We start from the raw sequence: 115,343 nt of genomic DNA, 5'->3' as shown, positions 1-115,343 counted from the left end.
TCGCCGCAATATGCGAAAGGCACCAATATCCCGACGGTCGGCAATCAGGGTTCATTGCCTTCGCAAGCGGAAGTCTACGAATATTCCGGTGCGTACACGTATCGCGAGCAGGACCGTGGCGACGCGCTTTCGAAGATCCGCATGGAGGAGTGGGAGTCGCGCGCAAAGCGTTTCTATGGCGTAGGCGCAGTGCGGCGGATCGATGCAGGGCAGTGGTTTGAACTTGTCGATCATCCGGATCATTCAGGCGGCAACGAGCAAGAGCGGCAATTCGCCGTGCTAGCAGTGGATTGGGTTATCGAGAACAATCTGCCGGTATCACGTAGCAGTGCCGATTTTCCGCATAGCCTCCAGACTAAGGTCAACACGACACGCGCCAATTTCGGCCCAGTGCAGCCGTCCGCGCTGATTCCGAGCGGCGACGGCAGCACCGGCTTTTTCATGGCGACCATTGAGGCTCAGCGGCGCAGCATTCCGTTTCGCAGTCCGTTGGACCATCAAAAACCCGTCATGCCGACGCAGACCGCAACGGTCGTCGGTCCCTCGGGTGAAGAAGTCTTTACGGACTCGTTGAATCGCGTGAAGGTCCGCATGCACTGGGACCGGATCAATAGCGGCGACGAAAAGGCATCCTGCTGGGTGCGCGTGTCATACCCGAATGCCGGCAGCAACTGGGGCGGCGTCTTCGTGCCGCGCATCGGTCAGGAAGTCATCATCACGTACATTGACGGCGATCCTGACCGGCCGCTCATTACAGGCCGCGTCTATAACTCCGCAAGCTCGCCGCAGTGGCACACGCAGGGCCAGCTGTCCGGCTATAAGTCGAAGGAACATAAAGGCTCGGGGTATAACCAGCTAGTGCTCGACGATTCCACCGGTCAGAATCGCGCGCAGCTTTACAGCACGCAAACCGCAGCACAGTTGAATCTCGGCTATCTGGTCTCGCAAAGCGACAACACGCGTGGCGCATTCCGCGGCACGGGCTTCGAACTTGCCACCGACGCCTACGGCGCGATCCGCTCCCAGAAAGGGCTCTACATCAGCACGTTTGGCCGCCCGGCTGCGAGCGGTGAGCAACTCGACGCCACCGAGGCGCGCGGTCAGTTGACCGCAGGTCAGCAGTTGTTGAGCGCAACGGCGGACACTGCGCAACAACACGGTGCAGCCGATATGCAAGCGATCGACTCGCTGAAGACGTTCACAAATGCCACCCAATCCAGCTACGGCGGAAGCGCTTCGCCTGCCTTGTCGGCTTCCTCCGCGCAGGGACAGGAGACGTCGGGCGGCACTGGCCAAGCCAACGGCTTCAGCGATCCCGTGCTGTTGCTCGCTTCCCCCAAAGGCGTAGGGATCACCACGCCGGAAAGCGTCCATATTCACGCGGGCGAGAACGCGACGATATCCGCGAACACCGATATCAACGTTGCGATCGGCAAGAGCCTCGTCGCAAATGCGGTCGATAAGATCAGCCTGTTCGCATACAAGCTCGGCATGAAACTGATCGCCGCGCGCGGCAAGCTCGAGATTCAGGCGCAGACAGACGGCATCGACGTGCTTGCGAGCAAAGGCATCAAGATTTCATCCTCCACCGATGCCATCCAGTTGAGCGCGGAAAAAGAAATTCTGCTCACGTCGGGCGGCGCCTATATCCGCATCAGCGGCGGAAACATTCAGGTTCACGCGCCGAGCCAGGTGGATATCAAAGGCTCCGAACATTCGTTCACCGGCCCGACGCGCTACGACGGGCAACCCGCAGCATTGCCCAAGAGTGTGGTCAACGACCAGCAATTCATCCTGAAGGACGAGACCACCGGCAACGTGATGCCGCTCGCGCCTTACCGCATCGAAAGCGGCGATGGTCAGGTGCTGGCTCGCGGCATTACCGACGCCGAGGGCAAAACCGTGCGGGTCTTCACCGGTACTCAGGAACAGGAGTTGAAGATGTTCCATGAGGACGATCAGGCCTAGGATCGACAACAACATGACGGGTGAGTCGAGATCAAATCATGAATAGTCAGAACGCAGCTGGGACAAGCCAATCGAACGCGCAGGAAGGCAGCACCGCCGACGCCAAGGGTACGCAGCGGCCGCTCTTCTTTTTTTATCCGGATACGGCCGAGCTTTTCGAATGCCCGGTCGAATCCGTCGATGCCGTGGCGAAAGAGATTGCGCTGATGAGTCGGCTATCCGAGAACCTGATCGAGGCACGGCAAGCACTGGGCGTCGCGCACGCTGCTTGGCTGGAGCAACAGGCAAATGTGGCGTTGCGTCCGCAACTCGAAGCGAACCTGAAAGAAGCGATCAAGAAAGAAGAAGCCGCCACCGCGGAAGTTCACGAGCAACTCGAGGAGACGCCCGCCTTCAACAAGGATGGCGTGTGGGAGCTTTTGCCCTTGCGCAAGACAGCGGCCGGCAAAGATAAGTACAGCGGTCAGCGCTTTACGTACGTGCGGTCGTCGAAAGTGAAGAACCATTTTCGACGCTACAAGCTGGACTCCGACAAGCCCCAACTCAAATCCTTTCTCGTCAAGGACGCGACGACGGGCAACTATAAGCTGGATCACGAGAAGATCCAGGAGAAGCTCGACGAAGCGTTCAAGAAAGCGAAGCTCCACGAATGGAAGACACCGCCTTGGGGTCGCGAGTGGGCACCTGAGTTTGCAGAGGCGTTCAACAAGGCCGCCAAATTCAAATCACCGGACGATCCCAACGCAATGTGCGAGTTCTCCGGTGGCACTCAGATCCTGCGGCTGTTCGCCGGCGCTGGCGCAAGCGCCAAAGCGGAAAGCACCATCAAGTCGTTCGACGACCTGTTGCACCTGCGCGGCGAAGTCGCTGCATCGGCGAAAGCGAAGGGTGAAGTCGGCGGAGTGCTGGCTGACGGAAACATCAAAGCCACGCTTTATCTGCCGTGGAAATCCGGTCTCGAACTATGGATTCCGGCACCGACCGAGAGCCAGAGCGGCGCGATCTCGTGGAAGAGCACGCCCGACACCACGCTTGGCTTCTTCAGGATCTCGCTCGCGGCAAAGGCGGAAGCTTCTTGCGGTGCGAGCCTCCTCGCGGAAGGCGGGGTCGAATTCAAACTCGGCCGCGACGGTAAGACGCAGAAGGTCAAAGGTACGCGTGCCACTCGCAACGCGGCGCAAATGCAGCAGCCCAAACTCGATGTCACAAAGGTCGAAGTCAAGGCTGACGCGGGCGGTGATCTGAAGGCCTTTGCCGGCGTCGAGGCGGAGGCCTCCGTGGAGGGAGCATTCGAATGGCGGCGCCCGCAGGAAAAGGTCAAATGGACCTCGTTCGCGTCCGTCAAGCCGGGCGTGAGCGGCCAGGCCGGCGCCGGCGCGCAGGCCGCGTTCCACATTACCTATGACGACAAGTTTCGCATTCTGATGAGGGCGGGCTTATGCGTCGGTGTTGGCTTGAAGGGCGAAGTGGAAGCCGCGGTCGACGTCGTCAACATGGCCGAGTTCGCCTGGTGGGCCAAAACCCAGATTGCCTATGCTGGCGACAAAAACCTTCAGTACTTCGCCAAGGATGCCTTCAGGACGTTCGTGGCGATGTACACGTTGGCGATTGCCAAGGGTAAGGAGATCGGCGCCTACGTCGGCAAACAGTTCGACGAAATGAGAACCGAGCTGACCGACTTTATCCGTACCCAGCCTCGGGCATTTCTCAACGCAATCAGGAACGCGCATGACTCGCTGCTGAACAGTCTTGCGGAGGTGAAGGGCTATATCGTTTATGCGTTAAAGTCCATCGCCGACCGATTCGACGAATGGCGGCTGGAAGCGACCGATGCGATCAGCCGTATTCTTGCAGCCGCCCAGATAAGGAACGAACTGGAGAACGTCTACCAGTTCACCTCGTCGGAAATTGCGGTTAAGGGCAATGCGCAAGTTGCGCGCAATGAGATCGGACAGGTCGTCGGCACGAGCCAGCTGGCGATGGTGGAAAGCCGTATGCGTGTCGACCCGGCGCCGGGTTTCGGCTTTGTCTTCAACGATTCGGCCGCGTACCAGATGCAGCAAGGAACCGCGCTCGCCTGGATGGACCCAAAAACGACCGCGGGCGACGGCTCCCAGATGGCTTGAGCGGCGACATCGGTTCAATAGAGAATATAGGAGTGGTGCTGCATGGGTTATCGGTCTCGTCTGGCTCAAGAGAAATCACGGGCGCTATTGGTTGCTGGAATATCGTTGCTGTTGTCGGGCAGCGTTTTTGCACAGAAAGTCGACGTGAACGCACCCGCTGACAAAGATCGATTGATCCGCGAGATTACGACACCGTCACCGAAGAAGGACACGTGGGAACATCTCAGCACTGTGCTGAACTGGGGAACCGGTAAGCCGTACGACGACACCATCCGCATCTTGCAGGATTACTTCAAGTCGTTGCCGCTGCCTTCTAATGACGAACTCGCCAGATTCAAGGACAAGGTGCATCGCGAACTGGTCTTCGTCAAAGGCGGCCAGTTCCTGATGGGCGATTTCGGTCCGGAAAAGTCGCAGGAAAGACTGCCCTACTCCGCCAACGACGGCGCCGCGCCCGCACACAACGTGACGCTCGACAGTTACTCGATTTTCAAGCATCGCGTGACTTACGCCGACTATGACCTTTACACACGCGCCAATGGCTTGCCGCCGATCGCGATCAGCAAACACGAGGACCTGGAGTTCCGTTTTCCCGACTACCCCGTGGCGCATATCACGTGGCAACAGTCGCGCGATTTCTGCGCATGGGTCGGTAAGCTCGTGAGTCTGCCGGTCGATTTGCCGACTGAGGCGCAGTGGGAATATGCAGCACGTTCGCGCGGCGAGTTGTGGGTGATTCCCAGCGCCGCGGTGCCGGTTGTCGACGGCAAATACAACCTCGAACAGCTCGACAACGTCATCGACAAAATGGAAGAGAACGGCACCAGCCCGGAGCCGCTGGTTAGCCGGCCGGTAGGCACGTATGGCGACAATCGGCTGGGCGTGTCGGACGTGTTCGGCCGCGGCAAGGAATGGACTTATGACTGGTTCGACAAGAACTACTATAGCCACGCGGCGCCGCACGATCCGCGAGGTCCGGAGCGAGGCAGCCTGCGCAGCGTCCGGTATGCAACCGATAGCCGCACGCGACTCGTCATCGACCGCACGGGCTTCGCGCCCGATACCGCGAAGGCCGATCTCGGGTTTCGATGCGTGCTCAACCAGTCTTCGCCAACAGGTCAGTGAGATGCGCACGCACGCTCCAATCGTCCACTCATGATGAATTCAGCCGCCGCCCCGTCGCCGCACAGCCGAAGCACGCTCGTCATCCTGACGCTCAGTCTCGGCGCGCTGCTTTTTTCGCTGTGTTGGCTCGTGTCTTCGCTGATCGCCACGCATCGCATGACGGTCGCCGAAGGAACCGTGGTGAGTTACGACCAGGGCGGCCGGAGCTGGCGTTCGTATCAACCCGTGATCGTCTTCACGACCGCACGCGGCGAGCGCGAACAGATCACGGGCCAGACGTCGTCGACGCAGCCGGCCTACGATATCGGCCAAACGGTGCGCGTGTTCTACGACCCTACGAACCCCACACGCTCGGCGATCATCGACGACTTCGGGCAGCGCTGGTTTCCTGTCGGCGTAGTGATGTTGCTCAGCGTGGTGTTTTCAGCGATTGGCGCGGTGATGTTCGTAATCGAACGCGGCAAGGTTAAACATGTCGCGCCTTCGTCGTACTCGCAGGCGAGGCGCAAACGCGGCCGACAGAATCTACTGATTTGCCTGATTCCGATTGTCATCGGCACGGGATTTCTGCTGGGCGCTGCCGCTTCGGCGATGCGCGAACGGCAGATCATTGGAAGCTATACGCGCACGACTGGCAAAGTCGTCGAAGTCCAGGAAGCCGAGCGGCCTTATCAGCCGCGCTCGCACGTGTACTCGGCGATTGTCGCGTTCAAAACCACGACGGGTAAAGAAGTCACCTTTGCGCAGGGATCGTCGTCATCGCATAACGATCTCGGCAGCGGTGATGAGGTCAGTGTTCTCTACGATGCGAATACGCCCGATCGCGCGATGATCGACAGCTTCTGGGAGCACTGGGGACTGCCTGCCATCCTCTTTGTCATCGGCTTGCCGTTCTTCGCCGTTGGTGTGTTCTTTGTCAGCACCGTCGACTTCAGCGGTGGGCGCCACAGCAAACGGACCTAGCTTTGAACGTGATTCGACATTCGAGATTGATGGCAGGTGACTTATGACTTCGATCGCATGTGAAGGCGATAGCACGTCGCACGGCGGCAAGATCGTTTCCGCTTCGGCGACCATCGGCGTCGGCGACAGCGGACGGCGCGCCGCCCGGCTCGGTGACCTCGTCCATTGTCCGAAATGCGACGGCACGTTTCCGATTGTGACATCGCAGAATCCGGCGATGACCGTGGAAGGTGTGCCGCTCGCTTTTCATGGCGACAAGACCTCGTGCGGTGCGGTGTTGATCGCCGCGCAATCCGAGACCACCGGCAATGTACCTGCGTCGATGCAGGGCACGGCAGCCGCGGCGGCGGAGTCCACAGTCGCGCCGACCTTGTGTCGCGAGTGCCTCGCTCATGCCGCAGAAACGGGCGCTTCCACTGTCGTACGCTCATGATCCCAACGACTCTCGCTGAACGGCTGGAGCGTTTGCGTGCGGATGCGCCGGGGCTGCGTGCGTATGCGCTGGTCGATGGCCTGCAGTACGAACAGCATTTCGGCCGCAGCTTGCGGCGCCGCTGGGGCACTGTGCACACGCTGTTCGCCGGGACAGAAGATGAGCCATTGGCATCCGCTGGACCATGGCTTGTCGACATCGCGCAACCCGATGCCGACGCGGTGGCTTCACTCGATGAACTGGAAACAGCGCGGCCTGGTGTGATGTGGTTGTTCAGCACGCAGGATATCGAGTCGCTAGTGCGGACACTGCAACGCAAGCTCAACAGCAAACTGCCGAATGGCAAGATTGCGTTGCTCCGGTTCTGGGATCCGCGCGTTTTCGTGCCGCTCTTCAATGCGCTCGACACCGAAAGACGTCGCGCTTATTTCGGCGATGTGGACGAGTGGCACGGCCTCGCGGATGGCAAACGCTTTCACGTCTCTCACCATGCTTGAACTGACTGCAGAACAATGGGCCGCTTTGTGCGCGAGCGACGAACGCAATTTTGTCGCGACGATTCGCGACGATATCTTGCGCGACGCCCCGCGTTACGCCGACGATCCGACCTTGCTCGACCGCCTGGTGCGGGCGTATGGGGACGCGAAGCGCATGGGGTTTCAGCAGGACAAGGAGTTGGTGGAGTTTCTTTATATCGAAGCGGATGTGCCAGAGTTTTATCGCAAGCCGGGGATCGCGGCTTGGCTCGCGAAGCCGGGACGACCGGTTGAGGAGCGGTTTGAAGATCTGCTGGCGGTGACGCGGCGGAAGTTGATCGATAGGGATAGGGAGACGCGGTGATGGCTGTGTTGGCTATCGGCAGCTGTTCGCATTGCGAGCCTGGAGGAGGATGACGGCAGACCTTAACATTCGCCTGAGCTCCCGGTTGCAGCAAGAGGAACTTCTTTCCCATGAAGAGCTATGGATGGTTGTAGAAGCTCGCTGTTTCGCTCGAAAAAACCGGATTGAGTGTGGATGACTGGCACCCTCCGTCGAGCACTCCGCAGGCGTCGCGTCGCATCAAGGCGTTCGACGCCTCAGGTCCGACCGAAGCGGTGCTTGCGATAGCAAAGGCGGCTGAGGACTACTATCCCGGTCTGAGAGGTTTGGGCGCATGGAACGGAATAGAAGGAGCGGGCGGCATAGTGATGACCGATCTGCTTGACGTCGCCGGATTGTGCACCCGCGAAGTCGATTCCGACGGCATCGCCAGCTTGTTCGATCCGGCTGTGGTCGTGGCAGTGCTGCACGATATGACCCGCATCTGGCCTGCATCGAGCATTCAGGTCGGTTCGTATAGATATTTTGCGAGACAACAGGTGTTCGACGATCGGCCCGGCGCAGGGTGGATGCTGTACCTGCCGCGCGAAATCACACACGCTCAGGTGCGCCGAGGCGCGCAGGTTGATACCCGTGATGGAAGGCGGGCATTGGAAGGGAACGATCGTCGTTAGCGTCGATGATGGCGCTTTTCGCATCGATAACGTGGAGCATGTTGCATCCGCGAATGCCATTGAGAGAAGACTCGTGGATCTAGACCTGTTGCCGCGGTTCACGGATCTGTGAAATCGATTTGACGGGAGAGTAACTGATGGCTGTATTGGCAATTCCGCTCATCGAAGGAGCGGGCGCATTGCTTGCCGAAGCATTCCCCGCTTTGCTAGGCGGGACCGCTGCTGCGGGAATCCTGTCGTTATCCGGCGATCAGGCGCAAGACAAGAGCAAGACCCAACCGGTCGCGCGAACCATGCCGAAGACAGACGAAGCGTGCAAGAAGTGTCCACCGGATGCGGGTAACCTCGTGGCGCGTAACTGGAATATGTCAGACACCTCGCGCACGTATCAGGCGCAGGTGACAGGCTTCGCGCCGAATACGGAGTGGAGTTTCAGCGGGCTCGACTTCGATGGGTTTCGTGCGTCGCTGTGTCAGCTGGAAGAGGCAAAGGCGAATTATGATCAGTTTTTTGATCCGGAGACGGGTGAGCCGAAATTTTTTTTCAGAGTTTCCGGGGTCCGAAAAATGGTCGACCAAGCGTCTACCCAAAACGGTATCGTGGTAGCCAATCCGCCCGCCCAGCTTCACTGGTATTTCATGCAGCGATTGAGTTACCGTTATTTCACGCGAGCTTTCACGCTAGCCGCTCCACTTATTCGAACTGAGCTGCGCCCGCTTCAGTGAACTGGAATTGACGACATCATGAATTACAGTCTGAACCTCGAATTGACTTTTCGTCTGTCCGCGCCCGAATTGCCGACGATCGAAACTGAGTATCACCGGTTGTGGCAATTTGCGAGCGCATTGCAAGTCGCGGGTTTTCCGATCGATGGCTGGTTTCCGCCAGCGGACAACGTGAAAGCGTCACTTCTCAACCGGGCTTTCGATTCCACCGGACCGACCACTGCTGCCATAGCAATGGCAAAGGCCGAAAAGCAGGCGTATCCGCACGTACGTTCGTTTGGCGCGTGGAACGGTATCGAAGGCAATGGGGGCGCGGCTTTCACGGACCAACTGTCTGTGAGTGGTTTGTGCGTCTTAAGCCTGCAGACTAAAGGCGTCATGTCTCTTGCAGAATGTGATGTCGTGGCAGATATCGTGACCGAGGCGACCCATATCTGGCCGGCGCTGAGCGTCGAAGTCGGATCGTTCCGGTATTCATCGGAATACAGAGTTTTTGAAAAACGGCCAGGCGCTGGATGGATGCTCTATTTGGCGCGCGTCCTCACCGCCGCGCAAATTCCGGAGGCACGTGATCTTATTCCTGTGATGGACGGCAAGCGGCAGAAGGGCACCATCATTGTCAGTGTGATTGATGAGCCTTTCTCTGCGGCGAACAAGGAACATGTAGCCGTGGCGAACGCTATCGAAAAGAGACTCGTCGATCAGGATCTGCTTCCGCTGTATACGGAACTTTAAGCGAGGCCACCTTCCCAAGCCCTGTCACCGATGACCGAGCAGTTAGCTTCCATCACGTCAGCACCGGCCGCTATGAGAAAGGTGGCGCACGAACAAATCAGCTGGAGGCGAAGGCCCTGGTCGCTGACCTCGTCGGTCGACTCAAATCGCCCGGCTTTCACGAGTCTGGCCATACCATAGGCGTGGTCACGTTCAACGCCGAACAACAGTCGCTGATTGAGGACTTGCTCGATGAGGCCCGGCGTAAAGACCCATCTATCGAGCCATTCTTCCTCGAATCGCAACTTGAACCAGTGTTCGTTAAGAATCTGGAAAGCGTGCAAGGTGACGAGCGGGACATCATGTATTTTTCGATTACATACGGACCCGGCATTGACGGCAACGTTTCAATGAATTTCGGTCCGATGAATCGCCAGGGCGGAGAGCGCCGTTTGAACGTCGCGATTACGCGAGCTCGACAAGAGCTACGCGTTTTTTCAAGCCTCCGTCCCGAACAGATGGATTTGTCGCGAACGCAGGCGCTCGGTGTACGGGACCTGAAACACTTCCTCGAGTTTGCAGAGCGCGGAGCGCGAGCTCTTGGAGAAGCGGTCGCAGGAAGCATCGGGGGATTCGACAGTCCATTTGAGCAAGCTGTATGTATTGCATTGTCCGAGCGCGGCTGGACGTTGCACTCGCAGGTCGGCGTGTCTGCGTTTCGAATCGACCTTGGCGTCGTTGACCCTGATGCCCCGGGACGATATCTCTCAGGTATCGAATGCGATGGCGCGACATACCACCGCTCGGCAACGGCCAGGGACCGCGACAAATTGAGGGAGCAGGTGCTTCGTGGCCTAGGATGGGAAATTCTTCGGATATGGTCGACTGACTGGTGGATTGATATGCAGGGAACTTCGGGCGCTCGCGTTCGACATGATGCGAGCAGGGCACGACGGAGAATCTGGCGTACCCGCAACCGCTCCACACTGTCCACCGTCACAGACGTGGCCAGATTCCACCTTTTGGCGATGGAGGTCTGAAGGATGCGCGCCCCTTTTGGAAATCTTTTCGAGACTGCGGACGTTGATGAGTTATCCATTAATGTGAGCTATCAAGAAAAAAGACCCATAAGTTTCTCTACTTATGGGTCCCAGATTCTCAGGTTATGCGTTCAGCTACGTAGGGCGACAGAAAAGGCGCACCTGCACCTCCCGGGAAATCAATCACTTGCAAATTGCCGCGCCACAAAGACCCGTTGACCCGTGTCTAAATTGGTGAGACTGGGCTACAAGCGCGCCAAAGTAAGTGCAATCATTGATTTACTACACAGTTAAATCATTAAAACCGTGTTTTGTCAGCAGCGCAAGCGGCCTCATTGAGGGCCGTTCCAACCGCTGGCGCCCGCCCAAATGCAGTTGCGAATTGAAGCGTCGCGTGAGGCCGTGTCTTCCAGCCGCGTCCCTAGGTTTCTAGCCAGCGGTTTCGTCGGGCGGCACAAAAGTGAAAAACGAATCATCGAAGGTAAAGGATTTCTTCACTAACAGCGACAGGTGCAGCGATGGCCGCCACCGCGAAAAGTGAAAATCCCCGAAACCGCGCCGCAGTTTGTGCAATCTCTCGGAAGCGCCGCGTTGGCGGGTCATGCTGTTACCCCTGAACGCGCTGTAGCAGAGCCATTCGCTTGGACCGGCGTTAGATCGAGCAGTATGATCGAAAGAGCATCCGTGCCGGATCCAGCCGGATGATTACCTCCTGACGCCGAAACGGAGTTGACCTGATGAGCAAGACGCGTGGTGTGCCCCTTACTGCCGGTCAGCGAAAATTTGTCGCCGCGCTCACCCAACAGGTGGAGCGAATGGTCATCGAAAGTGGTGATCCGAATGGGTTCGATGCTGCTGCATGGGCAAGACGCTGGATCAATAAACCGAATCCCGCACTGGGAAATCGTTGCCCATATGAGTTTTTCGACGATGCCGACGGCCGCGCGAGGATCGTTCAACTTCTCGCCATGGCACAGAGCGGCGCGTTCGCCTAAGTCGCGTCGCTGAGACCCTAAATCACCGTTCACGCCCGTCGCACGGCTCGCAGATCGATATTGGCAGGTCGCGCTATAGCATAGACATCGTCATAGCCGACGCCCACTTTGTAGATCTCTGACTCAACATCGCGCCGAAATCTGCGGGCTGGCGCTGGCACCGCCAGCGTCGGCGCATCGGGGCGCGGCACGATGCTGATTGCACGCTCCGAACCACTTTGTATCTCGCAGCTCGCGCTCCATATTCGGAATACGTGTGGAGCACGTTCATGAATACGATCCGGCGGTGCATTGCGTGCGGCTGCGCCTTCCAGCTGCGTCCCCAGGTTCCCAGCCAGCGGTTCTGTTCCGCCGCCGAGTGTCAGCGTGAGCGCCGACGACGCTGGCAACGGCAGCATCTGCGCTCCGATGCCGACTATCGCGACAACCAGGCGCGGGCGCAGGCCAAATGGCGCGCTCGTCACCCGGACTACTGGCGTCAATACCGCGCGACGCACCCGGCCTATCGGGAGCGCAATTGCGCGATGCAGCGGGAGCGGAATGCACGACGAAGTTCCAGTCCAGTTGCAAACATGGACGCGTCACCGCCTTTACACCCGCTCGCGTCGGGCTTCTACATACTGCGCCGTGCGGTCGAAACAGGCATTGCAAAGATGAACGCGTGCACCGTCCATATCGCCGTGCTGTCGGCACCAAACGGGCCACCCATACGTAATTGCAAAGAGATGACGTGATCGACTTCCGCGCCACGCCTGCTACCTTTGCCTTGTACCCGCTCTGAATCAGACACCACCGCAGTTGCGACGCGGTTGCGTTTCGAAAGTGACGATCTGCGTGTCCGACGCGATGCCGGACACGCAAGCTCAGGGGAGCGAGGATTCGAAGCAGCGGGAGCAGGACCGTGTCACTCGATCACATAGGCGATACCGCCGTCGCGCAGGCCCCCTCGGTACGGGCGGCCGAATACGTTCGGATGTCGACTGAGCACCAGCAATACTCGACTGAGAACCAGCGCGACAGGATCCAGGAGTACGCCGTGCGGCGTGGTCTCGAGATCGTTCGCACCTACGCTGACGAGGGCAAAAGCGGTCTGCGTATCGACGGGCGGCAGGCGCTGCAGCAACTGATCAAGGACGTTGAAAGCGGTCGCGCGGATTTTCAGGTGATCCTCGTCTATGACGTGAGTCGCTGGGGGAGATTCCAGGACGCGGATGAAAGTGCGTACTACGAGTATGTCTGCCGGCGCGTCGGCATCCAGGTTGCCTACTGCGCCGAACAGTTCGAAAACGACGGCTCGCCGGTATCCACCATCGTGAAAGGAGTGAAGCGGGCAATGGCCGGTGAATACAGCCGGGAATTGTCGGCCAAGGTGTTTGCCGGTCAGTGCCGGCTGATCGAACTCGGCTTCCGGCAGGGCGGACCGGCTGGTTATGGTCTGCGCCGCGTCCTCATCGATCAGCACGGGATCATGAAAGGAGAACTCCAGCGAGGTGAGCACAAGAGCCTGCAGACCGATCGGGTGATCCTTATGCCGGGGCCCGAGAGCGAAATCCGGATTATCAATCTCATCTACAACTGGTTTATCGACGGGTCGTTAAATGAATATGAGATTGCGGCCCGGTTAAATGGTATGCGTGTTCGCACAAATCTCGACCGGGAATGGACACGCGCGACTGTACGGGAGGTACTGACCAACGAGAAATACATCGGCAATAACGTCTACAACCGCGTGTCGTTCAAACTCAAGAAAATGCGCGTCGTGAATACACCGGACATGTGGATCCGGAAGGAAGGTGCATTCCAGTCTATCGTACCAGGTGAGACGTTTTACACAGCACAGGGCATCATGCGGGCGCGCGCCCGGCGCTATTCGAATGAAGAGCTGATTCAGCGCCTGCGGAACCTGTATCGCGATCGCGGATTTCTGTCCGGTCTCGTTATCGACGAGACTGATGGCATGCCATCAAGCTCCGTGTACATGTACAGGTTCGGCAGTCTGATCCGCGCATACCAGGCCGTGGGTTTCACGCCTGGGCGCGACTACCGCTATCTCGAAACCAACCGGTTCCTCCGTCAGCTTCACCCGGAAATCATTGCACAGACGGAGAAGAAGATCGCCGATCTCGGTGGCATGGTGCTGCGCGATCCAGCCACAGATATGCTCACCGTCAACCATGAATTCACTGCCTGCCTCGTTCTCGCGCGTTGCCAGACACACGAAAATGGGCGGCATCGCTGGAAGGTCCGGTTTGACACGAGCCTGCTGCCGGACATTACCGTAGCCGTTAGGCTCGACCACGCGAATTCCGCGGCGCTCGATTATTACCTCCTGCCGCGCCTAGATTTCGGCCAGCCGCGCATCAGCCTCGCCGACCAGAACAGGATTGAGTTCGAGAGCTATCGTTTTGACACGCTTGACTATCTCTATGGCATGGCTGAGCGGGCCCGCCTCCGGAGGGTGGCATGAACCAGCAGCAACAGGCGGGTGAGGTGCGGACGATTCCGATCGACCAGATCGAGGTCATCAATCCTCGTGAGCGTAACAACCGCGTCTTCAACGAAATCGTCGGCAACATCAGGGCGATCGGCCTGAAAAAGCCGATCAAGGTCACACCACGTGCTACAGCGGATGGCGTCGAAAAGTATCTGCTTGTGTGTGGCGAGGGTCGCCTGAAGGCTTTCCGTTCACTTGGCGAGACGACCATTCCGGCGATGGTGGTGAATGTCAGTGACGAAGACGCATTCATCATGAGTCTCGCGGAGAACATTGCGCGTCGTCAGTGCCGACCACTCGAACTCCTCGCCGGCATCCGGCAATTGCAGGAGCAGGGATATACGTCGAAGGTGATCGCGGAAAAAACGGGGCTCACGCAGTCATATGTCCAAGGTATCCTGATGCTACTGCATCATGGTGAAGAGCGCCTGGTCATAGCAGTGGAGAAGGGACGGATTCCACTCAACGCCGCACTCTCTATTGTTAGCGCCGGTGACGACGATACGGCAATGCAGGCTGCTCTGCAGGAAGCTTACGAATCCGGCAAGTTACGTGGCAAGCAATTGATGGATGCCCGCCGGATTATCGAGCGACGCAAAACGCTTGGGCGCTCCGCTGCCCGCAACATGTCGGGCAAGCTCGCGGATGTGACGACATCGAGCCTGGTGCGGACCTATCAGCATGAAGTCGAACGCCAGAAGTCGATGGTGCGTAAGGCCGAATTTGCGCAGCAGCGGCTCATGTTTGTCGTGGGCGCCCTTCGGCAAATTTTTGCAGATGAAAACTTCGTCAATCTGCTACGTGCAGAGGGGCTGGCAACGTTGCCGAAATATCTTGCCGAGCGCGTCTGGTCGGGCGGGAGCGTCGCATGACAGGCATAACGCTCGGTTTCATTCCCGAGCCTCTATCTATTCCCTTAGTGTGCATCTTGCCGTCGCGCAAAATGCCGGCGACGATCATCGATTCGCGCAAGTTCAAACAGATCAAGGCCTCGATCGAGGAGATCGGCCTGATTGAGCCACTGTCGGTTACTGCAGTACACCAGAGTACGGGTCAACATGTGCTGCTTGATGGCCACCTACGCCTCATTGCGATGCAGAAGCTCGGATTTGTCGAGGTATCGTGCCTGGTCGCAACCGACGACGAAAGCTACACGTACAACAATCGCGTCAATCGGCTGTCCACAATCCAGGAGCACTATATGATTCGGCGCGTCGTCGAACGGGGCGTGTCGCCGGAGAGGCTGGCAAAGGCCCTCGCTATGGACGTGTCCATGATCCTCAAGAAGCTTTCGCTGCTGGACGGCATATGTCCTGAAGCCGCCGAACTTCTGGGAGATCGCCAGTTCTCAGTAGACCTCGCTCGCGCAATTCGGAAAATGAAGCCGACGCGGCAGATGGAATGCGTCGAGCTGATGATAGCGGCGAACAACGTGACCGTGCCTTATGCCGAAGCGCTGCTTGTCGCAACACCCGCAGCACGCCTGGTTGATGGAAAGAAGCCGCCAAAGCTGACCGGTGTGACGCCTGAACAGATGGCGAAGATGGAGCGGGAGATGAGCAACCTCCAGGGCCAATACAAACTTGTCGAGCAGACCTACGGACAGGATGTGCTGAACCTGGTGCTCGCAAAAGGATATCTCGCCAGACTCCTGGAGAACGAACTGGTAGCTCAATACCTGCGGCAACGTCAGCCAGACCTGCTGGCTGAGTTCGAAACGATTGTCGAAACGGTGTCGCTTGAACAGCAGCAATTCAGCGTTCTCACCTAGCTGCTCTTAGCATCGCCAATGCGATGCATGGCGTCACATAGGACCTCGAAATGGCAGGCCGGCCTCTGCTATTCGAAGGCATTAGTTTTGAGAACCGGGCGCATAGGTAACAGGTAGAAGACGGCCCAGAATGGCAGCGCGACCGCCCCCTGCCGGATCGGCTTAAGAACTTCACTTGATCGGTGGCAGTACGCTGCATGCAAAAATAGGTCACTCCGGAGTGAGAGCCGCCAAATAGTTGATTCGCAGCAGGTCAAAAGGTCGCTTCACTCTCGCTCGGAGACGCGATTGTCGGCCCCGATCGCGTCCATTGTCGACACTAGGCTGGCGAGCAGATCACCGTGGTGGCGCTTCAAGTGTCCTTGGATGTTTTCGTTGCGAAGCAGGCGCGCCATAAAGCTCTTGGCGACCACAAGCGACAGCATCGTGTCGCCGATCTCGTCCTCGACGGCCTGGCAGTCTTGCCGCAGCCGCTCCATTTCGCTTTCCATTTTCGCGAGATCTTCCGGCGAGATTTCATCTTTTCTTTTTGGCTTTGGTCCGTCGATCAGTGCCTCGGAGCGTGTGGCCACCAAGATCATTTCCGCGTAGGTCGCGGTGAACTTGTTGGCCGCGACCATCATCTCGGCCGCTTCGATTTGCCGGTAAGGCTTCATCTTCTTCAAAACCGAAAAGACCTTGGGCGCGGCTTGCCGGTTTTTGAGGATTGAGGCTGCCTCGGGAGCGACGCCATCCAGAAGAGTCGCCCGTTCCCGAATGCTGCGGACATCCATGCGAAGGACCTCTGCGATTCGCTTTTCCGAAGCTCCCTTGGCCAGCGCGGCGCGGATCATCTTGTGCTCCTGGACAGCCGATAGGCGCGTGATGTGGCGATTGAACGTAAAGCCTTCGTCATCGGTCGAGACCATGCACGGAGCCGTTTCCCGGCCCAGCTCCTTAAGGGCCTCCAGTCGCAGCCTCCCGTCGAGCAGCTCGTAGTCCCCTAGACGCCGGGGGGATCGAAAGACAGCGAGCGGTTCGATCACGCCCAACTCCGCAATAGAGCCGAGGATGGTTTTGTATTTCATGGTCGCCAGAACGCCCTTGGCCAACGACGAGTTGGCGACAATCCTCTCAAGGGGAACCTCGATGACCTTGCCCTCAAATCCGTGTTTGACATTGCTCATGGCATAAGCTCCGGTGGGATGCGCGAGGCGACCGCCTCGGGTATGTCCTTGACGCCCTCGGCACGCAGGAGCGTCCTGAAATGCTCGTCGGAGAGAAAGCGCCTCAACGCCGAGGTGATTAGCAGAAGCCTCTGCTCTTGGAGATTGGCGTTTTGCACGACTATCCTCTGGCGGCGAACTTCGTTCCTGTAAGTCCGCAGAAGTTTTTGCGGTGTCGGCTTTTCCCGCGGGGAGGGTCTGCCGTGCATCTTTTTGCCCGACACCTCACGCTTGCTTAGAATTCGCCGCACGCGCAGCAATTGGTCTCCGGTCAGCGTCTTGGACTCGTAGGCGGCAACCATCGCAGCCTGAACCTCGTCGCTCGACGAGCGGGCGACCTCGACGGCAAGCCACAAGGGCATGACGCGCTTTTCCACGGCTTGTATCAGCCGCTGCTCGCCCTTTTCCAACAATTGCAGGATGCTGTTGACATATGAGTCGTCCAGATTGGTTTTCTTGGAGATCTCTTCGGTTGTGTAGCCCTTCGCGCGGAGAACCTGCAGGCCATCCAGAAGCTCAGCGGTCGAATGGCGTCGACGCGCGATGTTTTCGGTCAACGTGATAAGGTAGCGGTCGATCTGGCTGGCTTCGACAATAGAGCAAGGAATCACCGTCTCCCCCAGCGCCTTGAGAGCTTCGAGGCGGCCCTGCCCGCACAACACCTCATGCCACTCGCCCTCGGCGTCGCGTCCGCCGTGCGCGACCGTGATGGGCCGTTTGAGCCCGACCGACGCGATGTTCTCGACGAGTTGCGAAAAGAAGTACGGATTGCGCGTTCGGGGGTTCAGCACACGAAGGCGCTCAACCGGAATCAAGGTGATTTGTTCGCTGCGCGAAAGCGTGGAGACGATCTTGTCGACGCGGTCATTCATAGCTGACTCCCTTCAATGGGACCCGGCGCGCCAAATGGCAAAGCATGCCGAGATCTTCGTAGCGGTAAGCCTCGAATCCAAAGTCGTTGTGGTCGCCCAAACGGACGATGTCTGACGAGACGTCGATGGTCGGTAAGAGGTAATAGTCGCGGATCGACTTCGCGTCGAGCTCCATGCGGACCGCGACAGTAATGTCAGGGCGCAGCGCGTTGTCGAAGCGAATGATCCAGCGATTCGAGCCGGTTACGGTCGGCCGGCAGCGGGACAGGGCTAGCGACACCTTGAACTCTTCGTTGACCCACAGCAGGCCGGATCCAGCGTCTCTTTCGACCCGCGCTCCCGTGTCGGCCATCGCCCGCTCGGCCAGCGAGACAACCTCGGGATGAAGTTCCCGAAGGCGGCGGTTGATCTCGACGTAGCGATAGTCGCGAGCGGGCATGTAACCGATGAGGTCGTAGGTTCGAAGCAAGCTGCCGAAGCGACTAGTGTAGGCACTGCTCGAGGGACAGCCAGCCGCCTCGTCGATGACGATGCCGGAAAGATAGCCGTTGTGCAGCAACAGCTTGCGCAGCGCGTCCAGCATGTCGGTATCGGTCAGGCGATACGAGCGAGCGAGAATGATTTGGCGAGCGGCCTCGAAAATGATCCTGTCGACGATCGGCTCGAATGCGTTGTCCGCACGAATCCATGAGGCCGGCGGGTTGCGGACGCGCTCATGTTTAAGTTTGAACGACACGCGGTTCCATACGTTGTCGCCGACATATTTGTCGTTGATGAGAATCTGGTGAACGGTTCCACGGGTCCACAGTGTGCCGCGATCGGTGCGAACGCCCGCCTCGTTCAGGGCTGATGCGATTTCCGATTCGGGGCGACCTTCTTCAACGAACCAACGGTAGATAGCTCGCACGGTCAACAGTTCGTCTGGCGGCCCTGGAGCGAGAATGACACGATCCGTTTGAATCGCCTTGTGCTCCCCTCGTTTCAACTCGTGTTTCTCGCCATTCTGTTCCACACGGACGCGGCGCAAGCCATATCCGGCCGGGCCGCCTTGGCGGAACCCGTTGCGGATGTGGCGACATTGCCCGGCGTGAACCTTCACGCTAAGCTCCCGGCTGTACTCGCCGGCCATGGTTCGTTTGACGCTCTTGATGATGCTGGACACGGGGCTGCCATCGTTCTCGAACTGCTCGGCGCAGTAGAGCACCCTCACGCCCGCTTGCTTACAACGGATCTCGTAACTCGCACTCTCGTCCGGATCTTGGAACCGCCCCCAGCGGCTGACGTCGTAGACCAGGATCACGGTGAATTCCGCAGCCCCCGATTCCACGTCTCGCAGTAAGGCTTTCAATGAATCGCGCCCTTCGAGGCGCAGGCCGCTTTTTCCTTCATCGGCATAGACGCGGACGACGTCTAGGTTCCTGCTTTCCGCGAAGGCAAGAACGACTTCCTTCTGATTTTCGGTTGAGTATTGTTGGTGTTCTGTAGACATCCGCACATACGCAGCCGCGCGGCCTCGTCCGCCGGTGTCTGTCGGGAGTTTGTTGCGCGATGTTCGTTCCACCCTGCCTCCCGTGAACCTCAAGGGGTCGGCTCTAGTCGCTGCGTGCTCTCCCGGAGAGGAGGCAGGCGGGCCACATTTCTTTGCTTGCGTTCAGGGAATATAGTTTTGGAGGCGCGAAAAATGTTGCCGACAACACGCAAGAAGTTGCGCTGGAAGAAAGAAGAAATCGTTGCCGAATACCCCTTAGCAATTGCCATGGCGCTAAGAGAAGAACTTGGAGGCTCGCGGCAATCGATCAAAAAGCTCGTTCGGTGGACCGGTGCCAGCGAAAGAACGGTTCAGAATTGGCTGGGAGGTGTGCGCGGCCCGAGCGGCCCGCATCTGGTGGCCCTCGCGAAGCATTCCCCAGCGGTTCACATCGCCTACATGTCCATGACTGGCAGGGACGATGAGGTGACGACAGACATCACGGCGTCCGTGGCTCTACTGCGAGAGGCGCTGGCCCTGTTAACCGCCCGTCGCTCTCCGTAATGGAGTTCGCTTCGTTCGGGTAGTCCCATCGCTAAATGGCGGTTAGTGAGTCAAAACCGCCGTTCCTGCGCCATGGTGTCAAACACTCGGAGTGGGTCGAGGGCGCTCCATCACGACGGCAGCGATCGGCTCCTTCTGTCCGCTGGCGATCTCAGCTAGCATGGTCGCCCAAGCGTTAAACTTGCCTCGTGTCGTTTGCGAGGACGGTGTCGCCTTGAACAATCCGCTTAATCTCGATTTGCGCGCTCGCGCCGAACTCCTGACCTACCTGGTTGCCTCGCACTTTGTTGCCCGGCAAGCGACCGGGGAATGGCTGTCGTCGGATCACGTCGTCGAATCGACGACAATATGGCTGGCCGCAAACGGGGGAGGCGCGGATGTCATCGAACGTGTGATGCTCGCGAGTCGCGCCCGCGAAATTGCCGAGCAGATGGAGCTAATTTCTCCACTTATGTTTGGACCTGACCAGGTCACTTCGATGTTCTGTGAAAATCTCCGTTTGGATTTTCGCTCGCCAATAGCTCAGGACATCTACCAGCAGTGTCTGACCCAACTTCTCAACACGCGGTGGTTTTAAGGCAGTTGCGGCACGCGCACTTCAAACGGGCCTCTTTGTTGTAGAACACACGGTCTTGGTTCGTGCGTACGGCAACTTCATGGCACGTTTTGGCTCTGTCGCATCATCTGCTTCCCGTGCGATGCGCTCGAGCGAAGCGGCGTGAAGCGGATAAAGCACTTGCAACCACGCGATCACGTCATAATTTTGCACCCAGCTACGGATATAGCTGCCGCAGACCGCAAGGTAGAGCAAATTAACGTTATGCCCGGCAGACAAGGCGTGATTCTTTCGCTGCAAGCCTATCAACCGCTTTTCAATCCTCTCGAAGCGCCTTGTACGATTTCGGTCGCATCGACGTACCCGTGATACGACTGCTCGATGATCCTCGGGTGTCGCCGCTAGCAGCGCGTGGGCAAAGTCCCCTGTGTAGTTGTCCACTGCGCGCATCAGATTGGAGACGGCTATCCGACGTGATGTCGTCATTCGGCTAAGTGCCTGAATTGTCCTCGCGGACAAAGTCTCTCCAGCAAGAGTCGTTGTGGTCTCTGTGACGTCAGGCGGTCGGCCGCGCCGGTGACCGGAGCCGGTTGTGTTCCCTTCCGGCACATCCGAAGCTGCACGATCCTCGCATGCTTGCTTCAGCAGTCGTTGCTGAACGAGGTGCGGCATCTTTGCGAATCCCGTTGCCTTGAGTAAGGCGACGAACTCCGCTTGGAAAAACAGTTCTCCAAGGATATTGTCAAGAATCCTGACCTCCGCGTCCGCAGCCTCCTTACGAGATAGCGCGGTGCGTTGGAGTTCACATTCCCGCTTGATCTCTTGACATATTCGTACCTCAACGGGCTTGCGCGCTACCCGCTCGCCGACAAGGCGACTGCCGGCCTCAGGTACATCAGGTTCATGCCCCTGTGATTGCAGCAAACTACGGTTTGCCGCAGTACGCGTCGAGGCCCGTTTTTCTGTGCGAGGTCTCACGGTACACCCGCAGACGGAACGCGATCCAGGACTTCCAGCGGGACCGCGTCCGAGAGTTCGACGAGCGACTTCAAATCGGGACGTCGTAAATCTTTAAAATTCGAGACGCCATTTCGGTGAATCACCGTGTATTTCCCATGAGTGAGGCTGCCTCGAGGAAAGAAATAAAAATCCAGTAGCTCAGGAGTTGCCCGTTCAATGCGGGCATAGACCAGAAAGTCGATGGCGAAGCAGTCCGGCCAGCGCGCGACCCAATACGGTGAGTGTCCGTGGATGAGCCATGAACTTCTCACCACAAGCTGCAGCCTGAGCGCGTTGTCTACACACATGACATTTGTGTGTTTCTCGAACTTCACTTCGTGCCCGAGTCCTTGCAACACCTCTATCGTGATCTCGGCTAGCGCGCGCTCCGTTCGCCGTTCGACGTGTCTGTTCCGGGATCGCTCGGGATTCAGATGGGGCGAATACCCGATTTCCTCGTACGCTCCGTAAAGGCTGCCGAATTCGTGCATCACGCGTTCAACAGATGGCGCACTTCGATAGCGCTTCAAAGTCGCCTGATTCAGTTTGCCGGCTTTTTCCATGACCTTGCGCAGGCCTGACACGATTTCATCCCGGCTGGGGGTATGCCTGATCTGGGCGAGTTTACGCTGAACGGTGCCAAAGATCTGCGCGCCAACTACCGGCTCGAACGCACCGGGTACGCGTATCCAGTCCTCCGTGGGCAATTGTTCCCACGCGGCGTCCAGCTTCGAAGAAGTCCGGCTGTAGACGTTCGTGCCGATGTATTTTTCATTGTGCAGAATCTGGAGAATATTTCGCGGCAACCAAGGCCGGCCGGCGCCGTTGCAAATTCCGAAATCGTTCAGCCGACGCGCTATGATCGTGGCGGTCGTCCCACGGGCGGCGTACCACTCGAAGATTTTTCGCACGAGCGCCGCTTCATGCGGCGGTCCGGGAGCGAGGACCACACGGTCGGTCTGGAGGCTTTTGTACTGGTACGGTGCAAGCGGTCGGCGGGTGCCGTTATGGGCGTCCACCAGCACACGCTGCAAGCCGTACCCTGGCGGCCCGCCGGAGTGGTAACCCCGCTGAACGTTGACACAGTGGCCCAGGAAAACTTTGCGTGAAATTTCGCGACTGAATTCACCCGCCATCGCGCGTTTGAGCGCCTTCATGACGCACGTTGCCGGGCTGGCGTCGTTTTCAAAGGGCTCGGCAACGTAAACTACCTTTACGCCAGCGCGACGACAGGCGTATTCGTAGAAAGCTGCCTCATCAACGTCCTGAAATCGCCCCCAACGGCTTACGTCGTAGACCAATATTATTGTGAATTTGCGGGCTGGATTTTCGACATCCACCAGCAACTGAGTTAGGGCCGGGCGCTCGCGCAGCGTAAGTCCGCTGATTCCGGCGTCCTCATAGTCCCGGACGATGCGGATATTATGGGCTGCTGCGTACTCTGCAATCGCCTGTCTCTGGAAAATCGGGGAGCATTGCTGATGGTCGGTAGACATGCGCACGTATTGCGCTGCACGTAGCGGTGCGATGAAGCCTGAGCGGCGATTCGGTGCGGACGCCATGCGATCTGCCCATTAGCTACCTTGCATAGTAATAGCGGCGCAGCCTTGGAAGTCAAGGCAAGTCGATTGATTGAGGCGAAAAAGCCGGTTTGCACCCGGCTGCAACTGACAGCCTGCAAGCGATTACAGTCTAAATCCGATAAAGCGCACTCTCCTTGGTCGGTAGTCCAGATTTCTGCATTTGGCGAATCCCCAGCTTGATCGTACGCTGAGATCTCCGAGGGACAATCGGCTCGTTTCCGCACAATAACGTAGATCGCTGTCAATCCAAGCCAATCGCAGCGCGACTGGTATCGTATGCAGAAGGAGAGCTAGCTTGACCGCCTTTGTCAGATGGCAATCAAAGCCGGACCGAACTCTTACCAAGCGGCTTTCTACGCGACCGACCCGCTGCGGGCCGTTTCTCGTGATTCTGCGGACAAAATCGTGTTATCTCGTTCACGCCAGTTCAAACCCGGCATCGCAATCCATGTGGTACACGGAAAAACTGTCGATAAGATCGCTTAATAGAATTTACCGATATGCCGTACGCATATTCGGATCGTGGGAATAAATACCGTTTTACACTGGTTGATACTGGCTAGCTGGCTGATTAGTCTGAAGTTTTGTAGAATCGCGCTGAGCGCGATGGCTCGGTCAGCTAACAAGAAGAGGCGGTATGGGAGCGCAGGACATAATCGGGGTAATAACTGGCGCACTCGTCCAGAGTGGCCGCCTCCTGAAGCTGGACAGCCCACTCGGCGATAATATTCTGCTGCCGCAGCGCATTGTCGGTTATTCACGGATTGGCCGCCACTACGAATTCACTGTCGATCTCGTTTCCACTTCAGGGACGATAGAACTCAAAACGCTGATTGCCCAGCCAGTCACTTTATGGATCCAACAGACTGACAAGTCGTATCTGCCTCATCATGGCTACGTCCACACGGCGCGACGTCTCGGATCGGAAAGCGGACTGACGAGCTACCAGATTGGCTTTGCGTCGTGGATGCATTTCCTGCGCTTTCGCAAAGACGCGCGGATCTGGCAAGACAAGTCTGCGGACCAGATTCTGACCGATGTCTTCACCATGCATCCCCAGGCGCAAGGGGCATTTCGTTTTGCTCTGAGCAAGCCGCTACCTTCGCATTCGTTCTGCATGCAACACGAGAACGACTGGAATTTCACCCACCGGTTGATGGAAAGCGAGGGCCTGTTCGGATACCTCGAACAGGCTAGCGATGGCAAATCGCATACGCTCGTCGTCACCGACAACCTCGACTCATTTCAACCGCTCTCTCCGCAAACCGTTCAGTTCTATCGGGCGGGCACCAACAGCGAAACCGATGCGCTCGTGCAGTGGTCTGGCACACGAACGCTGCAAAGCACGACGCTCACGACACGCACCTTCGATTACAAGGTGCCGAGCTCGCCGGACAATCCGAAAGGCACCAGCGTGCCAACCCTCACGACCCAAGGGAATCTACCGCAGCAAGCAGAGGTCTACGAATACACCGGCGCCTATACCTACGGCGAACAGGACCGCGGCGATCACCTGTCGAAGGTCAGAATGGAAGAGTGGGAGTCGCGGGCAAAGCGTTTCTTCGGTGCAGGCGGCGTGCGAAGCGCGGATGCCGGTCATTGGTTCCAACTGGACAATCACCCCGAGCACGGAACGGACAGCACCCAGAACCGGCAGTTCGCCATCATTGAGACCGCCTGGTTCGTTGAGAACAACCTGCCGGTATCCACTCAGGCCGCTGACTTCCCGCATAGTCTGAAGAGCGAACTGGCGGCAGCGAAATCGAACCATGCCCACCATGACGGATTGAAGGTCGCCCATAGCGACGGCAGCGAGGGTTTCTTCCTTGTCGAAATCGAGGCGCAGCGCAAGGTCGTGCCGTATCGCAGCCCGCTTGAACATCACAAGCCGTCGATGCACCTACAGTCGGCGATCGTGGTTGGACCGGGCAGCGAAGAAGTCTATACAGACTCGTTGAACCGCATCAAGGTGCATTTCCATTGGGACCGGCTCAATGAGGGCGACGAAAAGGCGTCGTGCTGGGTGCGGGTCGCGATGTCCGATACAGGCGGCGGATACGGCGGTGTGCATATCCCGAGAGTCGGCGAAGAGGTTTTGATCGATTGGGCAGGCGGTGATTGCGATAAGCCGCTGGTAACGGGCTGCATCTATAACGGTGCGACGCAACCGCACTGGCATTCCAATGGTCTGCTTTCGGGCTACAAGTCCAAGGAGTATCAGGGAAGCGGCTACAACCAGATGGTGATGGATGATGCGACAGGCCAGAACCGTGTTCAGCTTTATAGCAGCAGCACGAATGCGCATCTGCATCTGGGATATCTCGTCGACCAAAGCGGCAACACGAGAGGCAGCTATCTCGGCAGCGGGTTCGATCTGAAGTCGGACGCATACGGCGCGCTTCGAGCCGATCGAGGGCTGTACGTTTCAACCCACCCCGCCACGAGTCAGCCGCTCGACGCACGCGCAGCCAGCGATCAACTGGCCAACTCGGAAGGCGTGATGGATGCTCTCTCTCAGGCTAGCGAGAGCGCCCAAGCGGAAAGTCTGAAGAGCGGCCACGAGGCGCTGAAGACCTTCACCGATGCGACCCAAAATAGCACCACGGGGGTGTCGGCAAGCGGCGGTAATACGGCAGGTGGCGGTACAGGCAACGCGAACACGTTCAAGCAGCCAGTAATGTTGATCGCGGCCCCGGCGGGCATCGCGCTGTCAACGCAGAAGTCGGCTCACGTTGCGGCTGACCAGCATGTCAATCTGGTCAGTGGGGGGAGCACGCACGTTGCGACGGGCAAGTCGCTAGTTGCTAGCGTGACGGAGAAGCTCAGCCTGTTTGCGCAAAATGCGGGCATGAAGCTCTTTGCGGCGAAAGGGAAGGTCGAAGTTCAGGCGCACGCTGACAATATTGAGATGACCACGCAGAAGACGTTGAAGCTACTCTCTGCGACCGACGCGATTCAGGCCGCGGCAAAACAGGAGATTCTTATAACATCGAGTGGCGCTTATATTCGCATCAAGGACGGCAACATCGAAATCCACGCGCCAGGGAAGATCGATATCAAGGGTGCGCAACACTCGTTTAACGGTCCGACGCGGATGGATGTCAACAGCCCAGCGTTCAAGGATATGCCCACGCAGCGATTGATGGTCAACACCATTGCGTCGCCATCCGCAACGAGCGTCATTCCTGAAGGCATGCCGTACAAGCTTTTTGCGGACGGCGCGCTGGTGAAGCAAGGGGTCATTGACAGCACCGGCCAGCTTCCCATTGATCATCACGTCACCACACAGCAATACAAACTTGAACTGGCGAACGGTGTGACTCATGAGATCCCGGTGCCTGCTGACTATCGGGGCGATGCGGTCAATGGAGCGCTGGCGAACCAAGGGTTCCAGTTTCACGAAGGCATGCCGGGGAGCGAATATTCCTCGGTAGACCGCGCCGCACACCGGCAGGCATACAACGATCTGCTCAACCCCTCTTCGGACGCATAGGGCATGGCCACACCGAATTCGACCATCACCACACCGATCGCCTTGAACAGCACGAAGAGCGCGACGGCAACTCTGCCGTGGTTCGTGCAGCGGACCGAATACAATCCAGCGGCCTGTACGTTTAGACCCCTGGTGAATGGAGAAGAGGCATTCGGCGCGGTATATGACGCCATCGTCATCGCAAAACATTCCGTCGATATCATCTGCTGGGGCTTTCAGCCGTCGATGCTTTTCAAGCGTAACGGCAACGGTGTACCGATTGGTCAACTCCTCGTGCAGAAGGGAGAGGAAGGAGTCAGGGTGAGACTGCTCTGCTGGCAGGATGACATCCACCTGGCGGAGTGGAGCGAAAACAACATGCCGGGTAACAATGCGGCGACCGCAGTGAAGCCCTATCTCGGTAAATCGGTCTATGCTCACATGTCGATGCTGTCACCCGACTACCAAAATAACACCGAACGGGAATTCGATACCGAGTGGTACAGGCGTGCCAACCTGACCAATGTAACTTCGAGTCTACCCACACCCGGGGCATTGGCCGATGCGGTGGTGCGGCGGATTGATCGGAAAGAGGCATTCAAGAATTTTGAATTCGCCACACGAGATTTCAACCCGGCAAATCGAATAGAAATAGCGTGGCGTACGTTTTGGCACGGTGAGGACTCGGCGCGAGATACACGAACCGCTGCACAAAACAGTGCTTCAATGGGTGCGCTCGAACCCACTCACCATCAGAAAATGGTGTTGGTCGATTATGAGTATTCCGACCTCGCGCTTGGCTTCGTCATGGGTCATAACATGCTGGATCAATATTGGGACACTGACGCGCACAGCTTCGCTCGGATGCATCCCCGCTTTGGGCGCAATGGTCCGTCTCCGTGGCAGGATATCTCGAGTCGGGTCACAGGCCCCGTGCTGCAATATCTCAACGACAACTTCTGTCAGGCATGGGACGATGCGACGGGCCAAAGTCTGGGCAAATCGCGCAAGCGCGCTGCCACGCAGTTGAGCGCGTATCGAAACACGGCAGGCGACACACCTTTGATGGCGCAGGTGTTACGTACGCAATCACAGGCGGGAAGTCGTGATATCGAAAAGATGTACCTGCAGGCTGTGAACAATGTCACAAAGCACATTTTTATCGAAAACCAGTATTTCAGATGGCCGCCGCTTGCAGAAAAGATCAAGCAGGCGGTCAAACAGCAAGCCAGTTGGGGGCGTGATCTCGCCAAGAACCCCATCTATCTTTTCGTCGTCACCAATTCCACCGACGCGGCAGTCGGTACTGGCACAGTCAACACTTACCGGATGCTTCACGCACTCGGCCGCGACGACACGATCCCTGAAATGACCCGTCTGGAGCGAGCCGATAGCCTGGAGAGCGAGCAAAAGGACGTGGAAGCGCAACTGGAACGGGAGCAGCAAGCTGAAAAGAAAGTAGAAACCACCGGATTTGATTTTTCATCCGCTGCTGGAGCGATGCAATATCTTCAGCAGAACCGGATGAATCAGCAGGACCTTTGGCAAAAACTGGCTGACATTAAACAGCAACGCCGCGACGCGGCCGACCACAGTAAGCAAATCGTCCCTACGGAGATCACGGGACTTAAGGTTCATGTGTGCACCTTAGTCGCACCCGATTCGTTGCCGGGCAATTGGCTCCCGGTATACGTGCACGCAAAGCTAATGACCGTCGACGATGCGTTCATGACGCTGGGTTCGGCGAACATTAATACGCGTAGCATGGAGGCCGATAGCGAGTTGAACATCTGCCACGATAATGGAAAGGTCTCCGCGGATTTGCGCCGGCGATTGTGGAGTCTTCACACTGCGGGTCGCGGCGCGGACGATAACCCCGAAACAGCTTTCGGCGGGTGGCGCGACATCATTACAAACAATACGGAATTGCAAAGTGCAGGCAAAAAGGCACCGTATGCGTCCCTCGTTGGTTTTATGCGAACCTCCAACGTTCGCAGTTACTCGGACTGACCATGCCCATAAAATGTTTGATTGCTGCACTGTTTTTTAGCCTGTTTGGCTGTACGCATAAGGACGATCCCTTGACTTCTTTGCCCGATATGAGCGCGGTGCGCGCCAATCTTGCGTTTACCTGCACGCATGAGGCTGACCATCTGCCGGCTCTGGATCCGCAGGCAGACGTTCTGTTCCAATTCGCGCGCTTCCTGCAGAGCGCTGATGGTCCGAAGAACTTTAACGATATCGTCCGTTACTACAGGATTGCGGCAGCCCATGGTCATTACAAAGCCAACCACAATGCGCAACTCTTGATTTCGCAAGGCCTGGCCGATTCGCCTGATGCCCCAAACGAAACCATATCTCTTGCTACGCAACTGGTTGAACAGGGCATACCCGGCGGCTACTACGATATTGGCCACTACCTCGAAATCGGCTACGGCTTGAAACAAGATCCCGAGGCATCGCTACGCTACTTCCGTAAAGCGGCAGACCTGGGGAACCCCGAGGCGCAAGGGTACGTGGGCGACCTTTTGTCGCCGCATGACAAGGCTCCGGATATAGCTCGACAGATGCGTCAATGTGCAGTCGATCAGGGCTATGGCGCAACTGCGGGTCCGCTGGGCGTCAACCTTAAGAATGATGACCTCCAGTCTGATGCCGTGAAGGTATTCCAGAAAGGTGTAGAGAGCGGCGATGCGCAGTCAGCATCGTTTTTGGGGAACGGATTCAAAGGGCCGCCGCCATCAGACCGGCTGTATTTTGTCGGCTTGCCAAACGACCCCGAACGTACACGCCGCTACGAGCAAATTGGCAAGTTCATCAACGATAACGACGGCCGGAATCCCAAGGTCCCAGACATCGACAAGATCGTGCCTCTGCCACCAGCGAAACTGCCACCATGGGATGGCACATTCCAGTGGGAAAAAGAGCGGGCGGCCGCCGTACCGCCCCAGAAGCCGTCAGATGAACTCATCGACAAGCTGAGCAAGGAGAAGAATCTTGATCCGGCTACGGGCCTGCCGTTGGCCGGGTCCTCGAACAAGACATCGCAGAACGAACAGCCGGCAAGTGTCGTGGCCAGGGTGCCACTTGGTACTGTCGCGCACTCAGGTGAGCAGTGTCCAGAAGACGGCGTATGGTGCGCGAAACTCGAAGCAGGTCAGATTGGCGACGCACAGAGGCGCTTCCTGAAGGGAGACACGCTACCCTCGCTAATCTTGCATGAGCCGCGAAAGGTTGCATTGCTGGACCGCTGGATCGGGGTCCGGCAGCATACCGCGAAGGTTGAATGGCAATTGATCGCCTACAGCGACCAGGCCTAACAGGCAAAGAACAGGTCCATCATGAAGCGATTTCTGATTCTGAACGGCGACAAGACGACTTCAAACGGAACTGTCGTCGCCCGATCAACCACGCTCGGATTGCAGGAGCGGCAAATTGCACACGAGGGCGACGACGTTTCTTGCCCCGCCTGCCACTCGACCGGGAAGATCCAGTGCGATGGGCCGCGTCTACCGATGACCGGACCTGATGGTCGACGGGCAGCACTGAGCGATGACCTGTGCATCTGTCAGTGCACTCCGCCGCCGAAACTGGTCGCCTCTCAGAGTTCGACTTCTATCGAAGTCTGACTCTGTAGGCTCGTAGATCGTCTTTAACCTTCGCATTGCACGAATGCGTGGCAAAAACCTCAGTCCCATCAGATGCAGGGCGCATCACCGTTCATAAAATGCCCCGTTCCTCTAATCGGCCACCAGCACAGGCTTGCGATGTTCCTTTTCCAGATTTCTAGGCAAACTCACCATCACGAGATAGAGCCGGACAAGCAGGCCAACAAGGCAGAGTGACATTGGCATACCTAATACCGCCAAGACGAACAACAAACCGTTCGTCCCGAAGTTTGACGACAGTACTCGACTCAGTATCAGGTAGAACGGCGCAATACCGAACACAACATAGGAATAGATTTTCGGAAACGGAGAGCGCTCGTTATGGAATTGCTCGAACAACGCCGTTCCGTCTTGGGTCCGATAACTAAAGTCGGAGGCGTTCTCTTCGAAGGCCCGTGTGACGAAGGGGTTTTCGTGATCGTGTGCGTCACCGCCAGCCTCGATATCACTATCCAGTACAGCGTCAATCCAATCCCACCCAGTAGCCCTGGCCGCCGCATGTACTGTGGACTCGCCCCGCTCGAAACCTATCCAATCAGAACGACGGGTTTGCCCTGCGAACGCTCAAGCGTCAATGGCAGATGAATCATAACCAGGTATTGCCTTACCAGCAGTCCGGCGACCCAAAGTGAGACAGGAAACATGATGACGGCTCCCAGGAACAAAGCACCGTGTGATCCGAAGTATGGAGAGAGAATGCGGCCCAACACCAGCGAAAATGGCGCGACAAGCATGACAAGCCACATATGTAGCTTGCCCGAAGGACTTCTTGCCTTGATGAACGCCTCAAGCTTCGCCATATTTGCGAGTTTGTAGTGAAGTGCGTCGCCCACGTCTTCAAACGACTGTCCGACGAACTTCGAAGTTGCGAGTGCCTGGCGCACATCCCGTCCGGTCAACGTCATCCAGTACGCAGTCAACGCCAAACCGCCCCCAACACCTATCACATGAAAGATCATGGGCATCGGCGCGAACAGGAAATAGAAATAGTAGAAAGTCACCCCAAACGTGAAATAGACCGACCCGGTAGCGAAGATACCGGCGAGACCCGCCGAGCGCAGGCGAGATGCTCCCTTATCAGCAAGACCGAACACAACCGGAAATACGATGCAAGCAACAAGCATCACCACCGCCAGTTGGCCAGGCATGGACGATGTTTTGAAAACGCGGTCGTAGAAAAAAAAGGCGATTGCTGCACAGAAGACGTTCAACACGATCGAGATTGGAACAGACCGGACGATTAGCTTCCAGACTTCACTACGCGTTTTGGGCGACGTCATATTCAGGGCACAAACATCATAGGATAGCCATCGTAGTCTTTCGGGTAGTGTTCTTCAAGGTAATTCGCCGCGCTTCTCAGGGCTCCCGCCAGCCGCTTCGTTATGTGAAATTCGTTATCAGCCATGTTGACGAAATACCCGATGACAATCGTCACTCCGACAGTCGCGGCGGCGATGGCCCACACTGGTGCCGTCGCGATCGCACCCGTAACAAGCAATGCCGTGGTGGCAAGTCCAACTACGGCGGTGGCTACTGCAGCCGTTAGGCCAGCCGCGATGAGATCGACGCCGATTTTGGTGAAGAGGTCGAAGAAGTCCTTTGTTGGGCGTCCATCCGGGCCCCTCTGCTCGTAGTCGTGATACCACTCTGCCGTATCTAGCACGATAGTGAAAACGAGCGCCAAACCCCCCGCCTTTTTGAACGCGCCTTTCGTTGCTTCCCAAGAAGCTGCAGTCGCTGACTCGAGCGTACCGGTGCCTGCCGTGATCGCAAGAATTTTGGAGCTTTTCGCACCGTATCGCGTCCCCGTAATCACTTTCCTTAGAGCGCTGTTGCCCTTGAATGCGACGTAGGTCTTCACGCCGGCTTTCGGATGGGTCATCGTGATCAGCCTGAAACTTCGGTTCCAGAGGTCCCGCAACTCGCCAAAGTTATCCTTCGCGAACGCTGTACCACCGGCTAACTGGCCGATCAACCAGTTGCGCGTGGCCACCTTGTTTGTATCGATTGCAGTATCTTCGCCCCCGCTGCCCAATGCATGCCAGACCTCAGCGGGCGCCGTGGACAGCTCCACCTCGAATACATGAACGACCGTCTCCTCTTCCGCGTGGCCTTGCGCGGCGGCTGGCGGGTTCGCGCTCGCCTGAGTTGGAGAACTGGGCGGAGCTAGCTTCAGGGGTAACAGTGGATTCCACCATGTACCGTCAACGCCAGCCGGGTTCGCGCTACTACAGATAAGCGGGGCACTCTGGCCGAACATGCTCCCGGCCGTCTGCGATGTCGCAAACGGAGTAGAGGCGGTGTGTCCCGCAGCAGCGCTCGGATGGGACCCCAGTGTCAGAATAATCGGCGCAGGCTTTGCCTTCGGATCCGAACTGCCCTCGACAAGGTTCAGGCCAGCCATCGAATAACGCTGCAGGACAACGCCGTTTAGTTTGAGCAGTAGGTGACCCTTGAAATCCCTGCTAATCCAGATGTGATAACGCTGGCCGTCCTGGAACTGTCCCTGCTTGACGCGCTTTTTCTTGGCCACGTCGTAAATCCAGTCCTCGGTTGCTTCGACGGTATAGGTTGCGCCCTTTTTCACCTGAATATCGAAGATCACGTCGCGGTGCTTGCGGAGCAGAACGGTGATATCAGTCTCGGCCCAGCATTCGACCGGTTCACCCGGTAAATCGATGCACACGGTATGTTGGATCAGGGGACGGTCGCCCATTGTTATTCTCCGCTTCGCTTGACTTGGTCTGCCACGAACTTGCCGAAGTCGATGCCCTTCAGTTCGCCTTTGCCCTCACCATCGAGAACGACGTTATGCAGCGCGCCATCCTCCGACGCGAGCTTGATCGGTTCACCTTCTGGCACTTTGCCCTCCGCGTCCATGTAGCGGATTCGCATGTCGGCTTTCTTGCCTTCCGCGTTGTAGGTTCGATCAAGGCTCGTTGGGCCGGCAAAGGAGTGTTGGCTGCCTTTGATGTCGATCTTTCCCGGTGCATGAATCTCGATGTTGCCGCCAGAAATGCGCACGTACGCGCCACCCGACGTGAGAAGAATTTCCTGCTTGGCAGCCGCATCGATTTTCTCGGTCGCGGAGAGCAACTTCAGTGTCTTCTGGGCGGTGATCTCAAGGTTATCGCCTTGCGCCTGGATTTCGACTTTTCCTTTCGCCGCGAAAAGCTTCATGCCCGCGTTCTGTACGAACAGACTGATCTTTTCCCCGACGCTTGCCAGCAGTGATTTGCCCGTCGCGATGTGCGTGCTCTGGCCGCTGACCAGGTTTATGTGCTCCGTTGCCGCCATATGAACCGACTTCTGCGTCGACATAGCGATTCCCGATGGCGTCGCGAACAGGATGATCGGTTCCTTGAATGCGTTCGCACTGCCGGTACCGCCGCCCGCAGTGTTGCCGCCGTCGCTTGCGGCGCCCACGACGCTGTTTTGCGTAGCGTCCGTGAAGGACTTCAATGAGCTGTAGCCGTCTTTCAGGCTTTCTGCCTGATGGGTTTCGCTCGCCTGGCTCAGCGACTCGATCACGCTTTCCGAATTGACCAGTTGGTTGCTCGCGTCGCGCACATCCAGAGGCTGACTCGCTGCGCCAGTTGTCGGATGCGTCGACACATACATGCCTTGTGCCGCCCGGACCGCGCCGTATGCGTCCGACGTCAGATCGAAGCCGCTGCCCAGATACCCTCCGCGCGAGTTGCCAGTTTGCGCGATCAGATAGCCGAGATGAAGCTGCGAGTTCGCGCTGCTGCTGTACATCTGCACGCGGTTCTGGCCGGTGGCATCGTCCATCACCATCTGGTTGTAGCCGCGGCCCTGATATTCCTTCGACTTGTAGCCTGAGAGAATCCCGTTCGAATGCCAGTCGGGAGTCTTCGCACCGTTATAGACGCGGCCTGTAACGAGCGGCTTGTCGCAGTCGCCATCGAGAAACGACACTATGACCTCTTCACCGATACGCGGCACGTGTACGCCCCCGTGACCACCACCGGCATGCGATTGCGCGACGCGCATCCAGCACGACGCGTTTTCATCGCCGGGGTTCAGCCGGTCCCAGTGCATCTGCACCTTGATGCGGTTCAGCGAATCCGTGAAGACTTCCTCGTTCGCCGGGCCCACCACCGTCGCCGTCTGCATGTGCATCTCGGGCTTGTGGTGCTCGAGCGGACTGCGGAACGGGATGGCTTTGCGTTGCGCTTCGACCGTCGCCATGAAGAACCCTTCGCTGCCGTCGCTGCCTTTAACGACGAGTGTCTGGTCCGCTCCATGTTGAGCACGGGCCGCGGCGATCGTCTGGTTCAAGCCATGCGGGAAGTCTGTCGTGCCACCCGAGACCGGCAGGTTGTTCTCGATGACCCATTCGACGTCGATCACCGCAAACTGCCGGTCCTGCTGACTGCCAGTGTCGTGCTCCGGGTGGTTTTGCAGCTCGAACCAGCGGCCTGCATCGATGCGACGCACCGCGCCTACGCCGTGGAAACGCTTCGCTCGCGATTCCCATTCCTCCATCCTCACCTTCGAGAGGTGGTCGCCGCGGCCCTGCTGTCCGTACGTGTAGGCGCCCGTGTACTCGTACACCTCGGCCTGCTGAGGCAGGTTGCCCTGGGTCGTCAGCGTCGGGACCGTCGTGCCCTTGGGATTCGCAGACGATGATGGCGACTTGTAGTCGAACGTACGGGTAGTGAGCGTAGTGCTCTGCAGCGTGCGCGTGCCGCTCCACTGCACGAAAGCGTCAGTTTCGCTGTTGGTGCCCGAGCGGTAGAAATCCACCGTTTGCGGCGACAGGGGTGGCAGACAGCCGATATCGTCGGTTACGACCAGGGTATGCGATTTACCATCGGCGGCCTGTTCGAAGTAGCCGAACAGGCCTTCCGTTTCCATCAGCCGCTGACAGAAATTCCAGTCGTCCTCGTATTGCACGCAGAACGAACGCTGCGGCAAAGGATTACGCAATGCAAAACGGAATGCACCTTGCGCCTGGGGATGCATATTGAATACATCGGTGAGAATTTGGTCGACGGCCTTAACCTGCCAGATACGCGCATCTTTTCTGAAACGCAGAAAATGCATCCAGGAGACGAAGCCGATCTGATAACTAGTAATGGCGCTGTCGGACCCTAAACGGCGGGCGGTGTGGACATAACCGTGATGCGGGGCGTACGACTGGTCAGTTTGCTGAACCCAAAGCGTGACAGACTGAGCGATCAGGGTCTTGAGTTCGATATTGTCGTTCGTTGAAACAGCATCCAGCGTGAACTCGTAATCACGGCCGAGGCGTGAACGGCCTGCGAGCCTTTGGGGCAAAAGGACGTTAGCGCCCAGTGGCGTGTCGAGTTTCAGCAGCCGGTCGCTTTGCAACAACCCGTCTTTTATCGCCGCGATAATGTCCTGCGCACCCATACCGCCTCTCTTTCTGCAAATTGCGCCCCCGCGCTATCGCGCGATAATACAAAAGATCAGACGTTTACAGCAATCGTATATTCAAAAATAAATGTTAAATCGGAATTTATTCCCAAGTCCGGCTGGACGATCTCATATCGGTATTTATGACGTGGATCGCCTCGCATTTTCCCCGATTTATAAGTCTCCGGCAAAGCAGTCCACGGCGGCATCATCACCGTCGCCGAAGATCGCAAGCTCCGCATCCAGCGGAATCTGCCTTTTCTCTGGTGCGATGACCAGGCACTGCATGCACCAGTGCGGCAGCGCCAGGGGAATCCTACCTATTGCCGGATCAGGCCGGTCTTCTCCGCGATCGCTTTGGGCTCGTACCCGGCCCGTGCTTTGTACCGCGTGTTCTTGGCGTGCCGCTGTCGCCAAGCCTGCCAAAAGCGCGTTGATATGACAAACCGCGCCGACATGTCAGCGGAATGTGGATTGAGAAATACGCTAAACGCATAACTTGGTTTGTGACGCCCGCGCATTAACCGCCATCCGCCTCATTCAAGATTGATATACATATCTGCGCGCAGTTGGCGATGGGGAGTAAGCGGCTCGTCTGGGCCGTTATGGACAGCGGATTGAGGGTTTGGGTAATTTGGTGTCCACCAAATTATTGCGGACACCAAAGTGGACAATACATTGAAGGCGCGCGCAGCCGGTGGCGCATATAAGCGACCGAATTTCCCTACGGAGTTCAAACGGCGCCTGGTAGAGCAGTCGTTTGAGCCGGGTGCCTCGGTGGCGTTGATTGCGCGTGCCAACGAGGTCAATGCGAATTTGCTGTTCAAATGGCGACGGCAGTATCTGCAAGGTGCCTACGGCATCCCGTCGCTTCCCGACCCCACGATATCCGATCTTGCCCGGGAGAGTGCGCCGCTGTTGCCGGTGAGCATTGTCGCCGACACGACCGGATCGACCCCGGCGATGGTAGACGACGCGGGCGCCGTGGTTGAAAACGTGTGCGAGGTGGTGTTCAGCAATGCGTGTCTGCGGATCCGCGGTGAGGTCTCGCCGCAGACACTGCGGCTGTTGATCCGCGAGCTGTCGCGATGATCGGCCTGCCGGCGGGTACACGTATCTGGATCGCCGCAGGGGTGACCGACATGCGCTGCGGCTTTCAGGGCCTGGCCGCCAAGGTACAGGCGGCGCTTCAGGAGAATCCGCTGGGTGGTCACGTGTTCATCTTCCGCGGCCGTCGCGGCGACCTGATCAAAATTCTCTGGGCTACCAGCGACGGGCTGTGGCTGCTCGCCAAGCGACTCGAGCGCGGCCGCTTCATCTGGCCGCAAGCCGATAGCGGCAAGATCCATCTGACGCACGCACAGCTTTCGATGCTGCTCGAAGGTATCGACTGGAGGCAGCCACGGCGGACAGCTGAGCCATTGTCGATGTTGTAAACCGCGCGACACCTGCGTAAACTGCGTGGCATGTCTGATGCCAGCGACCTTCCTGACGACATCGATGCACTCAAGGCCCTGCTGCTCGAGGCACGGGCGTCCCTGGCCGAGCGTGATCTGGAAATCGAACGGCTCCAGGCGCAGATCGACAAACTCAAGCGCATGCAGTTCGGCCGCAAGTCCGAGCAACTGGACCGTGAAATTGCGCGACTCGAGACTCAGCTGGAAGATCTGACCGGCAACCGTGGCGTGGCCGAGACGCGCGAAGCGCAGGCCGGCAGCAGCAAGGCGAGCGCGAACCGTGCTTCGCGCGAGGCGCTGCCGGAACACCTGCCGCGCGAGGAGCATGTGCTGGAGCCGGAGCCGACCTGCCCCGAGTGCGGCGGCCAGATGCAACCACTGGGCGAGGATGCCTCCGAACAGCTTGGCCGCATCGCGGCAGCGTTCAAGGTCATCCGCACCATCCGGCGCAAGAAGGTCTGCGCGTGCTGCCGCCGCATCGTGCAGCCGCCAGCGCCGAGCCTGCCGATCGAGCGTGGTATCGCACACCCGAGCCTGCTTGCCGACATTCTGGTGGCCAAATACGCCGATCACCAGCCGCTGTACCGGCAGTCGGTGATTGCGGCACGCGCCAGGGTCACGCTGGACCCGGCGAGCATGGGTCGGTGGGTTGGCATGTGCGAGGCCCTGGTCGATCCGCTGGTGGAGGCGTTGCGCCGCTATGTGATGGCCAGCACGAAGCTGCACGCGGACGACACGCCGATCCCCGTGCTCGCGCCGGGCAACAGGAGGACCCGAACCGGACGGCTGTGGGTCTATGTGCGCGACGACAGCCGGGCAGGCTCGAAGGAGCCTCCTGGCGCATGGTTTGCCTATTCGCCTAACCGGCGCGGGGAGCATCCGCAGCGCCATCTGAGCGGCTTCAGCGGCATCCTGCAGGCGGATGCTTACGCCGGGTTCGACGAGCTGTTCAAGGACGGTTCGATTCGCGAAGCGGCATGCCATGCGCACGCGCGGCGCAAACTCTATGACATTCACGTGCGCACGCCGTCGCAGACAACCACCGAAGCGCTCAGATACATCGGCGAGCTCTACGATATCGAAGCCGGCATCCGCGGCAAGCTGCCAGCCGAGCGACTGCGTGAGCGGCAGGGGAAGGCCAGACCTCTGCTGGAGAGCTACGGCATGTGGCTCAGGGCGAAGCTCAAAACGTTGTCGGCGAAGTCGGAGACGGCCAGGGCGATCAACTACTCGCTCAACCAGTGGGATGCGCTGATGCTGTATTGCGAGGACGGTACGGTGGAGATAGACAACAACATCGCCGAAAATGCGCTGCGTTGTGTGGCCCTGGGTCGAAAGAACTTCCTCTTTGCCGGCTCCGACAGCGGCGGCGAGCGGGCGGCGGCGATGTACTCGCTGATCGCGTCGTGCAAACTCAATGGCATCGACCCGCGCGCTTACCTGTGCCACGTGCTGACCTGTATTGCCGATCATCCAATCAACCGCGTCGACGAATTGCTGCCCTGGCGCATTGCCGCACACCTGCAGAACGCATCCCAACCTGCTACTCCGACTGGTTGAACGGCAGCGGTGGACAGCATCCCTCGGTTACCCGGTATGGCTCACGTGCACTGAGCCGGGCAGCCGACCGCACCTGGGAAAGCGGCCCGTTACCCGGTAACGTTGATGGGCTACCGGGTAACCTGGAAGTAGACATCCCATTCTGCCGAGTCCGGATCGAGCCTGCGCACGATAGTCGCATCCGCCCGCACAACCAGCCGCTCCAGCATCTCACGCTTCGTTGCCGAGTAGTGAAGCGCCAGCCGTGCAAGCGCGAGATCAGCCTCAGTGCTCACCCACATGTCAAGCCGCCGCTCCCCGTTGCCATCGTCTCCAGCCGTTGCCCGCCTTGCCCGGTAGGCGGCCTGTCGCTCTGCTGTTGTTTGTGCCATCCGTTTCCCCTCATCATTGTTACCCGGTAACGATATATCCGAACTCGTTACCGGGTAACGTAAAATGCCCAAAGGAGATAGCATGTCCCACTTCACATCGCGTCGTCCAGGAAAATCCGAACGGTCCACGCGAGGCGCTTACGATGGGGACACCCAGATCACTTGTTCAAGACGCGACCGCGAATACCCTGCGGCAAAGGAGGATGTACTATCTCCTTGACTGGCTGAATGCCGTTGAAGAGCGGGGACGTGGCATATGGCTAATCTTTTGAATGCAAGGATGCACATACCTTGGAAGCTTCTTGTTACTCGCTTGCCGGTACCGAATGAAGACTATTTTTCTGGACATAGATGGTGTATTGCATCCATCTACCGTCGGCGAGCTCGAATACGGCCCACACGGTCCCAAGGTGGTAGGGGCCGGCGTTTGTGCGCTTGAGGCAAAGCTGGCGGAAATCGTCACTGGAAAAACGATCGATATCGCGATCCATAGCACATGGATCTATATGTTCGACGCGCGAAAACTTCAAGACGAATACTTGCCCCGGCTAGCCGCAGTAGCGCACATCCAGCTGACAAACAGGCGCATTGAAAGCCGCGCGCTCAGAGTTCTCGACTACATACGACGCAGACGTCTTTCACCCTCAGACTATCTGATCTTAGACGACGCGCCAAAAGAATTCTCGTCTGCCCCAGCGCTGCTGCCGCGGCTCATCGCTTGCGACCCAGCACGTGGCCTGGATGACCCGCTGGTGATCAGGAATATCGAGGATTTCCTACGCTAGAGCCTCGAGTTTCTCTGAGCCGAACCGCTCACATCTTGTGGATGATCGTCGTCAGGTCTGGGCTAGGGCTGTTAGTACGATCCGGAGCCGCTGCGTTGGTGAATGCGCGCCGTGCACAGTTGTCGGTCCATTTTTCCATGAGACGCCTGTCGTCGAAGCCCAGCTGCCGACTGACCACGCGGTTTCATTTTAGGCGAACGCGCGCCGGCTCATTTACGGCGTGTCTGGCGCGGGGTCGCTGTCTATCATCGCATGGCGGTTTGCGCGCGCATCCACCAGCGCATGGTGCCGGCCGCGATGCTCGCGGTAGTAATCCTCCTGGCGTCCCGGATCGAGTAGCTGGCCCACGTGGTGCGCCTGCCATCCTGCAGGCGGCCCATCGAGCAGATCGCACAGCAATTCCCAGTCACCGCCGTAATCGAAGCACAGCACGCGTTCGGGCTCGTCCGCGAACTGGTCAAGCCACGCGACGAGCGCCGCGCGTAGCGCCTCGCGCGTAAATACGCGGTCAGGATACTGGCCGAGCTGGGACAGTACCGCCGCACGCACGAATTCATTGCAGCTCGCGCGATCGTAATCCGATCGCTCGCCATAGAACTCGCGGCCGTCGTCGGCCACCAGTGCGATGCTCACGAGGTCACAGTCGATGAAGTCGGTAAATTCCGTGTCCACGAAAAGCCGCATGCGTTACCCCGCTGAAGACTGGTTGGATCCGTCGCCGTGCGCCAGTCGGATTGAAGCGTAGGGCGCTAGAGTACGTGCGACTGAGGCCACAATTATGCGATAGGGCGACCGCCGCAGCGACGATGATCCGTTCTGGCGCGAGCCACGCAGAAAGCCATCCGTCGTCGTGCTTCAACAGAATCGCGACGAATCGCTCGAAGGTCCGCGATTGGCCTCATCCACCTGACTCATTCTCGCGCACCTGGACTATCAATGCATCTCTCAGCTTGGAGCACCGAATTCATCGATTTCATTGGCTGACATTGTCGGCGGACCACTGCCAGGTAGTCGACGTCGACGGGCTTCAATATCAGACTGTTGACTGCGATCTCCTCGCTTTCAACGTAGGAAAGATGGAATTCGGTCATATCAACTGGCCTCCCACATATCGCACAGGATTCAATCGGGCCAATTCCAGGACGTCGAATTGGTACTCCTTCGTCGCGCATAACCACATCTCGCCGGGCGTCGACGCAGGCACGTGAGCAATAGCATTCAAGCCCATAGCTATCCCGGATTTCGACTGACGGTATTCCTTCATCGAAGTGCGTCCGCTCCCATTCCCGCGAGATGTTGAACACGGGACTGCCGAACATACGATTGCAGGTAAAGCACTGATATTCGTCGGCGCCTAATGACTCCATGATTACCTCGCCAATGTTCGTTGCCGTGTCCAACGGAGATGGTCGATCAGGTGCGCTGCTCGTCACTTGACGCTGACGAACTCTATTGTCGGGGTGAAGTCGACCATCAAGAGACATTCATTCCAACGTCGACAAGCATCTTTCACCCGTGCGGAAATCGGCCCTGCAGCCAGTCGGACCAGTCCCACTCATAAGCGCATTCGCCCCTGCCGTCGATCATGGGACAGGCAGATCCACGCAGCGCCGCGCGAAACGCGTCCTGCCACGGCGCAGGAATATCACCCAGACACACGTAGTACGGGCGGCCCTTGTGCTCATGCACGGGGACGGCTTGCAGCAGCGCGAGGCGTTCAGCGTCTGTCATGCAGTCCGATCCAGTTGGTTAAGCCGTGCGTGAAAGGCAATCTTATGACCGCTGGCGGGCGCGACGTCGCCTTCGCGCCAGTCGGGCATGCTGACGTGTCCATGCCGAGCACCGGCCGCAAACATTCGCTCGGCTAGCTCGCACGGGTCGGCGCTCTCGATGGTCAGCCCGTCGTCGAACGTGCCGACGAGCAGCCCGCGTGCGGAATCAAACTGGACGTGGGCGGCTTTCACGGCTTGTCGGTATCGCACGCGAGCGCCCAACGGTCCGGCGGCACATTTGTATCCAGGCCAAGCTGTTTTGCCGTCTCAATCGGCAATCGTACTACTACGTCAGCTCCGCCTTGTTCCCGCGTGCGTAATTCCATGGTCACGCCTTCCAACTGAAGATAAACCACGCCTGGATCAAACACTTCTGCGTAGAGGTGCCAGGACGGCTTGTCTGCTTCGTCCGAGTGGTGATGCGCGAGGGTCGCTTTGGTGCTCATGTTGTGCCATCCCTACAATCAGATTTCGTCGTTGCTCGGCCATGCAGCATCGGTCGGGTTGTCGTAACGCCGGACCGTGCCGTGTAGTTGCTCCAGCGGAGTGGCTGGCTTCCCCGGAACGCCGGACGCGGGGCCCACTCCCGCGGAGGGGGTGATCATCCGTCCGACTCTGCGACCGTTGATCCAATGCACCGGAAAGTGCGCGCCAGTCGTCATATCAACATACCAACGCAATACTGATCAGCTCGCTGCCTATGAAATCGGTGAACTCAGTATCGACAAAAATTCGCATCGCCGTGATGTTCGTGTTGGCTGATGGACCGAGGCTCATACTTCGATCAGGAGGGCAGGATTGAAGCCTGGGTTCAGATGCCGGGGTGAATAGCCGCGCGGGTTGCAGATTACACGTGTACCACACTCATTGGAATCGTCATCGGCCGGAACGATGTAATCGAAGCTTGTATGCATGTGACCGTGAATCCACAAGCAGACTGCGGGTCCCATAAGACGTTCCAGATCGGACGCGTAAGCTGGTGTCAACGAATCTCCCTCATACTGCGCCTCGACAGACCCCGAAGATGGCGCGTGATGTGTGACGACCACGGTCTTGCCGTCAAATGGCTCATTCAATGTATTGGCAAGCCACGCGCGCGACAACTCATGTCGCCGCACCGTATCTGCCGGGTACAGCTTCCGATACGACGGCGTCGCGCGAATCAGCCGGAAGTCCTGCATTGCGCTTTGCGCATCCCGCATGCAGATCGCGGGGGTGATAGCGCTGGCGTATAGCCTGAAATCCGTCCATAGCGTGCATCCGAGAAAGCGAACGTCGCCCAGGACTAGGCTGTCGTTCTCCAAGACATGAATATTGGTACCGTGCGCACGCTCGCGAAGCTTGCCCAGGGTGGAGTCAAAGTGGCCTGCGTAAAATTCGTGATTTCCGGCCACCAGAAAGACTGGCTTCGCTGGATCGTTAACGAATGACTGAGCCCACTCGACGCTTCGATCCTTCGTATGGATATCGCCGGCAAGTACAACTGCATCCGCCTGCGCGATGACCTCAGCGTCGGCCGCGAGTGGCTCAAATTCATTGTGCAGATCGGACAGGACAAGCAGCTTCATGGCTTCACGATCCGGGGGTTGGTTGCTGAGCTGACTGGCCGGTGCCAATTCAGGGCGTTTTATTGCGGCAGGTCACAGGGTCATGACGACCATTCTGTACCTTGATCTCCATCAGCGTCGCGCGGCAAGCCGCGCTCCAATTGATGAAGCCGATGCTCCACCGCGCGCACAAGGTCGACGAACTCGGGTCGATTCTCGGTCCTGTCGAGGTGCGGGAAGCTCAAGTAACCCTGTCTCACGCCCGCGGCAAGCAGTTCCGCCAAGTCCTCCGGATCCCGCACCTCGAAGGATTGACCGGTCGCCGGGATTTTCGCGCTCAGGCACCCGAGACCACCTTCGTAGAACAGATGGGCTACGAACGGCGCGACAGGTCGGTGGGAAGTGATTGCCGGTTGATCGTAATCGGACGAGACATCCGTCGAACTCGTGCCAGTTTGCGCGCAGGTGACGGCCCACAGATAGTTGGCCGCCGTGTCGACGCCGCTGTCCCCGACCAGTTCGTAGATCCTCCCGGACCCGGTCACGCCTCGACGCGCCTTCGGGTCAAATTTCACGATACAGGTAGTTGCCCGTCCGCTCATGGTTTCCATATTGTGCCCAATGAAATAGCGGAAGCCCTCGTCCGTCTCCATGACTTGCCAGCGGGACAGAAAGACAATAGGTTGCAGCTCAACAGACGGAGATTTCCAGATTCCCATATACGCTCCTGATTGCAGGACAGGGTTGACACGACCCACGAAAGCCAATTTTTCATGCTTCACGTCCTACGCTGCGGGGAATTTCCACGCTGCCCCCCTGCGGATCCAATATTGCCGTCCGCCGTCGACTGATGGTCCGGTGACAATCTCAATGTCGTGCAGCCGGGCCCAGTCGGGCGCTTCGCGAGCGGAGATTCCCATCGTCTTCGCCAACGCGAACAGCGGCAGAAATTGCTCTGTGAACTTCTGCAGGTCATCAATATCGACGACCCGCGCTGCTCGCCGCCGCAGCTTACCCATTCGAGTCCTGACCAGGCCTATGTTGATCAGGTGGTACATCACTTCCTGCTTGATGCCGAGCCGACGGGCAGCCTCAACAATAGATATCTGGGAGCCCAATCCGACACGTGCCTGCATGGCAGTGACCACGTCGCCACGGTCGGCGAAAATCTCCCGCAACGCTGATACCTTGCCCGGCCCGAAGACCAGGCGTACGTCACGGTTCACGAGCCCGTTGAAGAATGCCGCTGACGCTTCAACAGGAACATACAGACGCAATGCGTCGGCTACGCTGACCGGATCTCCAAACGCCAGTGTGTCCTCGACACAGGTCGCCACGATGCTGCCGAGCAGGCGGTCGACGGACCTCGTGTCGATCCGGGTCCCGGTTGAAGCAATCAGGCCTGCCTTCGCTAGCGCCTGGATACGTCTGGTGGACATCCCGGCATATCGGGCTGCCGTCTTCAATGGGATCAGCGAATGCTGGGTTTTCCTGAGGCGCTGCAGGTCTGCCTGACTAATCACGAACTTCTGCCGTCCGGCCTGGGTTCGCCTGACCGGTACAGTTACGCCCGTCTGCGCAAGCAAGGCGGCAATGGCAGGGTTTCGTGTCCTCTGGAGACTATGCAGCTCCTTGCCCACCCGCCCGGCAACACCTTTCCGTTCCCAGAGCACCACAGATCCATGGCGCGATGAACTCGCAACGTATCCATCCAGCAGGTCCAGCATCCAGCAACGTTCGGCCTCATTCAACTGCTTGCGCAGCATGACGAGCAAACGCGGGAAGACTTGTGACAACAAGGGAATATTATTCACGCCTGTCTGAGGCGCACGAAGGCGATCAAGCAGTTCAAAACAGGCCAGTTGGTCCGCGATCAGTGACGCTCCGGCCGTCACGAGCAACTGTTCGACGTTTTCCAACTGCCGTGTGGCCTTCTTCAATGGTTTGCCTTGAAGCCCGAACTGGGCCAGGGCTCCTAAAAATCGTGACAGGCTCCATCGCTCTCCTACAGATAGAGTTCCTGCATTTGAGCCTGATCGGCCGGCAGTTAGCTGCTGGAGCTCGGTGGAAAAGGGCTGTACCAATGCATCTTGTAACGGTGCGCTGCACGTGCAGTTTGCAAACCGAACATGTTTCCAGCGCAACACACGGTGACAGCCATTGCATGATGAGGTGAGCCAGCAGCGATGCTCAAAGCACGCCGCGGGCCCGGAGTGCCAGCTTTCGCGCCAGTAGCTGTCGGGTTCCGCCAAGCAGTGAGGACACCAACGGGCAATGCCATGCGTTTTCGGCAGGCTGTTCTCATTACAGTTGAGCCAATTGGGGTTAGACAAGCCATTCGCAACTGCGACGCGTAAGCGATAGCCGAGAAAGCTTTCATCCAGGCGTACAAGGGGGCGCACCAGAAGCCGCTCGTTGAACAGTGCGGCTCCCTTCGTGCGCCAGTCCACACCGTGGATCTGTTCGCCACTCATTCCAGTAACAATGAAGCCTGGTGGGACGAACACTTCTGATGTTTATGTCTCGCTATGTCTCCTTTCCTGAGTCGGCGCGCGCGTTCGAGCGCAGTGTAGTCAACGAAATAAGCGAACAAATGAGAACTTTCCGTCTGCCGGAAAATGGGGAGTTTGCCGCTAAAGGCTTCCCTTAGTACTTGTAGCGCTGCCGGCCGGTAGGGCCCGCTCGATGGAATCCATTCACCCAACAGTGGATGCAGATTAGGAGCGTTTGCCGGAGATGGACGAGATACCTCCTCTAGTCGTCGACATATATCAGTCAGATCAGAGCGCTTAAAGAAGCGTCGCAGGTCGACAGCAATCGGACGCAACAAACGTGCACTAAATAAAGCAAGAAAACCGCTTTGGTCGATGCCCAACTCGTTCATTACCTGCTCAGGCGTTGCGATCGACGCATACCATTCGGTACATGCATGCACTGCGTCCGGTGAAATATAGGTATTGCGTCTCGATCCGTACTGCACAATGCTAGCGCCTTGACAAACCTTGTTATCAATAAGATGCCTCAAGACCCTTGGCGGACACCCGATCAGAGACTTTGCTCTTTCGAAGCTCAGACGTCCGGCGGTCTGCGCTTGGCCCGGATGTAACAGCCCATGATTCGACGCGTGCGTGTTTTCCTCTGCTCCTACCAGAAGTCGCCTTCGCAAGACTGCAATCGGCAGATTAGAAAAGCAGGTGGGTCTGTGCGCTTCTTCGAGCAACATTCGACGGAGCCGCGCGAGCACCACGTCACGATGTGGAATCAAGGTGATCTGACCCAGGAAATTGCGAATTCCGTCCAGATCTGCCGACAGAGAAAATTCGTATCTCGCGACTAGTTCGGCAAGTTTTGTTGACCTTGGAATCCCCACCGGCGACGATTCAAATTCGGATGTAGTGGACGCCAACGCGTCGAGCAACGCCTCCAGAAACAAAATGCAAGTGAGCTGCTCGAAAGCTCCCGGGGTGTCGTCCTCAACGATCGACCGTTCGAAGCCCGACCACAATCGATCGACGTGCCGCCGTTCGCTGGGCATTGGGCATACTGCGCCCGCCCAGAGCTGTTCATCCGTGACGTCGGTGACGAAGTATCTGTTTTCTTGCCTGTAGCCTCTCGTCATCACGGGTTCGACCAGATCGTCTTTTAGACGGATATCGTGGATAGTGCAAACATCAAACACTGTGAGTCGCCAGCGCGAGCGAATGTATCTCGACTGCGTCATGCACTCAGGGCAATACCTGATCTTGTTCACACGGGTAACGACGCTCCATCGAGGCAACGTCGTAGCACTCCAGATTGGATAACCATCGGGCTTGCTCAACGCGGTCGCCGGCAATGTCGGCCGAAAACGCTCAGTGTCGTTTAGCCGCGGATGGCGAATGCCATTTGCTCTCGCAACACGGAAAAGGTAGGTCTCGACCCACTCGTCCGGGAGCACCTTGGGACGGCACAGGGGTAGTCCAGAATTAAAGTAAGTATTCATCTCAACGCTCCACAGGTGAAAATGGTTCATCGCCGGTCACAAGTGGCTTTTCATCGAATGCCTTGTGGAAGGGATTCCGTTTATCTGGCGATCCCGGGTAGATGACCGTCCGGAAGGCCTCAGCCAGAACCGCGTTTGTCAATCTAGGATTGGACTGTTCGTATGCCAGTTCGACAGCTCGTACCAAAAGCCTTCGAATGTCACGCAGACGCCCATCGCTTGCAAAGGCGAACAGTCGCGCGAGGACCGCTCCCGAGAAATCTATGGTGGGGAGTTCCCGCAGATAGCCCTTGAAGGTATTGAGGACGCTACGAAACTCGTGTTCCGCAGGCACGTTCGCCACTGAAAACCGGTCGATCTCAATGACCTCCCTGAACCGCTCGCGCAATTGATCATTGGTCGCAAGCAAGCGCCTGGTTCGGGGTATGCCCGCCAGCACAAACGACACCCTTGTCGCATCTACAACGCGCTTGAGCCAGTCAGCAGCGGTGTGCAAGGTTTTCTCTCCGCCGCGATCAATAAGGTGATTAGCCTCATCGATGATCACCAGCCTGACGCGACACTGTTTTATCAGGAAGATGAGTCGGTCAGTCAACTCGACCTCCTTTCCCATATGCCACTTGGGGTCTCCTAGCGCCCTTAGGAGCATGCTCGCTAGAATCTTCGGGGTTGGCGATTGACTAAGTGCCACGTAAAGCACCGGGACTTCAGTGAACTCTTCGTGCTCGATCGCAGGGTGCTTCTTGACGTACCGGATGAGCAAGGTCGATTTACCGACACCGGATTCGCCGAGCAACATAATGTGCTCAGCCTCCTCGCTGCCACACTGATATTCGTGCATACGATCCAATGCAGCCAATATCCGTTTGACATGGGGGAGGTTGATGAAGCTCAATCGGATGTTCTTAACAATTTCTGTGCAGATAGGTTTATTTTTCATGGTTCACCTCCGTGCTGACGGATTCGACTTCAAATTCGGAAAGCTCGTCTGCATCCGAAGTGAACATGGCGGGCGGAACGACAATCTGCGGCTCGGACGTAGCAGGTTGGGGACGATTGGCAGATTTCGACGTTGTATGCGCCAGACGAGCCCCCTGTTTACGCGCTTTCAATTTCTTCGACTGCATCGCCTCATTGGCTTTCTCACGGATCATTTCCTCACCATTTGCTCTGGTTCGTTGGTGAGGATCGGACTTTGCGTACTCTCGCTTGAGAGCCTTCGCCTGCTCTAAGGTCAAGTTGTTGTACTGCTCATCGGAGTTAGCAGCGCGGATATATGTGCTGTTGATCGGGTCCCATACCCAGATCAAGCCAACGTTCTCGTATGGAGCTTTGATTTGTACCTTTTGTTTGGCTGGTAGCATCCGCCGTAAGGTGAGAACTTCTGCGGATACGTACGTGAACGTATTAAAGTCGATACCATAGTGCTGTATCGGGCGCTCGTCGACGTCGCCGAATTCGATGCTGAGATCCTCCGCGTTGCATTTCAGCGCTGGCGGAAATGCAACTGCACTCTCCTTCCACACATCGATTGGGGCGCGCCCGGACAGACCTTTATGAGGTCGCAGGTGATATGCGGATGTAATCCAGACGTGAACCATCTCGTTGAGTTGCTCGAACGTGATGCAAGCTTCATCTTCCGATTTGAAGCCTATGCGTTGATGAACCTTTGCGAGAGTCGTTCCTGGGAGTTTATGGATGAAGGAATAGTTGAACGTTCTGAGAAAGCGCTCAACGAATGGCTTGTCGTTCGGATCGCGCGACGCGGCGTATTCGCATGTCACACCGAGATTCGTTAGAGCATCGACTACCGCATGGGCATGAAATTCTCGCCCATTGTCCATGAGCAGGCGTTCAGGCCAACCATGGCACGGCCATTCCAGAAGTAGCTCGGGAAATCGCTCACTCAGATAGCTCTTTGGCATCATCGAGTGCCGCAGCGCTTCGAATACAGCGTGAACGCCGTGTCCGGCGGAGCTGATGCAGAATCCAAGCACGCATCGGGAAAATCGATCCAGTACAACGGTCAAGTACGGGCGATCGATTGCTCTGCCCTCGGCATCCGTATAGATCAAGTCGATCGGGGTATGGTCGATTTCAACGATTTCAAGAATTCTGGACACTTTGCGCGCGCAAGACTGATCGGCGGATCGGCGCTGTGCTTCGCGTTCACCATAGCGAGCCACTGCTCGGTCAAATGCATTGATGCTCCCGATACGTCGTTGGATGGTCCGAAGTCCCGGAAACTTGAGCCACTCGGACTCGATACGCGTCGTGTTCAGCCGCTGGATTTCGAGGAATACCGCGTTATAGACATCCTCTGCGGTTCCCCTTTTGCTGTTGAGGAATGCGGTTTCGATTTTGTCTTGCACGATACCTTCGACGACGTTGTCGAGTCGTGACTGCCCTTTGCCTCCCCTCAGATCTGTTCGATCAAGCAATGCGCGGACATCAAACTGCGCAACTAGGTAGCGCGCGCGCCAGCGATATATTGTCGTGACATGGGGTGGCTTTGCGTCGTCCAGGTCGCCTGCCACTTTTTGAGTCGCCTGACACAGGGCAGATCGAGGACCTTTGAACGCATCCATCCGGTCAAGCGCCACGAGATAGTTCACACGCCGTCGCGTCTCAAAGTCACCTTGCTTGGCTGGTGGTATGGCAGCTTCCAGCGCATCCTTGAAGGTGTTACGCATTGGAGGGCGTTGATACTGCCTGCTGTTTACCGTGCGAAGGTATCCCCGTACATACTCTTCCAGAAGATCTGCTTCACTGTGGCTGGAAAGCTCACCTGTCACGATGTTTTCCAGTTGAGCAATGTCCTCCTGTACGCGAACGAGCCGGAACTTCCCCGCGCCGCGGAATACAACCTGATCCTTGATGAAGTTGGCCATGGTTGACGCTCCTCCTAGCGAGTTGCGACTGACAGGAGATCATCTGGATCACGCTTCATGATCCGGCGAAGCAAATCGTCACATTGACGTTTTGCGTCTTCCCATTGCTGTTGAATGTCTGCAGGAGGAGGGGTGCCGTTTTCCGGATCCCACAAGGATGCGTCGAGGTCTGGGCGGAACTTGCCGCGCAGTGGACGCATTCTGAGGAGTAGTGCGAGTTTGTCTTGGAGATCATTCGCGAGGAGATCGGACCGCAAGACAATGTGGAAACGGTGCCCGCATCGGCGGAGATGCGGTAGCGCCGCCCTTATCCGCGCGGCAGCTTTTGAGTGTGGGGTAAACGTTCTGTCGTCTTTGACCTCAAGGAACACCGTTGCGTCGGCAGTCTCGATCTGGATTTCCACGTCAGGCGTATAACGCCGCTGGAGTGCGCCGTCTGTGTATTCGAATACCCGTGGCTGGGTTGTGAATGACTTGACTGACGGGGCCCCTTCCAAGGCTCGCAGCGCCATCTCTTCGATGAGGCTTTCGAACTGAGCTGCCTTGGCTGACTTCCGGCTCGGGAAAATCCCTCGCACGCCACGGCCTGAGACGGTCACGATGCGGCGCGGCCGACGTGATGAGGGTTGATGATTCGCTAAGATTTGAGAGATTTTAGGCACGAGTTTTCTCCATCGCGTCTCGAGGAGACGCTTACGTCCGGGGAATGTGCGCCCCCTTCGACAGCAATTTGCTGTCGAAAGCGCCGCCGCAAATGGACGAGCGAGGGCGGAAATTCGATCAGATTTGATCAAATTTCTAGGTGGCGCAAATCGTAGGGAAAAAGAAGGACTTGACGCTGAGGTCAGATCGGTAGAGACTCGGCTTTGTTGGGTGACGAATCGCTACTGATTCTGATCCAAAGCGCTGCACGCCTTCGGGTTTGTGGCGCTTTTGTTTTTTACATTGCTCCTCCTTGGCTGGTTGCATTGGTTGCATCGATCGGGGCCGTACGGTTTCGTCGAATCGCAGCATGCACGCGAGCGAACACCTCCATATCTTCCTCTGACAGACCCTCGTCGCGCACAAGCGCGGCGACGACTCGGTATTTGTACACGGGCAACGGATCTGACAAGTGAATGTAACGCTGAGAACATGTGGCCACGATCGCAAGCTCCTGCTTGCCGTTCGCGTCCAGGTTCAGCGCGTCCCCTAACTGTTCAATGAATGCGACGCCGTCGGGCGAGCGAATCCCTCGCTCAATCGCGCTGATGTAGCCGTCGTCAACTCCCACGCGGCGAGCAAGCTCGGTCTGTGAGATGCGAAGCTCTCGTCGACGGGTACGCACGAAATTTCCAAGGTTTGTCACGTTGATATTCGACAGCAGAGTGATGTTGAGATGAATACCGAGGGTAGCTGGATTCGGTCGCTTTCGCAAAGCCAGTGCGCGGATATTTTTTTGGATCAACTCTGATGCGAATTTCAAAATTTCGACTATGTATTTGGCTATACTGGCCAATATATATTTAGCTATACAAATTAATATATGTTTTTGTTATCCATCGGCGACAGTCGTCACGTGACTGGTGGCCGGTAGGTCCATGCAGAGCATTCAAGTGGCGTGCGCTCAAGTTTCGAGCGACTGCTTGGAAGGGGTGAGCTTGTTGCAGAGGCCGTACCAAGGCTCCTAGCGGGCGCAAGCCATGGTTTCGGCGAGACGCATAATGACTGAATCACCCTGCTGGTAGCTTTCGCGCGAATCGGTGCCCGTCTCGTGGTTAGCCACAAAGCCTGGTAGTTGCCGCTCCGCCGGCCATGATCCGATATACCGAGGTAATCAAAGTGCGCGACAAAGATTCCCCATTGCATTCCTGCAGCAGCTTTTCTTCGCGCTGTGAGAAAGCATGTTCGCGAATGCGGGCTATGAAATTTTCGACCATCTCCGCTTCCAACGTCGGCAGTGGGACTAGACCTTCGACGATGCCGTCGAAGGTCTAGTCCCGGCGCGACGTCACCCCACTGGATTCACGCAGCCACGACCGCAAGGGCGGTGACCATCTCGACTACCTGTAGCACGAAGGAGGCGCGTATCGCTACCACCAAGTGTAGGGACGGCCAGCATCCGTGTCGTCCGCGACTATGAAGACGCTGGTATCAGCTGCGACGTGCTGGCCCGCGTTCAGCTTCGCCCAGTAGCCACGCGGCGATAACGGTATATAGCCGCGCCGGCACGCCTTCGCGAGTCCCACATCGGAAATGGCCAGCGATTTTATCGGAGTAGCTCATACAGCTGCTTCCGCGTAAATAGATAGCCCATAACTGGCTCCTCTGGGAGTACTCAGTGACTAGGCACCGATGCAAGGCTGTTGGGATTCAACGGGTACCGCAAAATTCCGAGCAAAAATAGTCCGGCAAAGTAAATCGGATGGGACAGCGGAGGCGAACTTTATCCCGTCGGCAAAGGTTCTTTGCTCTTCGTTTGTCAGTGGCAAAGTCGTGCCCCGGCAAAGTCCAAGGTGCAAGGCAGCCGCCGGCGCTAGAACACTCAATGCATCAAATTTAACGCGCGTTTCACCATTGCCAGCGGCCCGGGCATAGGTCCGGTTCTCTTTCGTGCCAGCAAACGTCCAGGTGCGCGTCTGTCCTCCCTCGAGCCTTGACATGAAGTGCGCATCTACCGAAATAGCCAGTTCTTCCATCAACGCTCCGAACTGGATCTTCGCCCGCTGAGATAAATGCACGGCAGGCGACGTGCCATTGGCAAGTGCGACGCGAATGCCTTGACAGACCATCCGGCTCAAGCTGCGCGCACCGCCCATCCACCTCGCTTTGCCGCCCTCTTTCACGGGCTCCAACCAGACCGTGCGCTTGGACCACTCGATCTCCTTGACGAGCCAACTACGGCCGGCCAACAGGAGCAGACGTGGACGATCCTCGCCCGTCAGCACCGTCGGGTCGATGTAGCCGATCTCCGCACTGCCACAACGCCCGGTCAGGAGTTGAGCACCGCTGAATGAGGCCAGCAGGTCTCGATAGTGGCCTCGGCCGAACTCACGTTCTGTACGCGCTCCAATGCGGACAAGACCCTCCGCGCTGTTTAGGTAGTCCTCGTGGATCATGTGATCGACAAGCAACCTGATTCCGTCAGGTGGCAGTTCCGGAAAACATCGTGTCAGCAGCGCGACCACTTCATTCAGGGGCCACTCACCGCGTTCCAATGTGGCCACGAGTATCTGCTGTGCGGCGATGGGCCAAGGCTCTTCCGGCGGTCGCGCGGCTTCGACCCAAGCTTGGGACCAGAGGTGGGTGACACCCAGAGCCAACAGGAAAGCATCTTGGTTGGTCGCCAAGAACAGGCAGTTGCGCCGGCTACCTCCTCGTCTGCCGGTACGACCCATGCGCTGTAGGAACGACGACACTGTCGAGGGAGAGTCGATTTGAATCACCCGGTCTAGGTCACCGACATCGATGCCGAGTTCCAGCGTCGATGTCGCGACGATCACGCAGTCCTTCTCTTCGCCAAATGCAGCTTCGGCCTGCCTGCGCTCGGACGCGCTGAGCGACGCATGGCTGACAAAGGTGCGCACCTGCTTGGCTCGCAGCATGCTGCTCAGTTGCTCGGCGCTGCTGCGGGAGTCACAGAACACCAACCGCTTTTCGCCGCGGTGCATGCGCGAGATGACCGTCGCCGCGTTTTCAAGCGTGCCGACGTGATCAATCGTGACATCGGCATCGGTGCTCACCGAGGCGCTGCCAACCACACACTTTTCCCCAACGGGCGCGAACCAATCCAGTAACTCGGCCGGATTGCTGACGGTCGCGGACAAGCCGATTCGCTGGAGCGGTTGTTCCATGTAGTGCTCCAGTCGGTGTAGCACCGAGCGCATGTGCCAGCCACGGTCATCGGCGGCGAAGGCGTGCAACTCGTCGACGATCACGGCACGCAGATTGCCGAACCATGCGGGGCGATCCACCCTGACGGAAATCAGCATCGCCTCGAGCGACTCCGGCGTTGTCAGCAAGATGTCGGGGGCCTCTTTCAGCGCTTTCTTCTTGCGTGACTGCGACACGTCGCCATGCCAGACCTCCACCGTGCGACCGACAAGCCCCGCGTAGTGGGTCAGCCGATGCTCAAGGTTGTTCAGCAGGGCCTTGATGGGGCAGATATACAGGACACTCGTACCGGGCCACGACTCCTTCAGCATCCGCGACAGGATGGGGATGGCGGCCGCTTCAGTCTTACCACCGGCTGTGGGCGCTAATAGAAGACAGTGCAAGCCGGCATGAATCGGCGGGATTGCAGCCAACTGCGTCGGGCGCAGCGTGCTCCAGCCCAACGTGTTGACCACGTGGTACTGGAGGGATGGGTGCAATTGCTCGAATTCGCTCACAGCTCAATGTCATCCACTGAGTTTGCACCCGCCGCCGCCCGCTCGATGGCAGACATCTCGGATTCGGCCAAGGTCAGCGAGTAGTGCTGACGTGGGTCGAAGTCCTCATGCAGGTCCACGCGATCAAGGACATCTGCGACGAGCTTTTTCAGGAAAAGGCGCGGCGCCACGCCCACCTTCCCACCCAGACCGCCCGCCACAGCTCGCGCCAAGGCCTCCAGGTAGCTGTCATCGACAACCGCCCGAAGGCGCTGCTCGTGCTCGCGCCCTTCCGCGTAAATGTCGCGCACGCGGCGCCCCACTGACAGCAGGGCGCCGTGATCAAAAGGCGCCAACCGGATCTGAACAGCCCTGGGGTTGTCGAATCTGCGGTCCGTACCGAAGTCCACATGCAAGCGTTGGGCTAGCGGTGCAAGCCTCTGGACGCCCTGCGGACCATCAAAGAACGCCGGGGTGCCGGTAATGACCAGGTACAGGCCCGGGTAGCGGCCTGCATCGATCTCGTCGATCCATTGCCTCAGCGCATTGAGACCCTTTTCGCGCGTGTCGGTGCGCATGCGCTGAAGCGTTTCCACCTCATCCAGCACCATCACTAGCCCGGCAAAACCGCTGTCACGCAGGATGGTGAGCAAGCCGACGAGGAAGTTGCTCGCGCCAAAGTGGTCCAGATCGCCCTTGATGCCGGCTGCGCGCTTCACGCTGGCCGCCACGTTGGGCTGGCCGGCCAGCCAGCTGATCAGGCCTTCGGCCAGCATGCCGTCGTTGTTGGCCAATGCCTGCCGGTAAGTGCGCAGTACTGCCGAGAAGGCCGGCGCCGTCCTGCTGATGGCACTGAGTCGCGCATCCATCAACGCATCCGTGCGCTGCAGCAAGTCTTGAGCATCATCCGGGTCCACGGCCGGGTCAGCCAGGACATCTTGCTCCAAGGCGTAGAACCATCCGTCGATCACGCCTCTGAATGCACCGCTGGCCATGTCAGCCGTGCCGAGGTGTTCCACCAGACGCCGGTAGACGGTCTCTAGCCGATGAAGCGGCGTCTCGCTTTCGTTGATCTGAACTTCGGTCGCCGCGAAGCCTCGCACGCGTGCGCGCTCCTGCAGCCAGCGGCCAAAGAACGTCTTGCCGGTGCCGTATTCGCCACGCACTGCCTTGAACCCGCCGCGCCCTGAAGCCACCGATTCAAGCTCTTCAGTTAGCGTAGGCCCAAAGGTCTCAATGCCTACGGCCAGCGCATCCAGGCCACTCCCTGGTACAGTGCCGCGGCGTAAGGCGCTGACGATGTCCTCCCTGCGTGCTTCGCTAATCATCGTGCCTCTCCTTGACGGGGCAACCTGAATTGTTGCTGCAGCAGGGCAATGTTGAGTTCGACCGAGCCCGCAGTCTCATCGACGGTGAGTACCGCCGCCTGATCTACGTTCAGTACGCGCCGAACTGCACTCAGCACCCCGCCGATGCGCACCTCTGCAAGCGAAAGGCGGTTCGCCAATGCCGTCCGGGACAGCTTCCCGCCACGTTCGGCGAGCGCCTCTAGCAGCAGGCGCATCTTGTCGTCCGGCAAAGCCACACGTGCTGCCAGTTGCCGTTGCGACGCATAGATCGAACTGGACAACAGACCGCCGATCCAGTCGTAGGGGGCTGCCTCCCGCGTCGCTGGCGGTAGCAAATCGACCGGCGCAAAGAGTCCAGGCTGCGCCTCGATCTCCGCGGGCTTCTTGCGAGTAGGCCTCGGCTGCTGTGCCGCAGTTGCGGGACTCCTGGCCTGCAGGAGGAGCGGAAGCTCCCACCACTCCGGCTGGTTCGGTGGCGCAGGGCTCCAACCCGCGAGGCTCGTCCCCACGGGCACAAACACGCTCAGCGGGACCGTGACCTCTTGGGGCGACAACCCGCCGTGGTAGCCGTTCTTGCGACCCGCATAGCGGCTGCTTTCCCCCCACAGGCAGACCACCTCGTTGGAGCCGTCGCTGGTGACTACCCGAGCGCCACTGACAGCGATCTCTTGAGGTGACGTAGTGGTCTTACCCGGCCGCCAACGGTCACTTTCCCCGCCAGGAACCAGCGTGGTCCCATCCTCCAGCAGGTGGCCGTGATCCGCAGTGATCACCACCACGCGCCTCGCTTCCCGGGCCTCCCGCAACAAAGGCAGTAAATGCCGAAGGTCTTCCAGAGCCCACCGCTGGTTGAGTTGGTCGGGACCGCTGAGGTGGTCGTCGACCGCGTTGTAGACAACGCCCACAACGCGTTGGCGCTGATTCGCGATGGCCGCCCGGACCTCTGGAGAGAGGCTGCCAGCATCAGTCAGGTCTCCCTTGTGGAAGACCTTTGGTGGGTGTTCGGGCCGACTGTGCGCCAGCAAGGCCGCGTGGGCTGCGAATCCAGGCTTCTCCTGCGCTTGCGTGCCTATCGTCAGACGGCCACATAGCAAGCTGGCGCGGCTCACCTCGGTGACGGTGGGGACAGCCGCGACACCAACGAGCGGTTGACCCAGAGCCGTTGGCACCAGCTCTGCCCAGCCTTGTCCGGCTATACGCGAGAACAGTTCGCGAAAGATGCTGTTGCTCAGGCCGTCCATCACCAGTAACAGCGTCGGCTGCACTGCCGCAATTGGAGCCAGCACTTTGTCCAGAACTCGCTCAAGCGGCACGATTCGCCCGCTATCTGCAGACGTCTGTGCGTGCCATTGCACCAGGGCGAGGGCAAATGGTTTGGCGAACGCGTTACGTCGAGCGATGGCCGCCTGGCGGCATGCAGCATAGGCATCAGACAGTTCGGTCAGCTCGTCGCCGCCCAAGAGCCTGAATCTGGCCCAGTCGACATAGGCGCCCTGGTCGGCTTGCCATTCGACCGAGTCGGGCAGTGATGTCCCGGAGGCCATCGGGCTGAGCAGCCAACGCGCGAGGCGTCGCGCCATTTCGACGCGCTCCATGCGTGGCTTCTGGTCGTTCATCAGCGCATGCTTGAGCGCCCGATCAGCCTGAACCTCCACCTGTTGGAGGTTCGTCTCGCTGGGCTCGACCGCGTGAGCGTTCAACGCCAAGGCAAAGTCCGTCAGGCGCTGATCAAGCGCTGAAGGCAGCACATCGCTTAGCTGCGCAAACTCCGAGATGCGAAGATCACGCAACAAGGCATCCGCACGATCCAGCGTGGCCCGGCTGGCCTCCAGGCCCAGGCTCCGAACGGCTTGTTCTGCCGCGGCGGCCCACGCCCGGCCCTCAGCCACGCCAACGTGCTTGTCGTTGACGAAGCGCTCCAGGCGGATCGCGGCCTGACCCAGTGCTGCCTGTCCTTCACCGTCAGGCGCGAAGATGACGCCACTGACCAGTCCCAAAGGCAGCGCATCGTTCGTGCGGGCCGTTTCAACGCAACCCAGCACCATGCCGCCCGCCACGCCGGCAGCTTCTGCGAGCCAGGACACGATGTCCGATCGCATCGCTGCGGGCAAAGGGCCCAGCCGGGGATCTGCATCCGGCGTGAGCGACCACCGGAGCAGCACCACTGCGTCCGGCCGTGCCGCCTCGATCCCGAGAAACCGCGCGAGCACCTCTCGCCAAGCTGTCTCCAGATCGAGGAATCCATTGGCTACGGGTTGGTAGGCCCCCAGTGATGCACCGTCGATCAATGCTTGCGGCATCCAGGCAAACCTGCCGAGCCGAGCATCGGTCTCCTTGGCCTGGAACATCAATCGAACGGTGTCCCATCCTTCCGGCTGGAACACCCGGGCTCGGGCCAGCCGCGCAACAATGTCTTCAGCAACCTCGTGCGTCGACAAGGGCGTGATGACCACCATGCCAGAGGCGGCGGGATCCTGCCGCTCCAAGTCGCACAGAGCCTCGCGGATGGCCAACGACGACTCGCACCAACGCAGTTGAAACTGCCGCCCATGCTGGGTGACGGCGTCTGGCCAGACTTGCCTGGCAACCGCGCGAATTGCGATGGCCTGAGCAGTCGGGTCGCTCGCCAGCACCCGTTCGAGCTGTGCCGTGATCTGCGGCGTTGACAAACTCATAGCTGAGTTCCCTTGCGCTGCAGGCGCCAGCTAAGTGTCAACTCCAGGTCACGCTCGCTGGTAACGCGCGCCTTCAGTTCTTCCAGCGCAGCCACCGCATCTGTGCCACTCAAGTGCAACTCCTGCTTCTCATCCACTATTTGTGGCGCTAGGTTGGCCGGTAGCGGTGAGATCGCCGCAGGTGCCGGTGTGGGTGCCGGCACACCGGGCGTGGGAACCGGGGCAGGCACTGCAGTCGGCGCAGGCGTAGGAGCGGGAGCTGCCAATAGTCGCATGGCATCGCGCTCCAGCTCATCAAGCCGACTTTTCAAGGCGATCACGTGCTCGTCACTGGTAAGCACTTCCGCCAGGCGCCTTACGACGATCTGCGCAGCTTCAGCCCGGTGGTCGCGCAGGTCTCGCACCACGTCGAAGAGCTGCCAGTTACCCGCATCCAGCGCATCAGCACAGGCCTTCGCCTGCCCCAGGGTACGGCCAACGGCGGCCTCGGAGGTTTGCAGATCTGCCGTCGCAAGCGATGTGACAACGTCGGGCTCGGCGGCCTGAGCCAGCGCGGCTACCAACGCCTGCGCAGACTCGGCGGTCTGCTGACGAGCGCCCGTCGCGCCAGCAGCGTAGCGGTTCGACCTGTCGCGCACCTGGACCAACAGGTGCGTCACCACATCCCGCTTCTCGCCGGCCTGCTGTTTAACCTCATCCACCAGCTTGCCCACGTTGGCGGCGTTAAGCGTCCGGCCCAAGGTCAGGCCAAACAAGCTGGACGCGCGCTGTAGCGCGGTCTCCCAGTGCCCGGTATCGGGCAGCGATTGCTCGCGCAATTCCAGCTCGTCAGGCAAGCTATCCACCGACGGCTCAAAGGGCCCACCACGCATCGTGAAGCGGCGATTGGTTGACGCAGCGAAAGCCAGGATGATCAGGTTCTGCAACTCAAGCGGCAGACCCATGGGCGTCGGTGTATCGATCCACTGCCGCAACTTGGCTGCGGTAATTGGGCCCCGGCCGTCGCGCGCATGGCTCTGCGAGAAGCGAGATTGCCAATGTGGCTCGATCAATAGGTGGGTCTCGCCCATCTGCCCCAGTTGGCAGGGATTCACTACCCCACGGACCTGCTTGCGGATACTGGCATCCTGAACCAGCCCGCGCTGCCCCGGTGCTTCGATGGCCTTCTGCACCTCCAGCCAGATCTTGCGAACGATGTTCGGCTTGATCTCGATATCGAACTCAGGGTGGGCCGGATACTGATGGGCGAACAACTGCCCCAGCAGACTCTCGAACGCCGACTTGAAGTCCGAGCCCACCGGCGGCCGCGGCGACAGGGTCGGGTCCAGCGAGCGGAACTGCTGGTCTGCCGTCAGCGGGTTGCTGACTGCGTCCCGGGGCTCGGTGCTAATGCCATAGGCCACTTCCAGCTGCGAACGAAGCTTGATGCGCAGTTGGTCAAGCTGATTACGAGCCAACGCTTTCGCCTGCACGCGATCCACAAACGACAGGTGACCCGCATAGGTCTCGAAGCGCTCCCCCTGGAGGATGTAGTCCAGCACGACCAGGCGACCCAGATCGGCCAGGGCCTTGTTGCTCAAGAAGGAAGGAATCCACAACAAGGTCTTGGTGTCCCCACCCCTGTATTCCGTGAGTCGCGCCAGATCGTCGGCCGGACCAAAGTTTGAATCGTCAAACGGGAAGTCCAGCACTACCGTCCATGTGCCCGACCGGCCTCGCAGACGCTCATCCGTCATTTCGCGGACGTTCTCAAACAGCAGTTCGATTTCACGTCGCGTTCCGCGCCAGTTGAACTCGTAGGTGTTGAACATGTCACCCGTGTCAGCGATCTCCAGTTCCTTGAACAGCGCTTCACGAATCCGCTTACGACGGTTACCCGGGTTGTCGTTGGCCTCGGCCGCGCGCAGGATGGGCTCGATGTCAATGCCGGTCACCTGCAGAGAGATCACCGGCTGCAAGTCTTCGGTGATCTTGATCTCACCGATCTCGCTGGCCCAATCGCGACACTTGCGAATAATGTCAGCACCCTCACGTCCCTGAATCGGCGACTTGAACGTACCGTGATTCAGAGCCGCCAATCGAGGGCCGGTCAATGCTTTCAACGCTTCGACTTCCGGCACCAGAGCGCTGAGTAGCAGCGTCTTCAACAGACGGGCATCGTTGCGCAGGTTTTTCGCCGCTACGGGGTCGGCCTGGCCCAGCTTGATGGCTTCCCAGGTGACGTTGTGCTGCCGCTCCAGCATGGGCAACAGGCGCTGGTTGTACAAACGCTTGGCGTTCTCGAAGTGCAGGCGCATGCCTTCGCTAAAGGGCTCATCGCCCTCGACGATGGCGTCGTATAGGTCGCCCACGGGGATCAGCTGGCCAAGTTCAAGATCTGCCCGACGGTCCACCAGCAGTTGAAGCATCAGCTTGAGCGCCGTGCGCTCTCGCTGCAGGGCAGCCGATACGGCAATCAAGGTCTGGACCAGCGCCGGCGAAAACGGATACACCTTGCGGAACATGTCCCGGTCCGCCGTGGTGGTCAATAGCGTATCCAGCACGTCCTTGCGGATCTTCAGTAGGTCGTCGAAGGTACTTTGCAGTGTCTGCCGCGCAGCCTCATCCACTGGGCGCAGCACCCGCTTCTCGGCGATGGCCGGCAGGTTGCGGTCTTCCAGTGTGATGCGGTGGAAGCGCGCCTCCCAGTGCTTCAGCACATCGCTGAACTGCACCTGTACCGAGCCAGCCAAATTCTCACCCACCAGATCACGCAGGTCACGCTGCCGCGCCACAAAACTGATCAGCGGGATCGGCCGGTCAGCATTGGTGGCCTCCACCAGCTTGACCAGCTTGGTGCCCTCGCGGCTAACGAAGTTGACGTCGGCGGCATGGCTGGCCAGCCACAGCACCAGTTCGTCCAGGAACAGGATGACGGCGTCGTAGCCCAAGGTTTTGGCATGCCGGCTCATGATGCTCAAGCCATCGTCGAGCGACACAAACGACTCGCCACTGCCCGCCAGGGACCGGTAGGCCGAGAAGAACTGCGTGATCAGGTCTCCCACCAAACGCGAGCGTTCTTCGCCGTTGGGCGCCTCCAGCATGGCGGCCTCAAAGGCAACGGCATCCCAACCGCTCTCAAATGCGCCCCAGCCACCGCTTCCAACACCTCCTTCGACGGCTCCCTCGTTGAGCTTCGCAAAGAAGGCATCGTCCCCCATGCGGTCGCGCAGTTCGCTGGCATCCTTGAATAGACCTTCCGCCAGATAGAAGCCAGGCACCGGCGCTTCCGGATGCTTCCTGCGGACGAACTCGGCGTACTGGCCGAGAATGGCCGACTCCATGTCCCGGGCGCCGATCATGTGGTACGGCACCAGCAAGAACTTTCGCCCGTCGGTCCAAGCATGGCGGGCCACTACATCGGCCAGCTCAGGGGTCGCGCGGGCCTGCGTGTTGCCAGCCAGAAGCAGGTTCAGCACAGCCATGAAGTGACTCTTACCCGAACCGAAGCTGCCATGCAGGTAGGCCGCCTTGCTGCCACCGGTTTGCACTGCTTGCTGGATGAAGCCCAGCGCGTTGGCAAAGGCATCCACCAGCTGCGGCGTGACGACGTAGTCACGCAGGGTTTGCTCAGGCTCGGTCACGCCCTTGGACAGTTGCAGGACGAAGTCGCCCTGGTGCACCCGCTCAGGGATGGCGATGAGGTCTTTCAGCAGCGTCATTGTTGTGTTTCCTTGTGTTCTCGCGGGCGATCAGCTGGCTTTGCGACGGCCGCGCTTTGCCGCCATCACCGCGGGCTTCCATGCACGCAGGTCATCAAGCGTGAAGCCGAGCTCACGCGCTTCCTGACTGACGAAGCCCCGGTAGTAGTCGCCCATGCGCTCGCCGAACACCGGGTCCAGGTCGTTGTGCCACTGCTCCAGCCAGGGCACCAGTTCCAGCAGGCTGGTCAGCAAGGGCTGGAGGCGCGCCGGCTCCCAGCCTTCGTTGTCCTTCATGTCCATGTAATAGCCGGCCAGCGCTGTGGCCTGCTGCAGATGGTTCCAGCCCGCCCAGGCGATAACCAGGCTGCCGTCCGAGCCGCGTTCGCAGCCGGGGTAGCTGATCCAGCGCTCCTTGGGTACGTCCAGGCCGCCGCGCAGACGCCAGAAGTCGGACTTCAGGAAGTCCTTGCTCTGATACTTGGGTGGCACGGGGATGGGACCTACCTCGTTGGCCTTGCGCTCGTCTTGGTGGCGCTTGATCTCGTCGGCCAGCTTCTTCTCGATCCAGGCGCGCGCTTCTTCGGTGTTGTCGTTTCCGAAGCTGATTCGGGCAGAGTTGGCGAACTCGGCACGCCAAGTGTCGGCGCTGTCGGCCACGACTTGGGCGTCGATGGCGTCTTCGCGGCGCTGCAGGTCCCAGGTATCTTGCCACTGGGCGCGTTTGCGCAGGCCGGTGTCGGTGTAGCGCTGAACCGGCAGGGCTGGCACGGCTTCCTCAGCCACCAGTTCAGCTATCAACTGAGGCAGGTCGAAGTCGGCATGGCCCGCGTACAACGAGGCGATCCGCATGAACTCCTCGTCACGCAACACAGCGTCGGCCAGGCGGCTGGTGCTGCTAAGTTGGGGCGGTTGATCGGCAATGGCAGGCCACAGTGCTGGTGCTTCGAGCCGAGCGAGCAGCCAGTCGCGCAGCGCGGCTTGTTCTTGGTCTTCCCAACGAGGGGTATTCCAACGACGCTTGAACTCTGGCCGCTCGATCAGGCCGATGGATTTGTCGTGCTCGATCAGCTCGATGCGACGGGCCACCACGCGGCGATAGCTCTCGGGCCAATGAGTCGGAATTTCGGTGATTGGCGTGGAACCGTGCCGCTCGAACCACGAAGTCTGTTCACGACCTTCGGCCACGCGGCGGGCCAGCACGATTTCGAAGGCACGCTCTCCCAGCGCTACTTCCACTGGGTCGGATAACTCCACATCGTCCACCGCAACGTCGGTCGGCAGCAGGCCGTAAAGACGATAACAGCGCCAGTCCAACTCTTCCTGTAGTGCGATCATTTGGCGACGCTGTTGGGAGGCTCGATTACGAGCTTGATCAAGGGAAGCCCGAGTGGGCTGCAAGGTGTTCGTTAGAAAATTGCCGGGTCGAATGGAGATCAGGCTCGTGCCGAGCGCGTCTAAACGGGAGGCAATGTCGACTGGAGGGTCAACAGGAACAGGGAAGTTCTTTAGTCCGGTACCTGTGAACTCATAGAAGTCTTCGAACGCATCGGTACGTTGTCTGGCTCCATGCTGGTCTACCGTACTTCCCTTGTTGTGAAATACTTGCTTCAGCCAAAAACACGCGGCCGATGAATTTAGTAGTCCAAGTAAGCCAAGGTATTGAGCCTCGTTGCTGTTATCACGCAGCTTAATTACCGGCGCTGACTGCTTGAACACCTTGCCGCCACGAACGAGGACAAAGTGGTTGTGCGTAGCGACAAAGGCAAAGGTAATTGCCAGTGGATCACGATACTTAGACGGCACCCAGCGATACCACGTCCACCACTTATCTCCACACTCCTTCCGTGTCTTACCCGCGAAGGAGACAACGCCCTCCAAGCTAGCCCTATAGGGCCACATGGCTCTACCCCATTGACTTTCTCGCTCAAGTAAAAAGGGGGACAAATCTTCGTGATAAGGGGCAAAGGCGAAGTCGTCAGATCCGGTCTGGTAGTCACGTACTGCGTCGCCCAAAACCAACGAACGAATGGATTTTTCCGGAATCCCCTTGCGCCTGAAGGCCGATGCCGATGCGCTGAACACATCGTCGGTGCCAGTGAAACTCGCGAATCCGATTGATTCTGCAATCTCACTCATCGTTGATCGTGTGTCCTCAAGTTGTTCCTTTACTTCTGCGGCGCCGCCTCCGCCAATACTCCACGGATGCCTTCCAAATGTTGCCCGCGGTGTGTCCGCCACGCTTACAAAATCACTCTCGCTGCCAGCCCGGTCGATCTGCCCAAGGATTGCGCTCCAGACCAGTCCCTGCGCCGGATCATTCGGTGTGCCAGGTTCACCCTTGGTGCCCATCACTGTGCGCACGCTCTCATCCACCGGCGAACGGTGTCGGCCGAACAGGATGACGGTGGGCGTGCCATGTCCCGGGATGTAGGCGCCTGAAGTGTCTACCACGTGAGTCAAATCCAGCCTTGGCAGCACCTGCTTGATCAGCTTGCTGCCGAACTCGCGCTTCATGAAGGAGTTGGCGGTGATCAGGCCGACATAGCCCGCATTGCACCCATCCGCCGCCGATACCGCCAGCTCGAAAAAGCGCTCGGTGAACGGCGCCCCAAGCGAATACTTCATGTGGCAACTGGCGTACTGACGCCGGTAGGCGGCATTAAGCGCGGCGTCCTTGACGACGATGTAAGGCGGATTGCCCACCACCGCGTGATACTGGCGACCCAGGATGCGCTGCACTTCGCTCAGGTCTTCACTGGCGTACGCATGGGCCAGGCCGCTCTCGGCATGGCTCTCGGCCGCATCGAACAGGTCCTGGGTCATTGTCAGGCCAAAGCGGGTGCCATGCAGCAGGCTGTCGCCGATGGCAACCGAAACCTTGAAGTCGTGCGCATTGGCCAGACGTTGCACCCCTGACGCCTGCAATGCAGCCACAAACAGCCGGAAACGGGAGATGGCGACCGCAAAGGGGTTGAGGTCCACGCCCGCCACGGCATCCAACGCCTTCTGCGCCAGGTCCACCGGGTTCCGGCCGGGCTCGTTCCGCTGCCACTCGGCCAGCAGGCGATGAAAGCCACCCAGCAAGAAGTGACCCGATCCGCAGGTGGGGTCGATCATGCGCACTTCGCGAAAACCAAACTCGCGGATAGCCGGCGTCAGCGTACGATCGAGGATGAACTCTTCGACGAACTCGGGCGTCTGCAGCAGCGCGTAGCGCTTGCGCGTGGCCTCGGACAGGTCCTGATAAAGGTCACCCAGAAAGCGGGTGTTCCAGGCCGGGTCCGTAAAGTCGTGTAGCAACGTGCCGGAGTTGGGGTCCACATGCTGCCAGAACTGACGCAGCGCCATGGCCGCATCACCCGTAATGCCCAGCCGGAAGGCCGGGTTGTGGACCTCATCAAAGAAGGTGTGCAGGCCTGGCAGCGTGCCGGCTTCGCGGAAGGCGGACAACAGATAGTCGCGGTCGTTTTCCAGCGGGTGTGCCTGGAAGTAGGCCTCGTGCCGGTCGCGCACCAACGCCAGGCGGCCGGATTCAGGCGTGCCGCCCAGCCAGGGGCGGTCGACCAATTGGTTGTCCTCGATGAAGCGGAGGAACACACAGTTGAGCAGCCAGTGCACGCCAGCCTGGGTGATGACCTGGTCAGCCCAGGTCTCGAAGGTCTCGGCCGAGCGGTCTGCATCGCGAGCGGCCTGCCATTCGGCTTGCAGGCTGATCTTGAGCTCAGGGGCCTCTTCGATGCGTTGCCGCAGATCGCCTTCCAGCCGTTTGAGCAGTTTGGTCAGGTCGGACAGGAGTTGGGGGGCGTTGATCACTGTGGAAGCTTTCCGGCTGCGGACGGACTGGCATGGCTGCCCGTCTTGGCCCGGTGTTTGTTTTCAACCCAGGCCTGCGGCAATGCCAGGGCGCGGGTATTGTTGATGTTGTTGACTAGGGGCACGGCCACGCCGTCGATGACAGGCAGTCCCTGGTGGCTGGAGGGCAGAAGCACCCATGCGCTGGACGTGTGACCTGGTCGGCCGGCGTACTCTTCGAGCTCGGTGACGAGGCTCATCAACTCATAGCGGGCCAGGAGCCCGACGCACACCAGCAGGATGGGCGATGGGCTGTTCAGCAAGGCGGCTCGCACCGCCGGCAATGCGCGCTGCACCAGGCGTTGCAGGTTGATCCAGTGCCGGCTGCTGCGGTCAGCGGCATCGGCTTCAAGAACGACGCTCCAGTCCACTCGTGCGGCCTGGGCCTGTTCACGCAGGGACACGAGCAGCAGCGCGTCGAAGTTGACGCGCTTCACGGCCACGGCAGATGTGGCGGGGTTGCCGAAGCGGTGCAGCAGCTCGGCCTCCGCGTGGCGTGCGAGGCGAGGATGCACCGTCAGCGCTAGCATGCCGCCTTGGTCCAGTGAACGCACGAGGCGCTCCTCAACGGCGGCGGCCTGGGCCACATCGCCATCTCCCATTACATGGTTGGTCAGTGAGGTGGCGTGGCGAGAAAACTGGGTAGCGGTGCCTGCCGTCTGCCCGCGCCCCAAGGTGGCCAGTCTGTATGCGCCACGGCCATCTGCCGCAGCGACATCCCAGGCCAAGGGCGCGCCTGCCTCTTCCAGCAGGCGATCCAGACCGGGGCGATGAGGCAGTGCCGATGCCTCGGGGTATCGGCCACGGACGCGATCCTGGATGTCCTTTACGCGAAGCTCAGGGGCCCCCACCAAGGCACCCAAAGACTGGCGCAGTGCCTGGATAGGCGCCATGCCCCGAGCGTACATTTCTTGCCGGCTGGAGACAGCGGCCTTGCGGGATGCCGAGGCGGCCAGTCGCAGCAGGCGAGTGGGTGTCAGCGGCGTGGGCACGGTGCCGCCAAGCTGTTCGGCCGCTGGTGGGGCCACGCCTTCCAACATCTCAAGCACACGTGCAGGCGGCAACAACGGGTCAGCCAATGCGCAGGCATCTGCAGCGCTGCCCAGCTGGCGCGCGTAGTCGGCCCAGGCTGCGGCGCTGGCGATCAGCATGGACGGTTGATGGTCGAATGCCTCGAAGCGTGGACGATCGAGGTGAGCCTCGGCCTCCACCGCGCCACGCAGGACGGCGGTGGCCTGCCGCAGCCGTTCAGTGTCATCCTGTGAAGCGCAGCCACGCAGGGCCAGCAGAGCAAGCGCGGCTTCTTGCGCACTCATCACACTGCCTTGGGCGCGGAGGAGCGAATCGATTTGGTGACGCAGCTCCGTAAAGGCCGGGTTCTTGAGCCACCGTTCACGGGCCTTGATCAAGGTCGCCGTCAGCGTGCCACGATCCACTTCGCCGGCCTGCGCGGCGTGACCAAGGCTGGGCCAAGCACCGGCTCTCACCGCGTCGTCCAAGCCAAGGTAGTGCGCCAAGGCGGCTTCTTCGGGCCTATCATCGCCTGCGGGGCGACGAGGCAGCAGTTGGGTCGCCAGCTCGTTGATGCTGACCGCACCTTCGACCTGTTCGTCAGCGTCGTGCGCGACGGTTCTGCCTTGGGTGAGGTCTGGCCGCAGTCGAGCCAGTTCTTTGGCCGTCAGCTGGATTTCCTTGCGGATTTTGTCCCCAACGCCCCTGAGGTATCGAAAGCGGATGCGGTCCACCGCCAACAACTCGCGGGCGTTGTGCACGCCCATACGCTCAAGCACGTCCTGGGCTTCCAGGCTGTAGCCCAACTCTGCCATTGTGGTCTGTGGGGTGGCTGTCAGGGCAATGGCCGCCAGGCCGCTGGCGGGCGCGGCCTCGATCGGGTGGATCGTCTGTCGCGCCGCGAAAATGGCGCGCCATGCACGGAGCACTTCCTCTGCGTTGTCGAAACGCTCGCGGAAGTCGCGCCTAAGCGCCTTCTCGAAGAAGCGGGCGAAGCCTTCGCGCGTGACAGGGTCGAAGACGTCTCTTTCGATCGTGGCTTCAACATCGAGCATGGCCGGAAACGTTTGGCCATCGCCCCACACCGGTGGCTGACCCACGGCCATCTCGTAGAGCGTGACGGCAAGGGCGAAGCGCTCGGCGTAGAGGTCCCAACGCGGCGGCCGGCGCAGCGAGAGGAAGGGATCGAGGTAAGGGTGGGTCCCGGCCGTGATGTTGTCGGCCGGCGTGCGGCACAGCGAGAAGTCGAACAGAACCAACTGCAACTTTCCGCTGCGGTTCTCGGAAATGCCGATATTCTCCGGCTTGATGTCGCGATGCGCTACGCCTTCGGATTCAAGATGGCTGACGGCCTCGATCAGCTCTTCGCCGAAGCGTTGCAGCATGTCTAGTGATAAGCGTCCCTCCTCCTTGAGCTTCTCCGCCAAGGTCTTGGCACCAGCGCTCTTTAGCAACAATGCCGTTCGACCGGCGACCGTGAGCGTCTCGCGGTGGGCCACGATATTCTGGTGGTGCAGGCGGGCGAGCACCTCGCCCTCTGCAACCAGTCGATCGTTGTGGGCGACATCGCAGGCCACCTTAAGGACGGCCTCATCATCGCTGCCATCGCGGCGCACCAACAAGGCATCACTGGACGAGCCACGCCCCATGCGTTTGACAACGGTGAAACCACCGTCGAGCCGATCACCCGCGCTAGCGATGCTGGGATCGACGGTGACTTCGGGATCCGGTGTGGTCAGCTCGTCTTCGACGAGGTCGAGGTCGTCAAGGAAGCTTTGAATCGTGTCGTAACGCGTCAGCAGATCCGGTGAGGTGGCGAACTGGATCAGGTCTTGCTGGCGCGCGCCGCAGCCGTCCATCGTGTCGGAGAGCCTCAAGCCCTGACCAATACGAAGTTTCTCGGACAGATCCAGCGTCGACTCCGCCGGAGGTTGCCCGGTGAAGATGTAGAAGGCGATACAGCCGAGCGAGAAAACGTCGAGGCTGGCGCCTTGTGCAGGGTCGGCCCGCATGGTTTCGGGGGCAAGGTAAATCAACCCAGGGTCTTCGACGTAGTCCTCAACGTGGCGTGTCCCAGTCGTGCGGTGAATAGTGTCGGGCATGGCAGAACCCCCGACGTTGCGCGAGGCGGTCTGCCAATTCATGAGACGCAGGTGCATGGCACCGCTGTCCGCGCCGTAAACGAGAATGCTTTGCGGACCCAACGCACGGTGGTAGAGGCGGTTGGCGTGGGCATACTTCAACGTCTCGGCTACGTCACGAACTAACTGCAGCCGCTGTGTCACCGTGAGCGTTTTGCCTTTTTCTCGAAGCAGGTGGTCTAGCCGGACTGCTTTGGGATCGTGGTCGAAAATCAACGCCGGGCCAAGTTCAGTTTCCTTGTAGTCCTTGACGCGCAAAATGCCTGGGTGATCGATGCCCTCGAGGACCTCAAACTCACGGCGAGCCTGGCGCAGTCGGGCCCCACGAATTTCCGGGCTGGAAGCCGTGGCCACAGTGTAGATGCGCACACGTCGGTGCACTGTGTCGATACTGACGTGGTTGGCTTCCCAGTCCTGAAAGCCTTCACCTTCGGCGATGAGTTTGATCAGCCTGTAGTCGCCGACCTGGCGATGCTTATTGGACGGGCGAATGCCCGCCTCAAACAGGCCTTTGGCAACGGCGCGGGCCTTCGTGGCGTCGACCGGCGTGGTCGCCCTCGTGGTGATTCCATTGCTCAGTGCGCCGACAATGCCGGGATCGTCCACGGCTCCCGGTCGGCCACGCTGGAACGTGGCGCTCTTGGCCAAGCCCTCAAGCTGACACGCTAGGCTGCTGGACGACAGGAAGATAGCCGGCTCTACAAAGGGCAATCGGATCTTGGCCTTAATGATCGCCGGCTGGCGGCGCAGCAAGCTGGCCAAGCGCTTCGCCTTGCGATTGGCCAGGATCAGCGGGTTGTCGTAAGTGGACGATCGGCCGTCAGTGGTCCACGTCCAGCTATGGGTGTCACCACGGAGCACCCCCGGCCGGCTTTTGATCTCGACCAAAAAGAGACCGGCGGGCGACAGCACCAGTGCATCGACTTCGCTTACCTTCCCCTCGTCGTCGATGAACTCGAAGTTGGTCCAGACGTGCCACGAATCGCGGTCAGGCAGGTTGGCACGCAACCATTCGAGGGCTTCGCGCTCCCAAGAGAAGTTGGATTCGGCAATGACGTGCCATCGGGATGCACTAAGCGTCACGAAGAACTCCTGTCGGAGTCAGGGACGTATTCAAAGAGTTCCCCGATCTGACATTGAAACAGTCGGCACAAGGCATCGATGGAGGCCAAGTCCAGGCGCGTCGCAGTTTCCTTGTACAAGTAGCTGACGGTGCTGCGATTCAACCCTGTGAGTCGTGAAACGTCGGAGATGCGAAGTTTGTCGCGGCCCATAAGGGTCGACAGATGACAGCGGACCATAATTCGACTGGCTCTCCGAGGCGGGGGGTGATGCGCAGAATAGCAAAATGTCCATCTACGCACAACCCGTAGCGCATGAGAGCGGGCTTGGAGTATGCGACTTTTACCTCGTCTTCGTTGAAATCCTCGCCATTCGGCATCGTTGTCTCATATGAAATTCTTGAGCCGGTCGCGGTGACCGGGCTAAGTGCTTGAATTCTTTGGTGAGGCGTGACTGGCTCGAACACTCGACCTACGGATAAAGAGTGCGCTTAAAAACATAGTTAATTCAATTGCCTAGCATCGTTTTTGCTCCTCACCGGTGCCAGAAAGACGCCGTCGCGAGCCTTACGGATGGTAAATCCTGCTACGATTGCGGAGCATTTCCTCGGCGGTTTCGGAAAAACTTGCGAGAATTGAGGGCGAGCCTTGGCAGACGATTTGAAATATACAAAAGACATCGCGGAATTGATTCAGGAAGCCACAAGCCTTACGGTTGTAAGCACGTTCCTCAAGTCGAAGGGATTGACGTCCTCGGCGGGCACCTGGAACGATATGTTGAACAAGCGCTTGATTCCTGCGGTCCAAGAAGGTCACCTGTCCAACGCCGATTTGGTGAATTTGCTGCGCTCGGTTGAGGAATGCGGTCGTCAGCACGTTTTCCTTTATTTCTGTCCGAAAGCACGCGCTGCCGAGCTGATGGATCGCAAGCGGGTGGCGCAAGTCGCTTCGAAGTTGGGCGTGAGCGATCTCCTCACCGCCGCCCGTGCTACCGCCAAGCCTGAGCACCCGGAACTGGTCGACATTCGGTGGGAAACAGCGAAGGTTGATTTAAGTTTCACAATTAAAGCGGTGGAAATCCGGGAGCATCAGAAGTACATTGGCACAAAGCCCTTCGGCAACGAGTTGCACAAGATTTATGCGAAGGTGCAAGAGCGCGCCGTGAACCTTGCGAAACTACATCGCAACGGCCTGCTCGAAGTGCGCGTGGCCGCGCATGCTAATAGTACGAAGTATGAAGTCGACATCCGGCGATTCTGGAATCAAGTTACGCAATTTTTGCCGCCGACCGATTTTACGGAGCTTTCGCTGTCTGTTGCGAAGGATCGATTGTGGGCCGAACGAGCAGAGCTGTCTGCAGCGGTCAGGTATACCGACTCCACGATCCGCGATGAAGCGGGTAATGTTCTTCGTGGCGCTACCGGCAGCGAGGGGAGTGACCTGGTGACGGACGTTGCGGTGAGTCAAAGTTTGGACTATCTGCTCAGCCATGATGCGGCGGCGTATTGTGAAGGGGCTAACATTTGGTTCAAAGAGACGACAGGCCTGTCAACTGACGTGCACGTGCTCTTGGGCGGAGAAGTGAATGAGTTTGCTCTACCTGCGAGCTGTACAGCGGAGGATTATCAGTATGTCCTCGATCAACTTAGAAGCCTTAATCGACGAGTTTCCTGAGGAATCGGAAAGCGTTGAGCGCCTTGCCGAGTTTTTCGACAAAGCCGAAAAATTAGGAACGCAGACTAAAGAGTTGACTGTTCAACGCTTCTTCGATGTGGCGAAGCCATCATCGCAAGGCGTCCTAATTAAAATACTCCAAAGATTGGTTCAACAAGGCGTATTGAAAAAGTTGATTCGTGTGGAATCTGACGCTTTAGGTGGTATCGCTGACTTTGGTTCCGTGACCGAGGTGCCGGCAGTTCTCTTTGACTCGCGCATTGGACGGGAAATCGAAGTTCGCTCAGATCAGTTGAAGCTCGTCTATCGTTTCGAGTCCGCCGGGATGGCTCGTTAAAGTGACAGATTCGTTCCTGACGCGAATCCTTGGTGAGTTGCAGAACATCTCCGCTGGAGAACGACTCGCTTTCATTAAAGCCGAAATCTCCAAAATTGACGATCCCGACCAGCGAGAGCTAGCAGAGACGGCGCTTTTTCTTGGAATGAGCGTTGGTGCCCCAGTCCCGCGAGAACATGTCGTCGTGTTAGTGCACGGTATCCGAACATATGCTGAGTGGCAGGAACGTCTTGCGGGTGCGCTGACAGACAAAGGTCATGAGAATGTCTACCCGGTGGGCTACGGCTTCTTCGATGTGCTTAGTTTTTTGTGTCCGATTTGGACTAGGCGTCGTCCCATAGATCGCGTCCTCCGAGAGTTTCGAGCCATTAAGACGAAACATCGTGACGCGGACATTTCGGTAGTTGCTCACAGTTTTGGCACATACATTCTGTCGCAGATTCTTGAGGATGCCACCGATGTTTCCCTGCACCGCGTGATTCTGTGCGGCTGCATCGTGCCATTAAAGTTTAGATGGGATAAGGTCATGGCCCGGGTAAAGGGTGTGGTTATTAACGAGGTTGGCACTCTTGACTATTGGCCGGTGATCGCACGTCTTGTTACCTGGGGCTACGGGGCGAGTGGCACATTTGGATTTAAGACAAGTTTCGTTCGTGATCGTTTCCACAATTGCGGTCATAGCGACTTCTTCGAAGATGATTTGATGTCTAAGTACTGGCTTCCGATGTTGTTGGACGGGCAGGTCGTCCCCTCTGATTGGACTCGAACCCGGTCGCGTTCGTCCGCATTGGTTTCGTTTTTATCTTGGCTTCCGCTTAAATCACTGTTGCTTATCGGCGCGGTTACAGGAGTTGCGGTGTTCGCCATGCATCGAGTCGCCTGATCTGTCGGTTGTGTGTGCCCCGGCGCCGGTGTGTCGCGCGGCGCCGGTCACTGATCACTGATCACCAAAGGTTCAAGCTCCCTCGGCTTCTGAGTTGAGGTTCGCCGCTAAGCCTCAAACCGGCTCGGCCGCTTCTCGTCCTCACGCTTGCGCTGCTCTGCAAGTTGAGCCTCCTGCTCCTGCAGCTTGTTGTACAAACGTGGGCAAAATACCCAGTCGACGGACTGGTCGGCTTCGTGCAATTGCGATAGCCATAAAATTAGCAGCACGGTGATTACGACGAAGGCAATCGCGTCCCCGGCGTGACGAAGTATGTTGTCAAGAAAAACGACGAGGGCCGCCGAAAGCGAACTGCCAGACGGCAAACAAAGCTCGATCAATAGTAGGGCAAGCAAGCTAAAAGAGAGTGAAGCTGTTCGCCAAGCTCCTGATTCGCGCTCGCGCTTGCGCTCTTCGTAGGCCTCAAGCACTGTGAGATAAAAATCGTCTTCGGCAGTGCGGGCGGTTATGCGTAGATCCATTGGAGTTACATGATCGGTCAGTCGCCAATTGGATTGCGTTGGGCTGTCACCGAAAAGCTTGGTAACTGGACGAGAGATTTTTAGCGCAATTGGGTCGATGACGGCTCGCAGGATTCCAACACCACACGACATATATAGTGTGTAGACACAAAGGAAGATCAAGACCTGACCAAAGGGGACGTTCGATTTCGCGTATTGCCAGGAGAACCCTGCAAGGTTTTGCTGGTGCGTTAGCGTTAAGGCTATGTTGGCCGCAATGGCAAACGTACTCAGTAGCATGAAAGTTTGAATCTCGGAGGCCCGCTCCAGCGTGCCCAATGCGCCCATTACCTTGGTGATATAGCCGTCTTTGTCGTCGCTCATGAGGTTTTCGTTTGTTTGGCAAGTTTCACTCGACCGAGCGAAGGGCAATGTTGATAGCCGCCCGCAACGGAAGGACTGCTTTATTTTAATATGGTGGAGTGGCTTTAACGTTGCGCCACGACACGTGTTTTCCGCCGCGCTAGCATGCTGCTACTGCGGAGGGAGCAGGTTTTGGACGGGCTTGGTGACGGGTTTGATAAACGGTCCGCGGAATTTTTTCGCACCGGCAGTTGTCGTTATTCGGGCCGCGAGGGGGTGTCACTTCCGAGCGACAAGGTAGGGGCACCACCCGTTGTGTGCGAGATGCTGGTGCTTGCTACAGGCCAATACCTTGCTCAAGGCGCAGGAGAAGGTTACTAACGCGCTCGTACGAGCGCGAAGCAGACGGCGTTTTCAATCGCTGCTCGTGTGCTTGGTGGGCAGTTGTCGCTTGGCAATGGCTCGACGGACAACGATTCGACCGCGATCAGGTTTTCTGGCGGCTGCTTGGATGCGGCAATCTCGGCCCTTGACAACAATAGCCGGTTTCGCGGGCTGAGTGATCCGCATGTTCGTGTGACCTCTGGTGAGCCGGTGAGCCTTAACGTGGGGTAGCGCCGGTTCATCAGCACATGCCACGGAAGGTGAAATATTCGTCTCTCTCTGCCTCGTTAAATGAAAAGAACTGGCGCCCGCGAGCAAAGTCCACAAGACCTCGTTGACGCAGACCGACTAGCTGTTCGGTTGCGGCCACGGCTCTCATGTCGCAGCTCAGCGACGGACAAGAATCGGCCAGACTTGGACAGTCGCGTCCTCGCCATGAGTGTCGCCCCCAGGTTTTGCAGGAGCTGTGTCCGCATTTTTTCACTTAATTGGCACAGATTTCATTTTGCCTAGCACCCGAAGATGCCAGAGGATATGAATTTTTGCGGAGCAATGCGGATTTTGCGGAGCAAAAAAAGCTCCCGGTTGCTCGGGAGCCTTTTAAATACTTGGTGGGGAGTGAGTGACTCGAACACTCGACCTACGGATTAAGAGTCAGCAGACCTTAGACACTGCGGCGGTCACTCCATATCCATGTAGGCCAGTCGCATTAACTCGGCCGTACAGTCGCAAAACTGTGGCGCCAGTCGCACTTACTCTGTCGCCCTACGAGCTACAACAAAGCTCAAACATCAATATTCCCCGCCCTCAACGCATTCGACTCAATGAAAGCCCGACGCGGCTCCACATCATCCCCCATGAGCGTGGTGAAAATGCCATCAGCCGCAATAGCATCCTCAATCTGCACACGAAGCAAGCGACGCACAGCCGGATCCATCGTAGTCTCCCAAAGCTGCCCAGGATTCATCTCACCCAGGCCTTTGTATCGCTGCTTGGAAACATTCCGCTCAGCATCGGCAATCAACCACCGCATCGCGCTCTTGAAGTCGGTAACCGCCATACTCCGCTCGCCGCGCTTGATCATCGCACCCGCGCCGATCAACCCCTTGAACGTATCCGCAGTCGTCAAAAGCTGCTGATAATCCGCAGTCAGCTGAAACTCTTCATCCAGCACCGAAACCTTCTGATTACCATGATGCGTCCGCGAAACACGCAGTGACCGCAGCTCACGCACCGGGTCATACATCGTCGTCACCTTCACCTCAGGCTTCAACGGATCGTCCCGCAGCTTCGCCTCAAGCGTCTTCGCCGAGCTCTCAGCCGCTTGCTCAGAAGACAGATTGATCACGACCCCATCCATCACCGCCTCAAGCGCGCCAGCGTCGTACAACCGGCTCAGCCGATCCACCACGCCTTGCGCCAACAGATACGAACGCGCCAGCTCACCCAACGCATCGCCGGCGATCGGCGTCGCATTCTCAGAAGGCAGCAGCTCCGACCCATTCAGCGCCAGCTTGAGCATGTGCGCGTTCAGCTCGGTTGCATCCTTCAGATACCGCTCGTCTTTACCCGCCTTGATCTTGTACAGCGGTGGCTGGGCGATATAAATAAACCCGCGCTCGATCATGTCCGGCATCTGACGATAGAAGAACGTCAGCAGCAGCGTGCGGATGTGCGCGCCGTCCACGTCAGCATCGGTCATGATGATGATGCGGTGATAACGCAGCTTGTCGAGGTTGTAGTCGTCCTTGCCGATCCCGCATCCCAGCGCCGTAATCAGCGTCACAAGCTGTTCCGAAGAAAGCAGCTTGTCATAGCGCGCCTTCTCCACATTCAGCACCTTGCCGCGCAGCGGCAAGATCGCCTGAAACTTCCGGTCACGCCCCTGCTTCGCCGAGCCGCCTGCGGAGTCGCCCTCGACGATATAAATTTCGGACTTCGCCGGGTCTTTCTCCTGGCAATCCGCCAGCTTCCCAGGCAAGCCGACGCCGTCGAGCAAGCCCTTGCGACGCGTCATCTCACGCGCCTTGCGCGCCGCATCCCGCGCCCGCGCAGCATCAACGATCTTGCCGCAAATGATCTTCGCGTCGTTCGGCGTTTCCAGCAGGAATTCTTCGAGCGCCTTCGCGACCACATCTTCCACCGGCGCGCGCACTTCCGACGACACCAGCTTGTCCTTGGTCTGCGCGCTGAACTTCGGCTCCGGCACCTTCACCGACAGCACGCACGAGAGCCCTTCGCGCATGTCGTCGCCGGCCGTCTCGACCTTCGCTTTCTTCGCGACGTCGTGATCCACGATGTACTTGTTCAACACGCGCGTCATCGCCGCACGCAAACCGGTCAAGTGCGAGCCGCCGTCGCGCTGCGGAATGTTGTTCGTGAAGCACAGCACGTTTTCGTTGTAGCTGTCGTTCCACTGCATCGCGACTTCAACGCCAATGCCGTCTTTCTCGCCGCTGATGTGAAAAATGTTCGGGTGCAGCACGACCTTGTTCTTGTTGATGTACTCAACAAAACCCTTCACGCCGCCCACAAACGCGAAATCTTCTTCCTTGCCCGAGCGCAGATCGCTCAAGCGAATCCGCACGCCGTTATTCAGGAACGACAGTTCGCGAATCCGCTTGGCCAGAATGTCGTAGTGATATTCGACATTGCCGAAGATCGTCTCGTCGGCCATGAAGTGCACTTCGGTCCCGCGGTTTTCAGTGTCGCCCAACACCTGGATCGGCGACACAGCCACGCCGTCGATCTCTTCGACGATGCGGTTCTGCGGCACGCCACGGTGGAACTCCATGAAGTGCTTCTTGCCGTCACGGCGCACCACCAGGCGCAGCCACGACGACAGCGCGTTCACGCACGAAACGCCCACGCCGTGCAGGCCGCCGGACACCTTGTAGCTGTTCTGGTCGAACTTGCCGCCGGCGTGCAGCTCGGTCATCACGATTTCAGCGGCGCTGCGCTTCGGATCGTGCTTGTCGTCCATCTTGAGACCGGTCGGCACACCGCGGCCGTTGTCGGTGATCGAAATCGAGTTGTCCGCGTGGATGGTGACCTGGATGTCGTTACAGTACCCGGCCAACGCTTCGTCGATCGAGTTGTCCAGCACTTCGAATACGAGGTGATGCAGGCCGGTGCCGTCCGATGTATCGCCGATATACATCCCGGGCCGCTTGCGCACAGCCTCGAGACCTTCAAGGATCTGAATGGACGAGGCGCCGTAGCCGCTGTTATCGGGTTGCGAATTGTTCGTTTCAGTCATGGATTTTTTCCGGTTCTGCGTTGCTGCTGGGTTGCTGCTCGGGACTTTTCAAAACGCCATAAAAACGCCAAAGGGGCACTGCGCCCCTTGGTGTGTTCTCGGTTTTTGGACGCGTTAGATGCGCATCGGCATCACGACGTATTTGAATTCGTCGTTCTCGGGAATCGTGATCAACGCGCTGGAGCTGGCATCGCCAAGGCTCACTTGCAACATGTCGACCTTCAGGTTCGCGAGCACGTCGAGCAGATACGTGACGTTGAACCCGATATCGACGCTGTCGCCGTCGTACGCGATTTCCAGTTCTTCCTGCGCCTCTTCCTGATCGGCGTTGGTCGACATGATCTTCAACTGGCCTGGCTCGATAATGCAGCGCACGCCCTTGAATTTGTCCGACGTCAGAATCGCGGCACGTTGCAGCGAACGCTGCAGTTCTTCACGGCCGATCAAGAACTGATTCTTATGCGACTTCGGAATCACGCGCTGGAAGTCGGGGAATTTGCCTTCCACCAGCTTCGACACCAGTTCGACCTGGCCGAACGTGAACTTCACCTGTGTCGCGGCGATGTCGATCTTCAGCGTGTCGTCAATGTCTTCCAGCAGACGCTGCAATTCGAGAATCGTCTTGCGCGGAATGATGACTTCCTGGCGCGCGAACGAGCCTTCAATCTTCATCGACGAGAACGCGAGGCGGTGGCCGTCTGTTGCGACTGCCATCAGCTGGTCACCGTCTACCACCAGCAGCATGCCGTTCAGGTAATAGCGGATGTCCTGCTGGGCCATCGAGAAATGGACCATGCCGAGCAACTGGCGGAACGTTTTCTGGGGAACCACCAGGTTCGCGCCGTAGTCTTTAGCTTGAGCAACGGTCGGGAACTCGTCGGCCGCCAGCGTTTGCAGCGCAAAGCGGCTCTTGCCGGATTGCACGGTCAAACGCTTGTCGTTCAAGGTCAGCGTAACCTGCCCGTCGGGCATGGCGCGCAGAATGTCGAGGAGCTTTCTTGCTGCCACCGTGGTCGCAACCGAATCGCCGCCCACGCCAAAATCGGCACGCGTGGTGATCTGCAACTCAAGGTCGGTCGACAGGAACGACACTTCAGGCCCGTTCTTGGTAATCAGCAAATTGGCGAGGATCGGCAACGTATGGCGGCGTTCGACGATGCCGCTCACAGTTTGCAGCGGCCTGAGGAGGTTATCGCGTTCGGTCTTGACCAGTTGCATAGAGTTCCTTCGTTGATATGACGGCCTGCGCGCCTGACTTGCCAGCCTTACAGCGCGCAGCCGCGGCTCCCCGCCGGCGCGACGCAGCGCCTGTCACGGCGTGAATTCCGCCCGCGGCCGCCGGGCGGTTAAACCTGTATTGTGCCTGAAAACAGAACCGCTCCACTAAAATGGGGGCGAGTTCCGAAATAAACAGGTCGAAATTTCCGTCCGGGCTGCTTAACCTTTCAGCGTTTGCTCCAGTACGTGCAGTTCGTGGTTCAGTTGCGCGTCCGTCCCGCGCTCGGCAGCAATCTTGCGCACCGCGTGCAGCACGGTGGTGTGATCGCGCCCCCCGAACAGCTCGCCGATTTCCGGCAAACTTTTCTGCGTCAGCTCCTTCGCCAGATACATCGCGATCTGCCGCGGCCGCGCGATGTTCGCCGGACGCTTCTTCGAATACATATCCGCGACCTTGATGCTGTAGAAGTCAGCCGTGGTTTTCTGGATGTTTTCCACCGAAATCTGCCGGTTCTGTACCGTCAGCAGGTCTTTCAGCGCTTCTTTTGTCACTTCAATCGTGATTTCACGGCCGTGGAACTTCGAATACGCGAGGATCTTGCGCAGCGCGCCTTCCAGTTCACGCACGTTCGAGCGCAGGTGCTTGGCGACGAAGAACGCGACGTCTTCGCTCAGGCTCACAAACTCGGATTGCGCCTTGCGCATCAGAATCGCGACGCGCATTTCCAGCTCAGGCGGCTCGATCGCCACCGTCAGGCCGGAGTCGAAGCGCGAGATCAGGCGGTCGTCGATGCCGGAGATTTCCTTCGGATACGTGTCGCTGGTGATGATCACCTGCGCCTTGTTCGCGACCAGCGCCTCGAACGCGTAGAAGAATTCTTCCTGCGTGCGGGACTTGCCGGAGAAGAACTGAATATCGTCGATCAGCAGCAGGTCGAGCGAGTGGTAGTAACGCTTGAAGTCGTCGAACGCCTTGCGCTGGTAGGCCTTCACCACGTCGGACACATACTGTTCCGCGTGGATGTAGCGAATCCGTGCGCCTGCCTTGTCCATCAGAAGCTGGTTGCCGATCGCGTGAATCAGGTGGGTCTTGCCCAGGCCCACGCCGCCATATAGAAACAGCGGGTTGTACGAGATGCCGGGGTTGTCCGCGACCTGAATCGCCGCGGCGCGCGCCAACTGGTTGGCCTTACCGGTCACGAAGTTGTCGAAGGTGAGCACGGGGTTGAGCTTCGAGCGCTCGTACATCGAGTCGTTCTCGCCGTTGCCGTTCGAGTTGGCGCTTTGGCCCGGACGCCACGTGCGGCGGGCAGCTGCGGCTTCATTCGCGTCGAGGCTGGGAAGATCGAGATCGGCGGCATCTTCGGCCGCGGCGCGTGCTGCGTTCGCGTTGAGGTTTGCCATCGCGTTGTTCGCGCTGTTCGTGCCATTGGCACGCGCGGCATGCGCCGATTGCACGGCGCCAACGGCCGCATCCACCGCGGCACCGCCGCCATTTGAAGAAGACGAGTGGCCAGCGCCCATCGAACCAGGCGCGGAAGACGGACGCGATGGAGCCGACGACGCTGCCGCAGGGGCGCGCATGCCGGCTTTCGGGTCCAACACAAATTGCACATCGACCGGCGTCTGCCAGAAATCGCGTGCCATATCGGAAATGCGGCCGGAGAACTGGCTCTTGACCCAGTCGAGCTTGAAGCGGTTCGGCGCAGCGATGCTAAGCGTGTTCGCAGCGGCGTCGAAGGCGACCGGGGCCAACGGTTTGATCCACGTCACGTACTGCTGGGGCGTAAGCTCGCGCTCCAGCAATGCGGAACAGTGTTGCCAGAAATCGTTCATCGAGTTGCTGTCGTTATGGTATGCACGGCGGTTCGCCGCTGCCCCTGTCGCGCATACGCAACAAGGCCCTGAGCAGCCAGGCCGAACCAGGCGTAATGGCTCCAGGCGCTTGTGCCACAAGGGTTTGCGGGGCAAGCGAGCCGGAGCGGCGTGCAGGATTTTTGGGAAGTAAGGCGAGATTCTAACGCCAAAACGTCAGCGAAAGGGAGTTATCCACAGGGACGGATCATCCGACGAAGCTTCTCCAGCCTGGCGCCGAACCAGGCTAAACTATTGACGGCCAAAAGAAAACCGGTTTAAATAGCGGGTTCCGCGAAAACCAATTCAGTAAACCTCCGGCCATTGCGCTTTCAGCGATGATCGCGCGGTTATTTTTCGATCAAGTGAGAGCAACATGAAACGTACTTACCAACCTTCCGTTACCCGCCGCAAGCGCACCCACGGCTTCCGCGTTCGCATGAAGACCGCAGGTGGCCGTAAGGTCATCAACGCACGTCGCGCGAAGGGCCGCAAGCGCCTCGCCATCTAAGGCGAGCGAGCGGATTGCGCGCTCCGTCTGTGATAAGCGAAGCCCGCGGTGAAGCGGGAGCGGCTGGGGCGCTGCAACTGGGCTCGGTTCCGTTGCGAGCGCAAGCCGCCTTCCCCAAAGCCGCAAGGCTACTGAAAACGGATGAATTTTCATCCGTTTTTCGTTTGCGCCCGTGGCGCCGCACCGCGCACTTCGTGGTGTACGGCCGGCCCACCGGCAACGACGCGCGCTTAGGTCTCGTGATCGGCAAGAAATATGCGCCGCGCGCGGCCACGCGTAATCTGGTACGTCGGCTCGCGCGTGAAGCCTTCCGGCTGCGTCGCGCGGAATTCGGCGGTTGGGATGTGCTGCTGCGTTTGCACACGCGCTTCGACAAGAAGGCTTTGCCGAGCGCGTCGTCGCCCCCGTTGAGGGCGCTGTGCCGCAGCGAGATAGAGGCGCTGCTCGATAAGGCAGCGCGCGAAATTGTCCGTCGTGAGGCGCCGCCCGCGGAAGCGCCCAAGACGGAATGACGCTCAAGTGAACGCTCGTTTCGCAGTTGAGGCGGCTCTGGCAGCCATGCTGCGCGGGCGTCACCCGGTACTCCACGTTGCGCGGCGCCGTCCGGCCGCACCAGCCATGCAAACGGTACTCATCGCTTTATTGCGTTTCTACAAGCTTGCTGTGAGCCCCATGCTCGGCAACCGGTGCCGTTTTTACCCTTCCTGCTCTGATTACGCGCGCGAAGCAATCCAGTATCATGGCGCCGCGCGCGGGACTTATCTCGCCGCCAGGCGTATTTGCCGCTGTCACCCGTTTTCCGCGGGCGGCATCGATCTCGTCCCGCCTCCCACTTCTGAAAAGCGCTGACGCGCCGTTCCATCGACACTGAGACAACGCATGGATATCAAACGCACCGTCCTATGGGTCATCTTTTTCATGTCAGCTGTCATGCTGTTCGACAACTGGCAACGCGACCACGGACGCCCGTCGATGTTCTTCCCGAGCGCCAACCCGACCAAGACCGTCGGTAGCGCCGCTCCGGGAACCACGACGCCGGGAACCCAGCCCGCCGATTTGCCGGCCACTAACGCAGCAGCGCCGGGCAACGCGCCGGCCGCGGCGCAAGGCCAACTGGTCAAGTTCAGCACCGACGTCTACAACGGTGAGATCGACACTCGCGGCGGCACGCTGTCGAAGCTGTCGCTCGTCAAGCAAGGCGACGGCAAGCAGCCGGATCTGGTCATCACGCTGTTCGACCGCACCGCGAACCACACGTATGTGGCACGCACGGGTCTGCTCGGCGGCGATTTCCCGAACCATAACGACATCTACACGCCGGCGCCGAATCAGCCGACCGATCTGACGGGCGACGAAAAATCGTTCAAGCTCAGCTTCGAATCGCCGGTCAAGGGTGGCGTGAAGGTCATCAAGACCTACACGTTCACGCGCGGCAGCTATGTGATCGGTGTCGACACGAAGATTGAAAACGTCGGTACCGCGCCGGTCACGCCGTCGGTCTATATGGAACTGGTGCGCGACGACACGCCGGTGGAAACGCCGCGCTTCTCGCACACGTTCATCGGACCGGCTGTCTACACCGACCAGCACCACTTCCAGAAGATGACGTTCAGCGACATCGACAAGAACAAGGAAGACTTCGTCAATTCGGCCGACAACGGCTGGATCGCGATGGTGCAGCATTACTTCGCGTCGGCATGGATTCCGCAGCAGGGCGTGAAGCGCGACATCTACGTCGAGAAGATCGATCCGGCGCTGTATCGCGTTGGTGTGAAGGAGCCGGTGCCGACGATCGCCCCGGGTCAATCGGCTGACGTCTCGGCACGCCTGTTCGCCGGTCCGGAAGAAGAGCGCATGCTCGAAGGCATCGCGCCGGGTCTGGAACTGGTGAAGGACTATGGCTGGGTCACGATCATCGCGAAGCCGCTGTTCTGGCTGCTCGAGAAGATCCACAGCTATGTCGGCAACTGGGGCTGGTCGATCGTGCTGCTCACGCTGCTGATCAAGGCCGTGTTCTTCCCGCTGTCGGCGGCAAGCTACAAGTCGATGGCGCGCATGAAGGCGATCACGCCGCGTATGCAAGCCCTGCGCGAACGCTTCAAGGGCGATCCGCAGAAGATGAACTCCGCGCTGATGGAGCTGTACAAGACCGAGAAGGTCAATCCGTTCGGCGGCTGTCTGCCGGTCGTGATTCAGATTCCGGTGTTCATCTCGCTGTACTGGGTGCTGCTGTCGTCGGTTGAAATGCGTGGCGCGCCGTGGATTCTCTGGATTCACGATCTGTCGCAACAGGATCCGTTCTTCATCCTGCCGGTGCTGATGGCCGTCTCGATGTTCCTGCAGACCAAGCTGAACCCGACGCCGCCGGACCCGGTTCAAGCGAAGATGATGATGTTTATGCCGATCGCGTTCTCGGTGATGTTCTTCTTCTTCCCGGCCGGTCTGGTGCTGTACTACGTGGTGAACAACGTGCTGTCGATCGCCCAGCAGTACTACATCACACGGATGATGGGCAAGCCGAAGACGAAAGCAGCCTGATTGATGTCTTGCCGGAAGCGGGCGGTGGTAGCGCCCGCAGGCTGACAGGCAGATGTGAAGCTAGCTGTAAAAAGCCGCCCGGTTTGCGCCGGGCGGCTTTTTTTATGATTCGGCCGATGTTCCCTTATCGTCTGATGTCGAAGCGTCTTCAGGCACGGCCCCGGTTTCCTGTTGCGTGCCACCGTCAAATTCAGTGATCAGTTCTTCCACCAGATTGCGCTGACGCGGCGACAAACCCGCGAACCGGTTAGCCATTTGCGTAACCAGCTCGATCGTTTCAGGCGTCATGGGATATTTCTCGCCTCGACCAAGCGGTTTAGCCTTGCCGGATGGCGTCGGCCCGTAATGCAGCCAGTGAACTTCCTTTTGCAACCATGTGGCTAAAACCTGCAACTTATCGCGCTTTGGAATCGTCGTACCCGCAAGCCATTTGTGCGCGGTTTGTGGTGAGACGGCAGGGCCATTGCGATAAAGCAAATTGAATTCCCTGGCTAAATCGGTCCCGCCCTTAATGTCTTTGGGGAGTGAGTCTTTCAGCCGTTTGGCGAAAGCTGCTTTTTCTTTGGAGGTCGGCATGGGCCCGATTGTGCAATTCGGCGCATAATCAGTGGACAACCAACCGCGCTATTTTATAGCTCAAATAGGCTATTTTTAGCTTGAAATCGCCACCTATTAACGTGTTTCACGATTTCGCCGACTACCGTCTTTTCCTTGTGTAGCGTGCGTTTTAGGCATTCTGGCGCGTCCATCTGTCGCAAGTGTGTCTTAGGCTATCTTAGCTTGTATGAGATAAATCCCCATTTGTCCTATGAAAATCGGGCCGCAACAGGAATCCGGTCTCGGTCCAAGGTCCGAGGATGCCCGCGATACAATGCCCGGCGCCCGCTCCTGCACATTCAATTCCTTCTGATAGCCTCGTTCCCATGCTCGCCACCGATTCCGATCCGATCGTCGCCATTGCCACCGCTCCCGGCCGAGGCGGAATCGGGGTCGTGCGGATTTCGTGCGGCCGTGCCGGGGAAGCCGCGGCGCAGCCGTTGATGCAGGCGCTCATCGGCCAGGCACTCGCGCCGCGTCACGCGAGCTACGTGCCCTTCCTTGACGACAGCGGCAATGCGCTCGATCGCGGCATCGCGCTGTACTTTCCTGCGCCGCACTCCTACACCGGCGAGCATGTCCTTGAGTTGCAAGGCCATGGCGGCCCGGTCGTGCTGCAACTAGTGCTGCAGCGTTGCATCGACGCCGGCCGTGCGTTTGGTCTGCGTCTGGCCGAGCCGGGCGAATTCACGCGGCGCGCGTTTCTCAACGACAAGCTGGATCTGGCGCAAGCGGAAGCCGTCGCCGATCTGATCGAGGCCAGCACCGAGGCCGCCGCGCGCTCGGCGGGACGCTCGCTCGACGGCGCGTTTTCGCGCGACATCCACGCGCTGGTCGAAGAGGTCATCACGCTGCGGATGCTGGTCGAAGCGACGCTCGATTTCCCCGAAGAAGAAATCGACTTTCTCGAAGCCGCCGACGCCCGCGGCAAGCTCACGCGGATCCGCGAGCGCCTCGCGCACGTGCTGAGCGAAGCGCGCCAAGGGGCGTTGTTGCGCGAGGGTTTGTCCGTGGTGCTGGCGGGGCAGCCGAATGTCGGCAAGTCGTCGCTGCTGAACGCGCTCGCCGGCGCGGAGTTGGCCATCGTCACGCCGATCGCCGGCACGACGCGCGACAAGGTTGCGCAGACCATCCAGATCGAAGGTATTCCGCTCCATGTGATCGACACAGCCGGTCTGCGCGATACCGAGGACGAGGTGGAGAAAATCGGTATTGCGCGCACGTGGAGCGAGATCGAACGCGCGGACGTCGTGCTGCATCTGCTCGATGCGCGAACCGGCATGAACGCCGAAGACGAAACGATCGCTGCCCGCTTCCCGAGCGGCGTGCCGGTGGTGCGCGTGCTGAACAAGACGGATCTGACCGGACTCGCACCGACCGTGACGCCGCTGGACGCGGACCTCGATCTCAGCCAAGTGCGACTGTCGGCGAAACAGGGCGATGGCGTCGCGTTGCTGCGAGAAGAATTGCTGCGAATCGCCGGTTGGCAGGCGGGTGCGGAGAGCGTGTATCTCGCGCGCGAGCGGCATCTGATTGCGCTGCGCGCGGCCCAGGAGCATCTGGCGACGGCTGCGGCGCACGCCGATCAGAACTCCCAGGCGCTCGATCTGTTCGCCGAGGAGCTGCGGCTCGCGCAGGACCAGTTGAACTCGATTACTGGTGAATTCAGTTCGGACGACCTGCTCGGCGTGATTTTCAGCCGGTTTTGCATCGGCAAGTAAGACGAGTTGGACATTTCCGCACCAACGCCTTATCTGGTATGCCTAATCAGGTAATTCCAGGTGGTCTGCAAAACACGCACTGAACACGGTCTGTTGACCTAAGTCCGCCCATCTCTTTGGTACACAAAAGACAACCAGTTTAGAATCACCGTTGTCCGTGTATCAACGAGCCGTCATGCCAAAACTAGCCGCCCCCCTCACCGAAGCACAGATCCGCGCGCTTGAACCCCGCGCCACCCGGTATTGCGTAGCAGACGGTAACGGCCTCGTCATCGAAATCATGACGACCGGCACCAAGGTCTGGCGCTTCCGCTATTCGTTGAACGGTAAGCGTCAACCGCTCGCCACAATCGGCGACTATCGGATGATTTCGCTGCGGGTCGCGCGCGCCAAAGCGCAGAAATACGCGGAGATGGTGGCGAGCGGCGTCTCGCCGGTGGCGACAGCGCGCCGCGACCGCGGCGCGGAGAGCAAGGCCGAGGTGCTGCGCGAGGGCGCGGAGCTCTATCTCGCGACGGAGATGGCCGGCAAGTCGAACGAATATCAGCGCACCACGCGGCGCGCGCTCGAAAAAGACGTCCTGCCCGCCATCGGCGCCAAGCCGATCAAAGCCGTGACGGAGGAGGACATCCGCGCGATATGCGACCAGATCAAGAGCCGTGGCTCGCCGAAGATGGCGCTCCACACGCGCAACGCGGTCAAGCGGCTCTATGAGTACCTGATTGCCCGGCAACTCGCTACGACCAACCCGGCAGCGCTCATCCCGGCCCGCTTCATCGCGACGCCGGACAGCCGCACCCGCGTGCTCGCCGCAGACGAAATAGGCGCCATGCTCCGCGCGATCTACGCCTCGAACATTCGACGTCCACTGAAATTGGCTTTGCACCTGCTCGTGCTGACGATGGTGCGGAAATCGGACATCGTCGAGGCGGCCTGGTCCGAATTCAACCTCAATGCAGCGCGATGGACGATCCCCGCCGCGCGAATGAACAAGAGCCGTGAGCATGTGGTGCATCTCTCGCATCAGGCGGTCGCCCTGCTTCGCGAGCTTCAGGACACGAAGACCAGCCGGAATTTCGTCTTCCCGAGCGTCAGGGGCGACGATCGTCCGATCGCCAAGAGCACGCTCAATCAGGCCGTCAAATCGCTCGGACTCGACGTGGAGCATTTCGTCCTGCATGACTTTCGGCGCACCGCCGCGACCCATCTACACGAGATGGGACAGCCTTCGGAGGCGATTGAAAATGCGCTGGCGCATGCCGTCAAAGACACCACGGGCAGAGACAGCCACGCGGAGCATGTGGCACAGCGGCGTCGAAGCTTGCAACTGTGGGCGGATTTTGTCGACGCCCAGATCGAGAGCGGCCGACAAGGCGTGATCGGCTAAGTGCAGCACGTCCAGCAGATGCGGTAAGCGCCAGGCCGGCTGCCAAGGCTCACCACGCCGTCGGCCAGCCGTAAGCCGTAAGCCGTAAGCCGTAAGCCGTAAGCCGTAAGCCGTAAGCCGTAAGCCGTCGATGGTACACATCAAAATCAAACTGAGCTTCAACCCCATGTCTTTAAACAGAAAGATAAGCGCTTCACGAGGTTCTAAATCGCGCTGCAACGGCTTCCCGTCAGCCAATTCACGTCAATCCCGCCGCGCCGCCAGCCAACCCATCACAGTAGCCTTTCTTCCCGCCGTTCATCGCCTAAACTAAAGCATGATTGCAAGCCGAGGTGGAGGCTCCGATGTCTGAATCGTTAATGGCTTATTTGTTGGGACCTTTGGTGATGCTGCTGGTCGGCGTCGTGATCTGGGCTGCGTCCCACCCGCGCCATAAGACGGGGCCGGAGCGCCTCGAGCGCTGGCTCGATACGCACTATGCGGAGTGGCTACATCACAAGCACTGAGCACTGAAGCACCGAGCGGAGTCCCCCAACAAGAAAAGGCCGTCGCAATATTGCGACGGCCTTTTTCTCTGCAGCGCGCGGGCGTCGAAGCGACACGCGCGCCGGTACCTTCCGTTTACCAGCCCTGTTGCGGCTGCTGCGGATACCCATATTGTGCGGGCGGCGGTGCGCCGCACGCGACGTACGCACGCTGGTACTGGTCATAGCAGTATCCCGGCGGCGGCCCCGCATACACAGGCGCCTGCTGATACACCGGTTGCGCATACACCGGTTGCGCATAGACCGGCTGCTGGTAAGCGACCATCGGCGGCGGATTCAATGCGGACGTGACCACCGCGCCCAGCAAGGCACCGCCGATCAGCGCACCGACCACATCGCCGCCATTGCCGTGAGCTGACGCTTGACCCGCCACACTCAGGCTCCCGACCATCAACAACGCCATCGCCATCTTTTTCATGTTTGACTCCCGCCGTTCAGGCATGGAACAGATTGTGTGGGCTGCGTGCAGAAATAGATGCTGCAGTTGGTAACCGGGCATTACGGGTGTAACGTCGCGCGGGCAGTCCTGTAAAATCCGCCGCATAACCCGTCAGACAAATCCGACGACCTGCGAAGCTTTCCGATCCCCCGACCCGGGACCCACAAGTCGACATCGGGCGTCGGGACCAAGCCAAAAAATTAAGGGGCGTGCGCGTGAAACAATGGACCATCCGGCAACGGATTCTGTGCAGCTTCGGGATCGTGCTGATCGTGATGTTGGTAATGGCAATCGTCACTTTCGAGCAACTCGGTGGCATCGACCATGACGCGAAGAGCCAGCAGCAGGACTCGATGCCCGGCCTCTACTACGCGACCGCGATGCGCGCGGCCTGGTTCGAGAACTACACCGTCACGCAGCGCCTCATCTATGTCGACGCGGACCCCGATTCCGTCAAGCGCGACTCCACGCGCCTTGTCGAGACACAGCAAACGCTGCAGAAGCTGCTCAATGATTACGGCGGCACCATCTTCCGTCAGGAAGACCGTGAACTCTTCGGCGACTTCCGCCAGCAACACGCGCAATACCTGCCTATCCAGGCATCGCTGCTGACCGCCCTGCCGACCTCGAAAGAGAACGCCGCGCACATCTTCAACTCGCAGCTCACGCCGATCTGGGAAACCGGCCGGCTTTCCGTGCGCAAGCTGGTGGACAACAACAAGGCGTACGCTGACCAGTCCGCCGAAAGCATCCGCAGCTCGGTCGAGACGACCCGTATCGTGCTGCTCGTGATGCTGCTGATCGCCGCCGTCGCCGCCGTGCTGGCCGGTTACTGGCTGCTGCGCGCGGTCACCACGCCGATGGCGAAGGTGCTGCAAGTCGTCGACGTCATGCGCACGGGCGACCTCACGCAGCGTCTGCAACTGAACCGCGCGGATGAAATCGGCGCGCTCGAAGCCGGCTTTAACCGCATGACCGATGAGCTCACCGCGCTGGTCGGCCAGGCGCAGAAATCGGCGGTCCAGGTCACCACGTCGGTCACGGAAATCGCCGCGACCTCGCGTGAACAGCAAGCCACCGCGAACGAAACCGCGGCGACCACCACCGAGATCGGCGCCACGTCGCGCGAAATCTTCGCAACCTCGCGCGATCTGCTGCGCACGATGAACGAAGTCTCCGAAGTAGCCGGCCAGTCGGCGGCGCTCGCGGGCACCGGTCACGCCGGTCTCGCGCGCATGGAAGACACCATGCGCCTCGTAATGGAAGCGGCCGGCTCGGTCAACGCGAAGCTTGCGATCCTCAACGAGAAGGCCAGCAACATCAACCAGGTCGTCGCCACCATCACCAAGGTCGCGGATCAGACCAACCTGCTCTCACTGAACGCGGCGATCGAAGCGGAAAAGGCCGGCGAATATGGCCGCGGCTTCGCGGTCGTGGCGACCGAGATCCGCCGCCTCGCGGATCAAACCGCCGTGGCGACCTACGACATCGAACAGATGGTCAAGGAGATTCAGTCGGCGGTGGCGGCGGGTGTGATGGGCATGGACAAGTTTTCCGAAGAAGTGCGGCGCGGCATGCTCGACGTGCAGAACGTGGGCGGCCATCTCACGCAGATCATTCAGCAGGTGCAGGCGCTCGCGCCGCGCTTCTCGATGGTCAACGAAGGCATGCAGACGCAGGCCACCGGCGCGGAGCAGATTACCCAGGCACTGACGCAGCTCTCGGAGGCCGCGCAGCAGACGGCGGAATCGCTGCGCCAGTCGACTCAGGCTATCGACGATCTGACGCACGTCGCCAATAGCTTGCGCACCGGCGTATCGCGCTTCAAGGTGGTGGCCTGAAGCGTCGCGGCGGGCTCATGAAGCACGCTGACGCCGACCCACCCTCACGCCCCTCCACAGCCCAAACCCACACCCACGCCGATGCTCTTCATCCTCTTCACGCTCGATAGCGAACGCTACGTGATCGACGCGACGCAGGTGGAGCGTCTGATGCCGCTCACGCCGCAATCGCCGCCGAAGACGATTCCCGGTGCGCCGTCGTGGGTCGCGGGCGTACTCGATCACGAAGGCGCGCCGCTGCCGGTGATCGATCTGCCGGCGCTCGCGCTCGGCCGCCCTGCCGCGCAGCTGATGTCGACGCGCGTCGTGCTGGTGCGCTATCCGCACGCGGGCACGGTGCGCCTGCTCGCGCTCCTGCTCGAAGGCGCAACGCGCACCATCCGCCTCAGCGCCGACGCGTTCCAGGATGCCGGCATCGACACCCCGCACGCGCGCTATCTGGGTCCGGTCGCGAGCGAAGCAGGTGGTCTGGTGCAATGGATTCGCGTCGAGCATCTGCTGCCCGACGACGTCAAAGCGTTGCTATTTCCCGAGGCGCACGCATGAACGCGCATCACGACAACGCGCCGCTGTATCGACGCTTCGTCGATCTGCTGCATCGAACCATCGGACTCGATGCCGCGTCGCTCGGTCATAGTGCGATCGAGCGAGCGGTCGATCAGCGCGCCGCCGCCTGGTGCGCGGAGGGTCACGCCGGCGCCACGCTCGCCGACTACTGGGAAGCCGCGCAGGCATCACCTTCGATCGTGCAAGCGTTGGTCGAAACGGTAGTGGTGCCGGAGACCTGGTTCTATCGCGACGCTGACGCATTCAGGGCGCTCGCGCGTCTCGCGCATGAACGTCTCGACGAGCGCGGCACCGCGCTGCCGCTGCGGATTCTGAGCCTGCCCTGCTCGACCGGCGAAGAGCCGTACACGATCGCGATGACTTTGCTCGATGCCGGCATCGACCCCGCGCACATGCGCATCGACGCGATGGATATCAGCGAGCGCTCACTGGCCGTCGCACAGCGCGCCCTGTACAGCCGCAACTCGTTTCGCGGCAACGCGTTCCCGTTTCGCGACGCGCACTTCGCGCGCACCGAAGACGGCTGGCGTCTTGCGCCGCGTATCGTCGACGCGGTCCGGTTCTCGCGCGCCAACCTGATGCAACTCGATGCCACGGCGCTCGGCGTCTACGACTTCGTGTTCTGCCGCAACGTGCTGATTTACTTCGATCGCGAGGCACAACACGCGGCCTTGCACGCGCTCAATAGCGTGCTGGCCGAAAACGGCACGCTGTTCGTTGGTCCCGCGGAAACCGGGCTGTTGATGCGTCATGGCATGCAGTCGGCGAAGATTCCTTTGGCGTTCGCGTTCCACCGCGCCACGGCTGGTGAAGCGCAGTTCAATGGCTGGCATACCGCGCCGTTCGCCACCGCCGCCGCACTGGCAATGACTCATTCACCGGTGCCCGCGCTCGCCCCGCTGCAAGTGTTTTCAGCAGAGCCGTTCGCGTGGCCCGATCCGGTTGCGCGCACACCGTTCAGTGACGTCGCAACGCCGGCACCGTTTAACGGGACTTCGCCATACATACCGCCGGAAGGGAATTCACCCCGCTTGCCGTTGGATGGCATGTCGCCGCAAACGTCATTGAACGGTATTTCGCAACGCACACCGGCGCCGTTCAAAGCCGCATCACCGTCGCGCGAGTTCATGTCGTCGCACATCGCCTCGCCGACCAACGCCGCACGCGATACGCTGCAAGCCGCGCATGCGTTAGCCGACGCAGGCCGTCTGACGGAAGCGGCGAACGCGATCAACGCTTACCTGGAACAGCACGCACCGCACGCTGACGCGTTCTATCTGCTCGGTGTGCTGGCCGACGCCAGCGGCGATACGAACCTCGCACGCGGCCAGTATCGCAAGGCGCTCTACCTCGACCCGCAACACGCCGGAGCACTCGCGCATCTGGCGACGCTGCTCGAACTCGAAGGCGATCGCAACGGCGCACGTCTGTTGATGGAACGCGCGTCGCGCGCACAGGGAGCGCAACGTGGTTGAGGATCGCACGGTGAGCTTCGACGATTGCTGGAACCGCATCGGCGTACGCGGCGATTCATCGTGTGAGCGGCTGGTCGAGTACGTGCGCTGCCTGAATTGCCCCGTGTTCGAGGCGGCGGCGGCCAAATTGCTGGAGCGTCCGATTCCGCAGGTGGATCTCTCGCAACATGAGAGCCGCACGCCGACGCGACAGCAACGACACGATCTGCAAGGTGCGAGTGAGTCGTTTCTCATCTTCCGTATCGGCGGCGAATGGCTCGCGCTGCCCACGCCGATCTTCAAACGCATCGTGCAGACGCGGCCGATCCATACGTTGCCACATCGGCAGCATCGCGCGGTGCTGGGTGTGGTGAACGTGCAGGGTGACTTGCTGGTGTGCTTGTCGCTCGCGCATCTGCTGGGTTTCGAGGCCGACACCACTGCGCACGACGACAAAGCGCGTCACGATCTGCCGCGTTTGCTGGTGGTCTCGCGCGCGGAAGAGCACGCGGTGCTGCCCGTCGACCAGGTCGACGGCGTGCATCGGATCGCGATCTCTACATTTTGCCCGCCGCCCGCGACGCTGTCGCAAGCGGCCGCCGCGCACACGCGGGCAGTGGCCCCGTGGCGCGGCATGACGGTCGGCCTGCTCGACGCCGACGCATTGTTCGATACCTTGAACCGGAGTCTCGGATGACGGACGACCCGCGCCGCCCGTCGCTGATCGATCTCTTTCACGAGGAAGCGCGGACCCAGGCACGCGTGCTCAACGACGGCCTGCTCGGCCTCGACCGAGCACCGCGCGATGCCGCCGCGCTTGAGGCCTGCATGCGTGCGGCTCATTCGCTGAAGGGCGCGGCGCGTATCGTCGGCGTGCAGGTCGGTGTCGAACTCGCGCATGCGATGGAAGATTGTTTCGTCGCGGCGCAGGAAGGGCGCGCGTTGCTCGACCCTGCCTGGATCGACGAGTTGCTGCGCGGTGTCGATATCGTTACGCGCATCGGCAATGATGAAGACGAGTCGGCGCGTGACGCCGTCAGCGCGTGCGTGGCGTCATTGCAAGCGCGTATGGTGGGTGTCGCGCCGCATGGGGCGGCAATGCGGCGGGATGCTATGCCACCGGCTGCTTCTACACCTGCAGCGAATCCTGCTCGCTTCGTCGGCGCTGCACCTGCACCTGCACCTGCACCTGCACCTGCACCTGCACCTGCACCTGCACCCAGCGTAGCCGCCGAACCCCCAACCGCATCGGCCAGTGCCGACCATGACGCCGACGCTGCATTCAACCTGCTAGCGAGTGCCTTACGCGCCGAAGCGACGCCTGCGTCATCCGCGCCGGCCAGCACGACTGCAATTGGGTCCACGTCAACCTCTGCAATCCTGTCCGCTCCTGCAGGCGTCTCCGTGTCTGCAGCCGCGGCCGCGCCCACGTCGAACGAGACGGGCGCCCCGGCAACAGACCCTGGCCGCATGCTGCGCGTACGCGCCGACAACCTCGACCGGCTACTCTCCCTATCCGGCGAATCGCTGGTCGAATCGCGCTGGCTCAAACCTTTCGCGCAATCGATGCTGCGCGTCAAACGCGTCCAACGTGACGGCACACGCGCACTGGATCAGTTACACGAAACGCTTGCCGACCTGAAGCTCGACCCACGCGCGCACGCCGCGCTCGAAGAATTGCGCCGCCTGACAGCGGAATCGCAGCATCTGCTCGCCGAACGTCTGGCCGATCTGGAGAGCTTCGACCGCCGCTCGACCCATCTGTCGCAGCAGCTTTACGACGCCGCCCTGCAATGCCGGATGCGCCCCTTCGGCGACGGCACCAGCGGTCTCGCACGCATGGTGCGTGACGTCGCGCGTTCGCTCGGCAAGAAGGTGCGCTGGCAACTGGTCGGCGAATCGACTCAGGTGGACCGCGACATTCTCGATCTGCTCGAAGCGCCGCTCGGCCATATGCTGCGCAACGCGATCGATCACGGCATCGAAGCGCCCGCGGTACGTCTCGCGCACGGCAAGTCCGAAGAAGGCACGCTCACGCTCGACGCCCGCCACACCGCCGGCGCATTGCTCATCACCGTCACCGACGACGGCGCGGGCATCGACCTCGACGCATTGCGCACCTCGATCGTTCGCAAAAAACTGGCGAGCGCCGAAACGGCCGCGCGCCTGTCCGAGACCGAGTTCCTCGAATTCCTCTTCCTGCCCGGCTTCTCGCTGCGCGATCAGGTCACGGAAGTCTCGGGCCGTGGCGTCGGGCTCGACGCAGTGCACGACGTCGTCAAGCGCGTGCGCGGCACGGTGCGCATCACGCACGAACCCGGCTTCGGCACGCGCATGCAGTTGCAGTTGCCGCTCACGCTCTCCGTGATCCGCAGCCTGCTCGTCGAAGTCGCGGGCGAGCCGTACGCGGTGCCGCTCGCGCATGTGAACCGCACACTGCACGTGAGCCGCGCAGAGATCGAATTGCTCGAAGGCCATCAGCACATTGCCTTCGACGGCCGCCGCATCGGCGTCGTCACCGCGCATCAGATTCTCGACACCGCGCCACCCGCCAGCGAAGCCGATACCGTCAGCATGATCGTGATCGGCGACGGCGAAGAAACCTACGGCGTGGTGGTCGATCGCTTTCTCGGTGAGCGGATGCTGGTCGTGCAGCCGCTCGACCCCCGCCTCGGCAAAATCAGGAACATTACCGCCGGCGCGTTGATGGAAAACGGCGACCCGGTGCTGATCGCGGATGTCGACGACTGGCTGCGCTCAGTCGAACGGCTCGTGGCGGGCGGCGATCTGAAACACACGCAGAACGGCACGGCCCTCGCCGCCCGGCGCGTCACGCGGCGCGTGCTGGTGGTCGACGATTCGCTCACCGTGCGCGAACTCGAGCGCAAGCTGCTGGCTACGCGTGGCTACGATGTGACGATCGCCGTCGACGGCATGGACGGCTGGAACGCCGTGCGCGGCGAGCGCTTCGACCTCGTGATTACCGACATCGACATGCCGCGCATGGACGGTATCGAACTCGTCACGCTCATCAAGCGTGATCCGCAGCTGCAGGCGCTGCCGGTGATGATCGTCTCGTACAAGGATCGCGAAGAGGACCGCCGCGCCGGCCTGAACGCGGGCGCGGATTACTATCTGGCGAAAGGCAGTTTCCACGACGAAGCATTGCTCGATGCCGTGCGTGATCTGATCGGCGAAGCTTACGGTTAACCCCACGGGTAAAACGGATGAAAATCGGTATCGTCAATGACCTGCCCCTCGCCGTCGAGGCCCTGCGCCGCGCGCTCGCGGCGCGCCCCGACTATGAGCTGCTGTGGGTCGCGCAGGACGGCGAGCAGGCGGTCGATTTCTGCACCGCACAGCGGCCCGACATCGTGCTGATGGATCTCGTCATGCCGAACGTCGACGGCATCGAGGCCACGCGTCGCATCATGGCGAAGGCGCCATGCGCGATCCTGATCGTGACCGTCGACGTGGGTGCGAACGCGTGGCGGGTCTACGAAGCGATGGGCGCGGGCGCGCTCGATGCGGTCGATACGCCCTCGCTGAGCGGTCCGGACGCGCCTAAGAGCATCGCCACCCTGATCGCGAAGATCGACCACATCGCCGCCCTGGTCAGGGAGCGCAATACGCCTGGCGCGGCGGCTGCATCAACGCCCATCAGCGCGACGAATCGCGACACGTCGCTGGTTGCGATCGGCGCCTCGGCGGGCGGCCCGGCGGCACTCGCCACCCTGCTCGCCGGTTTGCCGAAAGACTTCCCTGCGGCAATTGTCATCGTCCAGCACGTCGACGCGGCATTCGCCGCCGGCATGGCCGACTGGCTGAACCAGCAGTCGGCGCTGCCGGTGCGGATCGCCCGCGAAGGCGACCGGCCGCAAGCGGGCGTCGCCCTGCTCGCCGCCACCGACGACCATCTGCACCTGAAGCTGCCTAACGTGCTCGGTTACACCACCGTGCCGGCAGAAACGCCCTATCGGCCTTCCGTCGACGTGTTTTTTCATAGTGTCGTGGCACGCTGGCCGGCGCGAGCAATCGGCGTGCTGCTGACCGGCATGGGCCGCGACGGCGCAATCGGGCTCAAGGCGATGCGCACCAAGGGCTATCACACGATCGCGCAGGACGAGGCAACCAGCGCCGTCTACGGCATGCCCAAAGCGGCCGCGACGCTCGATGCCGCTGCCGCGATCCTGCCGTTGCCCCGCATCGCCGCCGCGCTCGCCGCCGCCGTTTGCGCGAGGTAGGCGCACACTAGCCGCACTTAGCCCGCTACGACTCATTGACATTCATTCTGGCTGACCAACATGGACACTCCCAAACCGCATCAGAACGCCACTGCGCCGAACCTTGCAGAACACGACGCGAATGCGCAGACGTACGCGGAGGACGCGCCCAATAGCGCCATCGACGACGCATTGGCGCGTATCCTCGGCAATCCGCCCGCAGCCGAGTGCCCGATCATGGTGTTGCTGGTCGACGATCAGGCGATCATCGCCGAGGCGGTCCGCCAGGCGCTGGCCGATGAAGCGAGCGTCGACTTTCACTACTGCGCGTCGCCCGAAGAGGCGGTGCGCTGCGCCGACGAAACCCGCGCAACGGTGATTCTGCAAGACCTGGTGATGCCCGGCACCGACGGCCTGACCCTCGTGCGGCAATACCGGCAGAATCCGTCGACGCGCGATATTCCGATCATCGTGCTGTCGACCAAGGAAGAGCCGTTGGTGAAGAGCGCCGCCTTCGCTGCGGGCGCTAACGACTACCTGGTGAAGCTGCCGGACCGCATCGAGTTGATCGCGCGGATTCGCTATCACTCGCGCTCGTACCTGAACCTGTTGCAGCGCGACGAGGCCTATCAGGCGCTGCGTCAGTCGCAGCAGCAATTGCTCGCGACCAACCTGGAATTGCAGCGGCTCACGCATTCGGATGGTTTGACAGGTTTGTCGAATCGTCGTTACCTCGATCAGTACCTCGCCGCCGAATGGCGTCGTGGCACGCGCGACAAAACCGGCCTCGGTTTTCTAATGATCGATGTGGATAACTTCAAGGCCTACAACGACACGTATGGACACGTTGCCGGCGACGAAGTGCTTAAGCGCGTCGCCCACACCATCGAGTCGTGCCTCGGACGCTCGCCCGATCTCGCGGCACGATTTGGCGGCGAAGAGTTTGCGGTGGTGTTGCCGGGCACGTCTTCGGGTGGATTGCGGTTGCTCGCTGAAAAGATCCGCATTGCGATCGAAGGGCTCGGCATTCCGCATGCGGGGTCGACGAGCGGCGTCGTGACGATCAGCATCGGCGCGGCGATGATCGTGCCATCCGCAAGCGAACCGGTGACGACGCTGATCGAAGCCGCCGACGTCGGACTGTATCGGGCAAAGCGGGATGGGAAGAATCAGGTCGCGGTGAGTGGCTAATCAGCGCGCATAACGTGCGGCCGGCACCTTGAGCGACAGGTTCGGCTGCAGTTGTTGACGAGCGGTGTTGAAGCGCTCCCAATCGGCCGCCTCCGGCAGCGACGGAATCAAACGCACCGCGCGCGTGTTGTAACAGATGTGGTGGACAATATCGCCGACAGCACCTCCCCCTTGATACAGACAGCACCCTAGAGGACGCGAGATGAATTACGACAACAGCAACCCCTTCGCGAAGATTCTGCGCGGCGAACTACCCTGCATCAAAGTGGCGGAAAGCGACGCTGCACTGGCCTTCATGGACCTGATGCCGCAAGCTGACGGTCACGTGCTGGTCGTGCCAAAGGAAGCGGCGGTTGAGATTTTCGAGTTGTCGGACGCCTCGACGGTGGCCTGCATGCGCATGACACAGAAGCTCGCCATCGCCGTACGCGCGGCGCTGCGCCCTGACGGCGTGTTCATCGGACAGTTCAACGGCGCGGCGGCGGGACAAACGGTGCCGCACGTGCATTTTCACGTGATCCCGCGCTGGGAAGGCCAGCCACTGCGCATGCACGCACGCGAAGTCGCCGATACGGCCACGGTGGAAGCGCTGGCCAAACGCATTCGCGACCACTGGCGCGCTCACTGATGCGCCCACTGACGCCAGGCGCGGCGTAACTGGTCACGCCCCGTAATATGTGTAAAGGCCGGTGAAACCAGCCGCACGCGCTGTGCGGCTAGACTGGTGTCTGCCTTGTACCCGCAAGGCATTGAGTGTGGATCTCTTTTCAGCCTGCCCGAAACGGCAGGCTTTTTTATTTGCGGGTTCAATTCGCGAGGCGCCCTCGCCTCGTCACTTGCCACATGTTAACCACGCGCTCACCCATGCGGCCGCCCAACCGGCATCAAAGCCGATGCCGCGAACGGCGCAGCGGATGCCGCCAGTCGATCCGATGCCGTTTCGCCGGCACGGGATTCATCTCGTGCAGATGCCGGTGTTCCTGCCACAATTCGTCGGAGAAAAGAAACGCGACGATAAGCAGCGGGATAACCAGAAAGGCGCCTAATATCAAGTGCTCGATCACGGTAGCCTCCATCGCAAGAGCCTGATTTCATTGTAGAGCACCGCATGTGCCCACACCGTGCCGAGCCCCTCACAAATTTACGACAAGCGGCCTGCGACAACGCGACGCCCCACCGCCGCCGAACCCGCGTGGCGCCTCGCGCTTTGCAAAAACGCGCTGCCCCGGAGTCTGGCGTTGCAAGAACTCCCTGCGCTGAGCCCGGACTAACAGGAAACGCAAGCCTGAGGCCTCGCCCTGAGCTTGCGCACTCAAATCAATAATTCTCAAGGGGAATCCAATGACTATCGAACGCAGCAGCGAACTGACCCTGCGTCCGCTCGAGCGCACCGATCTACGCTTCGTCCACGAAGTGAATAACAACGCAAAGATCATGCGTTACTGGTTCGAAGAGCCCTATGAAACGTTCTCCGAACTGACTCAACTGTACGACCAGCACGTGCACGACCTGCGCGAGCGCCGTTTCGTCGCGATCGACAACGACGGCCAGACCGTCGGCGTCGTCGAGTTGATCGAGCTGGACTACATTCACCGGCGTGGCGAGTTCCAGATCATCATCGCGCCGCACGCACAGGGCCGCGGCTACGCCACCATCGCCACGCAGCTCGCGATCGACTACGCGTTTTCGGTGCTGAACCTGCGTAAGGTCTACCTGATCGTCGACAAGTCGAATACCGCTGCCATTCACGTCTATGAGAAGTGCGGTTTCCGGCACGAGGCCGAGCTGATCGAAGAGTTTTTCGGCAATGGCCGTTATCACAATGCATTACGCATGTGCATGTTCCAGTCCGAGTTCTTTGAGGGTAATCAGCAGCCCCAGTAACCCGCGGCCGGGCCGCCCAGCGACGCCCCGCCGCGTCGCCTGGCGCACCTGGCACCGTTTATCTTCAGTATGCACCCCGTTATTTCGTGATTTTTGATTAGTCGGGTGAATGACTTTGTGTGCAATGCACCAAGTCCATCCGTTAATTGTATTAATTCACTTAATTGGTGCCTCTCGTTTACGCCAATACGTGCCGCAAAGCTTTACTGGTTAAAGCAGCGCACCTCGCCCGTCCTTTAGTTATCCGTTGCAATCCACCCTGTTTAAGTGGCTGCTCAAGGTTTAAGCAGGCACCAAAGGTGGTGCGACAATTCGCCGCTGTTGCGACCGCACACAAGATGTGCTTGTCCTTATCTCGCGTTCTCCTAAAGTGCAAGGTGCGGGTTCGACGTTAAAGTTAAATACATAGCTAACCTGAGTTATTCAACCCGCACCGGAGGAAAATATGAAAACGCGAATCGCCCTTGTTTTCGCCATTGCGGGTTTGGCTGCTGCTTCTGTCCAGGCACAAGATTCCATGGTCAAGCCGCAGCAAACCATACAGTTCAAGGCTAACGCGTACGGTTGCCTGTCGAAGGATAAACTCGACGCCGCCGACCAACATGCGCAAGCTGGTGAACAGCAAAAGATGCAGGAATTCTTCTCCGGATATCAGTGCGTTTCCGCGCCGGAAAACTCGAGTTTCCGGGTTGTGCGCGTGGTTGGGCACGATGTCGAATTCGTAAATTCCGCTAATAGTGATACGGAAGGCCTCTGGGCAAACGATCGATTCATCAAACAATAAGTCAAACGCCAACACTCTGGCGAAGCGCCGGAGTTTTTGACGGTCGCCATAAACCCTCTGGCTTTAAAAGCCAGGGGTTGTGAACCTGCGAGTTATAAATCGGCTGGGCATGACATGCCCGGCCGTTTTTATTTCTGCCCGCTTTTTTCAAACCGTGAAGCCCATAAAAAAGCCGATGCGGGATTTCGATCCGCATCGGCAATACGCCTTCTCGCAAAGCGCAGGGAGAAACGTTTAGCCGTTCAAACGGCGATCAATGCGAGTCGCGCGGCACGGCCGCGCCGCTCGATCCGACCAGGAAATCAAGATCGGCGCCCTGGTCCGCCTGCAGCACATGGTCGACGTAAAGCTTGTAGTAGCCGCGCGTGGGCGGCGCAGGCGGCTGCCACGCGGCACGCCGGCGTGCGAGTTCCTCGTCGGTGACGTCCAGATGCAGACGGCGTGCGTCGACGTCGAGTTCGATCATGTCGCCGGTTTGCACGAATGCGAGCGGGCCGCCCGCAGCCGCTTCCGGCGATACATGCAGCACCACCGAGCCGTACGCCGTGCCGCTCATGCGGCCGTCGGAAATGCGCACCATATCCGTGATGCCTTTTTGCAGCACCTTCTTCGGCAGCGGCATGTTGCCGACTTCCGCAAAGCCTGGATAACCTTTCGGCCCCGCCCCCTTGAGCACCATGACGCAATGCTCGTCGATGTCGAGCGAGTCGTCGTCGATCTTCGCGTGCAATTCCTCGATGTTCTCGAACACGACCGCACGGCCGCGATGCTTCAGCAGATGCGGCGTCGCCGCCGACGGCTTGATCACCGCGCCGTTTGGCGCCAGGTTGCCTTTGAGCACCGCGATGCCAGCCTTCGGCTTGAACGGCTCGGCGAATGTCGTGATGACTTTCTCGTCGTGATTCGGCGCGTTGCGCACGTTGTCCCAGATCGTCTTGCCGTTCACCGTCAGTGCTTCGCGATGCAGCAGGCCTTGTTCGCCAAGTTGCTTGAGCACCGCGGGCAGACCACCCGCATAGTAAAAATCTTCCATCAGGTACTCGCCTGACGGTTGCAGGTTCACCAGACATGGCACGTTCGAACCGAGCTCCCAGTCTTCCAGCGACAGTTCCACGCCGATGCGCTTGGCCAGCGCGATCAGATGCACAACCGCATTGGTCGAGCCGCCGATCGCCGCATTCGTGCGGATCGCGTTTTCGAAGGCCTGGCGCGTCAGGATCTTGTCCATCGTCAGATCCTCGCGGACCATATCGACAATGCGTCGGCCCGCGAGATGCGCGAGCACTTGCCGGCGGGCGTCGACTGCGGGAATCGCCGCGTTGTGCGGCAAGCCCATGCCGAGCGATTCGACCATCGAGGCCATCGTCGACGCGGTACCCATCGTCATGCAGTGGCCGCGCGAGCGGTTCATGCACGACTCGGCTTCAGTGAATTCTTCCTGAGTCATCGTGCCGGCGCGTACCTCCTCGGACATCTGCCAGACGCCCGTACCGGAGCCGATATTCTTGCCTCGAAACCGGCCGTTGAGCATGGGACCGCCCGACACCGCGAGCGCGGGCAGATTGCACGACGCCGCGCCCATCAGGAGCGCCGGCGTGGTCTTGTCGCAGCCGACCAGCAGAATCACCCCGTCCATGGGATTGCCGCGGATCGATTCTTCGACGTCCATCGAAGCGAGGTTGCGGAACAGCATCGCGGTCGGGCGCAGATTGGTCTCACCGAGCGACATCACCGGAAACTCAAGGGGCAAACCGCCCGCTTCGTGAACGCCTTTTTTCACATACTCGGCGAGCTCGCGAAAATGCGCGTTGCACGGCGTCAGTTCAGACCACGTATTGCAGATGCCGATCACAGGACGTCCGTCGAATTCGTCGTGCGGAATACCCTGGTTTTTCATCCACGAACGATGCAGAAAACCGTCGCGGTCTTTGAGGCCAAACCACGCCTGGCTGCGCAGCGGCTTTTTAGTCTGGTTGGAATCAGCCATGAAATCTCCTGTTGGCAAGCAAGTAGAGGGGCGCGCCTGGCCCGGGGGCGCGCGTGTTAGTCGTCAGTGCACACGCTTGCTGCGGCGGTACTGATCGAACAGCACCGCGAGCAGCAGAATCCCGCCACGAATCAGGTATTGGTAGAAGGTCGGCACATTCATCAGGCTCATTGCGTCCTGCACGGAGCCCATGATCAGCACGCCGACCAGCACACCGGAAATCGTTGCGACACCGCCCGTCAGCGAAACGCCGCCGAGCACGCATGCCGAAATCACGCCGAGCTCGAGCCCGACCGAGGTTTTCGGGTCGCCGAGACTCATGCGTGACGCCAGCATCACGCCTGCAAAGCCGGTCACAAGGCCCTGCAATACGAACACTGTGATCTTGATACGCGTAACCGGCAAGCCCGCGAGCAAAGCGGCCTCGCTATTGCCGCCGACGGCCAGCACGTTCTTGCCGAATACGGTTTTCTTCAGCAGAAAACCGAACAGCACGAAGCCGACGATGTTGCTCCAGATCGGATACGAAATGCCGAGGAACGCGCCGCCGCCGAGGTCGAAGAAACGCTCTTCGGAGATCATCACGGCGTCGCCGTTCGAGGTAATGTAGGCGAGGCCGCGCACGACTTCCATCATGGCGAGCGTGACGATCAGCGAGTTGATCTTGTAGCGTGCGACCAGCACACCGTTGACCAGTCCGACTCCGCCACCCGCGAGTACGCCCGCGGCGATGCCGATCGTCACGCTATGCGTCGCAGTGATCAACGTGGACGCCACCACGCCAGCGAACGCAACGATCGAGGCCACCGACAAATCCACTTCACCCAGTGCGAGCACGAACATCATGGTCACGGAGATCGAACCGATCAGCGTGACGGAAAGCAGCAAGCCCTGGATGTTTCGCGAGCTTAAAAATTCCGGCACGGTGAACGATAACGCCGCGAACAGGATGATGAACACCATCACGATGCCGGACCTGTTGATCAGGTCCCAGGTGCGTGCGGCGCGTGCGCTCGAGCCCGCGGAAGCGACGGCTGGCGAAGAGGGGTCGGTTGAAGGTGTATGCATGATGTCTATTCCGTTTTCAGTGGCGCGATTCAGTTGCCTTCAGTTGCGCGATGAGTGCGGCGTTAAGTGCGGTGTCGAGTGCGGCGTCTTTAGCGCGGCAGTGCGAGCTTGATCAGCGCATCCGGCGTGGCCTGCGCCTTCGGTAGATCGCCGACGATGCGGCCTTCCTTCATCACGATCACGCGATCCGCAACGCCGATCACTTCAGCGAGATCGCTCGACACGACAATGACCGTGCGGCCCGCTTCAGCGAGCCCATATAGCAGGCCGTAAATCTCGCTGCGTGCGCCGACGTCGATACCGCGCGTGGGTTCGTCCATCAGGAACACGTCGATGTTTTCGGCGAGCCAGCGCGACAGAATCACTTTCTGTTGATTGCCGCCGGAGAGCGTGCCGATCGGCGTTTCGCCGTTACGCGTCTTGATCGCGAGCTTGCCGATGAACGCTTTGGCGGTCTGCGCTTCCTTGCGGCCGTTGAGCACGTTGAAGCGGCTGAAATGACGACGGCAACTGATGTTGAGGTTGTCCGACACCGAAGCGATCGAGACGATGCCTTCCTGCTTGCGATCTTCCGGACATAGCGCGACGCCTGCGCGCACGGCATCGCGTGGCGTGGCGAAACGCACGCGCTTGCCTTTGAGCGTGATCTCGCCGGCAGCCGGTTTGACTGCACCGTAGATGAGCTTCATCAACTCGGAACGTCCGGCGCCGACCAGTCCGAAGAAACCGAGGATTTCACCTTTACGTGCCTTAAACGAAGCCGGTTCGCGTAAGCCACGTCCCATCAAGTCCTTGACGTCGAGCTGCACAGCACCGAGTTCGCGCGAGCGATAGCCGTATACGTCGGCGATCGAACGACCCACCATGCAGCTGATCAGGCGATCACGATCGAGTCCATCGCCCGCTTCGAACGTATCGATACGACGGCCGTCGCGAAACACAGTCACGCGATCGCACAGTTCGTAGACTTCATCCATCCGATGCGTGACGTAGATGATCGCGCGGCCCTCGGCCTTCAATGCGCGAATGATCCGGAACAGCTGCGTGGTTTCACGCGACGACAACGAGCTGGTCGGTTCATCGAATGCAATCACGCGCGCGTCGCGTATCAGCGCCTTGCCGATTTCGATCATTTGCCGCTGACCGATCGACAGATTTTTCACCTGTTGTGAAGGATCGATTTTTTCGCCGAGTCTTTCCAACTCGCGCACCGCACGTGCGACTAGCGCCTTCTCATCCAGCACACCGAAGCGGTTGGGCAGGGCGCCGAGCATCAGATTTTCCGCAACGGTCAGTTCAGGCACCAGATGGAGTTCCTGATAGATGATCGCGACACCCGCCGCGATGGCCGCCTTGGTGGTCGTGAACTGCTGCTCGACACCATCGAGCGAGAGCGTGCCCGCGGCCGGCTGATTCACGCCGGACAGCACTTTGAGCAACGTCGATTTGCCGGCGCCGTTTTCGCCCATCAACCCGTGTACTTCGCCGCGCCGCACGTCGAGCGACACCTGGTCAAGCGCGAGCACGCCGGGAAAGCGCACAGTGATACCGTCGAGTAACAGATACGGATCAGTCGACGTAAGCGTAGGCGAGGGCGTTTGCGCAGGCAGCGCCGTTTCGCCGGTGTGAGAAACCGTCATCAAAAGCCTCTAGCGTGTGGACAAGCTGTGCGGGCCGCTCAAGCGTTGGCGTAAGCGTCAACGTGAAAAACGGCCCGCTGTGTGCAAACTCGAATGCCGCTTAGATTCCGAGCTCTTTACGCACGTCCAGCCAGTTGCCGCGCACCATCAGCTTGCCGGTGGTTTGCGTGTCGGCGGGCGGCTGCTTGCCGTCCTTGATCCACTCCACAAGGTTTTCCGTGCTCTCTTTGCCGTGCATCGTCGAGCTCACGGCGATCGTGCCGTAGAAACCCGTGGGTTCCTTCTTCTGGAACTCGGCAAACGCTTCGCCGGCACCGTTGATGCCGACACCGATCACATCCGCTGCCGGAATGTGCAGTTGTTCAGTCGCGCGAACGCCGCCCAGCACGCTTTCCTCGTTGAGTGCGAAGATCACCCACTTCTTGATGTTCGGATGCTGCGCAAGTACCGGCGACGACGCGTTGAAACCGCCTTCGTCATCGGTGGTCTTTTGCGGAGCGTCGAAGATGTTTTCCTTCTTGAAACCGCCGGCCAACAGCGATTCCGTTGCGCCGTCGGTGCGCAGTTTGGCGGTCGGCAGTTCGTAGTTCGTGATGCGCAGCGCGCCGACTTCTTCCGGCTTCCAGCCGCGGCGTTTCATCTCTTCAGAGATCGCGGTGCCGACCTGATTGCCGATCTTGAATGCGGACATGCCCAGATGCGGCACGTTCGGCAACGGCTTGCCGGTGGAATCGACCAGTTGATCGTCGACGGTGACGAACTTCATGTTGTAGCGCTTCGCACGCGCCTGGATCGCCGGTCCGAGCCGCACGTCGGGCGCGCAGATCACGAAGCCTTTGGCGCCTTGCGCGCCGAGGTTATCGATCGCGGCCAGCACCTTTTCACCGTCCGGCGTGCCGATGTTGACCACCGAGAAACCGTCCTTCTGACCCAGCGCGGTGGCCGCTTTCTGTTCGTTGATGAACCACGCCTGTTCCGGCATCTTCACAAGGAAGCCAACTTTGAGCGGCGTGTCCGCATGCGCGGAGATTTGTGCGGCAAAGGGCGCGGCGAGAGCCGCAGCGGCGATCGCGGATAGCGTCAAACGGCGAAGCTTGCTGGTCATATCTGTCTCCTGAGGTTGAAAAGCTGCATTGATTTCGTTTATTTGCAGCGTGAAAGCACGGCGGCGTCAGCCGGAACGTGGATAAGCGTTGGGGTGAGCGTTGGCGTGCGCCATGCAATGCGCAGCACGCCAAGCGGCCAGATTCGTTACCGGCGGAACTGCGAGAAACGTGGCTGCCGGGGCGCCGCAATGCGCAGCGAGCCGGGCGGTGGGAGACGTGGCGAAGTGAGCGAGTGTCATGGCCATCAAGCCGCTACGTAGGCCGTTTTCACGGCCGTCCAGAAGGCTGCATCCGTTGCGCCATAGGCTGACGCCTTGCGACCGCCGCCGGGCGCGTGATGCTCGACAGCAGTAGTCGGCAAATTGATCGTGACGAGGCCGCATTGCACGTGGCGGCGAAAATGCCGCGCGCGGCTCAGCGAGCGCGTGCAGATGCCGGCGCATAAACCGTAGGGGGTGTCATTCGCGAGATGCAGCGCGTGGTCGTAGTCGTCGGCTTTCAGCACCACGGCGAGCGGACCGAAAATCTCTTCTCGCGCGATGCGGTGTTCGGGTTCGCCGATAAACAAAGCCGGTTCGAAAAAATAGCCGCGCGTCGCGCGTTCAAGTTGACGGCCGCCGTGCAGCAGTTGCGCGCCTTCCTGCTGGCCGACGCGTACGTAGTCAAGATTGCGCTCGAGCTGCGCGGCGTTGGCAACCGGGCCAAGATCCGTGCCGTGCTTCAGTGCGTGATCGACGCTGAGTCTCGCGAGCTTCGTCTGCAACGCGTCGACGAACGGCTCGAACACCGCACGTTCGACAACCAGCCTCGACGCAGCCGTACTGCGTTGTCCGGCGAAGCTATAAGCGCCGCTGAGGGCAGCATCGACGGCACCGCCGAGATCGGCATCGGCCAGCACCACGAAAGGATTCTTGCCACCCATTTCGAGCTGCACGCGGGCTTGCCTCGCAGCGGCAGCCTGGAGGACACGCGTACCGGTCTCCGCCGAGCCGGTGAAACTGATCGCCGCCACCAACGGATGCATGACGATCCGCGCGCCGACCTGCCGCCCGCTGCCCATCACGAGATTGAATACGCCGGCCGGCAAACCGGCGCGGCTGACGATCGACGCCAGCGCCGCCGCGCAACCCGGCGCCGATTCGGCCGGTTTGAAAACGACGCAGTTGCCGTGGGCGAGGGCGGCGCCGATCTTCGCGGCAGCGATCGCCAGCGGCGCACTCCACGACGCGATGATGCCGATAACGCCGAGCGGTTCGCGCGTCACATCGATTTCGACACCGGCGCGCGCCGATGCCCCTGGCTCGGCAAATGCACGAAGTGCTTCGGCGGCGAAAAACTTGAAGATCTGTCCGGCCCGCGTTGCTTCGACCAGGGCTTCCGGCAACGTTTTGCCGACCTCTCGCGCCAGCAGCCGGCCCAGTTCGTCACGGCGCGCGAGCATCTCGCTGCCGATCGCATCGAGCGCATCCGCGCGGCGCTGCGCTGAACCGAGTGACCATTCGCGAAAGGCCGCGCTCGCCGCTTCGATCGCGGTGTCGGTCTGCCTGGCGTCGGCCCGCACGTAGTCGCCAACCGGTTCATCCAGATCCGACGGATTGAGCGACACGCCCGTGGTCGCACCCGTCTCCCAGCCGCCATTGATGTAATGGCGAAACGGACTGGCAACGAGCGGGACGAGCGGATCTCGATTCATCGAAGGGAGGGGCGCCACATGAGGAAGCTCAAAGTCCACGAATGGTATGAGCCGCCCCAATAACTTTCCAATCCCTTTTTAGGCCATCCCGATATCATTTTCGATATGGCATGATGGAGACTTGGTGACGGCAAATCGTCCGAAAGACGGCATCAAGCCGCATAAGGAGACAGGCCCATGACGCGTAGCTACTCGAACTGGTTCGTGCGCGCGCGACTCAAAACGCGGCAATTGCTGCTGCTCGCGGCGATGGAAGAAGAGGGCAACGTCCGGCGTGCCGCCGACGTGCTCGGTATGACCCAGCCCGCCGCATCGCGGCTCCTGAAAGAGCTGGAGGACATGCTGGAGGTGAGCCTGTTCGACCGCACACCGCACGGCATGCATGCCACCCTGTACGGTGAAGTGATGATTCGCCACGCGCGCATGGTGCTCTCGAATCTTAGCCACGCGCACGATGAAATCTCGGCACTGCGCGCCGGTCTGGCCGGCCAGGTGCGCATCGGCGTGATCGCCGCGGCCGCCGCGACGATGGTGCCGCGCGCCATCGCCAGCGTGAAAGAACGTTATCCCCAGTTGCAAATCTGGGCGGAGGTGGAGACGTCAGACGTTATGCTGCCGAAGCTCGCCGAAGGCGAACTGGATATCATGATCGGCCGGGTACTGGAGCGGCAAAACCAGTTCAAGACCGAAGTCCGCTACGAGCCGCTCGCCGACGAACCGCTGTGTGTGGTGGCGCGCCCCGGCCATCCTCTCGAAAATGAAACAGGTTTGACACTGCGCGGAATCGTCAACGCGAGCTGGGTTTTGCACCCTCCGGGCAGCGTTTTGCGCCATCGCTTTGATCTGATGTTTTCGCAGATTGGACTGAATCCGCCGCAAAACGTCGTCAATACCAACAATTTTCTGGCGATTTCGAGCTTATTGCTTCAAAGCGACATGTTGGCGGTTTTACCCGATGAAGTGGCGCGTCAGTACCAACAGTACGGTGTTCTCAAGCAGGTACCGATCGATTTACCGTGCAGAATGGATACATTCGGTATCATCACGCGCCAGTCGCATCTGCTTTCGCCGGCGGCCTCCGTCGTGCTCGAAGCCTTACGGGCAGCCGCTGCCGAGGTGTATGGCACCGCTTTCGAGCCGACAGTGGCGCGATAAATGCTTCTCCCGTTGCAATAGCGCAATTGCAGCCGAGGTTAGGCTCGGGAGGAACAGCGATGTACAACAAACACGGAAAACGGCAACGCGCCGTCGACGATTCTTTTTCTGTTCGCTCCGGTGGAGCGAGCGCCTGGTTTAGTAACGGCATGGCTCTCAAATCGACGATTTACAAGGCGGAACTCCAGATCGCCAACATGGACCGGCACTATTACGCGGACCATTCCCTGACGATCGCCCGCCATCCCTCGGAAACCGACGAACGGATGATGGTTCGCGTCGCCGCGTTCGCGCTGTTTGCGCAGGAACGCCTCGAATTCTGCAAAGGTTTGTCAGATGTCGACGAACCGGACCTCTGGCAGAAGGACCTCACCGGCGCGATCGAAACCTGGATCGAAGTCGGCCAGCCAGACGAACGCCGCATCGCCAAGGCGAGCGGCCGCTCGAACGAAGTGATCGTGATCGCCTATGGCGGCCGCACGTCGGACATCTGGTGGCAAGGTGTGCGCGGCAAGGTGGAACGCATGCGCAATGTGACGGTGTGGACGCTCGGCGAAGACATCGCCGCCGCGCTCGGCAAGCTCGCCGAGCGAACCATGCGTCTGCAATGCACGGTGCAGGATGGCGAAGCATGGCTCGGCAGCGCCGAGGCCGACGCGGTGAAGATCGAGTGGACCGTGTTGAAGGCGCCCGCTAACGCCTGGTAATTACAGCGACGTCACGCGCGCCGCTTCAGGCGGTCCTTTGAGTTCGACCATATTGCCTTCCGGGTCGAACAGATACAGCGATTGGCCAAATCCATCCGCGCCGTAGCGCAGAGCCGCCTCGCCAGGCCGCGCGCCGTGTTCCGCCAGATGCGCCGTGAGCGCCTCGGCGTCGAACGGATCAATGCGCAAACACACGTGGTCCATATTCCGCCCCGCGCCCGGTACGCCGTTTTCGGGGTCATCGAGCTTCGCGCCGACCTTCAACAGGTCGATCAGCGAGCGCCCCGCGCGCAACTGCGTCAGGCCCAGATCGGGCTGCTCCTTCTCGACGCTGCATCCGAGCACCTCACAATAAAAACGCCTCATCTCCGGAACGTTCGACGCCCGGATGACGATGTGGTCGATCTCGCGAATGTGGATTTTCATGTCGAACGCCCCTTGGCTGGTTCGCTGGATAGGTAAATAGCCACCACAGTTTAGAAGAAAGTAGAAGAAAGGACGCTCCGCGAGAGCAGGCCGCTAACCGGTCACAAGGGACGGATCAGGAACGGTCAGACGAAAAAAAGCCCGCTCTATGTGGAGCGGGCTGAATCCATATCAGGAGGAGACATGGAGGAGACAAGTACTAATATACACATGGGGTTGGTGCGACGCAATAACTTTTTAAGGGAAAACCCGATATCGTGCCAAATTGTCGCAGTTTGAGGCGAGACGGGCGCCTGGCGGGGCTTCCAATCTACGGGGAAGCGCAATGACAGAGCAAGAACCGGAGCGTAGTGTGTCGGCATGCGGCCTACATTGGTGAGCATCGACACCGTCTTTCCGGGACCATCATGAACCGCACCGACCATACCGATACCGGCGCCGAAACCGCCGCCGATACCACCCGCTGGACCACCGACGCCGAGCGTTGGGAGGCCCTCACCCGCCGCGAGCCGCAAGCCGACGGCGTGTTCTTCTACGCCGTCAGAACGACCGGCGTGTTCTGTCGCCCCTCATGCGCGTCGCGCCAGCCGCACCGCGAAAATGTCGCTTTCTTCACCGACGCCAACGCCGCGCGCGCCGCGGGCTATCGCGATTGCAAGCGTTGCCAGCCCGGCGGCTTGCCGCGCGAGCTGGAGATCGTCAATCGCGCTTGCATCGCGCTGGATGCCGATCCGCAGCAACGCCTCACGCTCGCACAGTTGAGCGACGCAGTGCACGTCAGCCCGTTCCACTTGCAGCGTCTGTTCAAGCGCGTGGTGGGTGTGTCGCCGCGGCAGTATCAGGCTGCGCAGCGCGGCGCCGCGTTGCGCGACGCGCTGCAGAGCGGTTCGGACGTGACGCGCGCCACGCTTGACGCCGGCTTCGGCTCGCCGTCGCGAATGTACGACAGCGCTTCGGCGGAATTGGGCATGGCGCCGTCCGCGTTTCGCCGCAAAGGCGCGGGGCTTACCGTGCGTTACGCCAGCGCATCGACCTCGCTCGGCTTCGTGCTGGTCGCCGCAACCGACAAAGGCATCTGCAAGATCGGTTTCGGCGACGATGCCGCAATACTCGCCGAGGACCTGCGCGGCGAGTTCGCCAACGCCGAACTGGTCGAAGATACAGCGCGCCTCGCACCATTCATTGCGCAGATCGACGCCTATCTGCGCGGTACCCGTCAGGACTTCGATCTGCCGTTGGATATCGCCGCCACCGCCTTCCGGCAACGTGTATGGGACGCGCTGCGGCGCATACCCTACGGTGAGACGCGCAGCTACTCCCAGATCGCCGAAGCGGTCGGCTCGCCGCGGGCCGTGCGCGCGGTCGCGAGCGCGTGCGCGACGAATCCGGTCGCGTTGGCGATTCCATGTCATCGGGTGGTGCAAAAGGGCGGTGCGCTGGCCGGGTATCGCTGGGGACTGCCGCGCAAGGCCGCATTGCTCGATAACGAAGCGCGGCACGCAGGCGACATTTCGCCCGATAAACCAGATCGCCGTGAGCGCGCGGCCAATGCAACCACCACCAACCTGGACCACGCTGCGTGAGCACGCTTGACGACGTTGCGACACTCGAACTGCCGTTCAAAGCCCCCTTCGACTGGCCGCGTCTGCTGCGCTTTTTCGGTGGACGCGCGACGCCGGGCGTCGAAGCGGTCGAAGACGGCACCTATCGCCGCGCGATCGATTGGGCCGGCGACAGCGGCACGCTGACCGTGCGCCTGCATCCGCGCAAGCGTTGCATCGTCGCGAACATCGAAGGTCCCGCGAGCCGTCATGCCGACGCGCTGACCGCGCCGATCGCGAGGATGTTCGACTTGCACGCCGACCCGAAGAAGATCGGCAACGAACTGGCCGCCGACCCTTGGCTCGCACCGTTGATCGACGCCGTGCCGGGCTTGCGCGTGCCGGGCGCATGGTCGGGTTTCGAGCTGGTGGTGCGCGCCATTGTCGGGCAGCAGGTCAGCGTGAAGGCGGCGACCACGATCATCGGGCGGCTGGTGCAGCGTGCCGGCGAACGTATCGAAGGTCATCCGCATGAAAACACCGCATGGCGCTTTCCAACGCCCGCCGCACTCGCGATTGTCGATCTGGAAAAGATCGGCATGCCGGGTAAACGCGTAGCGGCGTTGCAAGGCTTCGCGCAGGCGGTCGCTTCCGGCGACGTGCCGCTCGACAGCAGCGTCGCCGATGCCGACAGCTTGCGCGCGGCGTTGCTCGCACTGCCTGGCATCGGTCCATGGACCGTCGAGTACGTGGCGATGCGCGCATGGCGCGATGCCGACGCCTGGCCCGCATGGGACCTCGTGCTGATGCAGGCAATCTGCGCACGCGATCCCTCGCTCGTGCGGCCCACCCAGCAACGCATCCGCACCGACGCGTGGCGGCCGTGGCGCGCGTATGCGGCGATGCATCTGTGGAACGAGGTGGCGGATCGGGCGGGGGCCGCGCGCGGCGGCTGAGGTCGTGTAGCAGTCAAGGGGCAAGGCAGGCCGATTCGTCCTGAAAATAGGCGAAGTTGAGTGGTCCGAGGGCCCGCCGAAGCGGCCTCAAGCAGCCGCCGTGGCGAGATGTTAAAGTGCCCGCTACCCGAAAATTCCGCCGAACGTTGTCAACCGCGCAGTGCTGCACGTAAGCAGTGAAGCGGCACATGGCGGCCGACAACGCCCGACTCGCATCAATGCCAAACACGACATCCTCCCGCACGAACGACGCGTTCTCGCACCGCCTGTCCGTGCTGACCTCAGGCCCGCAGCGCGATGCGCTGATACGCGGCTTGCGCGGCATCGAAAAGGAAAGCCTGCGCGTAACACACGACGGCAAGCTCGCCATGACGCCGCATCCGCGTGTGCTCGGTTCGGCACTCACGCATCCGTCGCTCACCACCGACTATTCCGAAGCGCTGCTCGAACTGATCACGCCGGCTGAGCACGACGTCTCGATCACGCTCGAGAAGCTCGATACGCTGCATCGTTTCGTCTACGCAGAACTCGGCGACGAGATCTTGTGGAACAACTCCATGCCGGGCCTGCTGCCCGAAACGGACGACGGTATTCCGATCGCGCGCTACGGCTCGTCGAATATCGGCAAACTGAAGTACGTGTACCGCATTGGCCTGGCGCTCCGTTACGGCCGCACCATGCAGTGCATTGCGGGCATCCACTACAACTATTCGCTGAACGAAGAAGTGTGGCGGGTGTTGCATGCCGACCAGCAATCCACGGCAACCGCCGTTGATTTCCAGTCCGACCGTTACCTCGCACTGATCCGCAATTTCCGCCGCAGTAACTGGCTGTTGATGTACCTGTTCGGCGCGTCGCCGGCACTGGATCGCCGATTCCTGCGCGATCGCCAGCACACGCTCGAAACATTCGATGCCGACACGCTGTATCGCCCGTATGCGACCAGTTTGCGCATGAGCGACCTCGGCTACTCGAACACCACCGCGCAAGCCGCGCTGCACGCCGACTACGACACGCTGCCGGGCTACCTCGACGCGCTCGCGAAGGCCGTGAGCCAGCCGTACCCCGCGTATGAGGCGATCGGAACGCAACGTGACGGCGAGTGGGTGCAGATCAACACGAACGTGCTGCAGATCGAAAACGAGTTTTATTCGACGATCCGTCCGAAACGCGTCACGTATCCGGGCGAGCGTCCGCTGCATGCGCTGGCTGCGCGCGGTGTGCAATACGTTGAAGTGCGCTGCATGGACATCGATCCATTTGAGCCCACGGGCATTTCGCTGGAGACATCGCGTTTTCTCGACGCTTACCTGCTGGTCTGCGCGCTCGACGACAGCGCGCCGCTGCCGCCGGACGCGTATGCGGAAGCGAATCAGAACTTTGGCCGCGTGACGATGGAGGGCCGCAAGCCGGGCCTCGAACTGACGCGCGACAGCCAACCTATTGCGATGGTGGATTGGGCGAACGAGTTGCTCGTCAAGATCGACGCAGCCGCGGCAACGCTCGACGCATTGCACGGTGGCGACGCGCATGCACGCGCCGTGGCGGTTCAGCGCGCGAAACTGGTGGACGCATCGCTGACGCCATCCGCGCGCGTATTGCAGACGATGCGCGACAAACAGCAAAGCTTCCTCGCCTTCAGCCTCGAGCAAAGCGAAGTACACGCCGCCTGGTTCCGCTCGCGTCCGCTGGACACTGCGCAGACAAAGGAATTCACCGACCTCGCGGCACAATCGCTGGCAGAGCAGACCAAACTTGAACAGGAAGAAGTGGGTTCGTTCGACGCATTTGTCGCGGCATACCGGGCGTACACCCTGAACCGCTTTAGCGTCTAAACGACAGAATCCAGGCCGTGGCCTGATGCCGTTCAGTTAGCCCTGAACGGCATTTTCATTTGCGAAACCGATAGCGGCCTGGGGCCGCTTTTTTATTGCGCACAGGTAACGTCTACGCAAGGTGGTACTGGATGTCTGACCACACCGGCAAAATTTCCGTTGTTTGACGATTCGCGGATGCATATGAAACACCGCGCTGGGGATGCGGTCAAACTTGAATGACACGCTCCAGAGAGGGAGGCTTCGACGTGATGAAAAAAGGTCTGTTGGCCGTGCTGTGCCTGATGGTGACGGCGGGATGTTCGACGCAGGGGCAGGTCAACCCGGACGTCATGCAGATCGCGACGACGCCGTTGACGTGTTCGAACAAAGCCGAGTGTGATGTGTGGTGGCAGCGTGCGCAGACGTGGGTAACGAGCCATTCGAAGTACAAGGTTGAGTCCGCGACTGACACGTTGATCCAGACTGCCGGCCCGGACGGCGGCAAGCGCGCCTTGGCGTACCAGATTACGCGCACACCGAACCCGGACGGCACGGCGACGATCGGGTTTGCTGCACATTGCGACGGCTCCTTGGGCTGCAAACCGAACCCATGGGAAGCGGGCGCCGATTTCAAGGAATACGTGCGAGGCACGGTGCCGTCCGCGCCGCAGAGCGGCGAAAAACCCTCGCAACCAGCGCCAACGGCCATGCACCCCGACGCATCAGGACAATCGATCCCGGGAACGAGTGGGGAAGCGGTAACACAGTGAGGGGGAAACGATAACGGAGTCAGCGAGGAGAAAGCGCCCGCGCATGAAACGCGGGTGTGCCCCTGAAGTAGCCGCGGCACAAATACGACGGGGCGATTCAAGAAGTCCCCTTCGGCGCGCGCAGCGCCGCTGGAAGTATGACGCCCTTGTCACTCACGCGGAATGTGCGAGAACACAGATTCCAGATGCACCACTACCGC

General features: G+C 59.7%; 95 protein-coding genes and 1 pseudogene (1 of these 96 running past the window's edge). 53 read left to right on the top strand and 43 right to left on the bottom strand.

The genetic code is table 11. The annotated features are described in order from the left end of the window. The 11 genes and pseudogenes from PQQ52_RS20655 to PQQ52_RS20605 form a co-directional block, all read left to right on the top strand. Window positions 1-1,968, top strand: partial view of a type VI secretion system Vgr family protein gene (locus PQQ52_RS20655; RefSeq protein ID WP_408215169.1) — the 3' portion only. Its footprint begins 675 nt before the window's first position; only the last 1,968 of its 2,643 coding nucleotides appear in the window; its start codon lies off the left edge, out of view; the stop codon is at window positions 1,966-1,968. A gap of 38 nt (window positions 1,969-2,006) precedes the next feature. Then, complete coding sequence (locus tag PQQ52_RS20650; RefSeq protein WP_408215167.1) at window positions 2,007-4,094, top strand: hypothetical protein; 2,088 nt, start codon at window positions 2,007-2,009, stop codon at window positions 4,092-4,094. A gap of 42 nt (window positions 4,095-4,136) precedes the next feature. Next, complete coding sequence (locus PQQ52_RS20645; RefSeq protein ID WP_408215165.1) at window positions 4,137-5,219, top strand: formylglycine-generating enzyme family protein; 1,083 nt, start codon at window positions 4,137-4,139, stop codon at window positions 5,217-5,219. 30 nt (window positions 5,220-5,249) lie between these two features. Beyond that, window positions 5,250-6,182 carry a DUF3592 domain-containing protein gene (locus PQQ52_RS20640; RefSeq protein ID WP_408215163.1) on the top strand — a complete coding sequence of 311 codons (933 nt, stop codon included), beginning with the start codon at window positions 5,250-5,252 and terminating at the stop codon, window positions 6,180-6,182. A gap of 43 nt (window positions 6,183-6,225) precedes the next feature. Further along, the gene (locus tag PQQ52_RS20635; protein WP_408215161.1) at window positions 6,226-6,615 is read left to right on the top strand and encodes a PAAR domain-containing protein; all 390 of its coding nucleotides are present in this window, start codon (window positions 6,226-6,228) and stop codon (window positions 6,613-6,615) included. Then, on the top strand, window positions 6,612-7,112 hold the full coding sequence (locus PQQ52_RS20630; RefSeq protein WP_408215159.1) for a DUF4123 domain-containing protein: 501 nt from the start codon (window positions 6,612-6,614) through the stop codon (window positions 7,110-7,112). Before PQQ52_RS20635 ends, PQQ52_RS20630 begins: the two co-directional genes overlap by 4 nt. Further along, window positions 7,105-7,455, top strand: a complete 351-nt coding sequence (locus PQQ52_RS20625) for a hypothetical protein (protein WP_408215156.1) — start codon at window positions 7,105-7,107, stop codon at window positions 7,453-7,455. Before PQQ52_RS20630 ends, PQQ52_RS20625 begins: the two co-directional genes overlap by 8 nt. Before the next feature lie 170 nt (window positions 7,456-7,625). Continuing rightward, window positions 7,626-8,108, top strand: a complete 483-nt coding sequence (locus tag PQQ52_RS20620; protein ID WP_408215153.1) for a hypothetical protein — start codon at window positions 7,626-7,628, stop codon at window positions 8,106-8,108. Window positions 8,109-8,245: 137 nt separating this feature from the next. Next, window positions 8,246-8,833: a restriction endonuclease fold toxin 5 domain-containing protein gene (locus PQQ52_RS20615; protein WP_408215151.1), complete on the top strand. Its 588-nt coding sequence runs from the start codon at window positions 8,246-8,248 to the stop codon at window positions 8,831-8,833. Between the two features lie 18 nt (window positions 8,834-8,851). Then, on the top strand, window positions 8,852-9,568 hold the full coding sequence (locus PQQ52_RS20610; protein WP_408215148.1) for an Imm52 family immunity protein: 717 nt from the start codon (window positions 8,852-8,854) through the stop codon (window positions 9,566-9,568). 5 nt (window positions 9,569-9,573) lie between these two features. Further along, a pseudogene (locus PQQ52_RS20605) lies at window positions 9,574-10,461 on the top strand (PDDEXK-like endonuclease domain-containing protein); the annotation flags it as partial. A 555-nt stretch (window positions 10,462-11,016) separates the two neighbouring features. Here PQQ52_RS20605 and PQQ52_RS20600 read toward each other — a convergent pair. Beyond that, entirely contained in the window at window positions 11,017-11,190 is a 174-nt protein-coding gene (locus tag PQQ52_RS20600; RefSeq protein ID WP_408215145.1) for a hypothetical protein, read from the bottom strand. A 134-nt stretch (window positions 11,191-11,324) separates the two neighbouring features. Here PQQ52_RS20600 and PQQ52_RS20595 point away from each other — a divergent pair, with 134 nt between their 5' ends. The 5 genes from PQQ52_RS20595 to PQQ52_RS20575 all read left to right on the top strand — a co-directional run bounded on the left by PQQ52_RS20595 (window position 11,325) and on the right by PQQ52_RS20575 (window position 15,847). Continuing rightward, the gene (locus PQQ52_RS20595) at window positions 11,325-11,582 is read left to right on the top strand and encodes an MbcA/ParS/Xre antitoxin family protein (RefSeq protein ID WP_408215142.1); all 258 of its coding nucleotides are present in this window, start codon (window positions 11,325-11,327) and stop codon (window positions 11,580-11,582) included. Window positions 11,583-11,851: 269 nt separating this feature from the next. After that, on the top strand, window positions 11,852-12,316 hold the full coding sequence (locus PQQ52_RS20590) for a hypothetical protein (protein WP_408215139.1): 465 nt from the start codon (window positions 11,852-11,854) through the stop codon (window positions 12,314-12,316). Window positions 12,317-12,483: 167 nt separating this feature from the next. After that, on the top strand, window positions 12,484-14,049 hold the full coding sequence (locus tag PQQ52_RS20585; RefSeq protein WP_408215136.1) for a recombinase family protein: 1,566 nt from the start codon (window positions 12,484-12,486) through the stop codon (window positions 14,047-14,049). After that, window positions 14,046-14,948: a ParB/RepB/Spo0J family partition protein gene (locus PQQ52_RS20580; protein ID WP_408215133.1), complete on the top strand. Its 903-nt coding sequence runs from the start codon at window positions 14,046-14,048 to the stop codon at window positions 14,946-14,948. Before PQQ52_RS20585 ends, PQQ52_RS20580 begins: the two co-directional genes overlap by 4 nt. Continuing rightward, on the top strand, window positions 14,945-15,847 hold the full coding sequence (locus PQQ52_RS20575) for a plasmid partitioning protein RepB C-terminal domain-containing protein (protein ID WP_408215130.1): 903 nt from the start codon (window positions 14,945-14,947) through the stop codon (window positions 15,845-15,847). Before PQQ52_RS20580 ends, PQQ52_RS20575 begins: the two co-directional genes overlap by 4 nt. A gap of 266 nt (window positions 15,848-16,113) precedes the next feature. On the opposite strand, the gene PQQ52_RS20570 is transcribed toward PQQ52_RS20575, so the two are convergent. Genes PQQ52_RS20570 through PQQ52_RS20560 form a run of 3 tightly spaced genes read right to left on the bottom strand, consistent with a single transcriptional unit; the run spans window position 16,114 to window position 19,413 of the window. Further along, window positions 16,114-17,013, bottom strand: coding sequence for a plasmid partitioning protein RepB C-terminal domain-containing protein (locus tag PQQ52_RS20570; protein WP_408215127.1), 900 nt, complete (start codon window positions 17,011-17,013; stop codon window positions 16,114-16,116). After that, window positions 17,010-17,924, bottom strand: coding sequence for a ParB/RepB/Spo0J family partition protein (locus PQQ52_RS20565; RefSeq protein ID WP_408215124.1), 915 nt, complete (start codon window positions 17,922-17,924; stop codon window positions 17,010-17,012). The genes PQQ52_RS20570 and PQQ52_RS20565 overlap by 4 nt, the downstream gene beginning before the upstream one ends. Further along, window positions 17,917-19,413 (bottom strand): recombinase family protein, encoded by a 1,497-nt coding sequence (locus tag PQQ52_RS20560; protein WP_408215121.1) that lies wholly within the window; start codon window positions 19,411-19,413, stop codon window positions 17,917-17,919. The genes PQQ52_RS20565 and PQQ52_RS20560 overlap by 8 nt, the downstream gene beginning before the upstream one ends. A 192-nt stretch (window positions 19,414-19,605) precedes the next feature. On the opposite strand from PQQ52_RS20560, the gene PQQ52_RS20555 reads away from it, so the two are divergent. Together PQQ52_RS20555 and PQQ52_RS20550 are read left to right on the top strand one after the other, a co-directional pair. Then, complete coding sequence (locus PQQ52_RS20555; RefSeq protein WP_408215118.1) at window positions 19,606-19,956, top strand: helix-turn-helix domain-containing protein; 351 nt, start codon at window positions 19,606-19,608, stop codon at window positions 19,954-19,956. Window positions 19,957-20,170: 214 nt separating this feature from the next. Next, window positions 20,171-20,533, top strand: a complete 363-nt coding sequence (locus tag PQQ52_RS20550) for a hypothetical protein (protein WP_408215115.1) — start codon at window positions 20,171-20,173, stop codon at window positions 20,531-20,533. 21 nt (window positions 20,534-20,554) lie between these two features. On the opposite strand, the gene PQQ52_RS20545 is transcribed toward PQQ52_RS20550, so the two are convergent. Together PQQ52_RS20545 and PQQ52_RS20540 are read right to left on the bottom strand one after the other, a co-directional pair. Beyond that, on the bottom strand, window positions 20,555-21,436 hold the full coding sequence (locus PQQ52_RS20545) for a hypothetical protein (protein WP_408215112.1): 882 nt from the start codon (window positions 21,434-21,436) through the stop codon (window positions 20,555-20,557). Between the two features lie 50 nt (window positions 21,437-21,486). Then, on the bottom strand, window positions 21,487-23,073 hold the full coding sequence (locus PQQ52_RS20540; protein WP_408215109.1) for a recombinase family protein: 1,587 nt from the start codon (window positions 23,071-23,073) through the stop codon (window positions 21,487-21,489). Between the two features lie 658 nt (window positions 23,074-23,731). On the opposite strand from PQQ52_RS20540, the gene PQQ52_RS20535 reads away from it, so the two are divergent. From PQQ52_RS20535 to PQQ52_RS20520, 4 genes are read left to right on the top strand one after another with little or no spacing between them, the layout of a single operon-like run. Further along, window positions 23,732-26,587: a type VI secretion system Vgr family protein gene (locus tag PQQ52_RS20535; RefSeq protein WP_408215106.1), complete on the top strand. Its 2,856-nt coding sequence runs from the start codon at window positions 23,732-23,734 to the stop codon at window positions 26,585-26,587. A 3-nt stretch (window positions 26,588-26,590) separates the two neighbouring features. Continuing rightward, window positions 26,591-28,576: a phospholipase D-like domain-containing protein gene (locus PQQ52_RS20530; protein WP_408215103.1), complete on the top strand. Its 1,986-nt coding sequence runs from the start codon at window positions 26,591-26,593 to the stop codon at window positions 28,574-28,576. 2 nt (window positions 28,577-28,578) lie between these two features. Then, window positions 28,579-29,886: an SEL1-like repeat protein gene (locus PQQ52_RS20525; RefSeq protein WP_408215101.1), complete on the top strand. Its 1,308-nt coding sequence runs from the start codon at window positions 28,579-28,581 to the stop codon at window positions 29,884-29,886. 21 nt (window positions 29,887-29,907) lie between these two features. After that, window positions 29,908-30,195: a PAAR domain-containing protein gene (locus PQQ52_RS20520; protein ID WP_408215100.1), complete on the top strand. Its 288-nt coding sequence runs from the start codon at window positions 29,908-29,910 to the stop codon at window positions 30,193-30,195. A gap of 111 nt (window positions 30,196-30,306) precedes the next feature. On the opposite strand, the gene PQQ52_RS20515 is transcribed toward PQQ52_RS20520, so the two are convergent. From PQQ52_RS20515 to PQQ52_RS20500, 4 genes are all read right to left on the bottom strand, one after another. Further along, the gene (locus tag PQQ52_RS20515) at window positions 30,307-30,573 is read right to left on the bottom strand and encodes a hypothetical protein (protein ID WP_408215098.1); all 267 of its coding nucleotides are present in this window, start codon (window positions 30,571-30,573) and stop codon (window positions 30,307-30,309) included. 188 nt (window positions 30,574-30,761) lie between these two features. Next, entirely contained in the window at window positions 30,762-31,514 is a 753-nt protein-coding gene (locus PQQ52_RS20510; RefSeq protein WP_408215096.1) for a hypothetical protein, read from the bottom strand. Window positions 31,515-31,516: 2 nt separating this feature from the next. Then, the gene (locus tag PQQ52_RS20505) at window positions 31,517-32,950 is read right to left on the bottom strand and encodes a hypothetical protein (protein WP_408215095.1); all 1,434 of its coding nucleotides are present in this window, start codon (window positions 32,948-32,950) and stop codon (window positions 31,517-31,519) included. A gap of 2 nt (window positions 32,951-32,952) precedes the next feature. After that, the gene (locus PQQ52_RS20500) at window positions 32,953-35,634 is read right to left on the bottom strand and encodes a type VI secretion system Vgr family protein (protein ID WP_408215092.1); all 2,682 of its coding nucleotides are present in this window, start codon (window positions 35,632-35,634) and stop codon (window positions 32,953-32,955) included. Between the two features lie 681 nt (window positions 35,635-36,315). On the opposite strand from PQQ52_RS20500, the gene tnpA reads away from it, so the two are divergent. Genes tnpA through tnpC form a run of 3 tightly spaced genes read left to right on the top strand, consistent with a single transcriptional unit; the run spans window position 36,316 to window position 38,654 of the window. Further along, window positions 36,316-36,729, top strand: a complete 414-nt coding sequence (gene tnpA / locus PQQ52_RS20495) for an IS66-like element accessory protein TnpA (RefSeq protein ID WP_408215089.1) — start codon at window positions 36,316-36,318, stop codon at window positions 36,727-36,729. After that, entirely contained in the window at window positions 36,726-37,073 is a 348-nt protein-coding gene (tnpB, locus tag PQQ52_RS20490; protein ID WP_408215087.1) for an IS66 family insertion sequence element accessory protein TnpB, read from the top strand. The genes tnpA and tnpB overlap by 4 nt, the downstream gene beginning before the upstream one ends. 30 nt (window positions 37,074-37,103) lie before the next feature. Beyond that, a complete protein-coding gene (gene tnpC, locus PQQ52_RS20485; protein ID WP_408215084.1) occupies window positions 37,104-38,654 on the top strand; it encodes an IS66 family transposase in 1,551 nt (516 codons plus the stop codon). A 110-nt stretch (window positions 38,655-38,764) separates the two neighbouring features. Here tnpC and PQQ52_RS20480 read toward each other — a convergent pair whose 3' ends face one another. Beyond that, window positions 38,765-38,935, bottom strand: a complete 171-nt coding sequence (locus tag PQQ52_RS20480; RefSeq protein WP_408215082.1) for a hypothetical protein — start codon at window positions 38,933-38,935, stop codon at window positions 38,765-38,767. Between the two features lie 416 nt (window positions 38,936-39,351). On the opposite strand from PQQ52_RS20480, the gene PQQ52_RS20475 reads away from it, so the two are divergent. Beyond that, on the top strand, window positions 39,352-39,810 hold the full coding sequence (locus PQQ52_RS20475; RefSeq protein WP_408215079.1) for an HAD domain-containing protein: 459 nt from the start codon (window positions 39,352-39,354) through the stop codon (window positions 39,808-39,810). A gap of 213 nt (window positions 39,811-40,023) precedes the next feature. Here PQQ52_RS20475 and PQQ52_RS20470 read toward each other — a convergent pair whose 3' ends face one another. The 20 genes from PQQ52_RS20470 to PQQ52_RS20375 all read right to left on the bottom strand — a co-directional run bounded on the left by PQQ52_RS20470 (window position 40,024) and on the right by PQQ52_RS20375 (window position 70,363). Next, window positions 40,024-40,494, bottom strand: a complete 471-nt coding sequence (locus tag PQQ52_RS20470; protein ID WP_408215076.1) for a 3'-5' exonuclease family protein — start codon at window positions 40,492-40,494, stop codon at window positions 40,024-40,026. A gap of 825 nt (window positions 40,495-41,319) precedes the next feature. Beyond that, entirely contained in the window at window positions 41,320-41,541 is a 222-nt protein-coding gene (locus tag PQQ52_RS20465) for a hypothetical protein (protein WP_408215074.1), read from the bottom strand. Beyond that, a complete protein-coding gene (locus PQQ52_RS20460; RefSeq protein ID WP_408215071.1) occupies window positions 41,538-41,774 on the bottom strand; it encodes a hypothetical protein in 237 nt (78 codons plus the stop codon). The genes PQQ52_RS20465 and PQQ52_RS20460 overlap by 4 nt, the downstream gene beginning before the upstream one ends. Beyond that, window positions 41,771-42,028, bottom strand: coding sequence for a hypothetical protein (locus PQQ52_RS20455; RefSeq protein WP_408215070.1), 258 nt, complete (start codon window positions 42,026-42,028; stop codon window positions 41,771-41,773). The genes PQQ52_RS20460 and PQQ52_RS20455 overlap by 4 nt, the downstream gene beginning before the upstream one ends. 18 nt (window positions 42,029-42,046) lie before the next feature. Then, a complete protein-coding gene (locus PQQ52_RS20450) occupies window positions 42,047-42,187 on the bottom strand; it encodes a hypothetical protein (RefSeq protein ID WP_408215067.1) in 141 nt (46 codons plus the stop codon). Window positions 42,188-42,355: 168 nt separating this feature from the next. Further along, a complete protein-coding gene (locus tag PQQ52_RS20445; RefSeq protein WP_408215065.1) occupies window positions 42,356-43,150 on the bottom strand; it encodes a metallophosphoesterase in 795 nt (264 codons plus the stop codon). A gap of 80 nt (window positions 43,151-43,230) precedes the next feature. Next, window positions 43,231-43,848: a hypothetical protein gene (locus tag PQQ52_RS20440; protein WP_408215062.1), complete on the bottom strand. Its 618-nt coding sequence runs from the start codon at window positions 43,846-43,848 to the stop codon at window positions 43,231-43,233. 66 nt (window positions 43,849-43,914) lie between these two features. Then, complete coding sequence (locus tag PQQ52_RS20435) at window positions 43,915-45,603, bottom strand: TniQ family protein (protein WP_408215060.1); 1,689 nt, start codon at window positions 45,601-45,603, stop codon at window positions 43,915-43,917. Continuing rightward, window positions 45,600-47,111 carry a TniQ family protein gene (locus PQQ52_RS20430; protein ID WP_408215057.1) on the bottom strand — a complete coding sequence of 504 codons (1,512 nt, stop codon included), beginning with the start codon at window positions 47,109-47,111 and terminating at the stop codon, window positions 45,600-45,602. Before PQQ52_RS20430 ends, PQQ52_RS20435 begins: the two co-directional genes overlap by 4 nt. Window position 47,112: 1 nt before the next feature. Next, on the bottom strand, window positions 47,113-48,051 hold the full coding sequence (locus PQQ52_RS20425; protein ID WP_408215054.1) for a TniB family NTP-binding protein: 939 nt from the start codon (window positions 48,049-48,051) through the stop codon (window positions 47,113-47,115). Beyond that, window positions 48,041-50,002, bottom strand: coding sequence for a TnsB C-terminal domain-containing protein (locus PQQ52_RS20420; RefSeq protein ID WP_408215051.1), 1,962 nt, complete (start codon window positions 50,000-50,002; stop codon window positions 48,041-48,043). The genes PQQ52_RS20425 and PQQ52_RS20420 overlap by 11 nt, the downstream gene beginning before the upstream one ends. A 14-nt stretch (window positions 50,003-50,016) precedes the next feature. Then, window positions 50,017-50,664, bottom strand: coding sequence for a hypothetical protein (locus PQQ52_RS20415; protein ID WP_408215049.1), 648 nt, complete (start codon window positions 50,662-50,664; stop codon window positions 50,017-50,019). A gap of 278 nt (window positions 50,665-50,942) precedes the next feature. Continuing rightward, a complete protein-coding gene (locus PQQ52_RS20410; RefSeq protein ID WP_408215047.1) occupies window positions 50,943-51,467 on the bottom strand; it encodes a helix-turn-helix domain-containing protein in 525 nt (174 codons plus the stop codon). Between the two features lie 859 nt (window positions 51,468-52,326). Continuing rightward, window positions 52,327-54,372 carry a DEAD/DEAH box helicase gene (locus tag PQQ52_RS20405; protein ID WP_408215044.1) on the bottom strand — a complete coding sequence of 682 codons (2,046 nt, stop codon included), beginning with the start codon at window positions 54,370-54,372 and terminating at the stop codon, window positions 52,327-52,329. Continuing rightward, window positions 54,369-55,679, bottom strand: a complete 1,311-nt coding sequence (gene brxD / locus PQQ52_RS20400; protein ID WP_408215042.1) for a BREX system ATP-binding protein BrxD — start codon at window positions 55,677-55,679, stop codon at window positions 54,369-54,371. The genes PQQ52_RS20405 and brxD overlap by 4 nt, the downstream gene beginning before the upstream one ends. Beyond that, complete coding sequence (gene pglZ / locus PQQ52_RS20395; RefSeq protein WP_408215039.1) at window positions 55,676-58,375, bottom strand: BREX-2 system phosphatase PglZ; 2,700 nt, start codon at window positions 58,373-58,375, stop codon at window positions 55,676-55,678. Before pglZ ends, brxD begins: the two co-directional genes overlap by 4 nt. Beyond that, window positions 58,372-62,076: a DUF6079 family protein gene (locus PQQ52_RS20390; RefSeq protein WP_408215036.1), complete on the bottom strand. Its 3,705-nt coding sequence runs from the start codon at window positions 62,074-62,076 to the stop codon at window positions 58,372-58,374. The genes pglZ and PQQ52_RS20390 overlap by 4 nt, the downstream gene beginning before the upstream one ends. A 30-nt stretch (window positions 62,077-62,106) precedes the next feature. Beyond that, window positions 62,107-65,871: a BREX-2 system adenine-specific DNA-methyltransferase PglX gene (gene pglX / locus PQQ52_RS20385; protein WP_408215033.1), complete on the bottom strand. Its 3,765-nt coding sequence runs from the start codon at window positions 65,869-65,871 to the stop codon at window positions 62,107-62,109. After that, window positions 65,868-70,145 (bottom strand): BREX system serine/threonine kinase PglW, encoded by a 4,278-nt coding sequence (gene pglW, locus PQQ52_RS20380; RefSeq protein WP_408215031.1) that lies wholly within the window; start codon window positions 70,143-70,145, stop codon window positions 65,868-65,870. Before pglW ends, pglX begins: the two co-directional genes overlap by 4 nt. After that, window positions 70,142-70,363, bottom strand: a complete 222-nt coding sequence (locus PQQ52_RS20375) for a helix-turn-helix domain-containing protein (protein ID WP_408215028.1) — start codon at window positions 70,361-70,363, stop codon at window positions 70,142-70,144. The genes pglW and PQQ52_RS20375 overlap by 4 nt, the downstream gene beginning before the upstream one ends. Window positions 70,364-70,771: 408 nt before the next feature. On the opposite strand from PQQ52_RS20375, the gene PQQ52_RS20370 reads away from it, so the two are divergent. The 3 genes from PQQ52_RS20370 to PQQ52_RS20360 are packed head-to-tail and all read left to right on the top strand — an operon-like array spanning window position 70,772 to window position 73,017. Next, entirely contained in the window at window positions 70,772-71,797 is a 1,026-nt protein-coding gene (locus tag PQQ52_RS20370) for a hypothetical protein (protein WP_408215025.1), read from the top strand. After that, window positions 71,754-72,134 carry a hypothetical protein gene (locus PQQ52_RS20365; RefSeq protein ID WP_408215022.1) on the top strand — a complete coding sequence of 127 codons (381 nt, stop codon included), beginning with the start codon at window positions 71,754-71,756 and terminating at the stop codon, window positions 72,132-72,134. The genes PQQ52_RS20370 and PQQ52_RS20365 overlap by 44 nt, the downstream gene beginning before the upstream one ends. 1 nt (window position 72,135) lies before the next feature. Then, on the top strand, window positions 72,136-73,017 hold the full coding sequence (locus tag PQQ52_RS20360) for a lipase family protein (protein WP_408215019.1): 882 nt from the start codon (window positions 72,136-72,138) through the stop codon (window positions 73,015-73,017). A 107-nt stretch (window positions 73,018-73,124) separates the two neighbouring features. Here the strand turns inward: PQQ52_RS20360 and PQQ52_RS20355 are convergent, their stop codons facing one another. The 4 genes from PQQ52_RS20355 to dnaA form a co-directional block, all read right to left on the bottom strand. Continuing rightward, a complete protein-coding gene (locus PQQ52_RS20355) occupies window positions 73,125-73,901 on the bottom strand; it encodes a hypothetical protein (protein ID WP_408215017.1) in 777 nt (258 codons plus the stop codon). A 1,147-nt stretch (window positions 73,902-75,048) separates the two neighbouring features. After that, window positions 75,049-77,523: a DNA topoisomerase (ATP-hydrolyzing) subunit B gene (gyrB, locus tag PQQ52_RS20350; protein WP_408215014.1), complete on the bottom strand. Its 2,475-nt coding sequence runs from the start codon at window positions 77,521-77,523 to the stop codon at window positions 75,049-75,051. A gap of 114 nt (window positions 77,524-77,637) precedes the next feature. Further along, complete coding sequence (gene dnaN / locus PQQ52_RS20345) at window positions 77,638-78,741, bottom strand: DNA polymerase III subunit beta (RefSeq protein WP_201085769.1); 1,104 nt, start codon at window positions 78,739-78,741, stop codon at window positions 77,638-77,640. 219 nt (window positions 78,742-78,960) lie between these two features. Continuing rightward, complete coding sequence (gene dnaA, locus PQQ52_RS20340; protein ID WP_408215010.1) at window positions 78,961-80,577, bottom strand: chromosomal replication initiator protein DnaA; 1,617 nt, start codon at window positions 80,575-80,577, stop codon at window positions 78,961-78,963. 394 nt (window positions 80,578-80,971) lie between these two features. Here dnaA and rpmH point away from each other — a divergent pair, with 394 nt between their 5' ends. The 4 genes from rpmH to yidC all read left to right on the top strand — a co-directional run bounded on the left by rpmH (window position 80,972) and on the right by yidC (window position 83,644). Next, window positions 80,972-81,106: a 50S ribosomal protein L34 gene (gene rpmH / locus PQQ52_RS20335; protein WP_004198824.1), complete on the top strand. Its 135-nt coding sequence runs from the start codon at window positions 80,972-80,974 to the stop codon at window positions 81,104-81,106. Window positions 81,107-81,138: 32 nt separating this feature from the next. After that, window positions 81,139-81,618: a ribonuclease P protein component gene (rnpA, locus tag PQQ52_RS20330; RefSeq protein ID WP_408215378.1), complete on the top strand. Its 480-nt coding sequence runs from the start codon at window positions 81,139-81,141 to the stop codon at window positions 81,616-81,618. A gap of 106 nt (window positions 81,619-81,724) precedes the next feature. Then, window positions 81,725-81,955, top strand: coding sequence for a membrane protein insertion efficiency factor YidD (gene yidD, locus PQQ52_RS20325; RefSeq protein WP_006050604.1), 231 nt, complete (start codon window positions 81,725-81,727; stop codon window positions 81,953-81,955). Window positions 81,956-81,985: 30 nt separating this feature from the next. Next, window positions 81,986-83,644: a membrane protein insertase YidC gene (gene yidC, locus PQQ52_RS20320; RefSeq protein WP_408215007.1), complete on the top strand. Its 1,659-nt coding sequence runs from the start codon at window positions 81,986-81,988 to the stop codon at window positions 83,642-83,644. 102 nt (window positions 83,645-83,746) lie between these two features. Here the strand turns inward: yidC and PQQ52_RS20315 are convergent, their stop codons facing one another. Beyond that, window positions 83,747-84,220 carry an XRE family transcriptional regulator gene (locus tag PQQ52_RS20315; protein ID WP_408215005.1) on the bottom strand — a complete coding sequence of 158 codons (474 nt, stop codon included), beginning with the start codon at window positions 84,218-84,220 and terminating at the stop codon, window positions 83,747-83,749. Window positions 84,221-84,567: 347 nt separating this feature from the next. Between PQQ52_RS20315 and mnmE the strand changes: the two genes are divergently transcribed. The 3 genes from mnmE (at window position 84,568) to PQQ52_RS20300 (ending at window position 87,855) form a co-directional block, all read left to right on the top strand. Beyond that, window positions 84,568-85,962, top strand: coding sequence for a tRNA uridine-5-carboxymethylaminomethyl(34) synthesis GTPase MnmE (gene mnmE / locus PQQ52_RS20310; protein ID WP_408215003.1), 1,395 nt, complete (start codon window positions 84,568-84,570; stop codon window positions 85,960-85,962). Window positions 85,963-86,137: 175 nt separating this feature from the next. Beyond that, complete coding sequence (locus PQQ52_RS20305; RefSeq protein ID WP_408215000.1) at window positions 86,138-87,349, top strand: tyrosine-type recombinase/integrase; 1,212 nt, start codon at window positions 86,138-86,140, stop codon at window positions 87,347-87,349. Window positions 87,350-87,693: 344 nt separating this feature from the next. After that, window positions 87,694-87,855: a hypothetical protein gene (locus PQQ52_RS20300; protein ID WP_408214998.1), complete on the top strand. Its 162-nt coding sequence runs from the start codon at window positions 87,694-87,696 to the stop codon at window positions 87,853-87,855. 115 nt (window positions 87,856-87,970) lie between these two features. On the opposite strand, the gene PQQ52_RS20295 is transcribed toward PQQ52_RS20300, so the two are convergent. Further along, window positions 87,971-88,312: an ecotin precursor gene (locus PQQ52_RS20295; RefSeq protein ID WP_408214995.1), complete on the bottom strand. Its 342-nt coding sequence runs from the start codon at window positions 88,310-88,312 to the stop codon at window positions 87,971-87,973. Window positions 88,313-88,548: 236 nt separating this feature from the next. Between PQQ52_RS20295 and PQQ52_RS20290 the strand changes: the two genes are divergently transcribed. The 11 genes from PQQ52_RS20290 to sap1 all read left to right on the top strand — a co-directional run bounded on the left by PQQ52_RS20290 (window position 88,549) and on the right by sap1 (window position 100,277). Further along, window positions 88,549-90,174, top strand: coding sequence for a methyl-accepting chemotaxis protein (locus PQQ52_RS20290; RefSeq protein ID WP_408214992.1), 1,626 nt, complete (start codon window positions 88,549-88,551; stop codon window positions 90,172-90,174). A gap of 81 nt (window positions 90,175-90,255) precedes the next feature. Continuing rightward, window positions 90,256-90,720: a chemotaxis protein CheW gene (locus PQQ52_RS20285; RefSeq protein WP_408214989.1), complete on the top strand. Its 465-nt coding sequence runs from the start codon at window positions 90,256-90,258 to the stop codon at window positions 90,718-90,720. Continuing rightward, a complete protein-coding gene (locus PQQ52_RS20280; RefSeq protein WP_408214986.1) occupies window positions 90,717-92,216 on the top strand; it encodes a CheR family methyltransferase in 1,500 nt (499 codons plus the stop codon). Before PQQ52_RS20285 ends, PQQ52_RS20280 begins: the two co-directional genes overlap by 4 nt. Continuing rightward, on the top strand, window positions 92,209-92,892 hold the full coding sequence (locus tag PQQ52_RS20275) for a chemotaxis protein CheW (RefSeq protein ID WP_408214984.1): 684 nt from the start codon (window positions 92,209-92,211) through the stop codon (window positions 92,890-92,892). The genes PQQ52_RS20280 and PQQ52_RS20275 overlap by 8 nt, the downstream gene beginning before the upstream one ends. Next, the gene (locus tag PQQ52_RS20270; RefSeq protein WP_408214981.1) at window positions 92,889-95,405 is read left to right on the top strand and encodes a hybrid sensor histidine kinase/response regulator; all 2,517 of its coding nucleotides are present in this window, start codon (window positions 92,889-92,891) and stop codon (window positions 95,403-95,405) included. Before PQQ52_RS20275 ends, PQQ52_RS20270 begins: the two co-directional genes overlap by 4 nt. Before the next feature lie 17 nt (window positions 95,406-95,422). Beyond that, a complete protein-coding gene (locus PQQ52_RS20265; RefSeq protein ID WP_408214978.1) occupies window positions 95,423-96,439 on the top strand; it encodes a chemotaxis response regulator protein-glutamate methylesterase in 1,017 nt (338 codons plus the stop codon). A gap of 60 nt (window positions 96,440-96,499) precedes the next feature. Next, the gene (locus tag PQQ52_RS20260) at window positions 96,500-97,609 is read left to right on the top strand and encodes a diguanylate cyclase (protein ID WP_408214975.1); all 1,110 of its coding nucleotides are present in this window, start codon (window positions 96,500-96,502) and stop codon (window positions 97,607-97,609) included. A 202-nt stretch (window positions 97,610-97,811) separates the two neighbouring features. Further along, the gene (locus PQQ52_RS20255) at window positions 97,812-98,237 is read left to right on the top strand and encodes an HIT family protein (protein WP_408214973.1); all 426 of its coding nucleotides are present in this window, start codon (window positions 97,812-97,814) and stop codon (window positions 98,235-98,237) included. A 127-nt stretch (window positions 98,238-98,364) separates the two neighbouring features. After that, on the top strand, window positions 98,365-98,655 hold the full coding sequence (locus tag PQQ52_RS20250; RefSeq protein ID WP_408214970.1) for a hypothetical protein: 291 nt from the start codon (window positions 98,365-98,367) through the stop codon (window positions 98,653-98,655). Between the two features lie 295 nt (window positions 98,656-98,950). Beyond that, a complete protein-coding gene (speG, locus tag PQQ52_RS20245) occupies window positions 98,951-99,493 on the top strand; it encodes a spermidine N1-acetyltransferase (protein ID WP_408214968.1) in 543 nt (180 codons plus the stop codon). A 445-nt stretch (window positions 99,494-99,938) separates the two neighbouring features. Continuing rightward, window positions 99,939-100,277, top strand: a complete 339-nt coding sequence (gene sap1 / locus PQQ52_RS20240; RefSeq protein ID WP_408214965.1) for a surface attachment protein Sap1 — start codon at window positions 99,939-99,941, stop codon at window positions 100,275-100,277. 253 nt (window positions 100,278-100,530) lie between these two features. Here the strand turns inward: sap1 and PQQ52_RS20235 are convergent, their stop codons facing one another. From PQQ52_RS20235 to PQQ52_RS20215, 5 genes are all read right to left on the bottom strand, one after another. Continuing rightward, on the bottom strand, window positions 100,531-102,264 hold the full coding sequence (locus PQQ52_RS20235; protein WP_408214963.1) for an IlvD/Edd family dehydratase: 1,734 nt from the start codon (window positions 102,262-102,264) through the stop codon (window positions 100,531-100,533). A 63-nt stretch (window positions 102,265-102,327) separates the two neighbouring features. Then, window positions 102,328-103,332 carry an L-arabinose ABC transporter permease AraH gene (gene araH, locus PQQ52_RS20230; protein WP_408214961.1) on the bottom strand — a complete coding sequence of 335 codons (1,005 nt, stop codon included), beginning with the start codon at window positions 103,330-103,332 and terminating at the stop codon, window positions 102,328-102,330. Window positions 103,333-103,421: 89 nt separating this feature from the next. Further along, window positions 103,422-104,972, bottom strand: coding sequence for an L-arabinose ABC transporter ATP-binding protein AraG (gene araG / locus PQQ52_RS20225; RefSeq protein WP_408214958.1), 1,551 nt, complete (start codon window positions 104,970-104,972; stop codon window positions 103,422-103,424). Window positions 104,973-105,072: 100 nt separating this feature from the next. Then, entirely contained in the window at window positions 105,073-106,077 is a 1,005-nt protein-coding gene (locus tag PQQ52_RS20220) for an arabinose ABC transporter substrate-binding protein (protein ID WP_408214956.1), read from the bottom strand. Between the two features lie 245 nt (window positions 106,078-106,322). After that, window positions 106,323-107,771 carry an aldehyde dehydrogenase family protein gene (locus PQQ52_RS20215; protein ID WP_408214953.1) on the bottom strand — a complete coding sequence of 483 codons (1,449 nt, stop codon included), beginning with the start codon at window positions 107,769-107,771 and terminating at the stop codon, window positions 106,323-106,325. A 177-nt stretch (window positions 107,772-107,948) separates the two neighbouring features. Between PQQ52_RS20215 and PQQ52_RS20210 the strand changes: the two genes are divergently transcribed. Then, complete coding sequence (locus PQQ52_RS20210) at window positions 107,949-108,926, top strand: LysR family transcriptional regulator (RefSeq protein WP_408214950.1); 978 nt, start codon at window positions 107,949-107,951, stop codon at window positions 108,924-108,926. 149 nt (window positions 108,927-109,075) lie between these two features. After that, window positions 109,076-109,633, top strand: coding sequence for a YaeQ family protein (locus tag PQQ52_RS20205; RefSeq protein WP_325047402.1), 558 nt, complete (start codon window positions 109,076-109,078; stop codon window positions 109,631-109,633). On the opposite strand, the gene PQQ52_RS20200 is transcribed toward PQQ52_RS20205, so the two are convergent. Continuing rightward, a complete protein-coding gene (locus PQQ52_RS20200) occupies window positions 109,634-110,059 on the bottom strand; it encodes a VOC family protein (RefSeq protein ID WP_408214946.1) in 426 nt (141 codons plus the stop codon). Window positions 110,060-110,466: 407 nt separating this feature from the next. Here PQQ52_RS20200 and ada point away from each other — a divergent pair, with 407 nt between their 5' ends. The 4 genes from ada (at window position 110,467) to PQQ52_RS20180 (ending at window position 115,143) form a co-directional block, all read left to right on the top strand. Beyond that, window positions 110,467-111,642, top strand: a complete 1,176-nt coding sequence (gene ada, locus PQQ52_RS20195) for a bifunctional DNA-binding transcriptional regulator/O6-methylguanine-DNA methyltransferase Ada (RefSeq protein WP_408214944.1) — start codon at window positions 110,467-110,469, stop codon at window positions 111,640-111,642. After that, the gene (locus tag PQQ52_RS20190) at window positions 111,639-112,556 is read left to right on the top strand and encodes a DNA-3-methyladenine glycosylase family protein (protein ID WP_408214941.1); all 918 of its coding nucleotides are present in this window, start codon (window positions 111,639-111,641) and stop codon (window positions 112,554-112,556) included. The genes ada and PQQ52_RS20190 overlap by 4 nt, the downstream gene beginning before the upstream one ends. Before the next feature lie 218 nt (window positions 112,557-112,774). Continuing rightward, window positions 112,775-114,391, top strand: coding sequence for a glutamate--cysteine ligase (gshA, locus tag PQQ52_RS20185; RefSeq protein WP_408214938.1), 1,617 nt, complete (start codon window positions 112,775-112,777; stop codon window positions 114,389-114,391). 251 nt (window positions 114,392-114,642) lie between these two features. Continuing rightward, entirely contained in the window at window positions 114,643-115,143 is a 501-nt protein-coding gene (locus PQQ52_RS20180; RefSeq protein ID WP_408215375.1) for a hypothetical protein, read from the top strand. Window positions 115,144-115,343: the final 200 nt, after the last annotated feature.

Origin of the sequence: Paraburkholderia sediminicola (assembly GCF_046030555.1) — a bacterium.
Lineage (GTDB): Bacteria > Pseudomonadota > Gammaproteobacteria > Burkholderiales > Burkholderiaceae > Paraburkholderia > Paraburkholderia sediminicola_E.
The sequence above is the reverse complement of the archived record's forward strand: the minus strand, read 5'-3'. Positions and strand labels throughout refer to the sequence as shown.

Excerpts from the sequence above, each read along its gene's own strand:
- PQQ52_RS20510 (WP_408215096.1), bottom strand. The coding sequence starts at position 31,514 with ATGACGTCGCCCAAAACGCGTAGTGAAGTCTGGAAGCTAATCGTCCGG.
- yidD (WP_006050604.1), top strand. The coding sequence starts at position 81,725 with ATGCAAACGGTACTCATCGCTTTATTGCGTTTCTACAAGCTTGCTGTG.
- tnpC (WP_408215084.1), top strand. The coding sequence starts at position 37,104 with ATGTCTGATGCCAGCGACCTTCCTGACGACATCGATGCACTCAAGGCC.
- PQQ52_RS20215 (WP_408214953.1), bottom strand. The coding sequence starts at position 107,771 with ATGAATCGAGATCCGCTCGTCCCGCTCGTTGCCAGTCCGTTTCGCCAT.
- PQQ52_RS20640 (WP_408215163.1), top strand. The coding sequence starts at position 5,250 with ATGATGAATTCAGCCGCCGCCCCGTCGCCGCACAGCCGAAGCACGCTC.
- yidC (WP_408215007.1), top strand. The coding sequence starts at position 81,986 with ATGGATATCAAACGCACCGTCCTATGGGTCATCTTTTTCATGTCAGCT.
- PQQ52_RS20615 (WP_408215151.1), top strand. The coding sequence starts at position 8,246 with ATGGCTGTATTGGCAATTCCGCTCATCGAAGGAGCGGGCGCATTGCTT.
- PQQ52_RS20475 (WP_408215079.1), top strand. The coding sequence starts at position 39,352 with ATGAAGACTATTTTTCTGGACATAGATGGTGTATTGCATCCATCTACC.
- PQQ52_RS20300 (WP_408214998.1), top strand. The coding sequence starts at position 87,694 with ATGTCTGAATCGTTAATGGCTTATTTGTTGGGACCTTTGGTGATGCTG.
- PQQ52_RS20625 (WP_408215156.1), top strand. The coding sequence starts at position 7,105 with ATGCTTGAACTGACTGCAGAACAATGGGCCGCTTTGTGCGCGAGCGAC.
- PQQ52_RS20635 (WP_408215161.1), top strand. The coding sequence starts at position 6,226 with ATGACTTCGATCGCATGTGAAGGCGATAGCACGTCGCACGGCGGCAAG.
- PQQ52_RS20440 (WP_408215062.1), bottom strand. The coding sequence starts at position 43,848 with ATGGGAATCTGGAAATCTCCGTCTGTTGAGCTGCAACCTATTGTCTTT.
- PQQ52_RS20525 (WP_408215101.1), top strand. The coding sequence starts at position 28,579 with ATGCCCATAAAATGTTTGATTGCTGCACTGTTTTTTAGCCTGTTTGGC.
- PQQ52_RS20295 (WP_408214995.1), bottom strand. The coding sequence starts at position 88,312 with ATGAAAAAGATGGCGATGGCGTTGTTGATGGTCGGGAGCCTGAGTGTG.
- PQQ52_RS20220 (WP_408214956.1), bottom strand. The coding sequence starts at position 106,077 with ATGACCAGCAAGCTTCGCCGTTTGACGCTATCCGCGATCGCCGCTGCG.
- PQQ52_RS20260 (WP_408214975.1), top strand. The coding sequence starts at position 96,500 with ATGGACACTCCCAAACCGCATCAGAACGCCACTGCGCCGAACCTTGCA.
- PQQ52_RS20560 (WP_408215121.1), bottom strand. The coding sequence starts at position 19,413 with ATGTCTACAGAACACCAACAATACTCAACCGAAAATCAGAAGGAAGTC.
- PQQ52_RS20420 (WP_408215051.1), bottom strand. The coding sequence starts at position 50,002 with ATGGCCAACTTCATCAAGGATCAGGTTGTATTCCGCGGCGCGGGGAAG.
- PQQ52_RS20505 (WP_408215095.1), bottom strand. The coding sequence starts at position 32,950 with ATGGGCGACCGTCCCCTGATCCAACATACCGTGTGCATCGATTTACCG.
- PQQ52_RS20205 (WP_325047402.1), top strand. The coding sequence starts at position 109,076 with ATGGCTCTCAAATCGACGATTTACAAGGCGGAACTCCAGATCGCCAAC.
- PQQ52_RS20445 (WP_408215065.1), bottom strand. The coding sequence starts at position 43,150 with ATGAAGCTGCTTGTCCTGTCCGATCTGCACAATGAATTTGAGCCACTC.
- PQQ52_RS20375 (WP_408215028.1), bottom strand. The coding sequence starts at position 70,363 with ATGGTCCGCTGTCATCTGTCGACCCTTATGGGCCGCGACAAACTTCGC.
- PQQ52_RS20465 (WP_408215074.1), bottom strand. The coding sequence starts at position 41,541 with ATGACAGACGCTGAACGCCTCGCGCTGCTGCAAGCCGTCCCCGTGCAT.
- PQQ52_RS20575 (WP_408215130.1), top strand. The coding sequence starts at position 14,945 with ATGACAGGCATAACGCTCGGTTTCATTCCCGAGCCTCTATCTATTCCC.
- pglZ (WP_408215039.1), bottom strand. The coding sequence starts at position 58,375 with ATGAGTTTGTCAACGCCGCAGATCACGGCACAGCTCGAACGGGTGCTG.
- sap1 (WP_408214965.1), top strand. The coding sequence starts at position 99,939 with ATGAAAACGCGAATCGCCCTTGTTTTCGCCATTGCGGGTTTGGCTGCT.
- brxD (WP_408215042.1), bottom strand. The coding sequence starts at position 55,679 with ATGATTAGCGAAGCACGCAGGGAGGACATCGTCAGCGCCTTACGCCGC.
- PQQ52_RS20650 (WP_408215167.1), top strand. The coding sequence starts at position 2,007 with ATGAATAGTCAGAACGCAGCTGGGACAAGCCAATCGAACGCGCAGGAA.
- PQQ52_RS20555 (WP_408215118.1), top strand. The coding sequence starts at position 19,606 with ATGTTGCCGACAACACGCAAGAAGTTGCGCTGGAAGAAAGAAGAAATC.
- PQQ52_RS20285 (WP_408214989.1), top strand. The coding sequence starts at position 90,256 with ATGCTCTTCATCCTCTTCACGCTCGATAGCGAACGCTACGTGATCGAC.
- PQQ52_RS20540 (WP_408215109.1), bottom strand. The coding sequence starts at position 23,073 with ATGGCGTCCGCACCGAATCGCCGCTCAGGCTTCATCGCACCGCTACGT.
- PQQ52_RS20630 (WP_408215159.1), top strand. The coding sequence starts at position 6,612 with ATGATCCCAACGACTCTCGCTGAACGGCTGGAGCGTTTGCGTGCGGAT.
- PQQ52_RS20355 (WP_408215017.1), bottom strand. The coding sequence starts at position 73,901 with ATGAGCGACGACAAAGACGGCTATATCACCAAGGTAATGGGCGCATTG.
- PQQ52_RS20595 (WP_408215142.1), top strand. The coding sequence starts at position 11,325 with ATGAGCAAGACGCGTGGTGTGCCCCTTACTGCCGGTCAGCGAAAATTT.
- PQQ52_RS20470 (WP_408215076.1), bottom strand. The coding sequence starts at position 40,494 with ATGCGGCTTTTCGTGGACACGGAATTTACCGACTTCATCGACTGTGAC.
- ada (WP_408214944.1), top strand. The coding sequence starts at position 110,467 with ATGAACCGCACCGACCATACCGATACCGGCGCCGAAACCGCCGCCGAT.
- dnaA (WP_408215010.1), bottom strand. The coding sequence starts at position 80,577 with ATGAACGATTTCTGGCAACACTGTTCCGCATTGCTGGAGCGCGAGCTT.
- PQQ52_RS20535 (WP_408215106.1), top strand. The coding sequence starts at position 23,732 with ATGGGAGCGCAGGACATAATCGGGGTAATAACTGGCGCACTCGTCCAG.
- PQQ52_RS20520 (WP_408215100.1), top strand. The coding sequence starts at position 29,908 with ATGAAGCGATTTCTGATTCTGAACGGCGACAAGACGACTTCAAACGGA.
- PQQ52_RS20210 (WP_408214950.1), top strand. The coding sequence starts at position 107,949 with ATGACGCGTAGCTACTCGAACTGGTTCGTGCGCGCGCGACTCAAAACG.
- PQQ52_RS20500 (WP_408215092.1), bottom strand. The coding sequence starts at position 35,634 with ATGGGTGCGCAGGACATTATCGCGGCGATAAAAGACGGGTTGTTGCAA.
- PQQ52_RS20455 (WP_408215070.1), bottom strand. The coding sequence starts at position 42,028 with ATGAGCACCAAAGCGACCCTCGCGCATCACCACTCGGACGAAGCAGAC.
- PQQ52_RS20450 (WP_408215067.1), bottom strand. The coding sequence starts at position 42,187 with ATGATCACCCCCTCCGCGGGAGTGGGCCCCGCGTCCGGCGTTCCGGGG.
- PQQ52_RS20590 (WP_408215139.1), top strand. The coding sequence starts at position 11,852 with ATGAATACGATCCGGCGGTGCATTGCGTGCGGCTGCGCCTTCCAGCTG.
- speG (WP_408214968.1), top strand. The coding sequence starts at position 98,951 with ATGACTATCGAACGCAGCAGCGAACTGACCCTGCGTCCGCTCGAGCGC.
- PQQ52_RS20610 (WP_408215148.1), top strand. The coding sequence starts at position 8,852 with ATGAATTACAGTCTGAACCTCGAATTGACTTTTCGTCTGTCCGCGCCC.
- PQQ52_RS20265 (WP_408214978.1), top strand. The coding sequence starts at position 95,423 with ATGAAAATCGGTATCGTCAATGACCTGCCCCTCGCCGTCGAGGCCCTG.
- PQQ52_RS20480 (WP_408215082.1), bottom strand. The coding sequence starts at position 38,935 with ATGTGGGTGAGCACTGAGGCTGATCTCGCGCTTGCACGGCTGGCGCTT.
- gshA (WP_408214938.1), top strand. The coding sequence starts at position 112,775 with ATGCCAAACACGACATCCTCCCGCACGAACGACGCGTTCTCGCACCGC.
- PQQ52_RS20235 (WP_408214963.1), bottom strand. The coding sequence starts at position 102,264 with ATGGCTGATTCCAACCAGACTAAAAAGCCGCTGCGCAGCCAGGCGTGG.
- PQQ52_RS20305 (WP_408215000.1), top strand. The coding sequence starts at position 86,138 with ATGCCAAAACTAGCCGCCCCCCTCACCGAAGCACAGATCCGCGCGCTT.
- gyrB (WP_408215014.1), bottom strand. The coding sequence starts at position 77,523 with ATGACTGAAACGAACAATTCGCAACCCGATAACAGCGGCTACGGCGCC.
- araH (WP_408214961.1), bottom strand. The coding sequence starts at position 103,332 with ATGCATACACCTTCAACCGACCCCTCTTCGCCAGCCGTCGCTTCCGCG.
- PQQ52_RS20365 (WP_408215022.1), top strand. The coding sequence starts at position 71,754 with ATGTCCTCGATCAACTTAGAAGCCTTAATCGACGAGTTTCCTGAGGAA.
- PQQ52_RS20425 (WP_408215054.1), bottom strand. The coding sequence starts at position 48,051 with ATGAAAAATAAACCTATCTGCACAGAAATTGTTAAGAACATCCGATTG.
- PQQ52_RS20645 (WP_408215165.1), top strand. The coding sequence starts at position 4,137 with ATGGGTTATCGGTCTCGTCTGGCTCAAGAGAAATCACGGGCGCTATTG.
- PQQ52_RS20435 (WP_408215060.1), bottom strand. The coding sequence starts at position 45,603 with ATGAGTGGCGAACAGATCCACGGTGTGGACTGGCGCACGAAGGGAGCC.
- dnaN (WP_201085769.1), bottom strand. The coding sequence starts at position 78,741 with ATGCAACTGGTCAAGACCGAACGCGATAACCTCCTCAGGCCGCTGCAA.
- PQQ52_RS20180 (WP_408215375.1), top strand. The coding sequence starts at position 114,643 with ATGAAAAAAGGTCTGTTGGCCGTGCTGTGCCTGATGGTGACGGCGGGA.
- PQQ52_RS20530 (WP_408215103.1), top strand. The coding sequence starts at position 26,591 with ATGGCCACACCGAATTCGACCATCACCACACCGATCGCCTTGAACAGC.
- rpmH (WP_004198824.1), top strand. The coding sequence starts at position 80,972 with ATGAAACGTACTTACCAACCTTCCGTTACCCGCCGCAAGCGCACCCAC.
- PQQ52_RS20200 (WP_408214946.1), bottom strand. The coding sequence starts at position 110,059 with ATGAAAATCCACATTCGCGAGATCGACCACATCGTCATCCGGGCGTCG.
- PQQ52_RS20315 (WP_408215005.1), bottom strand. The coding sequence starts at position 84,220 with ATGCCGACCTCCAAAGAAAAAGCAGCTTTCGCCAAACGGCTGAAAGAC.
- PQQ52_RS20255 (WP_408214973.1), top strand. The coding sequence starts at position 97,812 with ATGAATTACGACAACAGCAACCCCTTCGCGAAGATTCTGCGCGGCGAA.
- PQQ52_RS20565 (WP_408215124.1), bottom strand. The coding sequence starts at position 17,924 with ATGAATGACCGCGTCGACAAGATCGTCTCCACGCTTTCGCGCAGCGAA.
- PQQ52_RS20600 (WP_408215145.1), bottom strand. The coding sequence starts at position 11,190 with ATGACCCGCCAACGCGGCGCTTCCGAGAGATTGCACAAACTGCGGCGC.
- PQQ52_RS20280 (WP_408214986.1), top strand. The coding sequence starts at position 90,717 with ATGAACGCGCATCACGACAACGCGCCGCTGTATCGACGCTTCGTCGAT.
- PQQ52_RS20570 (WP_408215127.1), bottom strand. The coding sequence starts at position 17,013 with ATGAGCAATGTCAAACACGGATTTGAGGGCAAGGTCATCGAGGTTCCC.
- PQQ52_RS20430 (WP_408215057.1), bottom strand. The coding sequence starts at position 47,111 with ATGAATACTTACTTTAATTCTGGACTACCCCTGTGCCGTCCCAAGGTG.
- mnmE (WP_408215003.1), top strand. The coding sequence starts at position 84,568 with ATGCTCGCCACCGATTCCGATCCGATCGTCGCCATTGCCACCGCTCCC.
- PQQ52_RS20270 (WP_408214981.1), top strand. The coding sequence starts at position 92,889 with ATGACGGACGACCCGCGCCGCCCGTCGCTGATCGATCTCTTTCACGAG.
- PQQ52_RS20580 (WP_408215133.1), top strand. The coding sequence starts at position 14,046 with ATGAACCAGCAGCAACAGGCGGGTGAGGTGCGGACGATTCCGATCGAC.
- PQQ52_RS20390 (WP_408215036.1), bottom strand. The coding sequence starts at position 62,076 with ATGACGCTGCTGAAAGACCTCATCGCCATCCCTGAGCGGGTGCACCAG.
- tnpB (WP_408215087.1), top strand. The coding sequence starts at position 36,726 with ATGATCGGCCTGCCGGCGGGTACACGTATCTGGATCGCCGCAGGGGTG.
- araG (WP_408214958.1), bottom strand. The coding sequence starts at position 104,972 with ATGACGGTTTCTCACACCGGCGAAACGGCGCTGCCTGCGCAAACGCCC.